108 protein-coding genes, 2 tRNA genes and 1 pseudogene (2 of these 111 running past the window's edge) are annotated in these 112311 nt (G+C 70.2%); 63 read left to right on the top strand and 48 right to left on the bottom strand.

The window, feature by feature from the left end:
- A protein-coding gene (locus MZC64_RS40170; RefSeq protein ID WP_247764075.1) for a S8 family serine peptidase crosses the window boundary here: on the bottom strand, positions 1–83 show its beginning. It extends 3559 nt beyond the left edge of the window; the window shows 83 of its 3642 coding nt (coding positions 1–83); the start codon lies at positions 81–83; the stop codon falls past the left edge of the window.
- Positions 84–501: 418 nt separating this feature from the next.
- Here MZC64_RS40170 and araD point away from each other — a divergent pair, with 418 nt between their 5' ends.
- Together araD and MZC64_RS40160 are read left to right on the top strand one after the other, a co-directional pair.
- Complete coding sequence (araD, locus tag MZC64_RS40165) at positions 502–2226, top strand: L-arabinonate dehydratase (RefSeq protein ID WP_282106626.1); 1725 nt, start codon at positions 502–504, stop codon at positions 2224–2226.
- A 7-nt stretch (positions 2227–2233) separates the two neighbouring features.
- Positions 2234–3121 carry a dihydrodipicolinate synthase family protein gene (locus tag MZC64_RS40160; RefSeq protein ID WP_247764076.1) on the top strand — a complete coding sequence of 296 codons (888 nt, stop codon included), beginning with the start codon at positions 2234–2236 and terminating at the stop codon, positions 3119–3121.
- Between the two features lie 62 nt (positions 3122–3183).
- Here MZC64_RS40160 and MZC64_RS40155 read toward each other — a convergent pair whose 3' ends face one another.
- A complete protein-coding gene (locus MZC64_RS40155) occupies positions 3184–3408 on the bottom strand; it encodes a hypothetical protein (protein ID WP_247764077.1) in 225 nt (74 codons plus the stop codon).
- Positions 3409–3696: 288 nt separating this feature from the next.
- Here MZC64_RS40155 and MZC64_RS40150 point away from each other — a divergent pair, with 288 nt between their 5' ends.
- Positions 3697–4764, top strand: a complete 1068-nt coding sequence (locus MZC64_RS40150; protein WP_247764078.1) for a DNA-binding transcriptional regulator — start codon at positions 3697–3699, stop codon at positions 4762–4764.
- Positions 4765–4814: 50 nt separating this feature from the next.
- A complete protein-coding gene (locus tag MZC64_RS40145) occupies positions 4815–5387 on the top strand; it encodes an HD domain-containing protein (protein WP_247764079.1) in 573 nt (190 codons plus the stop codon).
- 42 nt (positions 5388–5429) lie between these two features.
- On the opposite strand, the gene MZC64_RS40140 is transcribed toward MZC64_RS40145, so the two are convergent.
- On the bottom strand, positions 5430–6578 hold the full coding sequence (locus tag MZC64_RS40140) for an ABC transporter permease (RefSeq protein ID WP_247764080.1): 1149 nt from the start codon (positions 6576–6578) through the stop codon (positions 5430–5432).
- Positions 6575–7507 carry an ABC transporter ATP-binding protein gene (locus tag MZC64_RS40135; protein ID WP_247764081.1) on the bottom strand — a complete coding sequence of 311 codons (933 nt, stop codon included), beginning with the start codon at positions 7505–7507 and terminating at the stop codon, positions 6575–6577. Before MZC64_RS40135 ends, MZC64_RS40140 begins: the two co-directional genes overlap by 4 nt.
- Positions 7508–7578: 71 nt before the next feature.
- Between MZC64_RS40135 and MZC64_RS40130 the strand changes: the two genes are divergently transcribed.
- Both MZC64_RS40130 and MZC64_RS40125 read left to right on the top strand, forming a co-directional pair.
- Complete coding sequence (locus MZC64_RS40130) at positions 7579–7848, top strand: helix-turn-helix transcriptional regulator (RefSeq protein WP_247764082.1); 270 nt, start codon at positions 7579–7581, stop codon at positions 7846–7848.
- Complete coding sequence (locus MZC64_RS40125; RefSeq protein ID WP_247764083.1) at positions 7845–8354, top strand: hypothetical protein; 510 nt, start codon at positions 7845–7847, stop codon at positions 8352–8354. The genes MZC64_RS40130 and MZC64_RS40125 overlap by 4 nt, the downstream gene beginning before the upstream one ends.
- On the opposite strand, the gene MZC64_RS48335 is transcribed toward MZC64_RS40125, so the two are convergent.
- The 4 genes from MZC64_RS48335 to MZC64_RS40100 all read right to left on the bottom strand — a co-directional run bounded on the left by MZC64_RS48335 (position 8342) and on the right by MZC64_RS40100 (position 14767).
- Positions 8342–8941, bottom strand: a complete 600-nt coding sequence (locus tag MZC64_RS48335; RefSeq protein WP_282106625.1) for a hypothetical protein — start codon at positions 8939–8941, stop codon at positions 8342–8344. The genes MZC64_RS40125 and MZC64_RS48335 overlap by 13 nt on opposite strands.
- A gap of 84 nt (positions 8942–9025) precedes the next feature.
- A complete protein-coding gene (gene ggt, locus MZC64_RS40110; protein WP_247764085.1) occupies positions 9026–10846 on the bottom strand; it encodes a gamma-glutamyltransferase in 1821 nt (606 codons plus the stop codon).
- 36 nt (positions 10847–10882) lie between these two features.
- Positions 10883–13381, bottom strand: a complete 2499-nt coding sequence (locus tag MZC64_RS48975) for a DUF2156 domain-containing protein (RefSeq protein WP_247764086.1) — start codon at positions 13379–13381, stop codon at positions 10883–10885.
- Positions 13382–13459: 78 nt separating this feature from the next.
- Entirely contained in the window at positions 13460–14767 is a 1308-nt protein-coding gene (locus tag MZC64_RS40100) for an esterase family protein (RefSeq protein ID WP_247764087.1), read from the bottom strand.
- Positions 14768–14870: 103 nt separating this feature from the next.
- Here MZC64_RS40100 and MZC64_RS40095 point away from each other — a divergent pair, with 103 nt between their 5' ends.
- The 6 genes from MZC64_RS40095 (at position 14871) to MZC64_RS40070 (ending at position 20771) form a co-directional block, all read left to right on the top strand.
- A complete protein-coding gene (locus tag MZC64_RS40095; protein WP_247764088.1) occupies positions 14871–16544 on the top strand; it encodes a beta-N-acetylhexosaminidase in 1674 nt (557 codons plus the stop codon).
- A 41-nt stretch (positions 16545–16585) separates the two neighbouring features.
- Entirely contained in the window at positions 16586–16951 is a 366-nt protein-coding gene (locus MZC64_RS40090) for a hypothetical protein (protein WP_247764089.1), read from the top strand.
- A gap of 56 nt (positions 16952–17007) precedes the next feature.
- A complete protein-coding gene (locus MZC64_RS40085) occupies positions 17008–18114 on the top strand; it encodes a PLP-dependent cysteine synthase family protein (RefSeq protein WP_247764090.1) in 1107 nt (368 codons plus the stop codon).
- Positions 18066–19361 (top strand): MFS transporter, encoded by a 1296-nt coding sequence (locus tag MZC64_RS40080; RefSeq protein ID WP_374205858.1) that lies wholly within the window; start codon positions 18066–18068, stop codon positions 19359–19361. Before MZC64_RS40085 ends, MZC64_RS40080 begins: the two co-directional genes overlap by 49 nt.
- Before the next feature lie 320 nt (positions 19362–19681).
- The gene (locus MZC64_RS40075) at positions 19682–20026 is read left to right on the top strand and encodes a hypothetical protein (RefSeq protein WP_247764091.1); all 345 of its coding nucleotides are present in this window, start codon (positions 19682–19684) and stop codon (positions 20024–20026) included.
- Between the two features lie 115 nt (positions 20027–20141).
- On the top strand, positions 20142–20771 hold the full coding sequence (locus MZC64_RS40070; protein ID WP_247797779.1) for a TetR/AcrR family transcriptional regulator: 630 nt from the start codon (positions 20142–20144) through the stop codon (positions 20769–20771).
- A gap of 28 nt (positions 20772–20799) precedes the next feature.
- On the opposite strand, the gene MZC64_RS40065 is transcribed toward MZC64_RS40070, so the two are convergent.
- Positions 20800–21021, bottom strand: coding sequence for a DUF3618 domain-containing protein (locus MZC64_RS40065; RefSeq protein WP_185001892.1), 222 nt, complete (start codon positions 21019–21021; stop codon positions 20800–20802).
- A gap of 118 nt (positions 21022–21139) precedes the next feature.
- Between MZC64_RS40065 and MZC64_RS40060 the strand changes: the two genes are divergently transcribed.
- Positions 21140–21213 (top strand) — tRNA-Leu (locus MZC64_RS40060).
- 298 nt (positions 21214–21511) lie between these two features.
- Here the strand turns inward: MZC64_RS40060 and MZC64_RS40055 are convergent.
- From MZC64_RS40055 to MZC64_RS40045, 3 genes are all read right to left on the bottom strand, one after another.
- Entirely contained in the window at positions 21512–21910 is a 399-nt protein-coding gene (locus tag MZC64_RS40055) for a hypothetical protein (RefSeq protein ID WP_247764093.1), read from the bottom strand.
- The gene (locus tag MZC64_RS40050; protein WP_247764094.1) at positions 21801–22535 is read right to left on the bottom strand and encodes a nucleotidyltransferase domain-containing protein; all 735 of its coding nucleotides are present in this window, start codon (positions 22533–22535) and stop codon (positions 21801–21803) included. Before MZC64_RS40050 ends, MZC64_RS40055 begins: the two co-directional genes overlap by 110 nt.
- A gap of 82 nt (positions 22536–22617) precedes the next feature.
- The gene (locus MZC64_RS40045; protein WP_247764095.1) at positions 22618–23178 is read right to left on the bottom strand and encodes a TetR/AcrR family transcriptional regulator; all 561 of its coding nucleotides are present in this window, start codon (positions 23176–23178) and stop codon (positions 22618–22620) included.
- Between the two features lie 53 nt (positions 23179–23231).
- Here MZC64_RS40045 and MZC64_RS40040 point away from each other — a divergent pair, with 53 nt between their 5' ends.
- From MZC64_RS40040 to MZC64_RS40030, 3 genes are all read left to right on the top strand, one after another.
- Positions 23232–24017: an NAD(P)-dependent oxidoreductase gene (locus MZC64_RS40040; protein WP_247764096.1), complete on the top strand. Its 786-nt coding sequence runs from the start codon at positions 23232–23234 to the stop codon at positions 24015–24017.
- Positions 24018–24022: 5 nt separating this feature from the next.
- Positions 24023–24964: a threonine/serine dehydratase gene (locus MZC64_RS40035; protein ID WP_247764097.1), complete on the top strand. Its 942-nt coding sequence runs from the start codon at positions 24023–24025 to the stop codon at positions 24962–24964.
- Positions 24965–25140: 176 nt separating this feature from the next.
- On the top strand, positions 25141–25683 hold the full coding sequence (locus MZC64_RS40030; protein WP_247764098.1) for a snapalysin family zinc-dependent metalloprotease: 543 nt from the start codon (positions 25141–25143) through the stop codon (positions 25681–25683).
- A 60-nt stretch (positions 25684–25743) separates the two neighbouring features.
- On the opposite strand, the gene MZC64_RS40025 is transcribed toward MZC64_RS40030, so the two are convergent.
- Complete coding sequence (locus MZC64_RS40025; RefSeq protein WP_247764099.1) at positions 25744–26079, bottom strand: tetratricopeptide repeat protein; 336 nt, start codon at positions 26077–26079, stop codon at positions 25744–25746.
- A 282-nt stretch (positions 26080–26361) separates the two neighbouring features.
- The gene (locus MZC64_RS40020; protein ID WP_374205857.1) at positions 26362–27570 is read right to left on the bottom strand and encodes an ROK family protein; all 1209 of its coding nucleotides are present in this window, start codon (positions 27568–27570) and stop codon (positions 26362–26364) included.
- Positions 27571–27783: 213 nt separating this feature from the next.
- Between MZC64_RS40020 and MZC64_RS40015 the strand changes: the two genes are divergently transcribed.
- From MZC64_RS40015 to MZC64_RS40000, 4 genes are all read left to right on the top strand, one after another.
- Positions 27784–30027, top strand: coding sequence for a histidine kinase (locus MZC64_RS40015; protein WP_247764100.1), 2244 nt, complete (start codon positions 27784–27786; stop codon positions 30025–30027).
- Between the two features lies 1 nt (position 30028).
- Positions 30029–30679, top strand: a complete 651-nt coding sequence (locus MZC64_RS40010) for a response regulator transcription factor (RefSeq protein WP_247764101.1) — start codon at positions 30029–30031, stop codon at positions 30677–30679.
- 159 nt (positions 30680–30838) lie between these two features.
- A complete protein-coding gene (locus MZC64_RS40005; protein WP_185001885.1) occupies positions 30839–31471 on the top strand; it encodes a response regulator transcription factor in 633 nt (210 codons plus the stop codon).
- A gap of 38 nt (positions 31472–31509) precedes the next feature.
- Positions 31510–32034 (top strand): Pvc16 family protein, encoded by a 525-nt coding sequence (locus MZC64_RS40000; protein ID WP_247764102.1) that lies wholly within the window; start codon positions 31510–31512, stop codon positions 32032–32034.
- Here MZC64_RS40000 and MZC64_RS39995 read toward each other — a convergent pair whose 3' ends face one another.
- Both MZC64_RS39995 and MZC64_RS39990 read right to left on the bottom strand, forming a co-directional pair.
- Positions 32035–32964, bottom strand: a complete 930-nt coding sequence (locus MZC64_RS39995) for a cation diffusion facilitator family transporter (RefSeq protein ID WP_247764103.1) — start codon at positions 32962–32964, stop codon at positions 32035–32037.
- 82 nt (positions 32965–33046) lie between these two features.
- Entirely contained in the window at positions 33047–34723 is a 1677-nt protein-coding gene (locus MZC64_RS39990) for an SDR family oxidoreductase (protein WP_247764104.1), read from the bottom strand.
- Positions 34724–34824: 101 nt separating this feature from the next.
- Here MZC64_RS39990 and MZC64_RS39985 point away from each other — a divergent pair.
- Together MZC64_RS39985 and MZC64_RS39980 are read left to right on the top strand one after the other, a co-directional pair.
- Positions 34825–34899, top strand: a tRNA-Arg gene (locus MZC64_RS39985).
- Between the two features lie 524 nt (positions 34900–35423).
- Positions 35424–35798, top strand: a complete 375-nt coding sequence (locus MZC64_RS39980; protein WP_247764105.1) for a hypothetical protein — start codon at positions 35424–35426, stop codon at positions 35796–35798.
- A gap of 24 nt (positions 35799–35822) precedes the next feature.
- Here MZC64_RS39980 and MZC64_RS39975 read toward each other — a convergent pair whose 3' ends face one another.
- Positions 35823–36371: a helix-turn-helix domain-containing protein gene (locus MZC64_RS39975; RefSeq protein ID WP_247764106.1), complete on the bottom strand. Its 549-nt coding sequence runs from the start codon at positions 36369–36371 to the stop codon at positions 35823–35825.
- 215 nt (positions 36372–36586) lie between these two features.
- Here MZC64_RS39975 and MZC64_RS39970 point away from each other — a divergent pair, with 215 nt between their 5' ends.
- The 4 genes from MZC64_RS39970 (at position 36587) to MZC64_RS39955 (ending at position 39632) form a co-directional block, all read left to right on the top strand.
- Positions 36587–36817, top strand: a complete 231-nt coding sequence (locus MZC64_RS39970) for a DUF397 domain-containing protein (protein WP_247764107.1) — start codon at positions 36587–36589, stop codon at positions 36815–36817.
- A 49-nt stretch (positions 36818–36866) separates the two neighbouring features.
- Positions 36867–37712, top strand: a complete 846-nt coding sequence (locus tag MZC64_RS39965; RefSeq protein ID WP_247764108.1) for a Scr1 family TA system antitoxin-like transcriptional regulator — start codon at positions 36867–36869, stop codon at positions 37710–37712.
- 34 nt (positions 37713–37746) lie between these two features.
- Positions 37747–38619, top strand: a complete 873-nt coding sequence (locus MZC64_RS39960; protein ID WP_247764109.1) for an SAM-dependent methyltransferase — start codon at positions 37747–37749, stop codon at positions 38617–38619.
- A gap of 179 nt (positions 38620–38798) precedes the next feature.
- The gene (locus MZC64_RS39955; RefSeq protein ID WP_247764110.1) at positions 38799–39632 is read left to right on the top strand and encodes a ThuA domain-containing protein; all 834 of its coding nucleotides are present in this window, start codon (positions 38799–38801) and stop codon (positions 39630–39632) included.
- Here the strand turns inward: MZC64_RS39955 and MZC64_RS39950 are convergent.
- A complete protein-coding gene (locus MZC64_RS39950) occupies positions 39610–40017 on the bottom strand; it encodes a pyridoxamine 5'-phosphate oxidase family protein (protein WP_247764269.1) in 408 nt (135 codons plus the stop codon). The genes MZC64_RS39955 and MZC64_RS39950 overlap by 23 nt on opposite strands.
- Positions 40018–40217: 200 nt before the next feature.
- Between MZC64_RS39950 and MZC64_RS39945 the strand changes: the two genes are divergently transcribed.
- Complete coding sequence (locus MZC64_RS39945; RefSeq protein ID WP_247764111.1) at positions 40218–40772, top strand: RNA 2'-phosphotransferase; 555 nt, start codon at positions 40218–40220, stop codon at positions 40770–40772.
- Here the strand turns inward: MZC64_RS39945 and MZC64_RS39940 are convergent.
- Positions 40769–41638 carry an alpha/beta fold hydrolase gene (locus MZC64_RS39940; protein ID WP_247764112.1) on the bottom strand — a complete coding sequence of 290 codons (870 nt, stop codon included), beginning with the start codon at positions 41636–41638 and terminating at the stop codon, positions 40769–40771. The two genes, MZC64_RS39945 and MZC64_RS39940, sit on opposite strands and share 4 nt — an antisense overlap.
- 25 nt (positions 41639–41663) lie before the next feature.
- Positions 41664–42548 (bottom strand): helix-turn-helix transcriptional regulator, encoded by an 885-nt coding sequence (locus MZC64_RS39935; RefSeq protein ID WP_247764113.1) that lies wholly within the window; start codon positions 42546–42548, stop codon positions 41664–41666.
- A gap of 149 nt (positions 42549–42697) precedes the next feature.
- Here MZC64_RS39935 and MZC64_RS39930 point away from each other — a divergent pair, with 149 nt between their 5' ends.
- Entirely contained in the window at positions 42698–43561 is an 864-nt protein-coding gene (locus MZC64_RS39930) for an oxidoreductase (RefSeq protein WP_247764114.1), read from the top strand.
- 4 nt (positions 43562–43565) lie between these two features.
- Here MZC64_RS39930 and MZC64_RS39925 read toward each other — a convergent pair whose 3' ends face one another.
- The gene (locus MZC64_RS39925; protein ID WP_247764115.1) at positions 43566–45320 is read right to left on the bottom strand and encodes an ABC transporter ATP-binding protein; all 1755 of its coding nucleotides are present in this window, start codon (positions 45318–45320) and stop codon (positions 43566–43568) included.
- A 121-nt stretch (positions 45321–45441) separates the two neighbouring features.
- Here MZC64_RS39925 and MZC64_RS39920 point away from each other — a divergent pair, with 121 nt between their 5' ends.
- Positions 45442–46026, top strand: a complete 585-nt coding sequence (locus MZC64_RS39920; protein WP_247764116.1) for a TetR/AcrR family transcriptional regulator — start codon at positions 45442–45444, stop codon at positions 46024–46026.
- On the opposite strand, the gene MZC64_RS39915 is transcribed toward MZC64_RS39920, so the two are convergent.
- Positions 45980–46591 carry a TetR/AcrR family transcriptional regulator gene (locus tag MZC64_RS39915; RefSeq protein ID WP_247764117.1) on the bottom strand — a complete coding sequence of 204 codons (612 nt, stop codon included), beginning with the start codon at positions 46589–46591 and terminating at the stop codon, positions 45980–45982. The two genes, MZC64_RS39920 and MZC64_RS39915, sit on opposite strands and share 47 nt — an antisense overlap.
- 93 nt (positions 46592–46684) lie before the next feature.
- On the opposite strand from MZC64_RS39915, the gene MZC64_RS39910 reads away from it, so the two are divergent.
- The 4 genes from MZC64_RS39910 (at position 46685) to MZC64_RS39895 (ending at position 49641) form a co-directional block, all read left to right on the top strand.
- Positions 46685–47254 carry a TetR/AcrR family transcriptional regulator gene (locus MZC64_RS39910; protein WP_247764118.1) on the top strand — a complete coding sequence of 190 codons (570 nt, stop codon included), beginning with the start codon at positions 46685–46687 and terminating at the stop codon, positions 47252–47254.
- Positions 47255–47451: 197 nt separating this feature from the next.
- On the top strand, positions 47452–47796 hold the full coding sequence (locus tag MZC64_RS39905; RefSeq protein ID WP_247764119.1) for a hypothetical protein: 345 nt from the start codon (positions 47452–47454) through the stop codon (positions 47794–47796).
- Positions 47797–47812: 16 nt separating this feature from the next.
- Complete coding sequence (locus MZC64_RS39900) at positions 47813–48832, top strand: PPE domain-containing protein (protein ID WP_247764120.1); 1020 nt, start codon at positions 47813–47815, stop codon at positions 48830–48832.
- Positions 48829–49641, top strand: a complete 813-nt coding sequence (locus MZC64_RS39895; protein ID WP_247764121.1) for an ESX secretion-associated protein EspG — start codon at positions 48829–48831, stop codon at positions 49639–49641. The genes MZC64_RS39900 and MZC64_RS39895 overlap by 4 nt, the downstream gene beginning before the upstream one ends.
- On the opposite strand, the gene MZC64_RS39890 is transcribed toward MZC64_RS39895, so the two are convergent.
- From MZC64_RS39890 to MZC64_RS39865, 6 genes are all read right to left on the bottom strand, one after another.
- Positions 49559–50050, bottom strand: a complete 492-nt coding sequence (locus MZC64_RS39890; RefSeq protein ID WP_247764122.1) for a methylated-DNA--[protein]-cysteine S-methyltransferase — start codon at positions 50048–50050, stop codon at positions 49559–49561. The genes MZC64_RS39895 and MZC64_RS39890 overlap by 83 nt on opposite strands.
- A gap of 9 nt (positions 50051–50059) precedes the next feature.
- Entirely contained in the window at positions 50060–51529 is a 1470-nt protein-coding gene (locus MZC64_RS39885) for an AlkA N-terminal domain-containing protein (RefSeq protein WP_247764123.1), read from the bottom strand.
- 71 nt (positions 51530–51600) lie between these two features.
- The gene (locus MZC64_RS39880) at positions 51601–53007 is read right to left on the bottom strand and encodes a glycoside hydrolase family 28 protein (RefSeq protein ID WP_247764124.1); all 1407 of its coding nucleotides are present in this window, start codon (positions 53005–53007) and stop codon (positions 51601–51603) included.
- Positions 53008–53236: 229 nt separating this feature from the next.
- Positions 53237–55393, bottom strand: coding sequence for a bifunctional diguanylate cyclase/phosphodiesterase (locus MZC64_RS39875; RefSeq protein WP_247764125.1), 2157 nt, complete (start codon positions 55391–55393; stop codon positions 53237–53239).
- Between the two features lie 179 nt (positions 55394–55572).
- Positions 55573–56418, bottom strand: a complete 846-nt coding sequence (locus MZC64_RS39870; protein ID WP_247764126.1) for an NAD(P)H-binding protein — start codon at positions 56416–56418, stop codon at positions 55573–55575.
- Positions 56411–56839 (bottom strand): nuclear transport factor 2 family protein, encoded by a 429-nt coding sequence (locus MZC64_RS39865; RefSeq protein ID WP_247764127.1) that lies wholly within the window; start codon positions 56837–56839, stop codon positions 56411–56413. The genes MZC64_RS39870 and MZC64_RS39865 overlap by 8 nt, the downstream gene beginning before the upstream one ends.
- A 71-nt stretch (positions 56840–56910) precedes the next feature.
- Between MZC64_RS39865 and MZC64_RS39860 the strand changes: the two genes are divergently transcribed.
- Positions 56911–57513, top strand: coding sequence for a TetR/AcrR family transcriptional regulator (locus MZC64_RS39860; RefSeq protein ID WP_247764128.1), 603 nt, complete (start codon positions 56911–56913; stop codon positions 57511–57513).
- On the opposite strand, the gene MZC64_RS49225 is transcribed toward MZC64_RS39860, so the two are convergent.
- Together MZC64_RS49225 and MZC64_RS39855 are read right to left on the bottom strand one after the other, a co-directional pair.
- Positions 57501–57767, bottom strand: a complete 267-nt coding sequence (locus tag MZC64_RS49225) for a DUF397 domain-containing protein (protein WP_374205853.1) — start codon at positions 57765–57767, stop codon at positions 57501–57503. The genes MZC64_RS39860 and MZC64_RS49225 overlap by 13 nt on opposite strands.
- Positions 57768–57972: 205 nt before the next feature.
- Positions 57973–58833, bottom strand: coding sequence for a helix-turn-helix transcriptional regulator (locus tag MZC64_RS39855; RefSeq protein ID WP_247764129.1), 861 nt, complete (start codon positions 58831–58833; stop codon positions 57973–57975).
- Between the two features lie 284 nt (positions 58834–59117).
- On the opposite strand from MZC64_RS39855, the gene MZC64_RS39850 reads away from it, so the two are divergent.
- On the top strand, positions 59118–60680 hold the full coding sequence (locus MZC64_RS39850; protein WP_247764130.1) for a hypothetical protein: 1563 nt from the start codon (positions 59118–59120) through the stop codon (positions 60678–60680).
- A gap of 29 nt (positions 60681–60709) precedes the next feature.
- Here MZC64_RS39850 and MZC64_RS39845 read toward each other — a convergent pair whose 3' ends face one another.
- Positions 60710–62857 (bottom strand): tetratricopeptide repeat protein, encoded by a 2148-nt coding sequence (locus tag MZC64_RS39845; protein WP_247764131.1) that lies wholly within the window; start codon positions 62855–62857, stop codon positions 60710–60712.
- A 734-nt stretch (positions 62858–63591) separates the two neighbouring features.
- Between MZC64_RS39845 and MZC64_RS39840 the strand changes: the two genes are divergently transcribed.
- Entirely contained in the window at positions 63592–64515 is a 924-nt protein-coding gene (locus tag MZC64_RS39840; RefSeq protein ID WP_247764270.1) for a zinc metalloprotease, read from the top strand.
- 142 nt (positions 64516–64657) lie between these two features.
- The gene (locus MZC64_RS39835) at positions 64658–65086 is read left to right on the top strand and encodes a nitroreductase family deazaflavin-dependent oxidoreductase (RefSeq protein WP_247764132.1); all 429 of its coding nucleotides are present in this window, start codon (positions 64658–64660) and stop codon (positions 65084–65086) included.
- A 1-nt stretch (position 65087) separates the two neighbouring features.
- Here the strand turns inward: MZC64_RS39835 and MZC64_RS39830 are convergent, their stop codons facing one another.
- Positions 65088–66140 carry a phosphotransferase gene (locus MZC64_RS39830; RefSeq protein WP_247764133.1) on the bottom strand — a complete coding sequence of 351 codons (1053 nt, stop codon included), beginning with the start codon at positions 66138–66140 and terminating at the stop codon, positions 65088–65090.
- Between the two features lie 243 nt (positions 66141–66383).
- On the opposite strand from MZC64_RS39830, the gene MZC64_RS39825 reads away from it, so the two are divergent.
- The 3 genes from MZC64_RS39825 to MZC64_RS39815 are packed head-to-tail and all read left to right on the top strand — an operon-like array spanning position 66384 to position 72745.
- Positions 66384–68603, top strand: a complete 2220-nt coding sequence (locus tag MZC64_RS39825; protein WP_247764134.1) for an FtsK/SpoIIIE domain-containing protein — start codon at positions 66384–66386, stop codon at positions 68601–68603.
- Positions 68604–68611: 8 nt separating this feature from the next.
- Positions 68612–70870, top strand: coding sequence for an FtsK/SpoIIIE domain-containing protein (locus tag MZC64_RS39820; RefSeq protein WP_247764135.1), 2259 nt, complete (start codon positions 68612–68614; stop codon positions 70868–70870).
- Between the two features lie 24 nt (positions 70871–70894).
- On the top strand, positions 70895–72745 hold the full coding sequence (locus tag MZC64_RS39815; protein ID WP_247764136.1) for an FUSC family protein: 1851 nt from the start codon (positions 70895–70897) through the stop codon (positions 72743–72745).
- Here MZC64_RS39815 and MZC64_RS39810 read toward each other — a convergent pair.
- Positions 72732–73076, bottom strand: a complete 345-nt coding sequence (locus tag MZC64_RS39810) for an RNHCP domain-containing protein (RefSeq protein WP_247764137.1) — start codon at positions 73074–73076, stop codon at positions 72732–72734. The genes MZC64_RS39815 and MZC64_RS39810 overlap by 14 nt on opposite strands.
- Before the next feature lie 15 nt (positions 73077–73091).
- Here MZC64_RS39810 and MZC64_RS39805 point away from each other — a divergent pair, with 15 nt between their 5' ends.
- The 3 genes from MZC64_RS39805 to MZC64_RS39795 are packed head-to-tail and all read left to right on the top strand — an operon-like array spanning position 73092 to position 76140.
- On the top strand, positions 73092–74138 hold the full coding sequence (locus tag MZC64_RS39805) for an iron ABC transporter permease (RefSeq protein WP_247764138.1): 1047 nt from the start codon (positions 73092–73094) through the stop codon (positions 74136–74138).
- A 2-nt stretch (positions 74139–74140) separates the two neighbouring features.
- On the top strand, positions 74141–75151 hold the full coding sequence (locus tag MZC64_RS39800; RefSeq protein ID WP_247764139.1) for an iron chelate uptake ABC transporter family permease subunit: 1011 nt from the start codon (positions 74141–74143) through the stop codon (positions 75149–75151).
- Positions 75152–75162: 11 nt separating this feature from the next.
- The gene (locus tag MZC64_RS39795; RefSeq protein WP_247764140.1) at positions 75163–76140 is read left to right on the top strand and encodes an ABC transporter substrate-binding protein; all 978 of its coding nucleotides are present in this window, start codon (positions 75163–75165) and stop codon (positions 76138–76140) included.
- Positions 76141–76159: 19 nt separating this feature from the next.
- On the opposite strand, the gene MZC64_RS39790 is transcribed toward MZC64_RS39795, so the two are convergent.
- Positions 76160–77371 (bottom strand): lipase family protein, encoded by a 1212-nt coding sequence (locus tag MZC64_RS39790; protein WP_247764141.1) that lies wholly within the window; start codon positions 77369–77371, stop codon positions 76160–76162.
- Between the two features lie 126 nt (positions 77372–77497).
- Here MZC64_RS39790 and MZC64_RS39785 point away from each other — a divergent pair, with 126 nt between their 5' ends.
- A complete protein-coding gene (locus tag MZC64_RS39785; RefSeq protein ID WP_247764142.1) occupies positions 77498–78139 on the top strand; it encodes a TetR/AcrR family transcriptional regulator in 642 nt (213 codons plus the stop codon).
- 50 nt (positions 78140–78189) lie between these two features.
- On the opposite strand, the gene MZC64_RS39780 is transcribed toward MZC64_RS39785, so the two are convergent.
- Both MZC64_RS39780 and MZC64_RS39775 read right to left on the bottom strand, forming a co-directional pair.
- A complete protein-coding gene (locus MZC64_RS39780) occupies positions 78190–78645 on the bottom strand; it encodes a hypothetical protein (protein ID WP_247764143.1) in 456 nt (151 codons plus the stop codon).
- 29 nt (positions 78646–78674) lie between these two features.
- Positions 78675–79379 carry a DUF998 domain-containing protein gene (locus MZC64_RS39775; protein ID WP_247764144.1) on the bottom strand — a complete coding sequence of 235 codons (705 nt, stop codon included), beginning with the start codon at positions 79377–79379 and terminating at the stop codon, positions 78675–78677.
- Positions 79380–79491: 112 nt separating this feature from the next.
- Here MZC64_RS39775 and MZC64_RS48970 point away from each other — a divergent pair, with 112 nt between their 5' ends.
- Complete coding sequence (locus tag MZC64_RS48970) at positions 79492–80745, top strand: histidine kinase (RefSeq protein WP_247764145.1); 1254 nt, start codon at positions 79492–79494, stop codon at positions 80743–80745.
- Positions 80742–81443 (top strand): response regulator transcription factor, encoded by a 702-nt coding sequence (locus MZC64_RS39765; RefSeq protein WP_247764146.1) that lies wholly within the window; start codon positions 80742–80744, stop codon positions 81441–81443. Before MZC64_RS48970 ends, MZC64_RS39765 begins: the two co-directional genes overlap by 4 nt.
- 4 nt (positions 81444–81447) lie before the next feature.
- Here the strand turns inward: MZC64_RS39765 and MZC64_RS39760 are convergent, their stop codons facing one another.
- The 3 genes from MZC64_RS39760 to dhbC all read right to left on the bottom strand — a co-directional run bounded on the left by MZC64_RS39760 (position 81448) and on the right by dhbC (position 84593).
- Entirely contained in the window at positions 81448–82113 is a 666-nt protein-coding gene (locus MZC64_RS39760) for a glycoside hydrolase family 75 protein (RefSeq protein WP_247764147.1), read from the bottom strand.
- A gap of 111 nt (positions 82114–82224) precedes the next feature.
- Positions 82225–83409 carry a 3-deoxy-7-phosphoheptulonate synthase gene (locus MZC64_RS39755; RefSeq protein ID WP_247764148.1) on the bottom strand — a complete coding sequence of 395 codons (1185 nt, stop codon included), beginning with the start codon at positions 83407–83409 and terminating at the stop codon, positions 82225–82227.
- A gap of 14 nt (positions 83410–83423) precedes the next feature.
- On the bottom strand, positions 83424–84593 hold the full coding sequence (dhbC, locus tag MZC64_RS39750) for an isochorismate synthase DhbC (RefSeq protein ID WP_247764149.1): 1170 nt from the start codon (positions 84591–84593) through the stop codon (positions 83424–83426).
- A 187-nt stretch (positions 84594–84780) separates the two neighbouring features.
- Between dhbC and MZC64_RS39745 the strand changes: the two genes are divergently transcribed.
- Positions 84781–85752, top strand: a complete 972-nt coding sequence (locus MZC64_RS39745) for a hypothetical protein (protein ID WP_247764150.1) — start codon at positions 84781–84783, stop codon at positions 85750–85752.
- A 68-nt stretch (positions 85753–85820) separates the two neighbouring features.
- On the opposite strand, the gene MZC64_RS39740 is transcribed toward MZC64_RS39745, so the two are convergent.
- On the bottom strand, positions 85821–86978 hold the full coding sequence (locus MZC64_RS39740) for a S8 family peptidase (RefSeq protein WP_247764151.1): 1158 nt from the start codon (positions 86976–86978) through the stop codon (positions 85821–85823).
- 190 nt (positions 86979–87168) lie between these two features.
- Between MZC64_RS39740 and MZC64_RS39735 the strand changes: the two genes are divergently transcribed.
- The 3 genes and pseudogenes from MZC64_RS39735 to MZC64_RS39730 all read left to right on the top strand — a co-directional run bounded on the left by MZC64_RS39735 (position 87169) and on the right by MZC64_RS39730 (position 92205).
- Positions 87169–90024: an AAA family ATPase gene (locus MZC64_RS39735; protein ID WP_247764152.1), complete on the top strand. Its 2856-nt coding sequence runs from the start codon at positions 87169–87171 to the stop codon at positions 90022–90024.
- A 372-nt stretch (positions 90025–90396) separates the two neighbouring features.
- Positions 90397–90627, top strand: a pseudogene (locus tag MZC64_RS49220) (helix-turn-helix domain-containing protein); the annotation flags it as partial.
- A 186-nt stretch (positions 90628–90813) separates the two neighbouring features.
- Complete coding sequence (locus MZC64_RS39730; RefSeq protein ID WP_247764153.1) at positions 90814–92205, top strand: NB-ARC domain-containing protein; 1392 nt, start codon at positions 90814–90816, stop codon at positions 92203–92205.
- A gap of 101 nt (positions 92206–92306) precedes the next feature.
- Here MZC64_RS39730 and MZC64_RS39725 read toward each other — a convergent pair whose 3' ends face one another.
- Positions 92307–92909, bottom strand: coding sequence for a class I SAM-dependent methyltransferase (locus MZC64_RS39725; RefSeq protein WP_247764154.1), 603 nt, complete (start codon positions 92907–92909; stop codon positions 92307–92309).
- Between the two features lie 354 nt (positions 92910–93263).
- On the opposite strand from MZC64_RS39725, the gene MZC64_RS39720 reads away from it, so the two are divergent.
- The gene (locus MZC64_RS39720; RefSeq protein ID WP_247764155.1) at positions 93264–93782 is read left to right on the top strand and encodes a pyridoxamine 5'-phosphate oxidase family protein; all 519 of its coding nucleotides are present in this window, start codon (positions 93264–93266) and stop codon (positions 93780–93782) included.
- Between the two features lie 118 nt (positions 93783–93900).
- Positions 93901–94878, top strand: coding sequence for a GNAT family N-acetyltransferase (locus tag MZC64_RS39715; RefSeq protein ID WP_247764156.1), 978 nt, complete (start codon positions 93901–93903; stop codon positions 94876–94878).
- 67 nt (positions 94879–94945) lie between these two features.
- On the opposite strand, the gene MZC64_RS39710 is transcribed toward MZC64_RS39715, so the two are convergent.
- Positions 94946–96175, bottom strand: a complete 1230-nt coding sequence (locus tag MZC64_RS39710) for an aminotransferase class I/II-fold pyridoxal phosphate-dependent enzyme (RefSeq protein WP_247764157.1) — start codon at positions 96173–96175, stop codon at positions 94946–94948.
- A gap of 350 nt (positions 96176–96525) precedes the next feature.
- On the opposite strand from MZC64_RS39710, the gene MZC64_RS39705 reads away from it, so the two are divergent.
- The 5 genes from MZC64_RS39705 to MZC64_RS39685 all read left to right on the top strand — a co-directional run bounded on the left by MZC64_RS39705 (position 96526) and on the right by MZC64_RS39685 (position 101284).
- A complete protein-coding gene (locus MZC64_RS39705) occupies positions 96526–97599 on the top strand; it encodes an oxidoreductase (protein WP_247764158.1) in 1074 nt (357 codons plus the stop codon).
- Positions 97600–97686: 87 nt separating this feature from the next.
- Complete coding sequence (locus MZC64_RS39700; RefSeq protein ID WP_247764159.1) at positions 97687–98970, top strand: cytochrome P450; 1284 nt, start codon at positions 97687–97689, stop codon at positions 98968–98970.
- 141 nt (positions 98971–99111) lie between these two features.
- Positions 99112–99456, top strand: a complete 345-nt coding sequence (locus MZC64_RS39695) for a hypothetical protein (RefSeq protein WP_247764160.1) — start codon at positions 99112–99114, stop codon at positions 99454–99456.
- 2 nt (positions 99457–99458) lie between these two features.
- Positions 99459–100055, top strand: coding sequence for a DUF3558 domain-containing protein (locus MZC64_RS39690; protein WP_247764161.1), 597 nt, complete (start codon positions 99459–99461; stop codon positions 100053–100055).
- Positions 100055–101284 (top strand): hypothetical protein, encoded by a 1230-nt coding sequence (locus MZC64_RS39685; protein ID WP_247764278.1) that lies wholly within the window; start codon positions 100055–100057, stop codon positions 101282–101284. The genes MZC64_RS39690 and MZC64_RS39685 overlap by 1 nt, the downstream gene beginning before the upstream one ends.
- 54 nt (positions 101285–101338) lie before the next feature.
- Here the strand turns inward: MZC64_RS39685 and MZC64_RS39680 are convergent, their stop codons facing one another.
- Complete coding sequence (locus MZC64_RS39680; protein WP_185001828.1) at positions 101339–101758, bottom strand: organic hydroperoxide resistance protein; 420 nt, start codon at positions 101756–101758, stop codon at positions 101339–101341.
- Positions 101758–102219 (bottom strand): MarR family winged helix-turn-helix transcriptional regulator, encoded by a 462-nt coding sequence (locus tag MZC64_RS39675; RefSeq protein ID WP_247764162.1) that lies wholly within the window; start codon positions 102217–102219, stop codon positions 101758–101760. Before MZC64_RS39675 ends, MZC64_RS39680 begins: the two co-directional genes overlap by 1 nt.
- Before the next feature lie 173 nt (positions 102220–102392).
- Here MZC64_RS39675 and MZC64_RS39670 point away from each other — a divergent pair, with 173 nt between their 5' ends.
- Positions 102393–103826 carry an FAD-dependent monooxygenase gene (locus MZC64_RS39670; RefSeq protein ID WP_247764163.1) on the top strand — a complete coding sequence of 478 codons (1434 nt, stop codon included), beginning with the start codon at positions 102393–102395 and terminating at the stop codon, positions 103824–103826.
- Position 103827: 1 nt separating this feature from the next.
- Here the strand turns inward: MZC64_RS39670 and MZC64_RS39665 are convergent, their stop codons facing one another.
- A complete protein-coding gene (locus tag MZC64_RS39665) occupies positions 103828–104778 on the bottom strand; it encodes an acyl-CoA desaturase (protein WP_247764164.1) in 951 nt (316 codons plus the stop codon).
- A gap of 153 nt (positions 104779–104931) precedes the next feature.
- Between MZC64_RS39665 and MZC64_RS39660 the strand changes: the two genes are divergently transcribed.
- Positions 104932–105987, top strand: a complete 1056-nt coding sequence (locus MZC64_RS39660) for a Gfo/Idh/MocA family oxidoreductase (RefSeq protein ID WP_247764165.1) — start codon at positions 104932–104934, stop codon at positions 105985–105987.
- A gap of 1 nt (position 105988) precedes the next feature.
- Here MZC64_RS39660 and MZC64_RS39655 read toward each other — a convergent pair whose 3' ends face one another.
- Positions 105989–107344 carry a PLP-dependent aminotransferase family protein gene (locus MZC64_RS39655; RefSeq protein WP_247764166.1) on the bottom strand — a complete coding sequence of 452 codons (1356 nt, stop codon included), beginning with the start codon at positions 107342–107344 and terminating at the stop codon, positions 105989–105991.
- 65 nt (positions 107345–107409) lie between these two features.
- Here MZC64_RS39655 and MZC64_RS39650 point away from each other — a divergent pair, with 65 nt between their 5' ends.
- The 4 genes from MZC64_RS39650 (at position 107410) to MZC64_RS39635 (ending at position 109611) form a co-directional block, all read left to right on the top strand.
- The gene (locus MZC64_RS39650) at positions 107410–107871 is read left to right on the top strand and encodes a carboxymuconolactone decarboxylase family protein (RefSeq protein ID WP_247764167.1); all 462 of its coding nucleotides are present in this window, start codon (positions 107410–107412) and stop codon (positions 107869–107871) included.
- Positions 107864–108622, top strand: coding sequence for an isocitrate lyase/phosphoenolpyruvate mutase family protein (locus MZC64_RS39645; RefSeq protein WP_247764168.1), 759 nt, complete (start codon positions 107864–107866; stop codon positions 108620–108622). The genes MZC64_RS39650 and MZC64_RS39645 overlap by 8 nt, the downstream gene beginning before the upstream one ends.
- Positions 108623–108694: 72 nt before the next feature.
- Positions 108695–109084, top strand: coding sequence for an SSI family serine proteinase inhibitor (locus tag MZC64_RS39640; RefSeq protein ID WP_247764169.1), 390 nt, complete (start codon positions 108695–108697; stop codon positions 109082–109084).
- Positions 109085–109173: 89 nt separating this feature from the next.
- Positions 109174–109611, top strand: coding sequence for an SSI family serine proteinase inhibitor (locus tag MZC64_RS39635; RefSeq protein WP_247764170.1), 438 nt, complete (start codon positions 109174–109176; stop codon positions 109609–109611).
- A 177-nt stretch (positions 109612–109788) separates the two neighbouring features.
- Here MZC64_RS39635 and MZC64_RS39630 read toward each other — a convergent pair whose 3' ends face one another.
- Together MZC64_RS39630 and MZC64_RS39625 are read right to left on the bottom strand one after the other, a co-directional pair.
- On the bottom strand, positions 109789–111096 hold the full coding sequence (locus MZC64_RS39630; protein WP_247764171.1) for a transposase: 1308 nt from the start codon (positions 111094–111096) through the stop codon (positions 109789–109791).
- 54 nt (positions 111097–111150) lie between these two features.
- Positions 111151–112311, bottom strand: partial view of a Tat pathway signal sequence domain protein gene (locus tag MZC64_RS39625; RefSeq protein WP_247764172.1) — the final stretch only. It continues 1206 nt past the right edge of the window; 1161 of the gene's 2367 nt are visible here — the last part of the coding sequence; its start codon lies off the right edge, out of view; it ends in the stop codon at positions 111151–111153.

Below are 112311 nucleotides of genomic sequence, written 5' to 3'. Positions count from 1 at the left end.
GAGCGGACCGGCACATCCGGACCGGGCCGCGCTTCCGGTACCGGCGCGGCAGCCGCCGATCCCGTTGCGAATGCGCTTGCCACCAGGCCTATCGCGGTCAACCCCGCGATGATTTTCCGATGTCTCGACAAGGTGCCCCTCCTACCCACCAGGCGATACCGGACGCCGAAGCTAGCGGCGGGGCGCGTACCCCAAACACCTACGAAGGTGGTCTAAACCTCGCGTTCGGGTGAACCCCCACCCACGAAACATCGGACCCCCGCCGAGTGTTGGCCGATCTCGTACGCCACGTTGGCCCAACTGGTACGGGACTTTGGCCCAAGTGGCACGCCAGTTGGGCCAAATTGACGCGGCGGCCGACCACAACGGCCAACCCGGCGTACAAGTTCGGCCAACACTCCGGGGTCGCGGGTAGAGATCCGACCTTTTTCTTGACCCGAGTGGCGGTGGCGATGGAGACTCGGGGTCTGAAAACGTTTCCAAGCCTGGGGAGCGGGATCGATGGTGTTACGGCCCGAGGAGTTGCGGAGTCACCGGTGGTACGGCGGGGAGGGATTGCGGTCATTCAGTCATCGGGCGCGGACCCGGCAGCTGGGCATCGGGGCCGAGGAACACCTGGGCAAGCCGGTCATCGGGGTGATCAACACCTGGAGTGAGCTGAACCCCTGTCACAGTCACCTGCGGGACCGGGCCGAGGCGGTCAAACGCGGTGTGTGGCAGGCCGGGGGCTACCCGGTCGAACTGCCCGCGGGCGCCCTGTGCGGGGAGACGTTCCAGAAGCCGACCGCGATGTTGTACCGCAACCTCCTGGCGATGGAGGTCGAGGAGCTGCTGCGGTCCTATCCGCTGGACGGCGCGGTGCTGCTCGGCGGGTGCGACAAGACCACGCCCGCGTTGCTCATGGGGGCGTTCAGCGTCGATCTGCCGGTGATCTTCGTGCCGGCCGGGCCGATGCTGCGCGGGCACTGGCGTGGCGAGACCTTGGGCAGCGGCAGTGACATGTGGCGGTACTGGGACGATCGCCGGGCCGGACTGATCGGCGAGGAGGAGCTGGCGGGGCTGGAGCAGGGACTGGCCCGGTCGCCTGGGCACTGCATGACCATGGGGACCGCCTCCACCATGACCGCGGTGGCCGAGGTGCTGGGGCTGACCTTGCCGGGAGCCAGTTCCATCCCGGCGGTGGACTCCGGGCACGTGCGGATGGCCGCGGCCAGTGGGCGGCGGGCGGTGGAGCTGGTGTGGCAACAGGTCACCCCTTCCTCCATTGTGGACAAAGCGGCCTACGAGGACGCGATCACCACCGTGCTGGCGCTGGGCGGGTCGACGAACTCGGTCATCCACCTGATCGCGATGGCCGGACGCAGTGGGATCCCGCTGGGGCTGGACGAGTTCGACACCGCCTCGCGCGGGGTGCCGGTGCTGGCCGACATCCGGCCGGCCGGGCGGTTCCTGATGGAGGACTTCTACTACGCGGGCGGGTTGCGGGCGCTGCTGGCCCAGCTCGGCGACCTGATCCACCGGGAGCGGCGGACCGTGGGCGGCTGCACCCTGGACGTCGCGCTGCGGGACGCCGAGGTGTACAACCCGGAAGTCATTCGCACCCAACAGAATCCGGTGTTCACCGAGGGCGGGCTCGCCGTGCTGCGCGGGAACCTGGCGCCGGACGGGGCGATGCTCAAGAGCATTGCCGCCGAGCCGGAGTTGTTGCGGCACACCGGACCCGCGGTGGTCTTCGACGGGTACGCGGACATGCAGCGGCGGATCAACGACGAATCGCTGGGCATCACCCGGCAGACCGTGCTGGTACTGCGCGGCGCCGGCCCCCAGGGCGGGCCGGGGATGCCGGAGCACGGGATGCTGCCGATCCCGGAACACCTGCTGCGGCAAGGGGTCCGGGACATGGTGCGGATCTCCGACGCGCGGATGAGCGGGACCAGCTACGGCACCTGCGTGCTGCACATCGCGCCGGAGAGTCACGTCGGCGGACCGCTCGCACTGGTCCGGGACGGGGACCTGATCAGCCTGGACGTGCCGGGACGGACGCTGGAACTCCTTGTCCCACAGGAGGAACTGGATGGCAGGCGGACTGCTTGGACTGCTCCGCCACCGGTCTACGGGCGCGGCTACGGGCAGCTCTACACCCAGCACATCGGTCAGGCCGACACCGGCTGCGACTTCGACTTCCTGGCCCGCGACGGCGCGGTGCCCGACCCCGAGGCTGGGTGAGACAGGCATGGACCTTCGGCAGGCACTGCGGTCGGTCGTGGTCATCACGGTCACGCCGTTCGACGCCGGCGACCGGATCGACGAGAAAGCCTACGGCGCACTGGTGGCGCGGGTGGTCGACGCGGGCGTCACGGTGGTCACGCCGAACGGGAACACCAGTGAGTTCTACTCGCTCACACCGTCCGAAATGGACAGATCGCTGGACCTGACCGTCGAGGCCGCCGGGGACGCCCTGGTGTTGCCGGGCATCGGATTCGACGCCACGCGGGCCGCGGAGATGGCGGTGCGCGCGCACCGGGCCGGGGCGCACGCGGCCATGGTGCACCAGCCGGTGCACCCGTTCCTGTCCGTGCGCGGCTGGGTGGACTACCACCTGCGAATCGCCGCGGCAGCACCGGAACTGGGCCTGGTCGCCTACGTCCGGTCGCCGCAGGTGACCACGGCGGCACTGGCCCAACTCGCCGAGGAATGCCCGAGCTTCATCGGGGTCAAGTACGCGGTGCCGGATCCGCTGGCACTGGCCGACGCGGTGGCCGTGATCGGCCAGGACCGGCTGACCTGGTTGTGCGGACTGGCCGAGAGCTGGGCGCCGTTCTTCGCCACCGCCGGCGCACAGGGTTTCACCTCGGGCCTGGCCACCATCGCGCCCGAGTTGTCCCTCGGCCTGCTCGACGCACTGGACTCCGGCGACCGGGCACGGGCGATGTCCTTGTGGCACAAGGTGAAACCCCTGGAGGACGCGCGGGCCCGGCTGGGCAGCGCGAACAACGTGTCCGTGGTCAAGGAAGCACTGGCCCAGCTCGGCCTGTGCGGGCGGGCCGTGCGGCCGCCGATCGCCGAACTCACCGAGGCCGAACGCGCTGAGGTGACCAGGATCCTGGCCACCTGGGAGTGATCAGGCTTGTGTCCCCCGCCCGCGACCAGGGAGAGGCGGGGGACACAAGCCCGGGAGGGATGTCACCGTTCGATCTCGTGCTGGTGCGGCATCGGGATCCGCGCCACGCACAGGACGCATGGCATCCCGGAGCTGGTCGGTTCGATCACTGCCAGCGGAGCCACATGTCCGCACAAGGCGGTGAGATCATCCGGTGGGGTCTCCGGGCGCAGCGTGGCCACCTGGAAACCGTGCACCTGCTTGTCTCGCCAGCTCCGCCACCAGGCCAGATTGTCATTGGCCGCCATCCGCACCACCGTCCCGCGGTGCGTAGTAGTGGCACACGACTTCTCCCCTCCGACACAACCGGCTGATCGGAGGGGTCCGACCGAGCGGTTGTCCCCGGTAACCTGCTTACTCATGGCAGTGGATCAACCACTGTCCGTACAACGTTAGGGAACCTGGCGCGACAAGAGGACTGACCGGAAGTACGGGTTGGCTGCCATCGGTCGGTGCGTGGCGAGAGGGCGAGCACCGTGGCCGGACGAACGGGAAGACTGCGAACGGGTCAACGTTCTCCGCGCTGTGTCGGAATCGTGTCCGGCTACGTGCTGAAGCTGGCCAGGGAGTCCGTGCCGTTGAGCCAATCGGTGCTGGCCGAGCATCTCGGGGTTGACCTGACCACGGTGCAGGGATGGGAAAGCGGCCGCCGCCCGCTGACCGCGATCCGCACCGCCGACCTGATTCGCTTGCGCGCCAAACTCATCCGGTTGGGCGTGCCGCCCAAGGTGTTCGCCGCGCTGGAGGACGCGCTGGAGGCGGATCTGCTGATCGGGCACGCGGTGGAGGCCGGGGACCGCCCGGCCAGGGTCCTGGATCACCCGCTGGCCCAGTGCGTGCACCGGCGCAACCTGACCAACATGATCACCTGGCCGTTCACCGGCCTCACCCCGCCCAACCTGCGCAACCTGGACCGGCAGAGCCACCATCGGCGCGGCCCGGTGCCGGACCGCCCCGCCCTGGGCTCCACCGAGACCAACCGGTTCTTCGACCACCTGCTGGTCACCGCGGACGCCGGGTCCGCACAGGAGGACGCCCTGCTCCGCCGCCAGGCCGTCTACCTGCTCGGCTTCGACGACCGCGGGGCCACCGCGGCGTGGCTGGGCACCGAACAACGCCGGGCGCTGCGCAGCGCCGGCCGCACCGACCACGTGCCGTCCTGGGTGGAGGTGCGCTCCTCGGCCATCGCACTGAGCCGCTACGGCGACCGGGACCCGTTGCGCGCCTTCGTGCGCACCGCGCTGACCAACGAGGCGCAGGAAATCGCCAACCTCAACTACTGGGCGTACTGGGTTGGCGAGGTCGACGATGTGCAGACCGACGACGGCTTCATGACCGAACTGGGTGTGCGGTCCTGGACCGGCGACGACCTGCTGCGCCACCTCCTCGTCCGCCTGCAACCCGGCAGCGACCACGCCGAACTGAACATCCACAGCCTCTGGTCCCTGGTGCTGGCCCGCCCGGCGCTGCTCAATGGCAGCCCCGGCCTGCGCAGGCTGGCCAGGGAACGGGTGGACGGGATGAGCGAGGACGCCGAGCTGGCCAAGCAGGCCCATCGCGAACTGACCGGACTGGACTACGCCATCCGGCTGGCTGCTCGCTGAGTCAGCCGGTCCGGCCAAGGCACGTGACTGCCGAGGAGAGAGGTCAGCCAGTGAACGACAAGCACGACCGGGACGCGTCCGCGGTCGCCGAGTTCGCCTTCGAGTTGGGGGTGCTCAAGCGCACCCGCCGGGCTGGTTGGTGGCACATCGGCGTTCGCGACCCCGAATCGGTCGCCGAGCACAGCCTGCGGGTCGCCCAGCTCGCCACCATGCTCGCCGCCATGGAAGGCGCCGACCCCGCCCGCGCGGCGTTACTCGCGCTCTGGCACGACTCCCAGGAGACCAGGATCGGCGATCTCACCCACACCGCCCGCGACTACCTGGTCTCCGCCTCCAACGAGCAGATCACCGCGGACCAGACCGCCGCCCTGCCGGACACCGCGCGCAAGACGGTGCAGGAGGTGGTCAACGAGTACGAGGCCGCGGGCACCGCCGAGGCACACTGCGCCAAGGACGCGGACAAGCTGGAATGCCTGTTCCAGGCCGTGGAATACCGGGAAAGCGGCTACCGAGGGGTGCAGGGCTGGATCGACTCCTCACGCAAGTCGCTGCGCACCGAGGCGGCCCGGCGGGTGGCCGAGGCCGCGCTGAGCGTGTCCACCCTGGCCTGGCGCGGACGCTGAGCCGACGGCGCCCCCGGCCGCGCAGGGCCGGGGGCGCCGGACTCACTTACGGCTCAACGCCTCGGTGAGTTTCGTGCGCGCCCCCACGCGCAGCACGGTGTTCGCGTAGACCCGGCCGCCCAGCCACAGCAGCAGAGCGATCGCCGGCAGCATCAGCCCGGCCGCCAGCAACTGCTGCCACAGCGGGGCCGCGCCCAGGGCCGCGCGGATCGGCATCAGCATCGGCGCGAACGGCGGCAGCAGCGACACCCACTCCACCAGCTGGTCGTTCGGGTTGCGCAGCAGCAGCGGCAGCCCGCCCGCCATCGGGATGACGATCAGCATCATCACCGGCATGATCACCGACTGCATGTCCTCCTGACGGGAGACCAACGCGCCGGTGGCGGCGAACAGCGTGGCGTAGAGGGTGAACCCGAGCAGGTACCAGCCGATCAGCGCGGTGATCGTGCCCACCGTGCCGCCGGGCAGCGTCACCGACCCGGTGGCGGTGGCCGCGGCCAGGCCGACCCCGGTGACCAGCGCGAGCTGGGCCAGACCGACCAGGCCGATGCCGATCACCTTGCCCGCCAGCAGCTGCCACGGCCGGACCGCGGCCAGCAGCAGCTCGACCACCCGGCTGCTCTTCTCCTCCACCACGCCCTGGGCCACCGTGATCCCGTAGCCGAGCAGGGCGAAGTACAGCAGCATCGCGGTGGCGAAGGCCAGCGCCAGCCGGGATCCGCGATCCGGATCGGCCGGGGTCAGCGCCCGCACCTGGGCCGGTTCCGGCGCCCGGCCCGCCTGATCCAGCACCGATTTGACCGCGAGCACGTCCAGCGCCGCGCGCAGCTCGCCGTCGGTGTCGTTGTCCACCACCGCGCGCACGCCCGGACCGGCGTCCAGGAACACGGTCACCTCGCCCGCGCGAACCAGACGCTCACCCTCGGCGGCATCGGCCACCGTGCGCAGCTCCAGCTGGTCGCCACTGGCGGTGAACTGCGCCCGCAACGCCTCGCCGACCGGGGCGCTGCGCGCGGTGACCGCGGCGGTGCGTTCGGTCCCGCCGTTGAGCGTGGCGAAGCCGACCAGGCCGCCGACAATGGCCAGCATCAGCAGGGTGCCGAGCACGAAGGACTTGCCGCGCATCCGGGTGGCGATCTCGCGACTGGCCACCAGCCAGGCGCCGCGGGCCGGTCCGAGCTGGGTGTTCACGCGCTCGCCTCCTCGGTGACGATGTGCCGGTAGGTCTCGGTCAGACTCGGCTGGTGCCGGCCGAAGCCACGCACCGGCCCGGTGCGCAGGGCCGCCGCCAGCACCACCTGGTCGTCCACGCCCTCGGCCAGTTCCAGCACGGTCTGACCGTCCACTGTGGACACGATGCGGACGCCGGGAATGCGTTCCGCCCAACCGGGAGCAGCCGAAGGCGCGTCCACCACCAGCCGGGCCGAACCGGCCCGCTGTAGCTCGGAGACGGTGCCGCAGGCCACCATCCGGCCCTGCCGCACGATGCCCACCCGGTCGCACAGCCGCTCGACCAGGTCGAGCTGGTGGCTGGAGAACAGCACCGGCACGCCCTGGGCGCACTGCTCGCGCAGCACCTCGCTGAGCACGTCCACCGCCACCGGGTCCAGCCCGGAGAACGGCTCGTCCAGCACCAGCAGCATCGGCCGGTAGACCAGCGCCGCGGCCAGCTGCACCCGCTGCTGGTTGCCCAGGCTGAGCTTCTGCACCTCATCGTCCCGGCGCTGCGCCACGCCCAGCCGCTCCAGCCAGTCCTCGGCCTCCCGCCGGGCGGCCTTCGGACTGAACCCGTGCAGCCGGGCCAGGTAGGTGAGCTGCTCGCCGACCTTCATCTTCGGGTAGAGCCCACGTTCCTCCGGCATGTAGCCGATCCGGCGGCGCCCGGCGAAGTCCAGCGGCGCCCCGTCCCAGCGCACCTCGCCCGAGTCGGCGGCCAGCACGCCCAGCACGATCCGCATGGTCGTGGTCTTGCCCGCGCCGTTGCCGCCGACGAAGCCGAACAGCTCACCGGGCCGCACCAGGAAGCTCATCCCGTCCAGCGCGCGCAGGTCCCCGTAACGCTTGCCGAGCCGGTCCACCTCCAGGCCAGCGCCCGCCCCCACCGTTGCTGATGTGTTCATGCGGCGAAGTGTTGTAAAAACCCAACAGCTTGTCAAGTTGTCCAACCAGCCGGTTGTGCCAGACTTACCTGGTGAGCCCAGTGCGACGGGGCAAGGACCTGCCGATCTACAACCGGCTCCCGGTGCTGCGCGCCGAACGCGGCCTGTCCAGGGTCGCGCTGGCCGAGGCGGTGGAGGTCAACCCGCAGACCATCGGCGCGCTGGAACGCGGAGATCACTACCCGAGCCTGGATCTGGCCTTCCGGATCTGCGAGGTCTTCGGGCTGCCGGTGGAGGCGGTGTTCAGCCGGGCGCCGTTCACCCCGCTGTCCGAGCAGGTCTATCGAGGAGGGCAGGGATGAGCCTGCGCGAGCGGTACACGGAGTACGAGCGGCGGCGGACAGCGAAGTTCAGCCGCAGGCTGCCCCGCTGGCGCACCCGGCGGCACCGGCGGCGGCTGGCCGTGGCCTGGTCGCTGTTCCCGGTCTTCCTGGTCGTGGTGCTGCTGACGGACCTGCGCGGCACCGGGTGGTTCCTGCCGCTGTGGCTCGCCCTCTACGCGGGCTGGCTGTCGGTGTGGGGCCTGCTCCGGGTGCTGACCGCGGCACTCGTCGAGACCCTCTCGCCCTCCCTGGACGAGCGCCAGCGCGAGCTGCGCGACCGCGCGATCTTCCTCGGCTACCAGTTCGGGCTGCTGACCCTGCTCCCGCTACTGGCCTACCTGCTGCTCAACCAGCGCAGTCCGGATCTCGGCATCAACGCGAGCATCCTGCTGGCGATCGCCTTCGTGGTACTGGCGGCCGCGCCAACGGCCCTGCTGGCCTGGGTGCTGCCGGATGATCATCCGGAGGACTTTCAGGACCAGTAGGGCTCGGCCCGGCGCGCCGCCGCGGCGATCGCCGCCCCGTCAATCTTGGCGGTGGTGTTGATCCCGGCGCTGGCCCACTCGATCCGCAGCTCGAACTCGGTGTCCGGCAACGGGTGCAGCCACAGCTGGAAGTGCGAGTCCACCCGCCCGCTGTCCGCGGTGCCACCGTCCGGGCTGCACACCAGCAGCGCTGCGGCGGGCTGCTCCTCCGGCGCCGACCCGACCGCGGCGACCTCGGTCCCGTCGGCCAGCCGGATACTGAAGTGCGGGGCTGATTCGGTTGTGGGATCCCGCTTCCAGCGCCGCCGGTGCGCACCGAAGAGCCCGTCGTGCAGCTCCCACCAGGCATCCTCGGCCAGCCCCGCACGCCGGGCGGCCACCCTGGCCTCCACCTGGCAGCCGTTGGGATAGGCCCGCGCGCCGACAACAAGCACCACCGCGTTGTCCGTCCTGGTCACCACGGCTTCCAGCGGCACCAGCACCCCAGGCACATCCTCCGGTGGCCCCAGCCACACCGGCCGAGCGGCCCGCGGCGGCTCTGGTTCGGCCACGGGAGCAACATCCGGCTCATCGTCAAAAAACCCCATGACCCCCAACCCTAACCATCGAGTTGGCCCAACTGGTACGCCGACTTGGGCCAACTCGACGTACGAGTTGGCCCAAGTCGACGGTCAGCGGGTGGGGAAGAGGACCTTCGCGCTGCCGCCGCCGCGGCGGACGGGCTCGGCCACCGCCTGGATCTTGCCGCGGCCCAGGAACTCCAGCGCGGCCACGGTGCCGATTTCCGGGTTGGGGGTGAAGGTGGTCGAGGGCAGCTCGAACTGCTGGCCGTAGGCCTCCAGCTCGGCTCGTTTGGGCGAGTTGAAGAAGGCGGGTTCGGCCTCGGTCTTGGCCCGGTTGCGCTGGGACAGCCTGGGTGCGGCCACGGCCTGGGGCAGGGACATGCCCAGGTCGATCCGGTTGAACAGGGTCTGCAGGACGGTGGTGATGATGGTCGAGCCGCCGGGGGAACCCAGGGCCAGCAACGGCTTGCCGTCCTTGAGCACGATGGTGGGCGACATGCTGCTGCGGGGGCGCTTGCCGCCCTCGGGCGCGTTGGCCGGCCACGGCTGACCGGCGGCAGGCGGCGCGAAGTCGAAGTCGGTCAGCTCGTTGTTGAGCAGGAAACCGCGGTGCGGCACGGTGAGCGCGCTGCCGCCGGTCTGCTCGATGGTCAGCGTGTAGGCCACCACGTTGCCCCAGGCGTCCGCGGTGCTCAGGTGGGTGGTGGAGGTGCCCTCGTAGCGGTCGGGGCCGGGGGCGGTGGTCTTGCAACCGCCGGGCTTGAGCGGGTCGCCGGCCGGGGCGGGGTGCGGCATGGCCTTCTTCGGGTCGATCAGGCAGGCCCGGTCCTTGGCGAACCCGTCCGACAGCAGCTGCTTCAGCGGAACGTCCACAAAGGACGGATCCCCGATCCACTTGTTCCGGTCCGCGTAGGCCAGCCGACTGGCCTCCAGGTAGGTGTGGGTGGCCCCGTTGACGTCCTTGCGGGACAACGGGAATCGCTCCATGATGTTGAGCGCCTCGCCGACCGTGGACCCGCCGGAGGACGGCGGGGCCATGCTGTACACGTCCAGCCCGCGGTAGCCGATCTTCGTCGGCGCGCGGTCCACCGTCCGGTAGGCGGCCAGGTCGCCGGTCTCCATCAGACCGGGCCGCACCTTGATCGTGGCGCCCGCGGCCACCGGCGGCTGGTTCACCGTGTGCACGACCTCGCGCCCCAGCTCACCGCGGTAGAGCCAGTCCAGCCCGCGCTCGGCCAGGCCCTGGTAGGTCTTGGCCAGGTCGGGGTTGCGGAAGGTGCTGCCCACCTCGGGCAGCTTGCCGCCGGGCAGGAAGAGCTTGGCGGTGGGCGCGATGGCCCGGAAGCGGGCCTCGTTCTGCCAGGTGTGGTCGCGGTACTCCTTGTCCACGGTGAACCCGTCGCGGGCCAGCCTGATCGCCGGGCGCAGGTTCTCGGCCAGATCCTTGCGGCCCCACTTGTCCAGGGCGCGCTGCCAGGTCAGCGGGGTGCCGGGCACGCCGACGGACAGTCCGGAGGTCATCGCCTCGTCGAACGGGATGGCCTTGCCGTCCTCGACGAAGGAGTCCTGCTTCATCCGCTTGGGCGCGGTCTCCCGCCCGTCGATGGTGTGCACCTTGCCGGTGCGCGCCTCGTAGTAGACGAAGAACCCGCCGCCGCCGACCCCGGCGGAGAACGGTTCGGTCACGCCCAGCGCCGCAGCCGCGGCCACCGCCGCGTCCACCGCGTTGCCACCCCGGCGCAGCACCTCGATACCGGCCTTGGTGGCGTCCTCGTCGACCGTGGACACCGCACCGCCGTAGCCGGTCTGGGTTGGCCTCTTACCGCTCTGACCAGCCTCGACCGCGCCCGCGGCCGGAGCGCTGGTCAGGGTCACCGCCGCGGTGGCACACAGCACCACCGCCGCGCGCAAGGGTCGTGAGGATCCCACGTCGCCGCCTTTCGCCGGGTTCGTTACCCCGGCAAACTAACGGCTGAGGACCCGCCGCACCAGGCGCAATCCCTGCCTCGCGCCCATATTCGGCAGATATGCCCGGCCGATCGCGTTGGCGATGCGCGGCAGCGCGGCCGGGTCCGGGTAGGCCATGTACATCGGCTGGTAGGTCGGCTGGAACTTGGCCTTGAACGCGAACAACGAGCGGAACCCGTACACCGGTTCCAGCGCCCGACCGGCGAAGTCGAGCAGTCGTTGCAGCGCGCCGGGCTGCTGACCGCGGTCCAGCCGGGCCAGCGGGGCGCCGGAGAGGCTGAGGAACTCCGCGCCCTCCTCCTTGAAGCTGAGCGCGGCCGAGGCGATCAGGAACTCCATCACGCCGCGGAATCCGGTGGCCCGGCGGCGCATGAAGTCCAGCGTCCAGCCGACCACCTGCCCGTCCCGGTGCACCGGCAGCCAGCTGGTGATGCCGTGCACGGTCCGGTCGGCGTCCAGTGCGACCAGGCAGCGGACCTCGTTGTCGTTCAGCTCGTCCAGCCCGCCCAGGGTGAAGCCCATCTCGGGCAGGCCCTTGTCCGCCACCCACTCCTCGGAGATGGACCGGACCTGGTCGGTGATGGCCAGCGGCGCCTTCGGGTAGCTCCACCATTCCGCGGTGATCCCGGCCTTGCCCGCCTTGTTCAGCGCGGTGCGCACGTCCTGCCACTTCTTGCCGGTGAAGGCCAGTTCGGGCAGGGGCACCAGGGTGTCCTCGGCGACCTGCACCGCGCTCCAGCCGAACGTCTTGGTCTCGTCCTTGATCGCTTCGGTGACGCTGTAGAAGCAGGGCGTCCAGCCGTTGCGCGCACAGAAGTCGGCGAACCCGCGCACCGCCTCGATCCGCGCCGCGGGTTCGCCCACCGGGTCGCCGGTGGTGATCGCGATGGTGGCCACCACCCGGTAGGCGACCACGGCCTGCTCGTCCGCGGTGAACCAGTAGTTGTTGCCGCGCCAGGTGGTCATGTGCGCCAGGTTCGAGCCGCCGAACTTCTGCACCAGGTCCCTGGCCCGCGCGGCCGCGGTCTCGTCGGTGGGCGGCGCGGCCCGCCAGAAGGTGACCAGCAGCGCGCCCAGCACCAGCAGCCAGAACACCACGCCCAGGTACTCGCACAGCAGTCCGGCCAGGCCGCCGGTGGCGATGAACCGCACCGGGAACAGGTCCAGGTACCCCGGCGGCAGGAACCGCGAGGGCGCGTCCGCGATGAGCTGGCCGAAGCCGGGCTGCGGGTCGAACTGGTCCCGCCAGGCGTACCCGCCGAGCACGTACACCACGCCCAGCAACACGAACGCGCCCACGATGAAGGCGACCAGCCGCCGCCGGGACCTTCTCGGCCCTGCCACGGTGAACTGCCTGCGGGTGACTACTAGGCCGATCAGCATGGCCACCGACAACAGCACCGGCATCGAGGAGTCGAAGACCAGCTGGCCCTTGGTGTGCGGCGAGATGTCGCCGAACTCCGCGGTCGGGGTCAGCATCAGGTCCACAATGGACTGGACGAACCACACCAGCAGCGCCAGGTTGGCCACCGTGGCCGACCACCAGGCCAGTTTCCGCCCCCGCCGCAGCCCTTCGGCCAGCACCAGCAGGAACAGCGCGGGCAGCACGGACATGATCGCGCTGGGCAGGCCGTCGAAATTGGCCCGGGCCCGCAGTTCCCGGCAGCGCTCGGCGAAGTCCGGGTCCGCGCAGATGGCCTCGATCTGGTCCGCGCTGGGCACCGGCGAGGTCAGCACATCGCCGAGCGCGGTCAGCGGGCCTGCGGTGTAGGGGGTGAGCAGCATGAACACCGGTCCCAGCGCGCAGGCCGCGAGCAGCAGCGCCACCAGCACCCTGGTCTCCGAACGGGACGGCGCGCCCACGGTCTTGCTGGAGCGCCCGAGCATGGCCAGCCCGGCGAGCATGCCGATCAGCCCACCGCAGAGCCGCACCACGTCCTGGGCGTAGCCGGAGAACAACGCCAGCGTCACCAGCGCCACGATCAGCACCAGCCGCAACCGCCTGCGCCACAACGCGGGCAGCCGCGAACTGAGCGCCAGGCCGAGCCCGACCGCGCCGGTGGACGGGCTCAGCGCCAGCTCGGCCGGATCGTCCAGGAAGTTCAGCCACAGCCAGCCGGCCACCGAGCCGAGTTTGATCACGCCGATGCCCAGCAGGGCGCCGCCGACCTGGCTGATCAGGAACAGCACCGCGGTCCGGCCCGGTCCGAGCAACCGCTCGCCCGCCGCGCCGAATCCCAGCAGCAGCACCGAGGTGGCCAGGTAGCCGACCAGGTCCAGGCACCACAGCGCACTGCTCAGCGGTGCCCACCAGTGCCCGTCGACCAGCGAGGAGGTGCCGATGCCGACCTGCGGCAGCAACTCCCCCGAGGGCCCGTCCAGCAGGCTGCCGGTCAGCGCGCCCACCGTCCACAGCGCGACCAGGAACACCAGCGTCAGCGGGGCGTGCGCGAGCAGTCCGAGCAGCCCGCGCAGCGCGGCGATCCCCTGGTGCACCAGCCTGATCGGAGCAGGCCGGCGCGGCGTGGATGGCGGCTCGACCTGACTGTCCTCAGTGGACACTGCGGGCTCCGATCATCGCGGGGTCAGTCCGGTGTGCTGGGCCAGCCAGGGCATGGCCTGGGCCAGCGCCGGTCGCCACACCACCCAGTTGTGCGGGCCGGGGATCTCCAGCCAGTCCACCTGCATGCCCGCCCGGCGGCAGGCCTTGAGCACGTCCTGCTGCTGCGGCCGGAACTCGCCGTCCTTGTTGCCGACCACGATCAGGCCCGCGGTCTTCGGGAACTTCGCGGTGGCCAGGATGTCCAGCGGGTTGACCCGTTTGAACGCGGCCTCGTCGCCGCCGAAGGCCGCGTTCACCGAGTCCTTGCGGGTGCCCAGCGAGGGTTCGCGCTGACCGGAGATGTCGATGAAGTTGCGGTAGACCTCGGGCGCGCGCACCGCCAGCTGCAACGCGCAGGTCCCGCCCTGGGACAGTCCGCCGATGGTCCAGGCCTGCGGATCGGTCTCGGCCTGCAGGTTCTGCCGGACCCAGGCCGGCACGTCCTTGGCCAGGTAGGTCTCGGCCGCGCCGAGCTTGGAGTCCAGGCACATCGGGTTGGCCAGCTCGCTGCCCAGGTGGTCCGGCAGCACCACGATCGGCGCCAGGCCCCGGTTGTCCGCGGCGTACTTGTCCATGGTGGTGGCCAGTTGCCCCGGCCCGAGCCAGTCCGATGGCGAGCCGGGCTGCCCGGCCAGCAGCACCAGCACCGGCAGTTTCGGCCGCGGCGTGGCCTGGTAGGCCGGGGGCAGGTAGACCCGGCCGGTGCGGGTGCCGAACCCGGCCGAGGACGGGATGGTCACCTCGGACACCGTGCCCTGGGCCGGCAGGCCCGCGGGCGGCTGCCACACCTCGCTGAGCGCCTTGCCGGGCGGCACCACCACGGTGGACGCGGCCGGTTTGGCCGCCTCGGACAGGTCGGTGGTCGGCCCCTGCCCGCTGCCGAAGAGCGCGCCCACGGTCGGGAACTGGCCGAAGTACCGGTTGATGTCGGCCACCCCGCACACCGCGAGCACCACCACCGCCAGCGCGATCCCGATCCGGGCCGGCCAGCGTTGTGGGAGGCAGCGGAACACGCCGAGCACCAGGCTGCCGACGATCATCGTGATCCACAGCGTCGTGTTGGTCGGCACCCGGTCCGCGAACGGCCGCCACACCTGGTTGACCAGCACCTCGAGCAGCAGTCCGAGCACCAGCATGCCGAGCAGCACCAGCGGCAGGGTCCGGCGCCACCACACCCGGCGGCCATCGGCGAGCAGCACGGCGAAGGCCGCTCCGCCGGCGAAGGTCAGCCCAGCGGGGACCGCCCCGTCGATCAGGGACCAATCGAGCAGGCTAGCCATGGGCACACCCTGGGTCCGTTCGACCGGACGGCACAACGCGACAACCTGTCGGTTCACCAATTGGGGCGGTTCGTGTCCCACAAATTGGTGAAGTATGTGATCTGTGACCGATCGACTCGCCACCCTGTTGCCCCGCCCACGGAGCGCGCGAGGGCTCGCCGGTACCTTCCGCTTCACCGAACGCACCAGCGTTGTCGCTGGTCCGGGCGCTGAGAGCACAACAGATCTGGTGCGCCGCGCACTGGGCTTCCTGCGCCTCCCACTACCCCAGCGCGGCACCCCCGACCCCGGTTCGGTGGTGGTCACCCTGGACGCCGCCGCGCACGGCCCGGAGGGCTACCAGCTGCTGGTCCGGCCGGACCGGCTGGACATCGTGGCCGGCTCCACCGCGGGCGCGACCTACGCGGTGCAGACCCTGCGCCAGCTGCTGCCCGACGCGGCCTGGCGGGCCGCGGCGCCCAGGGGCACGGTCTGGGAGCTGGCCTGCTGCGAGGTCACCGACGCCCCGGCCACCGCCTGGCGCGGCCTGATGCTCGACGTGTCCCGGCACTTCCTGCCCAAGCGGGAGGTGCTGCGGATGATCGACCTGCTCGCCATGCACAAGCTCAACCGGCTGCACCTGCACCTGGCCGACGACCAGGGCTGGCGGATCGAGAGCACCCGCTACCCCCAGCTCACCGAAATGGCCGGGCACCGGTCGCAGACCATGATCGGCCACGGCCACTCCCCCGACGGCGACGACGGCACCCCGCACGGCGGCTACTACAGCCGGGACGATCTGGCCGAGATCGGCGCGTACGCGCAGGAGCGGGCGGTCACCGTGGTGCCCGAACTGGACGTGCCCGGCCACGCCTCGGCGCTGCTCACCGCGATGCCCGAACTGGGCTCGGTGCCCGGCGGCAGCTACCAGGTCCAGTCCACCTGGGGCATATTCCCCAATCTGTTGTCCCCGCTCCCGGCGGTGGAACAGGTGGTGGACGAGCTGCTCGGCGAACTCCTGGAGGTGCTGCCCGGCCCGTATGTGCACCTGGGCGGGGACGAATGCCCGCTCGGCCAGTGGGAGGCCAACCCGGAGATCCAGGCCTACCGCGAGTCCCGCGGCCTGCCGGACATGGCCGCGCTGCACGGGGATTTCCTGCGCAGGCTGGCCGACCGGCTGGCCGGCCGCGGTGTCCGGGCGGTGTTCTGGGACGAGGCATTCGGCAGCGGCGGACTGCGGCCGGACTCCGTCGTGATGGCCTGGCGCGGCGACGAGGTGGCCCGCAAGGCCGCCGCAGCCGGGTTCCAGGTGGTGCGCACCCCGGTCTTCCCCACCTACTTCGACTACTACAGCGACGCCGACCCGCGCGAGCCACTGGCCATCGGCGGTCCGGTGCGCCTGGCCGACGTGGCCGCGCTCGACCCGCGCCCGGCCGGGTTCAGCGAGGCGGAGAACGCCAACATCATCGGCGTGCAGGCCCAGCTGTGGAGCGAGTACCTGCCGCACGCGCGGCTGCTCGACTACCGCGCCTTCCCGCGGACCTGCGCACTCGCCGAGGTGGCCTGGACCGGCGCCCCGTCCAGCTGGCCGGCGGAGCCGGAGCGGGTGCGCGCGCAGCTGTCCAGATTGGACGCCGCGGGCGTGGAGTACCGGCCCTTCGACGGCCCGAAACCTTGGCAGCAAGGCGGATCCGGCGCCCGCGCCTTCCAGCCCGGCTTCCCGATGGCCGAGGTCACCCAGGCCCTGGGCGATCTCGCCGCCCAAGACAACCCGGAAGGACTACTACCTTCGTCGTAACCTGGCCGTGACCAGGTCGCAAGATCCGGTACGTTGGCGGTGTGCGTCTGGCCCGCCCCGTTGTGGCGCTGCTGCTCGGGGTCCTCTACCTCACTCTCCACCTCGGTGGCGAGTGCTTCGTGACGCACACCGCTTCCGTGCATTCCCATACACACAGCGGTTCCACGACTGATCACGACACGCACAACTGCGATCACACCCAGCACGACGGCACCGATGAGCTGTGCCTCGCGCTGCCCCGCGGCGCCGATCCGCTGACCCCCGCCACCGAACTGCCGGACCCCGCCGTCATCCCGCCGGTTTTCCTTGCCCCGCAAGCAGAACCCGCCCCGGCGATACTCGCGTGGCGCGAGACTGTCCACAGTAGACAATCAACCCAGCTCGTCAACTGCGTGTTCCGGACCTGAGCAGCAGCCGGTAACCCGCCTTCACCCGTACCTCTTCCCGAGGAAGAACCACAGACATGGATCTGCTGCTCCCGCATGCCCGCACGTCCCCAGCCAGGTTGCTCACCAGCGCGCCCCGCTGCCAGAGCCTGCCCGCCGCGGTCGGCAACACCCCGGTGTTGTGGATCGACGAGCCCTTCGCCAAGGCGGGCAACGGTTTCTGGGCCAAACTGGAAGGCGCCAACCCCGGCGGCATGAAGGACCGCCCGGCCCTGCACATGATCGACTGCGCCCGCCGCCGCGGTGAACTGGCGCCTGGCGCGATGATCGTCGAATCCACCAGCGGCACCCTCGGGCTCGGCCTCGCGCTGGCCGGAATCGCTTACGGGCACCCGGTAACCCTGGTCACCGACCCCGGTATGGAGCCGATCCTGCATCGGCTGCTGGCCGCCTACGGCGCGCGGATCGAACTGGTCAGCGAACCGCATCCGACCGGCGGCTGGCAGGAGGCCCGGCGGCAGCGCGTGGCCGAGGTGCTGGCCGACAACCCGGGCGCGTACTGCCCGGACCAGTACCACAACCCGGACAACGTGGCCGCCTACTCGGCGCTGGCGATGGAACTGGTGGCCCAACTCGGCCGGGTCGACGTGCTGGTCTGCTCGGTCGGCACCGGCGGGCACTCCGCCGGGGTGTCCAGGGTGCTGCGCGAGTTCTGCCCCGACCTGCGCCTGGTCGGGGTGGACACCATCGGCTCGACCATCTTCGGCCAGCCCGCCCGGCGCAGGCTGATGCGCGGCCTGGGCTCCAGCATCTACCCGCGCAACGTGGCCTACGACAGCTTCGACGAGGTGCACTGGGTGGCGCCGCGGGAATCGGTGTGGACCAGCCGCGCGCTGGCCGCGACCAGTTTCGCCACCGGCGGCTGGAGCGTCGGCGCGGTCGCCCTGGTCGCGGGCTGGCTGGCCCGCAACGCCGAACCGGACACCCGGATCGCGGCGATCTTCCCAGACGGCCCGCAGCGCTACTACACCACCGTGTTCAACGACGAGTACTGCCAGGCGCACGGCCTGCTCGACGGCCCGCCGCCCACCGATCCGGCCGAGATCTCGCACCCGCTGGCCGCCGAGGTGACCGGGTGGACGCGCTGCCGCACGGTCGTCGACCCCGCGGCGGGCACCCGGTGATCCAGGTCCTGTCCCAGTACCGGTCCTTCCCCCGGCCGGTGCGGCTGCTGCTGGTCAACCAGCTCACCATCAACCTGGGCTTCTACATGCTGATGCCCTACCTGGCCGCGCATCTCTCCGGCGGGCTGGGCCTGGCGGCCTGGCTGGTCGGGCTGGTGCTGGGCGTGCGGAACCTGTCCCAGCAGGGCATGTTCCTCTTCGGCGGCGCGCTGGCCGACCGGTTCGGCTACAAGCCGATGATCATCGCGGGCCTGGCGCTGCGCACCGTGGGCTTCGGGCTGCTCGGCTTCGTGGACAGCCTGCCCGCGCTGATCGCGGCCTCGGCCGCCACCGGACTGGCCGGGGCGCTGTTCAACCCGGCCTCCCGGGCCTACCTGACCGCCGAGTCCGGTGAGCGGCGGGTGGAGGCGTTCGCGCTGTTCAACGTCTTCTACCAGGTGGGCATCCTGATCGGGCCGCTGATCGGGCTGGCGCTGACCGGGGTGGCCTTCTCGCTGACCTGTCTGGTGGCCGCGGTGGTCTTCGCGGTGCTGACCGTCCTGCAGGTCAGGGAACTGCCGGCGCGTTCGGCGCCAGGGGGCGGCGGCAGCCTGCTCGGCGGGGTCGGCACGGCGGTGCGCAACCGGCCGTTCCTGTTCTTCGCCATCGCCATGATCGGCTCCTACGTGCTGTCCTTCCAGATCTACCTGACCCTGCCGTTGCAGGTGCGGGCGATCGCGGGCGGCGAACTGGCTGGCACCATCGGGGTCGGCGCGCTGTTCGCGGTCTCCGGGCTGGTCGCGGTGCTCGGGCAGTTGCGGATCACCGCCTGGTGCCGCGGCCGCTACGGCCCGGCCCGGTGCATCACGCTCGGGCTGGCGCTGATGACCGGCGCGTTCCTGCCGCCGATGCTGGCCGGCCTGCTGGACCCCCAGCAGCAGGGCGGACTCGGGCTGTGGCTGCCCGCGCTGCTGCTGACCTCGCTGTTGCTCACCCTGGGCACGGTGGTGACCTATCCATTCGAGATGGACACCATCGCCGCGCTCTCCGGCGGCAGGCTGGTCGCCACGCACTACGGGCTCTACAGCACCCTGTCCGGCATCGGCATCACCGTCGGCAACCTGGTGGCCGGCCGCGCGCTCGACCTGGCCAGGTCGGCGGGCGTGCCCGCGATCCCCTGGCTGACGCTGCTGGCGCTGGGCCTGCTCGGCACCCTGGCCGTGCACCGGATGGACCGCTCGGGACGGCTGAGCCCGGTCCCGGTCTGAGTACTGCGGGTGGCTCCCGATTCCGCGTCGACCGGGAGCCGCCCGCACCTCCCGCATGCCCCTTCAACACGGGAAGTTCAGCGACACGCGGCGAAAGACCCCCCGCCGCGGCCGCGCTGCCCCTGCTCGGCCGCGGCGGGGCCTCGACCGGACCGCGCCACTGCCCGGGATATCTGTTCAGTCCCCTCCCGGGTTACACAGGCATCGCAGGTCCACTCGGACGAGTGAGTACGACCAACTGGGGGATGTCACCCGCCAAACCGTCATGCGCTCACCCCCGAGGTCTCTCACCATGGGACGAGGCCGAGCGGGAGGCGTCTATGGACCACACACCGATCACCGTCGACTACATGCCCGAGGGCGACGACTGGACCGTCACGGTCCGGTACGGCCGGCTTGAGGAGGCGGCCACCGCGCCGGGCCTGATCGCGGCCAGGGACCAGGCCGACCAGATTCTGGAGCGGATCGCGCCCGGCATTCCCAGCCGTGCGGTGCACCTGCTCGACGGCGACGCCTTCGCCTTCACCACCGCCTACCTGCACGCCCGGCACGGCCTGACCCCGCTGGGCGGGGTGCCGCTGACCCAGGCGCCGACCCAGCCCGACGGCGAAGAAGTGGAAGAAGAGGAAGAACAAGGGGCTCAAGCAGCCACGAACACCGGCTGACCTTCCACTTCGGACGTCCGGTTGACACCCCGGCCCGCTCAGCGGCCCTAGGATGAGAGGACACGGGCGGTCACGCCGCCGACACAGATGTCGGCAGCGGTGAGAGGGGGCAGGTTTGGCGACTGCGCCAGGCACTGACGAGTTGCACAGCAGCCGAGCCAAGGAGGCGGGCGGGGCGCCCCGCGGCAGACCCCGCGACGCCAGCAGGGACGACGCCCTGCGCAAGGCCACCCTGGAGGTGATGGCCGAGGTCGGCTACCGCGCGCTGACCATGGACGCCGTCGCCGCCCGCGCCAAGGCGGGCAAGGCCACCATCTACCGCCGCTGGGAGTCCAAACTCGAACTGGTCATCGACACCTGCAACGAACTGGTCAGCCGCAGCGTCCCGGAACCCGACACCGGTTCGGTCGCCGGCGACCTGCGCGAGTTCCTGCTGGGCTACGCCGACTTCCTGACCGGCCCCTCGGGCAAAGCGGCCCAGGCCCTGGTCGGCGAACTCCCGCACGAACCCGAACTGGCCACCGCCTTCCGGGACAGCTTCCTCACCGGCCAGCGCGGCATGCTCCGCCGGATCCTGGAACGGGGCGCCGAACGCGGCGAGATCAACCGCCACGCCCCCCTGGGCATGGTCAACGAACTGGCCGGCGCCACCCTGACCTACCGGCTGATGCTCACCGGCGAACCCATCGACGCGGCATTCGTCGACAAACTGCTGGAACAGGCCCTGCTGCCGCTGCTCAACTGAGCCTGCGGCAGCGGGACCCGTCCCGGTGTCAGCGAAAGATCTTGCGCAGCAACGCGAGCACCACGAGCGCCCCGAAGGCGATCAACGAGTACTTCACCCGCGGATCGTCCAGTTTGGACTTCACCGCGGCCTTGGACTCGTCCACGAACTTCTTCGGGTTCGCCCGCACCGCCAACTCGTCCAACGTCGAGGCCAGCGAGTCCCGCGCCTGCTCGATGTCACGCTGAATGCTCTCCGGATCCCGAGCCACAGGTCCCCTCCTCGCAGGACGATGTCTGACGCGGGATCACGGTAGCCCCAACCCGCCACGCCGCGTCACCCAGTCCGCCTCCACCCGCCAGGTGTCGCCGGTTAGGCTGTACGCCGACGGGGCCGTAGCCCAATTGGCAGAGGCACACGGTTTAGGTCCGTGCCAGTGTGGGTTCGACTCCCACCGGCCCCACGTCGACTGGGTCGACCCTGCTTGCGCTGCGCGCTTCGCCGGGTCGACGTGTCAGTCACACCGGGGGCGAAGCCCCCGGACCCCACCCGGCGGGCGCTGCCCCCGGACCCCCGCTTGCCCTGCATATGCGGCTCCGCCGCCTTGCCCGCCGTTCCCCCTTGCCCTGCGTGCTCGGCTTCGCCGTCGCGCTGCGCGCCGTTCCCTCCTCCGCGCGTGTTGGCCGTTCTGGTACGCCTTGTTGGCCGTTTTGTACGCCTTGTTGGCTGTTCTGGTACGCCTTGTTGGCCGTTGTGGGGCGTTAGGTGGCGGCGTGGGCTCGGCGGGCTTTTTCCACCAGGGTTTCGGCGGCTCGGCCTGCTCGCTTGAACTCCTCGATGGTGGCTGAGGTGTGGCTGTAGCCGGCCTTGGTCTTCATCTTGAGGAGGGCGGCCAGGTGTCTGGCCGCTTCTCGGTCGGCCTTGCTCAGCAGGGCGGTCGCCTCGGTGTGGTTTTCACCGTGGGCGTGGTGGCCCAGGGCGGCGCAGCAGATGACGTCCGAGGCGGCTATGCCCGCGTGCACGCACAGGGTCACGTAACTGTCGGCGCAGTCAGTGTCCTGGTCGGCCAGGTCGCGGATCTGGTCCGCCTGTTCCTTGAACTGTTCCGCCTTGCGCAGGCGGCCGCGGCGGATCGCCGCGTCGCACGGTTGCGTCCGCACGCCCACCCCTCCCCTTCCGCAACTGCCTGCTCAACCAGGCGCGGGTGCCGGCCACGGTGAGCCCCTCGCTCAGCGCGGCGTGCAGGACGGCCTGGTCGCGGCCGTGGGCGGTGACCTCGGCGGCGGTGAACTCCAGCGGACGGGTGTCGTTGCCGATCCAGCGGGTCACCTCGGCCACCAGGTCGCCGACCTGGGCCTCCCACTGATCACTATCGGCATCCTCGGGACGGATCAGCAGCAGGTCGAGGTCACTCGCCAGGGTCATCGTGCCGCGGGCGGCCGAGCCGAACACGGCGGCGTAGACCGGTGACACGGGCCAGGCGGCCAGCCGGTCCGCAAGGCGCCGCAGGAAGGTCTCCTGCAGCTGGGCCAGGCCGATGATGTGCTGCGCGGCGAGATGCTCACGGTTGAGCCGGTACGCGTAGGCGTTGCCGATCCGCTCGGCATGCACGATGCCCTGCCGGGTCAGCCGCCGCAGCACCTTGCGGATGCCCTCCTCCGACCGCCCGGCGAGCAGCCGGCGCAGTTGCCCCGTGGTGAACACGGCATCGTGCCTGGCCAACGCGGCGAGAACATCCCCGTCAAGCGTGGGCGTCACCGTCGCCAACGGCCGATTCAGCTCCACACCCACCTCCCACAATCCCCCACAATAGTACGGCTACCCCCACAAAAATACATCTACCCGCACTATAAGCCGCCATCCCCGCTCACCCCTGAACCACGCCGACCACGATGGCCACCGCCGCCGCGACCGCCTTGCCCCGCGGCACCCGCCCGGCCGCCGCCGCCCGCGCCACCCCGTCCAGGGCACTGAACAGTCCGACCAGAACAACCGGGGCGACCGGCGCGAACGGCTTCAGCGCGGCCCGAAGTTCATTCAGGTAGCAGCGCTCCGACTGTTCCCGGAAGTCGCGCGTCTCCGGATGCCCCAGCAGCGCCGCCTGCACCTCACCGCAATCCGGCCCCGCCGCGATCATCCCGTCGACATAGGCCGTGCACACCGCGGTCACCACCTCCGCCAGCGACCCCGCCCGCGACCGTGCCGCGCGCATCGCCTGGGCCAGGTGTTCGTCGTAGTCCTGGTACATCGCCAGCAGCAGGCCCTCGCGGGTGCCGAAGTGGTCGTAGGCGACGGGTCTCGACACCCCGGCGCGCTCGGCCAGGGTGACCAGGGTCAGGGCGTTGGCGCCGTTGGTGTGCAGGATCTCGGCGGCCGTGCGCAGGAGGTGGTCGCGGCGGTCCGGTCTTGACATGCGGTGCTCGGCCATGAACTCATGCTACAGAATGTAGGTTACATTGTGTAGGTAGCTGGGAGGGCGCGATGGTCGCGGTGCTGGGAACTGGGGCTCGGGCGGCGGGGCTGGCCGGGGTGCTGGGTGCGGTGGATGTGGCTGGGCTGGTGGTGGTGTGTGCGGAGGAGCACGGTGAGCTGGCGGGGTTGCTGGCGCGGGAGTTGGGCGGGGTTGATCTGGTGAACCTCACCTCGGGGACCAGTGCGGAGGCGCGACAGGCCGCGGAGCTGGTGCGGGCGCGGGGCGGGCGGTACCTGGACGGGGCGTTGATGGCGCATCCCGAACACGTGGGCAGGCCGGAGACGGTGCTGGTCTACAGCGGGGACGCGGAGGTGTTCCAGCGGCATCGCGCGGCGCTGGAACGGCTGGGCGAGGCGAACTACCTGGGCGTGGACCCGGGCACGGCGGCGCTCTACGACCTCGCGTTGCTCAACTTCGCCTGGGCGACGCTGATCGGCTACCTGCAGACCGCGGCGCTGCTCGACGCGGACGGGGTGCCCGCGGCGGCGGTGACGCCGATGCTCACCCGCTGGTTGCGGAGCACGGTGGTCGAGGTGATCGAGGACTACGCGACCCAGCTCGACGCCGGGGCCTACCCGGGCGAACAGGAGTGGCTGGAGCTGGACGCGCCGCTGATGGGGAACCTGGTGCAGGCCAGCGCGGAACGCGGACTGGACCCGGGGCTGCCGCGGCTGGTCGAGTCGCTGACCGCGCGTGGGATCGCGGCGGGGTTCGGGCGGGACAGCTTCGCCAGCCTGGTCGAGGTCATCCGGGGGTCAGCGGCAGCGCCGGTTCAGCACCGCCATCTAGCGTGAGGTGGGTGACCGACCTTTCGCTTGATCGCATCCTCGCCGCGGCGAAGGTGATCGATCCCGTGTTCCTGAACAGCCCGCAGTACGTGGACGAGCAGCTCTGCGCCGCGCTCGGCCGCCGGGTGCTGACCAAGGTGGAACTGCTGAACCCGTTGCGCTCCTTCAAGGGCCGCGGCGCGGAGTTCTTCGTCAGCGAGGTGGCCGAGGGTATCGGGACGATCGTGTGTTCCTCCACCGGCGGGAATTTCGGCCAGGCCGTGGCGTACGCGGCGCGGCGACGTGGTCTGCGGGCCGAGGTGTTCGTGCCGAGCGGCACCTCGCCGGTGAAACTCGCCCGGATGCGGGCCTTCGGCGCGGTGCTGCACGAGGTCGACGGCTCCCCGCTGGAACTGGCCGAGGCGTACGCGGCGGAGACCCAGGACCGGGTGTACGTGCTGGACGGCCGGGATCCCGCGGTGGCCGAGGGCGCCGGGACCATCGGGATGGAACTGTTGCGGGACAACACTTTCGACACACTGGTGGTGCCGATGGGCGATGGCGCGCTGATCTCCGGGGTGGCCGCCTGGGTCAAGGCGCACGCGCCGGCGGTGCGGGTGATCGGGGTCGCCGCGGCCGCCGCGCCCGCGCTGGCGCGAAGCTGGGCGGCGGGCGAGGTGCTGACCGTGGAACTGGCCAGCACCTTCGCCGCCGGGATCGCGATCAGCCGCCCGACCGAACAGGCGGTGGCCCGGACCAGGGCGCTGGTCGACGAGGTGGTGCTGGTCAGCGAAGAGGAACTGCGACAGGCCATGCGACTGGCCGCGCGCACCCTCGGCGTGCTACCCGAACCCGCGGGCGCGGCCGGACTGGCCGCCATCGCCAAGGGCATTCCGGGCGAAACGGTCGCCACCGTGCTCACCGGCGGCAACGCGGACCTGGCCGGCTATGCCGGGCTCGGCGCCGGCAACTGAGCCACAACCCGCCATTGGTCTGCTCCGGCTGCGACTAACCACCCGGGCCGTCAGTCTGTTTTTCCGCCATAACCCCAGGATTGGGGGGCATTGGTATATGCGTGGCCGTTGATGTGTCCGGCCCGGCGCGATTAGCTGAGGGCAGCTCTTTTCCCTGCATCGGTAGGAGATGAACCGTGCTCCAGAACAAGATCAGGCGATTGGTCGTCGGGGTGGTCACCGCCGTGGCGTCGCTGCTCGTGGTCACCTCGCCCGCGACCGCCGAGACCAGCGCGGTCCGAGTGATCAAGTACGACACCAGCCAGGCGCAGGAGTTCAAGGCGGCCTGGGACGAGGGCGCCAAGGTCTGGAACGCCTCGGTGAAGAACGTGCGCCTGGAACCGGGCACGCCGGCGCAGATCCGGATCCTGGCCGACAACGGCTGGCCGCGCGCGCAGGTCAGCGGGCTCGGCCGCGGCACCGTGTGGATGGGCCGCACCGCCGTCAACGACGGGCACCACGTCCCGCGGATCACCGCGCACGAGCTGGGCCACATCCTCGGCCTGCCGGACCGGCGCACCGGCCTGTGCGTGGACCTGATGTCCGGCGCCAGCGCGGGCACCGGCTGCAAGAACCCCCTGCCGAACGCCGCGGAGAAGGCCCAGGTGGAGCGCAACTTCGCCGGCGGCTTCGTCGCGCCGACCAGCACGGACGGCAGCGACTGGGCCCTGGCGGGCTGATCAACGCAGGAACGGCCCGTCCGCGATCCTGACGCGGGCGGGCCGTTCTGTTGTGCCGGCTCAGCAGACCCTGGCCAGCGCCTCGGCGTAGTCCGGGCTCGCGGAGAGCGCCGCGGCCAGCCGGAAGTGCCGCACCGACTCCGGCCGCCGACCCGCCCGCTCCAGCGTGCGGCCCAGCAGGAACCGGGTGTAGTGGTCGGTCGGGTCCGCCTCGATCAGCTCGGTGAGCAGCTGCTCGGCCCGGCCCAGCTGCGCGGAGTGGTAGTAGGCGCGGGCGGCCAGCAGCCGCACCGAAAAGGTGGCGTCCGCGGTCAGCAGCGGCGTCAGCACCTGCAGCGCACCCAACGGGTCGCCTTGGGCCAGCAGCGATTCCGCCCAACGGTAGTTCTCCGGCATTCGACCCTCCACAGTGGACTCGATGGTGCGTGTGCACCGGCTCAACACCGTGTGAGGTCAGGGCATTCCCGCCCAGGAAAGTTGGGGGGAGCCCTGCCTGCTCCAATGCCCTGGGGAAGCTCTGGAACCAGGCAGGGCTCGCAGCGCGGGCCGGGTGGGACGGGGTGCGGACACCCCGAACAGCCTGCGCCTACGGCCGAAGGTGGCAAGCAGCGCAGCGGGCCTGCCTTCGACATACTCAACAGTAGGCAGTCGCGCTGACGTTTCGCTGACGCGCGCCGTTCAGCCGGCGTGCACGTGCCGCTCGAACACGGTCTCCTCGGCCGCGCGCAGTCCGACCGCGACCGCGCCCGCCAGCACCGCGTCATCGCCCAGCTCCCCGCCGACCACGGTCGGCAGCAGCGGACTGAGGTAGCGCAGCGCCCGTTCCATCGGTTCGATCAGCAGCTCGAAGTTGCGCCCGATGCCACCGCCGAGCACCACCAGCTCCGGGTCGATCACCGCGGTCACCGAGGCGATCCCGTAGGCCAGCCGGGCCGCGATCAGCTCCACCACCCGCAGCGCGGTGGCCTCCCCCGCCGCGGCGGCCGCGAAGACGTCCTTGGCGTTGCGCGCCTGGGTCAGGCCCAGCTCGTGCGCCAGTTCCACCACCGGCTCGGCCGCGGTGGCCTGTTCCAGCAGCCCGCGCGGCGGCGGCGCCAGCTCGCCGGAGAGCACCGCCTGCTCGTCGAAGCGCCCGTAGGGCAGGTAACCGATCTCCCCGGCCGCGCCGTGCGCGCCGCGGAAGAGATGCCCGTCCATGACAATGCCCATGCCGACCCCGGTGCCCACGGTGACCAGCACGAACACCCTGGCCTCCCGCGCGGCGCCGCGTTCCCGCTCGCCGAGCGCGGCCAGGTTCGCGTCGTTCTCCACGATCAGCCCCGGCCCGAGCAGCGATTCCAGCTCGTCCAGCAGGCCCTTGCGGCCCCAGCCGGGCAGGTTCGGCGCGAGCTGCAACGCCCGGCTGTTCCGGTCGGCGACCCCGGGACTGCCGACCACCTTGGCCACCACCTGGTCGAACCGGATCCCGGCCGCGCCCACGATGCGATCGGCCAGCTCCCGGACCTGCCGGACCAGCGCGCTGGCCGAGCGGCAGCGGTTGCGCTCGTCGCAGCGGGACACCTCGGCCCCGCCCAGGTCCACCAGGGACAACCGGATCCGCTCCCGGCCGATGTCCACCGCGAGCACGTAACCCGCGGCCGGGTTGGCCTCGTAGACCACCGCCGACCGACCGGGTCCGGCCGAGGTCCGGCCGGCCGGGCGGACCAGTCCGGCCTGTTCCAGCCCGAGCAGCGCCTGCCCGACGGTCGGTTTGGACAGGCCGGTGCCCTTGGCCACCTGCGGCCTGGTCGCGGGCCCGGACCGGCGTAGCAGTTCGAGCACCGCACGCTGGTTGAGCACCCGCATGCTGGCCGGGGTTCCGACCGGATGGCTCGACTGACCAGTCACGCGTTACCCGCTTTCGTCAACACCCTGTGTGCCAAAGTCTAGGACCGCGCGTGTGCGGTGGGACTACGGCCTGACCTGGCGCGGTAAGAATTCGGTGCCAGAACGTTGTCGCACTCGATCCGGGTATGCAGCACGATTACCCCCGTGTCGGGTTCGAGGGGGCGCGTGATCCTGGTGGCGGCTTTCGCTGTCATCTCGGTTGTGCTCGCGATCATGAGCGTGTTCAGCCGGAACGACGCGGCCTCGGATGGCACCCTGATCAACCAGACCGACTTCGCCGTGCCCAGCGGCCAGGTCAAGGTGCTCGAGGTGCGACCAGGCAGCCCGCTCCAGGTCGGCGACGTGATCATCTCCATCGCGGGCCGGGACGTGATCGCGCACAGCCGCCAGCCCGGCGGCCCGGCGTTCCAGGTCAACGACACCCTCACGTACAAGGTGCTGCGCAAGAACGTCGAGGAGACGCACCAGGTCACCCTCGGGCGCTACCCGGTCGGCGACCAGCTGCTGCACAGCTGGCCCAGCCTGCTCGTGCTGTTCATGCTCTTCGGCAGCGCCATCTACCTGTTCGTCCGCCGCCCCCGGTATCCGGCCGCACGCGCCGCCGTGGTCGCCTCCTCGATCGCGATGATCACCCTCGCCGGTTCCGGCTACTTCGGGCTGGAAGCACTCGACCTGGTGGCGGGTGATCAGTTCTGGCGCTGGTACGTCGGACAGCTCTTCTGGGTGCTGCTGTGGGGCGGCATCCTGCACTTCGCCTTCGCCTACCCCGAGGTCACCTCCAAGATCAGATACAGCCTGCTGGTCGCGCTCAGCTACGGCGGCGGCCTGCTGCTCTACGGGCTGACCATGCTCATCGGCCTGCCGCTCAGCGATGGCCCGGTGGAGGCGCTCAACGTGTGGGCCTCGCCGATCGGCACCGTGCTCTTCGTCTACCCGGTGCTGGTGCTCGGCGTGCTCGTCTACAAGTACCGGACCTGCGAGGACAACCTCACCCGGATGCGGCTGCGCTGGCTGGCCGCCTCACTGGGCACCGCCGCGGTGCTCTACGCGGGCATCTGGGGCCTACCGACCCAGTTGCTGGGCGCCAACCTGGTCGCCTACCAGTACCACACGCTGGTCTTCCTGCCGGTGCCGCTGACCGTGGCGCTGGCGGTGCTGCACTACCGGGCGCTGGACATCGAGATCGCGCTCAGCCGCTCGCTGACCTACGTCATCCTCTCCGTGCTCATCGCCATCGGCTACCTGATCATGGGCGGCGTGCTGCGGCTGCTGGTGCTGCCCGACCTGGCTTCGCCCGCGGGCCAGGCGGTGGCCGCCGCGGCCGCCGCGGTGATCGTGCTGCCACTGCGCGACCGGCTGGCCAAACTGGTCAACGAACGCCTCTTCGGGTACCGCGACGATCCCTACCGGGTGGTCTCCGCGCTCTCCTCCCGGCTGGAGCAGACCCAGACGCCGGAGGCCATGCTGCCGACGCTGGTGGAGACCATCGGGCACGCGCTGAAACTGCCGTACACCGCGATCGAGCTGGAACGGGACAAGGGCCTGGAGGTGGTCGCCGACTACGGCGAGCCGGTCGGCGAACCGGTCCGGCTGCCCCTGGTCTACCAGGGCGAACGCATTGGCGACCTGGTCGTCTGCGCGCGCGGGATCGGCGAGGGCTTCAACGACTCCGACCTGCGGGTGCTCACCGACGTGGCCCGGCACGCCGGCGCGGTGGCCTACACCGCCCGGCTGACCACCGACCTGGCCCGCAGCCGCAGCCGCCTGGTCCGCACCCGCGAGGAGGAACGGCGGCGGCTGCTGCACGATCTGCACGACGGGGTCGGCCCCACCCTGGCCGCCGCGGCGCTGGGACTCCAGGTGGTCCGGCAGGTGATGGGCGCCAACCAGGTCGCGGCCGAGGAGATGCTGACCCGGCTGGAGGACGAACTCCAGGGCGCGATCGGCGAGATCCGCCGGGTCGCGCACGGTCTGCGGCCCCCGGTGCTGGACCAGCTCGGCCTGGCCACCGCGGTGCGCGAGCACGCCAGCACGCTGGCCGGCCGGATGGGCGGCAACGGCGAGGCCCCGCTGACCATCGCGGTGGACGTCTCCGACGAGCTGCCGCAGCTGCCCGCCGCGGTCGAGGTCGCCGCCTACCGGATCGTGTGCGAGGCGCTGACGAACGTGGCCAGGCACTCCGGCGCGCACAGCTGCACCGTGCGGGTCTGGCTGGACCGGGACCTGCACGTGGAGGTGCTCGACGACGGCGCGGGGCTGGGCGAGACCAGGCGCAACGGGGTCGGGCTGCGGTCGATGCGGGAACGGGCCGGGGAGCTGGGCGGGGACTTCCTGGTGGAATCCCGTGACCTGGAATCCCGGAACCAGGACGGTGCCCAGGCCGCGGCTGGGGCACGATCAGCGGTGAGAGGCACCCGCGTCGCGGCGCGGCTGCCCGTGCCGAGGGAGGAAGCCTGAGTTGGACCAGCTCCGCATCCTGGTGGTGGACGATCACCCGCTGTTCCGCTTCGGTCTGTGCCAGACGCTGCAGCAGGTGCCTGATGTAGAGGTGGCGGGCGAGGCCGCCACCGGCACGGCCGCGGTGGCCATGGCCGACTCACTACAGCCCGACGTCGTGGTGATGGACCTGAACATGCCGGACTTCAACGGCGTGGAGGCGACCCGGCGGATCGTGCGCACCAGTCCGCACGTCGGTGTCCTGGTGCTGACCATGTTCGATGACAACGAGTCGGTTTTCGCCGCCATGCGGGCCGGGGCCAGGGGCTACCTGCTCAAGGGGGCCACCCCGGAGGAGATCGTCCGGGCCATCCGGGCGGTGGGACAGGGACAGGCCATCTTCGGCCCGGCCATCGCCTCCCGGCTGCTCGGCTTCTTCGGCAACAACGCGCGGGCCGCCCAGGTGGAGGCATTCCCCGAGCTGACCGCCCGGGAGCACGAGGTACTGGTGCTCATCGCCCAGGGCGAGGGCAACGCCGCCATCGCCCGCAAGCTTGTGATCAGCGGAAAGACCGTGCGCAACCACGTGTCCAACATCTTCTCCAAGCTGCACGTGGCCGACCGCGCAGAGGCGATCATGCGCGCCAAGGAAGCCGGTTTGGGCGAAAACTAGCGACCATAAGTACCTTGCTTGTTGGAGATTAACGGGGCTTGTATAACGATTCGTGAAATCGAAGCACAACGGGACAGCTAGTCCCATGTCCCTGGGACACCGGGTGGGCCACGCTCTCAAGGTCAGCGCAGCACACTTGGCTTGAGGGGGCCAAACATCATGACGAACACGGAACGTGTTCCGGTAGTTCTGCACGCCACGGATGCGATCTCACGTGCGGGCGTCGCGGCCGCACTTCGCTCCCGGCCGGAGGTCCTGCTGGTCGACTCGCTGGAGGCCCGCCCGGACGCGGTGGTCCTCGTGGTGACCGACCGGACGGACACCCGGACTCAGCAACTGCTCAGGGGACTGCAGGTCCGAGGCAACACCAAGGTCGTTCTCATCGCCGGGGAGATGGATGACACGGACCTGCTGACCGCGGTGGAAACCGGGGTCAGCGCAGTGGTCCGCCGCTCCGAGGCCACTCCGGAGACCCTGGTCCGCCTGGTGCGGGCCGCGGCCGCCGGTGAGGGCGCACTGCCGCCGGACCTGCTGGGCCGGCTGCTGAACCGGGTCTCCCGGTTGCAGCGCAACGTCCTGCGACCGAACGGGATGAGCCTGGCAGGCATGTCGGAACGGGAGACCGACGTGCTCAGGCTGGTCGCCGATGGTCTGGACACCCGCGAGATCGCCGAACAGCTCTGCTACTCGCAGCGCACGGTGAAGAGCATCTTGCACGACATCACCAACCGCTTCCAGCTGCGCAACCGCTCACACGCGGTGGCGTTCGCGCTCCGGGAGGGGCTGATCTGAGCCGCCCGTTCGGGTCGTGCGTGAAGACGGGGAGCGTCATGGAGTACTCGTCACGGCCCGAACGGTCGGATGAGCCGGCGGGCGGGGTGATCCGCGAGGTGGACACCGCGTTGTGCCGGTTGCTGGGCAGCAGGCTGCCGCAGGGGGTCGAGGTACGGCTGGAACCGCCGACCCCGACCTGGATCAACGAGGCAAACCCGCTGCCCGCGGTGCACGTGTTCTTGTACGAGTTGCGGGCGGGCCGGGCGCACCGGCCCGCCCGCGATCTCGAACTGTCCTATCTGGTCGCCGCGCGAGCGGGCAGTGTGGCCGGGGAACACGAGCTGCTGGGTGAGGCGCTGGACGCGCTTACCGCGCAGGAGTCGGGGCAGCCGGTGGCGGTGCGGCTGGCCGAGCACGGGGTGGGCGGACTCTGGTCGGCCCTGGGGATGCCGGCGAGAGCCGCGTTCGTGATCTCGGTGACGGCCACGCTGCCCGCCACGCCCGACGCGGAAGGAGCCGCACCGGGCGGGACCGCGGTCCCGCTCCAGTCCGACTCCCGCGGCTGGCGGTTGCCTTCCTAGTTACCAGGCCAGTTCCCGGCACTTGGCCACGTGCCCGGCCGGTTCGACCTGCAAGGTCGCGTGCTCGATGTGGTAGCGCTCGGCGAGCAGTTTCTGCGCCGCGGCCAGCACCTCGGTGAAGTCGACCTCCGGTTCCGCGGTCAGGTGCGCCGAGGCCACCTCCATGCCCGAGGTCAGCGTCCAGACGTGCAGGTCGTGCACCTCGATGACGTTGGGCAGCTGCTGGAGTTCACCAGCCATCTCGGAGACGTCCAGGCGCTCCGGGGCGTGCTGGAAGAGGATGCGCAACGCCTTGCGGCCCAGCACATAGGCCCGCGGCAGCACGAACAGTCCAATGGCCACACCGATGATCGGGTCGGCGTAGCGCCAGCCGAAGAGCATGGTGACCAGTCCGGAGATCAGCACGCCCACCGAGCCGATCGCGTCCGCGACCACCTCCAGGTAGGCGCCCCGGACGTTGATGCTCTCGTCCGCGCCACCACGCAGCAGGAGCAGGGCGATCAGGTTGTTGACCAGACCGATGATCGCCACGATCGTCACCGGCAGCCCAGGCACCTCCGGCGGGGCATCGAAGCGGTTCACCGCCTCAAGCAGCACGCCGATGGCCACGCCGAAGAGCAGCAGCGTGTTCGCCAGCGCGGCCAGCACCTCGGCCCGGTAGAGCCCGAAGGTGCGTCCGGCGCGCTTGGCCGCCCGCTGCGCCACGATGATCGCGGCCAGCGCCATGCTCACGCCGAGGACGTCGGTGAAGACGTGCGCGGAGTCCGACAGCAAGGCCAGCGAGGAGGTGTAGAGCCCCACGGTCACCTGCATGACCAGCGTGACCAGCCCCAGTCCGACCGCCCACCACAACCGGCTCACATACTTCGCCGAGGCGCTGGCGGCCTGCGCCGCCGGCAACCCATGACCGTGCCCGTGTCCCTGCCCCATCTCACGCTCCCTTCCGACACCCAACATATAGTGACATGCGCATATGAACAACGGTGACCCCAGTCACCCCAGCCCAGCCAAACTACCGCCGCGGACCGATGTCCACCCGCGCCGCCGCGCGCAAAACCGCAGGTGAAAGCCGCGAAAGCAGTAGCCCCAGCCGGGCTTCGGCAGTCACCGGCGCCACCGCCACATCCCGCTCCACCGCGTCCAGCACCGCGGCCGCGACCCGCTCCGGCGCGAACCCCCGCCGCAGGTACCGCCGCGTGGTCACCTCCCGCAGTCGCTCCTGGGTAGCCGCGTCCACTCCAGCGAACCGAGCCGCCCGGGTGATGTTGGTGTGCACGAACCCGGGACAAATCGCGGAAACCCCGATCCCCCGCCCCGCCAGCTCCGCCCGCAGGCACTGCGCCAGCATCAGCACCGCGGCCTTGGTCGTGGCGTAGGCGGGCAACGTCCGCGACGGCGTGTACGAGGCCATCGAAGCCGTGACCACCAACTGCCCACCCTCCCCCCGCTCAACGAGCTGCGGCGCGAACGCCCGCAACGTGTGGATCACCCCCCACACGTTCACATCCACCACCCGCGCCCAGTCCGCCACCGAGGTCTCCAGAAACCCACCACTGACCGCGACGCCGGCGTTGGCCACCACCACATCCGGCACCCCCACCTCGGCCCGAACCCGCTCCGCCAACGCAGCGACAGCATCCCCATCCGTCACATCAACCGCATACCCCAAGCCCCCCACCTCAGCCGCCACTGCCAAGGCGCCAGCCCCATCCACATCAACCACCACAACCTCGGCCCCCGCCGCGGCAAACGCCCGCACACAAGCCCGCCCAATGCCGCTGGCCCCACCCGTGACCAGCACAACCTTCCCGCCAAACCGCTCCACACTCGCCGCAGCCCGCAACCCCCGGCTCTCCGGCGCCCCCTCCACGTGATCAACGAACTCCGCCACCATCCGGGCCAGCACCACCGGATGCGTACGCGGCATCCAGTGCCCCGCAGGCACCTCCCGCCGCCACAACCGCGCCACCCACCGAGCCGTCCCGGCCACATGCGCCGGCGTCACAAACGCATCCCGCGTCGGCACCACCAACTGCACCGGCAACGAAGCCCACCGCTCCCGAGGCCGCCGCACAAACCCAGGCAAATTCGCCCGGTAAAGCTCAAGCCCCCGCCGAACATCCCGCCCCCGCCCCCCAAACCGCCAAGCCACCAAGGGAGACACCAGTTCCCCCAACCGAGACCGGAACACCCCCATGTAGGCCGACCGCACAACCAACGTCGCCAGCCCCCGCAACCCCCGCCACGAAGGCCGTCGCAACGCCCCCCGAACCCACCACCCCACGTGATCAAGGCAAGGCCCCGACACCGACGTGAACGAGGCAAACACCCCGGAATTTGTGGGATCGGTCACAGCCTCCCAAGCCTGCGCCGACCCCCAGTCATGCCCCACCACATGCACGGCCCGCCCCGGTGACACCGCCCGAGCCACCGCCACCAGGTCAGCGGCCAACCGCTCCACCCGGTACCCATCCCGCCCCAGCGGCGCCCCCGACCGCCCACAACCCCGCACGTCATACCGCACAACCCGGTACCGCCGCCCCAGTTCCGCCACCACCGGCCCCCAGAGTGCGGAGGTATCCGGAAACCCATGCACCAACACCACAACAGGCGCCCCCAGCACCCCCTCAACCCACACCCCAAGCCGCAGGTCACCGGAATCTACTGAGCAGTAGCCAACCTCGGTCATGCTCCAAGACGGTAGGCCGTGCAGACCCCCTCCGGCTATGCGCTAAGCTTCTGCACGTCGCCACGGCGAGGGGTTCACCCCAGACCACGGAGACCGGGTTAGCCCCCGTAGCTCAGGGGATAGAGCACTGCCCTCCGGAGGCAGGGGCGCAGGTTCGAATCCTGCCGGGGGCACCACAGCAAGGACGTAGGCGGCATCCATGATGTCGCCTTTTTCATTTTTCCATCCTCCGCCTTACCTGGCGCGCAGTCCGCTTGAGCACGGACAGGTCGCGCTGATCAGTCGCGCCCTCAGCAAGCAGGGCTGAATAATTCAGCTTTGCTCGCCGCGCAATTCGAGCCATGAAGCCCAGTCGAAAATTGATCAGGCAATCATCACTCGTTCGAGGGACATGATCATCACGGTGCGCCACCATCTATCACTCTATCGAGCTAATTCGATCGAGTTAGTTGCCTAGTTGGCCTCTTGCGTTCTGACGATTGGGTTAGCTGGCCCCGCCAGGCTCGAATGCCACTCAGCGTTTCTTTTCTGCCACTGGGCTCTTGATCTTTGCGACGCTGGCACCGACCGAGATCAAGCACCATAATCGCAAGTACAGCGAGGCGACATCGCCTCGCTGTTCGCAATAGAAAGCGCGGCCCTCTGCTCGAACAGAGGACCGCGCTGTACATACCAGCACACAGATTGGCTAGAATCTGTAATGAGCACTATAAGTGCCTCCCACCCGGAAAAGCCAGGTCAGGGCGGGCGTTCCGAGGATTCTCACCCGGTTGAGAAGGGCCGCAGGCGTGGCAGCAGGCGGCGTCCCGGTCCGCAGGGCCACCGGCAGGTGACCTCCTGGCGGTGCATGTTCGGCGAGATCCTGCGGGGCGGCTGGTCCAGCACGCTGCGCGCGACGCTGCTGATCATCGCGATCGCCTGCGGCCTGGCGCTGGTCGGCTACGCGGCGGGCGGAGTGGCCGGGCTGGCCGGTGTCGGCGCCCTGGTCGGGATCTCCACCCTGGCCGGTCGGCGCACCTGGGGCAGTCACCCGGGACCGGCGCTGCCAGGGATGTCGAACGGTGAGGGTCGCTGATGAGCTGACCGGGATGCTGCCCGGTTAGCTGTACCGGTCCCGCGGCGCGGTGACACCGTGTCCGCGGGACCGCAGGCCCACGCCCGCGTTGCGCAGCAGCGTGCGGACGGCGCTGTAGGAGGAGCCGAACCGCGCGGCGAGTTGCCGGATGCTGGCGCCTGATCGATAGCCCTCGATCACCAGTTCGGTGGCGGTCGGCTGCCGCGCGCGCACCGGCTGGGGCACGCCGCCCTCGGCCAGCAAGCGCCTGATCGCACGCCGGTCGATGCCGGTGCGCCGGCTCAGGTGCTCGATCGACTCGCCCGCTCGGTGCCTGCGGACCAGGTCCGCGGTCAGGTCTGCCGCGCTGGCCCGGAGACAGGTGTCGTTGTCGGTGCGCACGCCTGCCTCGATCAGCAACCTGCGCACCAGGGCCGGGCCGCGGCGGAGGTCGGCGGCGAGTTCCGGAATGGACACCGCGCCGGCGGCGAATCGGCTGGCGAGTTCGGCGGCCACCCTGCGGCGACGGCGGCCGCGGAGTGGTTCGGGATCCGGGGTGCTGGTCACGGAGATCTCCCGGTGGGTCAACAGCATCGTCGGATCGGGACCGAGACCGCCCCGGCACGTGATGCGCACTTCTGACCAGTACCGATTCAGCCAACAACCTAGACAAGCAGGCGAGGCCGATACCCATAGGGTGAAGAATTGCCCGATAACCGAGATGGTGGAGTTACTCGTGGTTGCGGCGGAATAACTCCGCGTACACGCTTGCCCCAGTAGTCAGACGGTGTCTGCACCAGGGGGTAGGTATGCACAGCTATGACCCGTACGCGGTGTCCGGCACGTTCGCCGCGGGGAGCTGGGAACGTCCGGCGATCTGCGGGCCGAACGGTGGTCATTGCGTCGAGGTGAGCCTCGACCAGCCCGGATTTGTCGGGTTGCGGGACAGCAAGTTGGACACCAGTCCGGTTCTGGTGTTCGACGATCAGGAATGGCGGTCTTTCCTGACCGCGGCACGTGCGGGCCAGTACGACCTCTGACCGCCGGAGCGCCGCGCCGGGATGATCGGAGTCTGCTGACGGAGAACTCGTGGCACCTTCTGCAACAACCGCACGGCGGCTGCTCGGCCTGGAATTGAGGTCGGCCCGGAACCGGGCCGACCTCAGCCAGAGTGCACTCGCGGCCAAATCCGGTTGCGGCCAGGTGACGATCACGCGGTACGAACAGGAACTCGGTCCGGTCAAGCAGGAGAACCTCCATCGGATAGTCCAGGCGCTACGGATCAAGGGCGAGGACGCGGACAACCTGTTCCGGCTGGCCATGGCGAGCCGGGCCCGGACACCCTGGCTCGGTGAGCGCAAGGCGGTGGCCGAGTGGGTCCGATTCGTCTACGAGACCGAGTGCGACGCATCCCGGATCCTCAACTGGAACAGCGAACGCATGCCCGGTCCACTGCAGTCCGAGCACTTCATGCTCGCCCTGCACGGGCTGGACGGCGCCACGGACGTGACCCCGCAGGTCGCCATGCGCACCAGACGGCGGGAACTGTTCGACAGCGGCGTGCTGGAGAACTACGGCTGTGTCCTCGGCGAGGCGTTCTTCGAGCGGTTGCCGCACCAGCTTGGCCCGGCCGCTGCCCTCGATCAGGTTCGCCATCTGTTCGACCTGGCCGAGCATCGGAAGATCTCCCTCCAGGTCCTGCCGTTCACCGCCCGGATCCGGCACCTCGAATCGGACTTCATGGTCATGCAGTTCCCCGAGGCGCAACTGGACTACGCGTTCGTCGAGTACCTGAATGGCGCCAGGCAAATTAACCCCGACGAGGGTCTTGACGCCTTCGAGCAGGAATGGCAGAAAATCAGCGAGGCAGCCTGGAACACCATCAAGAGCCGCGACTACCTGGCTGAACTGGCACAGCGGCTGGCCGGGCCTTAGCCTGGACGCACGAGTGGGCAACCGAAGGACAGTCATGGCCGCGCCAGTCGATCAGGACCCGTTCCCGCCAGCCGGGCTCAACCTCAACCGGCCCGGCAACGCCCGCGTCCACGACTATCTTCTGGGCGGAACCACCAATTGGGCGATAGACCGCACTCTCGGTGACCAAATACTCGCCGCGCTTCCGCTGACCAGGTCGATTTACACAGCTAACCGGCTTTTCCTGCATCGAGCAGTCCGGCATCTCATTGATCTCGGAGTTCGGCAGTTCGTCGATATTGGGTCCGGTTTGCCGACCATGAGCCAGACGCACGAGATAGCCGAGGAGCTGTGCCCGGGTGCGGTGCGGGTGGTCTACCTGGACCATGATCCGCTCACCGTGGCGCACGCCCAGATCCACCTTGAGCGCAGCGGCGACCCGCAACGCCACGCCGTCCTGCATGCCGATCTGCGCGCCGCGGACCGGGTCTGGACGCTGATCGGCCAGACCGGAGTGCTTGACCTGGCCGAACCAACCGCGTTGCTCGCCGTATCAGTGCTGGACGCGCGCCAGCCCGACCAGACCGGGGCCGCCGACATGAGCCCGATCGCGGTGGCGCGATACCGGGAACTGCTCGCCACCGGCTCCTACCTCGCGCTGTCCCACGCCACGGTGGACGGGGTGCCCGCCGCGCTGGTCCCTGGGCTGGCCGAGGCCGCCCGCCGGTACGCGCTGGCCGGTATCCCGGTGATCCACCGGGACCAGCGCGAGATCGCCGGACTGTTCGGGGACTTCGAGCTGTTGTCCCCCGGGCTGACCTGGGCCCAGCTCTGGCGCCCTGAGGACGGCGATCGCGCGGCAGGCGAGCCGCGCTTCGCCACGCCGAACCAGTCGGCCGTGCGCGTCGGCGTCGCCCGGAAGCGCTGACCGGGGCGTTGGGCTGACGGCTCTGTTCGGAAAGTATCCCTACTAACGGCTGTTCAGCTGGACCGATCACGCGGTTACCGTTGAGGGCGTGGACGGCTGCCTTCCCACTGCCGTTGGCCGGCCACGATCCCGTCGCCATGACTCTGTTCTCACCGCCCTGGAACAGGAAGAGGATCGGCATGTCCAACGGCAGGCGTGCCCGGGTGACGCAGGTGCTTGCGTTGCTTGTGGCGTTGGTGGCTCTTGTGTTGGTTCCCACGCAAGGGGGTAGTGCGGCGCCGGCCGCGCCTCGGTACAAGGTGTTGGGGTTGTATCAGGGGACTTGGGATGCGGCTCATATCGCGTTTGTCAAGGAGGCCAATCCTTGGTTTTCGCGGATGGCTACGCAGCACAACTTCTCGTATACCGCCAGTACTGACTGGAATATTTTGGCCAATGACGGGGCGTTGAACCAGTACCAGGTTGTTCTTTTCCTGGATGCTTTGCCTGGGTCTGCGGCGCAGCGTAGTGGGTTCCAGCGGTATGTGGAGCGGGGTGGTGGCTGGCTGGGGTTCCATGTGGCTGCCTACAACGACAATCCCGGCGGGTGGAACTGGTACCACAACACGCTGCTGGGGACTGGGCGGTTCAAGAACAACACCTGGGGGCCGACCACCGCAAAGTTGAAGGTGGAGAATCGGTCGCATCCGGCTACGGCTGGGTTGCCTGCGACGTTCACCTCGTCGGTGAGTGAGTGGTACAGCTGGACCAATGACCTTCGGCAGAATCCGAACATCCAGATTCTGGCTTCGGTTGATCCTTCGAGTTTCCCGCTGGGGACTGATCCGAATCAGACTTGGCGTTCTGGGTACTACCCGATTATCTGGACCAACAAGAACTATCGGGTGTTGTACGCGAACTTCGGGCACAATGCGATGGACTACCCGAACAACCGGCCGTTGTCCTCGACGTTTGCCAGTGAGACCCAGAACAAGTTCCTCATTGACGGGCTCAACTGGCTGGGGAGCCGCTGATCCAGGACTCCGGGCGCATTCCCAAGAGGACTGCGTCCGGGGTTTGGGTGTTGTCGACGAAATCGGCCGCCGCGTCCGCCGGTAGGTAGCGGGTGACCAGGCGGATCAACTCGGCGCGGGGTGGGGTCTGTTGCCAGGTTGTCACGGGGCCTTCGACGGTGACGTAGCCGTAGGGCGGTTCCGGGTGTTGCACCGCCAGGGTGAAGCGGCCGGCTTTGCGGATCAGGATTGCTTTGCGGGAGCTGGACCGGGTCCAGACCAGTACCTCGCCGTCCCGGTAGTCATACCAGACCGGGATGGCGAGGGGGCCGCGGTTTTCCCTGGTCACGGCGAGGATGGCGACTCGGGGAGCGGCCAGGAACTCGATGCGGTCCTGGACGGGCATGGGCACGGGGCTCTCCTCGTCGGGGTGGGGGCGGGGTGCGCGGCTCCGTGGGGTGTGGGGGCCGAATTACTCGATCGTGTCAGGCGGGGACTTGGTTTGGGAGTGCTCCTTATATATCCCGATATGCCTGCAACTTCCGGTCAGACGATGGGATAAGTCTGTGGGTGGTTGACGGGGTCGCGGGGTTCACTTGTCCGGACATGAATGAGAAGCAGATGGTTCAGGTGTCCAAGCGACTGTCGCGGCACCTGCGGCACGCGCCCGAGGAGATCGGGCTGGAGTTGGGCGACGGGGGCTGGGTTTCCGTCGCGGAGTTGCTCACCGCGTTGGCGCGGCACGGGTTCCGGGTCAGCCGGGATGAGCTGGCCGAAGTTGTCGCGCGGAATGACAAGCGGCGGTTTGCCTTTGACGACAGCGGGATGTTGATCCGGGCCAGTCAGGGGCATTCGGTCGCGGTGGAGCTGGCGCTACCGGTGGCTGTACCGCCCGCGGTGCTCTTCCACGGGACCGTGGCAGCCGCGTTGGCGGCCATTCGGCGGGAAGGGTTGCGGCCGATGCGACGACATCACGTGCACCTGTCCGCCGCTGAGGAGACCGCGGTCCGGGTGGGCGCGCGGCGGGGCAGGCCCGTGGTGTTGCGGGTGGATGCGGCGCGGATGGTCGCCCAGCGGCGGGTGTTCTACGTCAGCGCGAATGGGGTGTGGCTGACGGATGGGGTGCCGCCGGAGTACCTGGGATGGGCGGATCTGGCTTAGCGGCGGGTGTTTGCGGTGATCTCTTCGACGATCCAGGGCCAGATCGGGCGGGGTAGGTCGTGGCGCAGGTCGGGGATGAGGGTGAGGGTGGCGCCGGGGATGGCGGCTGCGGTGGCTTTTCCGCCGCTGACGTCGATCAGTGGGTCGTCGATTCCGTGGATTACCAGGGTGGGGATGTTGATGCTGGTCAATGCCTTGGTGCGGGGTGGGGCGGACCAGATCGCGGCGAGTTGGCGGGCGCCGTCGGCTGGGCGGTAGGCGCGGTCGTAGGCGGCGGTGGACACAGCTCGCATGTCCGCCTCGGTCACGCCGAGGCGGGTCGAGGAGATCGCCAGGCCGGCCTGGGCGCCGTGTTCGATGATGTCCTCGCGGGTACTGGGGCTGGGGCGTTGCAGGAACGCGGCCGTGTCCGGGCGGCTCTGGCCGACGGTGCGATCGCCGGTGCTGGACATGATCGAACACAGGCTGAGCGCGCGGCCGGGGTAGTTGATCGCGATCAGCTGGGCGATCATGCCGCCCATCGAGGCGCCCAGCAGGTGCGCGGCGCCGATGCCCAGGTGGTCCAGCAGGCCGACCGCGTCGGCGGCCATGTCATCCAGGGAGTACGGGACGGTGCGGTGGTCGCCTGCCACGATCGCCGGGAAGTCCGGGGCGGGGGTGTCGGGGACTCCGGTGGACAGGCCGACGTCGCGGTTGTCGAAGCGGATGACGAAGAAGCCCTGGGCCGCGAGCAGCTCGACGAGCCGGTCGTCCCAGGCGGTCAGCTGGGCCAGCTGGCCCGCGATCAGCAGCAGTGCCGGATCGGTTGCGGCGCCGTGGGTTTCGTAGGCCAGCTCGATGCCGCTGGGCAGGGTCGCACGGGACATGGGATCGATGCTGCCAGTGGTGGAGTCAGCTGGGCCGCTCGTGGACCGGGATCTCGCTGAGGGCTGAATCCGTTGCCCAATTGGCCAGGAAGCGCAGGGCCTCGGCGGAGCGGGAGCCGGGTTCGGCGGTGTAGACGATGAGTTTCTGGTCTGTGGCGTCCCGCAGTTCCATGGCCTGGTAGTTCAGCGTCAGCGGGCCGGCGATCGGGTGTTCCAGGGTCTTGCGGCCGTGCATCTGCGCGCGCACCCGGTGATCTGCCCACCAGCGGCGGAAATCCGGGTCCTTCAGCGACAGTTCACCGACCAGCGCGGCCAGTTTGGGGTCGTCCGGGTACCGGGAGGCGTCCTCCCGCAGGTAGGCCACGCAGTCGCGCACGACCTCGTCCCAGTTCCGCAGCCGCGAGCGGATCTCGGGATCCAGGAAGGTCAGCCGGAGCAGGTTGCGCTGGGCAGGCGGCAGCCGGGCGAAGTCGAGGTAGAGCGCGGCGGCGAGGTTGTTCCAGGCCAGCACCTCCATCCGCCGGCCCAGCACCAGTGCGGGCAGGCCCTGCAGGCCGTCGAGGATCTGCTGGGTCTGCGGGCGGACCGACGCGGTGGCGGCGCGGGTTCCCGGCGCGTGCACCGGTTCGGCGATGCGCAGCAGGTAGGCGTGTTCGTCCTGGCGCAGGTCCAGCGCCCTGGCCAGGGCGTCCAGCACGGCGCGGGAGACGTTGCGGGTGCGGCCCTGTTCGAGCCGGACCAGGTAGTCCACGCTCACGCCCGCCAGCTGGGCCAGTTCCTCGCGGCGCAGGCCGGGCACCCGGCGCCGGCGGCCGTCCTCGGGTAAACCGCGCGCCACCGGGTCCACCCGCGAGCGGCAGGCGCGCAGGTATTCGCCGAGTGCGGCGCCTGCGGAGGGGGTGCGGTCCATGGGCCCATTGTGACCGTCGGCGGGCTCGCTTGCCTGGTACTGCCAGTCCCAGGGACGGGGAGTCCCAGGGACAAACAGTCCCTGGATAGGCCCCAGCGAAGTCGGCAGAGTCGTTGGCAGCAGAGGACAACGACCTTGGGAGCACAGCAATGACCACGTGGTTCATCACCGGCGCGTCGCGGGGCTTCGGCCTGGAGATCGCCCGGCAGGCGCTGGAGCGCGGTGACTCGGTGATCGCCACCGCCCGCGACACCGCGGCGGTCGCCGCGGCACTGCCCGGCTTTGCCGAGCGGCTGCTGCCGGTACAGCTGGACGTCACGGACGAGGATGCGGCGCGGCAGGCGGTCGCGGCCGGGCTGGCGCGATTCGGCCGGATCGACGTGCTGGTCAACAACGCCGGACGCGGGCTGCTCGGCACGGTGGAGGAGGTGAGCGACGCCGAGGTGCGGGCGGTCTTCGACACCAACGTCTTCGGATTGCTGGCGGTCACCCGCGCGCTGCTGCCGGTGTTCCGGGCCCAGCGCTCGGGCAAGATCCTCAACCTCAGCTCGGTCGGTGGCGTGGTGAGCTGGGCAGGCTGGGGCGCCTACTGCGCGACCAAGTTCGCCGTCGAGGGCTTCTCCGAGGCGCTGCGGCTGGAGCTGGCGCCGCTGGGCGTGCAGGTCACCTCGGTGCAGCCGGGGCCGTTCCGCACCGATTTCCTGGACGCCAGCTCGCTGGTCCGCTCGGCCACCGTGATCGAGGACTACGCGGCATCCGGCGGGGTCATGCGGGACTGGGCCGATGACACCAACCACGCCCAGGAGGGCGATCCGGTGAAGGCTGCGGAGGTCATCCTCGCCGTCACCGACCGGGAGGTGCTGCCGGCCAGGCTGCCGCTGGGCAGCTCCTGCGTGGCCGATATCGAGGGGCACCTGGCCGAGGTCACGCAGGAGCTGGCCGACCTGCGTGACCTGGCCGTGTCCACGGATTTCGCCGGGGTGGCCGCGGGATCCTCGCTGCCCCGCGGCTGACCGGTCAGGCGGCGCTGGTCACCGGTGCGATCCGCAGCGCGGCCACCAGGTCCCGGTAGAGCTCGTCGTTTTCCAGGAGGTGGGCGTGGTTGCCCAGGGCACGCCGTTTGCCCTTGTCCAGCAACAGGATCTGGTCGGCGTCGAGCACGGTGGAGAGCCGGTGCGCGATGGTGACCACCGCACCGTGGCGGGCCACCCTGGCGATCACGTCCTGCACCGCGGCCTCGGTCAGCCCGTCCAGCTGGGCGGTGGCCTCGTCCAGCAGCAGGATCTCCGGGTCGCTGACCAGGGCGCGGGCCAGGGCGATGCGCTGGCGCTCGCCGCCGGAGACCACCGAGCCGGAGAGCACGGTGTCCAGGCCGTCCGGCAGCGTGCGGGCCCGTTCGGCCAGCTGCACCGCCTCCAGCGCGGTCCACAGCTCCGCCTCGGTCGCGCCGGGGTGGGTGTACTGGAGGTTCTCCCGGAGCGTTCCGGGCAGCAGCGGGGTGTCCTGTTCGACGTAGACGATCCGCCTGCGGACCTCGGCCAGCGACCACTGCTCGTAGCCGGTGCCGTCCAGCGCCAGCTCACCGTGTTCGGGCTGCAGGAAGCGCAGCATCAGGGAGAACATCGTGGTCTTGCCGGAGCCGGAGGGGCCGACGATGGCGGTGTGCCCGGTGCGTGGGATGTCCAGGCTGACGCCGTCCAGCGCGGGTGGCGCGCCGGGGGCGTAGCGGGCGGTGACCTCGCGGAAGGAGAGCACGGGGGCCTGCGCGGCGGGCTCAGGCTCACGGGCCAGCGGCTCGGTCTGCTCGATGGAGAGGTTCTCGATCTCCTTGATCCGGGCCGCGGCGGCGATGCCGGACTGGAGCTGGGTGAAGGTCCGGGTCAGCGTGGACACCGGCTCCATCACCTGGAAGGCGTAGAGCAGGAAGGCGACCAGGCTGGAGACCGGCAGCGCGCCGGAGCTGACCCGCCAGGCGCCCAGGGCCAGGATCAGCAGGATGGCGAGCTGGATGCCCCAGCTCGCGGTGGTCCAGGCGACCGCTTCGATCCGCACCGCGCGCACGCTCTGCCGCGCGGATTCCTTGGCCTCGGTGAGGATCCGGGTGCTTTCCCTGGCCTCGGCCCGGCTGGCCTTGACCGTGCGGATGGCCCGCAGCGCGCCTTCGAGCACGCCGCCGAGCCTGCCGACCGCGGCCTGGGCGTTGCGCTGGGCGTCGGCCAGCGGGGACATCAGGATCGCCACCACGGTGCCGACCACGATGAGCACGATGACGGTGCCGGTGAGCAGCACCCAGTCGAGCACGCCCATCAGGATCAGCGCGCCGGCCAGCGCGACCGCGCCGTTGACGAAGTTGACCACGCTGTCGGTGGCCGCCTCACGCAGCAGCACCGTGTCCGAGGTGACCCTGGTGACCAGCTCGCCGCTGGGGCGGTTGGCCAGTTCGCCGACCCGGACCCGGAACAGCCGGTGCACCATGGTGCTGCGGGCGTCCAGCACGATCCGCTCGGCCAGTCTGCCGAGCAGGATCCACTGCGCCAGCCCCAGTCCCGCGCCCACCAGCAGCAGGCTGACCAGCAGCGCGACCGCGGGCAGGATCGGCGCGGACACGGCGAGACCGTCCAGCACCCCCTTGGTGACCAGTGGCGTGGCCAGCGTGGCCCCGGTGGTGCCCAGGCCCAGCACCAGGCCCAATAACAGTGTCCGGCGGTGCGGCCGCACGAAGTGCCACAGCACGCGGGTGTGCTGCCAGCGCGGCGAATCGGGTTCTGACATGTCTGCGCCCCAAGTTGTTCGTTCAGGTCAGGGCACCAACGTACCAGCGTGGGACACCCATGTCCCATAATTTGTAGGGAAAGCCCCTAACTGGGAGGACGTGGTACTAGACTGGTTCCTTATGACGAGCAGCACCCGGGAGTCGGGCAGCCGGAGCCGGACCCGCAAGGCGATCCTGGACGCGGCTGTCACCGTGCTGGCGCAGCGGTCCACTGCCTCGATGGCCGAAATCGCCGATGCGGCCGAGGTCGGGCGCAGCACGTTGCACCGCTACTTCCCGGAACGCTCCGAGCTGATGACCGCGATCTTCCGGATGACGGTGGAGCGACTGGGCACCGCGCTGGCCGAGGCGAAACTGGCCGAGGGCACCGCCGCGGAAGCGCTGCGCCGCGCGGTGCACGCCTACTTCGAGCTGACCCCGGCGCTGATCCAGGTGTGCAGCGAGGGGCAGCAGCGCAATGAGGACGGCTGGCTGAACGCGGCCTTCGACCTGGCGGACCGGCCGGTGGTCGCGCTGATCGCCCGCGCGCAGGCCGAGGGTTACCTGGATCAGTCGATCAGTCCGGAGTGGATCTACAAGGTGTTGTGGTGGAACGTCTTCGCCGGCATCGAGGCCACCGGCGAGGGGCTGATGGGCAAGCATCAGGCGGCGGAGTCGGTCATCCGGCTACTGGAGCGGGGATTGCTGGCTTCGGCAGGTTCATGACCGCGGCGCCGACGACCTCGCCGATGGTCTGCTCGCTCAGGCCGCCGCGGCGCAGCAGTTCCACTCCCTGCAGGGTGGCCAGCAGCACCCTGGCCTGGGCCGAGGTGTCGGTGTCCGGGTGCAGCTCGCCCTCGGTCACCGCGGTGGCCAGCGCCCTGGCCACCAGTTCCTCGATCGCGACGAAGGTGGACTGGGTGCGGGCCAGCACCTCCGGGTCGTCGCCGCCGAGTTCGGTCGCGCCGTTGACCAGCAGGCAGCCGAAGCGCTCCTGGGCACTGGGCGTGGTGGCCATCCGGACCAGCAGGGCACGCAGGCGCTCCAGCATGGATCCGCTGCCTGCGCGCAGGCCCGCGCACAGGGCCTCGACCTGACGTTCGCGGTTGATCTCCAGCGCGCGCAGGAAAAGCTGCCGCTTGTCGCCGAAGGCCCCGTAGAGACTGCCCTTGCCGAGGCCGGTGACCTGCATCAGGTCATCCAGCGAGGTGGCCGCGTAGCCCGCGCGCTCGAACTGGGCGCAGACCGCGGTCAGCACCTCTCGTTCGTCGAAGCTGCGCGGCCGGGGCATGCCTCGATGCTAGTCCGCGTGCCGGCCGGCGCCGCCGGATCGCGCCGGGAACGTCACCTTCCAACAAGAACGAACGTTCTGTACGATGGCGGCATGAGCACCGACGTGAAGGTTTCCGAGCCCCGGGAGCGACTGCTGGCCACCGCTTCAGAGTTGTTCTACGCCGAGGGCATCCAGGCCATCGGGGTGGACCGGCTGGTCAAGGAGGCATCGGTGACCAGAGCCACCTTCTACCGGCACTTCCCCACCAAGGAGGACCTGGTGGTGGCCTACCTGCGTGGCAAGCACGAGGAGATCCGCGGCGGGGTGGAGGCCGCGGTGGCCGGTCAGGACCCGGCGACGGCGCTGCACCTCATGCTCGGCGCGTTCGCCCAGGCCAGTTGTGGCCCCGGTTTCCGCGGCTGCGCCTTCCTCAACGCCGCGGCCGAGTACCCGGATCCGCAGGCGCCGGTGCGGGTGCTGGTCCGGGAGCACCGCGGCTGGTTCCACGACGGACTGCGGGGCAGGCTGACCGAGGCCGGGCACCCGGACCCCGGGCACGCGGCCACCGCGCTGGTGCTGCTGCGGGACGGCATCATGTCCGGCGGGTACCTGGACCAGCCCGCGGACATCCAGTCCACTGTGGACCGAATGGTGGACGGCGTGCTGGCCGGGAACTGCTGACCACCGACTTTCGCCGGGTAATCCGACGGTCTGCGTCACATGCGGCCGAACAGGTGATTTCCCGCGGCCGGATAGTGGACAGGGGTCCGCGCACAGCCTTTCCGACCTGCGGACACCCGATCCACCGGCCCGACATCGCTTATTGGACAACGGATCTGCCAGTTTCGGCGGAGCCCGTAGTGATCTAGCGTCGGCGCGTGTTCACCACCGCCGCCCCGGTTCCGCTCGCCCCCGGCAGGCTGCTCGTGGACGCCGAGGAGATCGAGGCCACCAGGGCCGCCTTCGTCGAGGCGATCAACGAACTGGCTCCGTTGTTGCGACAGGCCCAGCACGCGCTGGTGAGCTGGCCCGCGGCCTCGGACGAGGTGAGCCGGGACGCGGCCGGTGAGCAGACCCGGCGCGGGGTGCAGTCGGAGGACTCCGCGCTGGCGGTGCTGACGGTATACCTGGCCGAGCTGTTCCACGCGGTCGAGCAGCTGGACGCGGCCGCGGCCGAGTACCGCGCCGCCGAGGACACCGCCACGGCGAATCTCCGTGTCTGAGAAGGGAAGGACCGGCATGCGAGGCGCCCATGGACGCTGCTGGCTGGCCGTCCCGCACCTCAAGATCTACCTGGACATCCACAGCGGCCCCGGGGTCGGCGCGACCGAACCCGCGGTGACCACCTACCGCAAGCTCGCCGAGGCGCTGCACCAGGTGGACGACAACCTGCACGCCCGGCTGGCCAAGTTGCGCACCGGCTGGCAGGGCGAGGCGGCGGCGCACACCGCGCACGCGCTGGCCCCGCTGGCCGCCTGGGCCGCGGACACCAAGGTGGCGATGACGGCCGAGGCCGAGGCCACCCAGGAGTGCGCCGACGCCTACGCGGACGCGCGCAACCACGTGCCACCGCCCCAGTTCCTGCCGACCAAGCCGGTGACCGCGGTGGCCTGGCTGCCCGCGCTGGTGGACAACCGGATCGACTACGAGCCGGTGGAGGTCCAGGTGGACGCCGCGCACGCGGAGGCCGCGCGGGCGATGGAGGTCTACGAGGAGCGGGTGGACACCGCGCTGGCCGAGCTGCCACCGCTGCTGAACCCGCCACGGCTGGACATCTCGATCGTCGCGCCCGGCTCGCTGTTGTCCGGGCTGTCGGTGCGGGATCCGTTGGGGCTCAACGCCTCGGTGTCGGTGAGCGCGGCGGGTCACCCGGCTCCGCACCCGCACCAGCCGGTCGCGCCGGTGCATTCGATCATTCCCGATCCGGCCCCGGTGCCGCTGGTCGATCAGCGGCAGTCGACGCCTCGATCGTCCACTGTGGACAAATCGCAGGTGTGGTCGACGGTCGGCGACGGCAATCCGGCCGACGATCACCGGCAGCCGCAACAGAATCCGCCCCGGCCCAGCGCGATGATCCGGACGGTTCCGGAGCAGCGGGTGGAGAAGTCCACTGTGGACCGTCGAAGGGCCGATGCCAAGCCGGAGGAAGCCGGGTTCGGGCTGCGCGACGGGGTGCTGGGCTACCACCCGGCGCCGCGCGCCTCGCCGGAGTCCGAGGAGGACACCCCGGCGGTCATCGGCTCCTCCCCCGCGCTGTGACCGCGTTCGCGCTCTCCGTCGCGGCCGTGGACCTGCTGTGGCGGCGGCTGGAACTGGGTCCGCAGCCCCTGGTCATCCGGGTGCCGCCACCGGCGCACACCGCGACCGAGCGGGCCGGGCAGACCGAGGCGGCCGAGACCGAACTGGCCGCCGCCGGACTGATGCTGCGGGGCGGGGTGCACCCGGAACTGGTGGCACTGCTGCGGATGCTGGCCCGGCCGGAGCGGGAGCTGGACGCGCGGCTGTTCCTGGAGCTGCCGGTGCGGGCGCTGGCTGCCAGTGCCGGTGAGCAGGCCGCGCTGGTGGTCTCCGACGGCACCCGCTGGCAGGTGACCGTGCTGGAGCCGACCGGGCTGGCGCACGCGATCCTGTCCCCGCTGCCCGAACGCCCGGCCGGGCCGGGGGAAAGCGTGTCGGTGCGGTCGGCGGCGTTGAGCGCGGCGGCGGCCTCGGGCGATGTGGAGTCCTTCGAGCCCGCGCTGATCGAGTTCGGCGTGCCGTCGGCGCAGGCCGCCGCGCTGGCGCTGATGTTCCGGGATCCGGTGGACTTCGGCCAGTTCGGCGTGGCCGGGCTGGACCCGACCGGGCGGCGGCGCCGGGCCGAGCGGGTGGTGGCCTTCCACGACACCAGCTACGGGCGCTACCTGGTGGAGGAGCACCGGGCCAGCGACGGCACGGCCTGGACCACGGTCAGTCCGGCGGACACCCGGCGGCTACACGGCCAGCTCACCACGCTGTCAGCTGACCTGTGCCTCGCTCGAAGTCCAGCAGTTGCCGCTTCTTCGCCAGTCCTCCCCCATATCCGGTGAGGTTGCCGGTCGAGCCGATCACCCGGTGGCAGGGCACGATGATGCTGATCGGGTTCTTGCCGTTGGCCAGGCCGACCGCGCGGGCGGCCGAGGGGTTGCCGAGGCGCTGCGCGAGTTCGCCGTAAGTGGCGGTCTCGCCGTAGGGGATCTCCAGCAGCAGTTCCCACACCGAGCGCTGGAAATCGGTGCCCTGCAAGAACATCGGCAGGTCGAAGTGGCGCAGCTCGCCGGCGAAGTACCGGGTGAGCTGGTCGATCACCGGGCCGAAGGCGGCCGGGTCGGGTTCGCCGAAGCTCTCCTGCGGTGGGAGGTGACGTTGCCGGTCCATGTAGATCCCGGCCAGCGCGCCGTCCTGGGCGACCAGGGTGAGCGGGCCGTAGGGGCTGTCGATGACGGTGTTGGTGCGCATGGGTTTTCCTTAGGCGGGCAGCAGGTTGATCGGGTGGTCGCCGGTGGCCCAGAGGTGCTGGACGGCGTAGGCGCGCCAGGGTCGCCAGAGGCCGGCGTGCCGGGTGAGGGCGGCGGGGGTGCTGGGCAGGCCGAGACTCTCCGCGGCCTGGCGGATGCCGAGATCGGTGGGAATGAAGGCGTCCGGGTCGCCGAGGGCGCGCATGGCCACGGTTTCCACCGTCCACGGGCCGAATCCGGGCAGCTCGGCGAGCCGGGCACGGGCGGCGGTCCAGTCGCTGCCGGGGCCGAGATCGAGGTCGTCGGCGGCCAGCGCGTGCACCAGGGCGAGCAGGGTGCGACGGCGGGACTCGGGCATGGCCAGGCTCGCGGGATCGAGCTGGGACAGGGCCTGTGGGGTGGGGAACAGGTGGGTGAGGCCGCCGCAGGGGTCCTCGATGGGCTCGCCGTGCGCGGCGACCAGGCGGGCGGCGTGCGTGCGGGCGGCCGCGGTGGAGACCTGCTGGCCGAGCACGGCGCGCACGGCGAACTCGGCCGGGTCCACGGTGCGCGGCACCCGGCGGCCGGGATTCTTCTCCAGCAAGGGTTTGAGCACCGGGTCGGCGCGCAGCTGCTCGTCCACGGCGGCCGGGTCGGCGTCCAGGTCGAGCAGCACCCGGCAACGGCTGATCGCCACCGGCAGATCGCGGACGTCGGTCAGGGACAGTCGGCAGCCGATGTGGTCGGGCAGCGGCCAGAGTTCGGCGATGCCGTGGCCGTGTGGCAGCCGCAGGGTGCGGCGGTAGGCGCCGTCCCGCCACTCCTCCACGCCGGGCACGGCGGTGGCGGCGAGGTGGCCGAACAGGTTGTCCGGGCACAGCGGCTTGCGGAAGGGCAGTCGCAGCAGCAGCGCGCCGGTGGTCGCGGCCGGGATGCCGCGGCCCGCGCGGGCGCGCAGTTCGCTGGGCGAGAGCGCGAAGACCTCGCGCACGGTGTCGTTGAAGGTGCGCACGCTGCCGAATCCGGCGGCCAGCGCGATATCGGTCATGGTCAGCGCGCTGGTTTCGATGAGCAGCCGGGCGGTCTGCGCGCGCTGCGCCCTGGCCAGTGCGAGCGGTCCGGCGCCGAGTTCGGCGTTGAGCTGGCGTTCGACCTGGCGGGTGCTGTAGCCGAGCCGGGCGGCCAGTCCGGGCACGCCCTCGCGATCCACCACGCCCTCGGCGATCAGCCGCATGGCCCTGGCGACCGCGTCGGCGCGGTGGTTCCACTCCGGGGAGCCGGGGCTGGCGTCCGGGCGGCAGCGCTTGCAGGCGCGGTAGCCGGCCTGCTGGGCGGCGGCCGCGCTGGGGAGGAAGACCATGTTGCGCGCCTTGGGCGGGCGGACCGGACAGCTTGGCCTGCAGTAGATGCCGGTGGTGCGGACCGCGGTGAAGAACCAGCCGTCGAACCGCTCGTCCTTGGCCTGGACCGCCCGCAGGCACCGCTCGAAGTCCTCGTGCACAGGTACAGCATCGACCCTGGCCGACGTGGTTGCTAGCAGAAATCCGACATCCACGTCGGCCAGGGGTCGGCTCAGGGTTGCATGGGTTTGCCGTTGACCGTGCTGCCGGTGAGCTTGAGGCCGTCGACGAACTTGATGGTGTTGCCGGTGCCGGCCACACCGGTGAACTTGCAGTCGATCAGCTCAAGGCCGTTGACGTGCGATTCGGCCAGGCCGGCCACGTTGAGCACCGAGGCGGCCTTGGTGCTGCCGCAGTTGGTCAGCCGGAACGGGCCGAACTTGGGCGGCGTGTTGCCGGTCTGGTTGTTGTAGGTGGAGTTCACGTACACCACCGAGCGGACGTAGGTGCCGGTGACCGAGTCCAGGTTGATGTTGGTGGAGAAGCCGCCGCGCTTGGTGTTGGACTTGACGTAGAGCGCGAACTTGGTCTCCCCCACCACGGTGAGCCGGTAGGCGTAGACGTTGCGGATGCCGCCGGTCTGCTCGCTGCCGCAGGTGATGGCGCCCCAGTTGCCGTTCATCCGGCAGTCGGCGACCACGATGTTCTGACACGGCACGTTGATCCGGCGGCCGTCGGCGTCCCGGCCGGACTTGATCGCGATGTTGTCGTCGTGCGCGCCGAGGTCGCAGTTGACGATCACCACGTGGTCGCAGGACTCCGGGTCGACGCCGTCGGTGTTGTTCGCCGAGGTGGTCGGGTCGGTGCTGACCCCGTCGATGGTGACGTTGCGGCACAGCGTGGGGTGGATCTGCCAGAACTTGGGGTTCTTCAGCGTGATGCCCTGGATGAGCACGTTCTCGCACTTGTACGGCTCGATGAAGGTCGAGCGCATGGTGTGGCCGGAGCCGGGCACGATCCGCTTCTCCGGCGCGGTTCCCTTGGCCACCAACGATTCCAGGTAGGCCCGGTCGTTGCCCTTGTTCCACGGCGAGGTGCCGCCGGCGTCCAGGGTGGCCTTGCCGGTGATCGCGATGTTCTTCTCGTCGTAGGCGTAGATCATCGGCGACCGGTTCATGCACTCGATGCCCTCGTACCGGGTGAGCACGGTGGGGAACTTGGCGCCGTCACCGCTGAACTTGAGCACCACCCCGGTCTCCAGGTGCAGATGCACGTTGCTGCGCAACCGGATCGCGCCGGTGACGTAGGTGCCCTTGACCACCGTGACGTGCCCGCCGCCCGCCTTGGTGCAGGCGTCGATGGCCTTGGCGAACGCCTCGGTGTTGTCGGTCTTGCCGTCGCCCTTGGCACCGTAGTCGGCTGCCTTGAACAGGCGGTCCGGGAAGGTGGGCAGGGTGGTCTCGGCGACGATCTTGTTCGCCTCCGGCCAGGGCAGCGTGGGCACGGCGGGCCGGGCGAGGTAGGGCGCGTCGGGCACCGGGCTGCCGATCGCCTGGGCGGCGGCCGGGACGAGCAGTGGGGCGGCCGCGGCGGCGGTGAGGCCGGTGATCAGCGTCCGGCGGTTGATCCTGCCTTCCATGGCTCCTTCTTCCGCGTCGAACGAAGGGGGTGGGGTGGGCGGCGTGGTTGACCGTAAACGTTTTCGGTCGGGGCGGCCAGAGCCGATCGGCGGAGTTGGGGCGGGTTCGGGCGGCGCGGCGCGGGCAAGGCGGGGTGCAGCGCGGCGAGGGACGGACGGGGGCGAGGGCGCGGCGTGCGGCAGGGCGCGTGCTGCGCGGGCGGGTGCGGTGCGGGCGAGGCTGGGGTGGTCAGTCCGTGGGGTCGGCGGCCAGGTCGGCGGTGAAGAGGTCACCGGTGGCTGATTCGGCGCCGACCGCGCGCCACCAGTCCGCCTGGGTCTGCGTGTGCACGCCGTCGACCAGCACCGTGGCGCCGGCCAGCTGAGCGGTGGCGACCAGTTCGCGCAGGGCCTTGCTGGTCAGCGAGGCGGGCTGGGCCGCCTGGCGGGCGACCAGGGAGCGGGACACCCGGACCGCGCTGACCGGCAGGTCTTCCAGGTACTCGATCTCGCCGGTGGCCGAGCCGAAATCGTCCAGGGTGATGCGGACGCCGGAGTCGGCCAGATCGGTGAGGTTGTCCACAGCCATGGGTGAGGCCAGGGCGGCCACCGGGATGCCGAGACGGAGTTGTTCGCTGGGCAGGCCGGTGTCGTTGACCACCTGTTGCACCACGCAGGTGAAGTCGGGTTCGACGACCTGGGTCGGGGTGAGGCTGACCAGCAGCGGTTGTTCCCGGCCGGAGCGCTGCACCCGGCGGCGGTTGCGTTCGGCGGCGGCCTGCAGCAGCCAGGAACCCAGCGGCACGATCAGGCCGGTGGACTCGGCCAGGGCCCGGCAGCGGTCGTGGTCGAGCGGGCCGAATTCGGGGCTGTCCCAGTGCAATAGGGCTTCCAGGCCGAGTAGTTCCTGGTCGGCCAGGCGGACCACGGGGCGGTGGCGGAGCTGGACCTCGCCGTTCTCCCAGGCGCCAGCCATCGCGCCGGCGATGCGGAAGTCGTCCCGGTCGGCGCAGTCCTTGCCCTGGTCGAACATGGCCCACTGGCGGTGGCCGGTGCGCTTGACCCGGCGCAGGGTCAGATCCGCCGTGCGCATCAGGTCGATCGCGCTGATGCCGGGGCGCGGCTGGTGCACCACGCCGATGGTGGCCGAGACGGCGACGCCGGTGGTGTCGTTGAGGTAGACCGGTTCGGACAGCTCCTCGTCGATCCGCCGCACCATGGTGAGCACCTTCGGGGTGTTCGCCGAGTTGCGCACCAGCACCGCGAACTCGTCGCCGCCGAGGCGGGCGATGATCGTCTCCTCGCCCTCGAAGATGGTGAGCAGCCGATCGGCCACGATCCGCAGCAGCCGGTCGCCGACCTCGGCGCCGTAGCCGTTGTTGATCGCGGCGAAGGCGTCCAGGTCGAGGTGGTACAGGGTGACGCCGGTGGCCGGGTCGGCCCGGCGCAGCATGGTCTCGGCCGCGGTGCTGAAGTACTGGCGGTTGGGCAGCGTGGTCACCATGTCGTGCAGCGACTGCCGGTTCAGCGTCTTCTGCAGCGCGGTGACCTGGGTGTCGTCCGCGATCACGGTGACGAGCCTGCCCGGCTCCTGGCCCGCACTGGGCTGCAGCGAGACGCTCAGCAGCGCCCACAGCGGCTCCTCCTCCTTGTGCAGCATGCGTTTCCGCTGCTGCCGGAGCCGGTCCACCCGGCCGGCGCGCAGATCGGCGCAGGCGTTGCGCAGCGAGGCCCGCTCATCCGGCGCGACCAGGTCGAACAGGGTCAGCTCGGTGAGTTCCTCCGCGGTGTAGCCCAGCAGCTCGTGCACGGCGGTGTTGGTCTTGAGGAAGGCGCCGTCCAGGTCGGTGATGGCGATGCCGCTGGCCGAGCAGCGGAAGACCTCCTCCAGCCGGGCGTCGCTGTCCTTGCGCTGCCGCTCGGCGTCGTTGGCCGCCTTGAACAGCGCCCGGTTCAGCGCCTCCTGCTGCTGGAAGATGAAGGCGCGGAACGCCTCCAGGTAGCCAGAGGTGAGCGCGGCCAGCACCATCACCACGCGGTCGGTGAGCTTGTTGACCCGGCGCAGGCTGGGCAGCGCGAGCAGGGCCCGGCCGAGCACGTCGACACTGCGCTCCAGGCTCTCCGGCCCGACGCAGTTGAGCGCGACCAGCTCCGCGCCGACCGGTGCGGCAGGCGCGGGGAGGAAGGGCTCGGCCCGCACGGTGCCGACCAGGATGTCCACCAGGGCCTGCAATCGCTGCTCCACCTCGGGGTGGGAGAGCGGGATGTAGGCGGTGGTGCTGACCAGGTACGCCCACTTCCTGGCAAGTTTCTCCCGCTCACGAGGATTATCGGCTGGGGAGCCGCCCTGATGAGCTGACACCGGGCGCCGCGGCGCCGGGAGGTCTTCCGGGAGTGGCAGTGTCATGGTTGCTGGCCTGTTTGTGCGCGGTAGTCGGGGGTCCACGTGCACGTCGGGAGTGCAAGGCACGGCGACTGGGAAGCCTACCGACGCCAGCCCGGAGTCGGCTAGCTACGGTCCGTTCCTGATCGGCTGGCTTCACACCCGGCAACTATTACCGTCCGCAAGCTTTTTACCACTCCGCGTCACCCGTTTGCCGGTACCTGTCCGGCCGTCGCGCCCAGCAGCACCGCGCGAAGGGAGCAGGGCTGGCGTCCGGTCAGCCGCCGCACGGTGTCGGTGACCCGGTCCTCCGAGCCCTGCCGGATGCCCTCGTCCAGTCCGGCCAGCAGGGCGGCGAAGTCCGGCGGGTAACCAGCGGCGATGTGACGCTGGGTGAGTTCGGTCACCGAGACCGCGTGGTGCCGGGCCGGCACGCCGAGTTCGGTCCAGATCGCGGCCGCGTCGGCGTAGCTGAGCGCTTCCGGCCCGGTGAGCACCAGTTCGGTGTTCAGCGCCTGCTCGGCCAGCAGCGCGTGCTCGGCCACCGCGGCGATGTCCCCGGCGTCGATGAAGCCCACCCGCCCGGCGCCGGTCGCGCTGACCAGTTCACCCTTTTCGCGCAACCCCACGGCAAGCGGGTGATCACCGAGGAAGTTCTGCATGAACCAGGACGGCCGCAGCACTGTCCACTCCGGACACTCGCGGCGCACCAGCGCGTGCAACTCCCCCAGCGCCGGCGCGCCCTCGGGCACCGCGGAGGAGCTGAGCAGCACCACCCGTGCCAGCCCCGCGGCCAGTGCGGTGCGCAGGAACTCCGTCACCAGCGGCAGCGGCTCGGCCACGCCCGGCGGCGCGACCAGGTACATCCGCCGCACGCCGGCGACCGCGGCGGCGTGCGTGCCCGGATCGGCCCAGTCGAAGCGAACCTGGTTGGCGGCACTGGGATTCCGGCTGGCCGCGCGCACCTGGAGCCCGGCCGCGAGCAGCCGCCGGACCAGCCTGCTACCGGTGGTCCCGGTGGCGCCGGTGACCAGGATCGGCTCAGCCACGGGCGCTCCCGGGCAGGGTCACCGCGCCGTCGAGCAGTCCGGCCAGCGCGGCCGGGCTCCAGTAGTCGCGGTAGGTGTGGATCTCGCCGTCGCGGATGGTCAGCACCGCGACATAGCCGAGCCGGTAGGGCAGGCCGCTGGCCACCACGAACCCGGCCGCCTCCAGCTCCACGACCAGCACCTCCGGGTCGGTGGTCTCGTGCACCCGGACGCTCGGGAACTCCCGGATGTCCAGGATCTCCGGGTAGTCCCGCAGGTACTCCCACACCCGGTCCCGCCCCTCGATCCGGCGCGGCGCGCCCGGCGCGGCGAACGGGAACTCCATGATCCCCTCCGGCGCCCAGAGCTTGACGAAGGCGGCCATGTCCTTGGCCAGCAACAACTCCAGCGCGTGCGCGAAGGTCTGCCGTGGTGTTCGCATGCTCACTCCTCAGATTGGACGGAACGGTCCCGTCCCGACGTCAATATAGCCGGGACGGTACCGTTCCGTCCATGATCCCCCGTCGCACCCCCACCGGCGCCGCCGTGCTCCAGCCCCAGGTCACCGCCGCGATCACCGAGGCGGCCCTGGACGAGCTGGCCGAGGCCGGTTACGGCCGGCTGTCCATGGAGGCGGTGGCCAAGCGCGCCGGGGTGGGCAAGAGCGCGCTGTACCGGCGCTGGCCCGCCAAGCAGGACATGGTGCTGGCGGTGGTCGCCGAACTGAGCGTGCCGATGGCCGCCACCCCGGACACGGGCTCGCTGCGCGGTGACCTGCTGGCCGCACTGAACGCGGTCCGGGACTGGCTGACCCACCCGCGCTTCGCCCGGATCGTGCCGGACCTGATCGCCGAATCGGCCCGCCGCCCGGAACTGGGCGCGGCCATGGCCGAACTGCTCGGCGAACCCAGGCGGGCCAGGGGCGCGGTGGTGCTGCGGCGGGCGATCGAACGCGGCGAACTACCCGCGGACACCGATCTGGAACTGGCCCTGGACCTGATCGCGGCGCCGGTGTTCTGGCGACTAGTGGCGCGACGAGCACCCCAGGAGGAGGGCTACCTGGAAGCCGTGGTCGATTTCTTGCTGCGCGGACTGGGTACGAGTCAGCGCGGCTGATCCGGGCGAACCCCACCCCGACCGCACTCTGGGATCCGCCCGGCCACCACACTACCCAAGAACGAGGACCAGCTGTCAGCGGAGAACGTCAATCGGGCGCCACCGCGGTTACGCGAGGTGCGCACGTGGACGATGTCGTCTCCGGCGGCCACCTCGACACACTGCCCGTGGCCATCCGGGCTCCGCGAACTTTTTATCCAGACCAGGCCAGCAGGATCATCCTCGACAACCCGTGCTGATGTTCGCCGATCCACTCTGCCCCCCTCGAACGATCGCGGACAGCAGGTCCGGACCCGATCACCGTTTTCGATGGTAACCACTCCGCACGAAGCCCCCTACCGCCGACCGAGGGAGAAACCACGCCAACAATAGGCCGTTCGGGACAATTCGCTACCCCAATCGGCCAGCAACAACTCCTCGGCGCATGCCGGCACGCCCTTGGAGCCATGATCGTCAGCACTAAGAGAAAGACTCCGCGATCACCCTGTCGATGATCTCATCCAGCTCTCCCTCAGCAGAAGCAAGGGTTTCCAACTCGACGAACAGTTCGACATACTTACTGTTTTCTTCCGGGTTGTTCTGAATGATCAGCGTGTCCCCACTGGAGGATTCCAGATAGATGGCATGATCCTGACCCTCCTCATCGAACTCGTAGACGATGAAGGACCCCTTCATGCCGACGTGCGCACCCTTGTCGAACCCGACAACCTGGATTCTGACCTGAGGAAGGCGATTCATCTCCTTGAGCTTCAGCAGCTGCTTCCGCATAACCTCCTTTCCGCCGACGGCGCGGCGCAAGACCGCCTCATCCAATACATAGAAGATCCTTGCCCCGTTCTCGAAGAAACGTTCCTGACGCTCCATGCGAACCCGGACAGCACGCTCAATAATATCAGGATTGTCCCGATCATAAAGGCCGATGATCTCACGCGCGTACTCTTCGATCTGCAGCAACCCAGGAACCAGCAGCGACTGAAATTGTCGCGTCACCGAAGCCGACGACTCCAGTCCGATCAAGAAAAAGAAGGCTGGCCGGAAATGTGGTCGATGCTTGTCCCACCACACCTGCTTCCGGCTCGCCTTGGCGATCTCGACCAACTCAACGACCGCCTCGTCCTTCACCTCATAGAAGGCAAGCAGCGCCTTGAGGTCGGTCGTCGAGATGCCAACCGCTCCGGTCTCAATCCGGATGACCTTGCTCGGGGACCAATCGAGCCCCTCGGCCACCGCCTTCTGAGTCACCCCCGCCGCCTCACGCGCCCGGCGTAGCTCGCTCCGGAGCCGCCGCTGGTAAGCGACAGGGCTGCCGCCTGCTGTCATGTCTCGTCTCCCAAGGTCTGACACGGACCGATCTGCTAGGTAGCAGATAGCTAGTCCGCTGTACGCATGTTCCCATTTTGCCCCCCAGCCTCTAGACTTCTAGCCAGAAGGTGGCAATCGTAACGCAACTACGCTGACTGGCACCAAGCGCCCCAGCGCTTCAACTCTTCTAGTCGGGTGATCAGGTGGGGACACGGCGAAGATCCACGAGAGGGCAAGGCGGTGGCCGGCCTGACACGCGGTGGGTGCTGTGCGTGTTCCGCACCCACACCACGCTGGATCGGATGATCGACATCCTGCCGATCTTCGACAACGACCACCGGATCACCTTGCACGCGGTCATCGAGCCCGGCTCGGATCACGCCTCCGGACTGGCTGCCGCGCTCGAAGCCCAGGGCCTCAAGGTGATCAGCTATGAAGAGGCCGTCCAGGCTCGCTACGACCTGGTGCTGGCGGCGCACTGCGGCACTGGTCTCGCCGCGTTCAACGGACCGGTGGCAGTGGTGTCCCACGGCGCCGGCTTCGCCCGGATCCTGCCGACCCGGACTGGCAACCGCGTCGAAGCCGTGGGGCTGTCGCAGCGGGAACTCACCTTGGGCGACCGCGTAGTGCCCGCCAGAATCTTCCTGTCGCATGAAGAACAGATCGGACGGCTGGCCTCGGCCTGCCCGATGGCTGTCGACCGGGCCGTGGTGATCGGTGACCCGACTCTGGACACGATCGAGAACAACAGGGTTCGTAGGGAATGGATCCGCCGGTGGCTGGGGGTGCAGGAACGGCAGCAACTGGTGCTGATCTCCTCGACCTGGGGCGAGAACTGCGCGGAGGCCACCGAGCCCGAGGTGGCGAGCAAGCTGCTCGCCCAACTGCCATCGGACGAGTACCGGGTCGCGATGGTCCTGCACCACAACGTGTGGCGGAAGTACGGCGAGCTTGCGATCAAGACCAGGTTCCGGAATGCGCTCGACGCTGGACTGCTGCTCATCCCGGGGCATGCGGGCTGGCGCGGAGCCCTGGCCGCGGCGGATCTGGTGGTCGGCGACCACGGTTCGGTGTCGGTCTACGCCGCCGCGCTGGGCATCCGCTTCCTCGCGGTGGGCGGCAACCGGGCCGAGGCGGATCCACGTTCGCCGAACTTTGCCCTGTTTGATGTCCGGATACCGCTCGACCTGGCCGGTGACGTGCGCACACAGGTGGAGACGGGGGTGCCACCCGCCAATGTGTCCGCAGCGCAGGAAATCGCCGACCACATCATCGGCAATCGCGGCCGAGCCCGGCAGACGCTGTGGAAGGCCCTCTACGGCATGCTGGACCTGGCGCCGCAGAGCGAACGCCTCCGCGACCACCCGGTCCCTGACCCGGTGCCGTTGCCCACTCCGGGTATCTCTGCCTACCGGATGACCGCCGGGCTCTACGAAGCAACCGCGACCACCGGTCGCATCGTGCTCGAACGGTATCCCGCTGCAGTCGGCCAGCACCGGTGGTTCGAGGGTGGTGACGACTCCTTCTTGGTGATCTCGGACGAGGTGGTCGACAGGCACTTCCGGCAACAAGCCGAGATCGTAGTGCGGGAAACACCGCAGCCGCGGTCTGCGGCGATGCACTGGACGAACAGCCCGCACCACCGGGCATGCATGGTGATGGCCGCGGCCACCGCCGGCGGCAGCATCGTGCGCCTGTTCGCCGGCGCCGGCTGGCTGTTCGAGGTGAACGCGACGCCGCTGATCGCCGCCGCCGCGGTCTACGCTTGGCGCCGGTCGAACCGCAGCTGCCACCCGGCGCTGAAGCTGGGTGTCCGGTGGGGTGGCATGGCTGAGGAGGCCATTGAGGTCCGGCTGCTCAGCTAGCCGCGGCGCTCGTTCTGACCTCACCACACTCAGTCGCTCGCCCGGGTGCCCCGAACCAGCCAGTCGCGGACAACGGCCAGCCTCGGGCTCCCGGTTTCCTGGTACAACTCGGCAAGTCGCCGCGCCGAACTCTCGAACAGCTTCGGGTCCGTGTCCTGTTCGGCGACCTCGACCAGTGTCTCCAGCGCCAGCGCCTCCTTGATCGGCTGAGCGCGATCTCTGGTTACGGCCACCGCCTGGATGAGCGCGCTTCGCGCCTCCGCGGTGCGGCGCAGTTTTCCGTAGGCACTGCCCAGGACAACGCGAACTCGGGCCGCCAGCATGTCGTCGCCGAGTTCCTGACTGTCACGCAACGCATCGAGCAACAGTGGTACTGCTTGGGCCGCCCGTCCACTGCGGGCCACCACATCGCCGAGGTGATACGCCTGGATAGCAGCGCCCCGGAGTTCGCCGATCTTCTGATAGATCCGCCGAGCGGCGCGGAACTCCTTGCCGGCCCGGCCGTAACTCCCTTCATCGCGGTACAACAGGCCGCGCGACTCGGTGACGACCGCCCTAGTCCGTGGGTCCTCGGCGTCGCGGGCGACCGCCCAGGCCCGTTCCAGCTCCGCTCCGGCCCGGTCAAAATCGCTCAGCCCCAGGTAAGCCCGGGCGAGCTGGTTGCGCATCCGCACTTCGACCGTCTGATCTTCGCATTCCTGCGCGGCGATAACGCCGAGCTGATGCGTCTCGATCCAATCCGCGTAGTGCTTGTGGCTGTCGTAGAGCGCCCACAGCGCTTCACATAGCTGCCAGACGTGTTCATGCCAGAGCCGTCTTGCCGCGATGCGACAGGCGCCGAGCAGATTGCTACGTTCCAGCTCGAACCAGGTCATCGCCGAGGCAGGGCTAAACGAGATCGGCCACCGGCTCACGTCGATTTCTGCGCAGCGCCAGCGATTTTTTCCCAACACGGCGCGATCTGCGGCTGCGGCTCCGGTCAGGTACCAGGAAATCACCGCACGCTGACCGGTGGCGACCTCGTCCACTGATTCCTCACGTTCCAGCCATCGTCGCGCGTGCAGCAGCACCAGATCGTGCAGCCGATAGCGTTCGAGGCCACGTTCCTCGACCAGGTTCGACTCACGCAGGATGGCGAGAAGTTCCGCGGCCACCTCCTCGGTCACCCCGAAAGCGACCGCCACCGCCGGCAGGTCAAAATCAAGACCAGGCAACAAAGCCAGCCGCCGATAGCCGCGGCGAATCGGCTCCGGCAGATCCAGGTACACCGCGTCAAACACGAGTTCCACCTGGTGGTCTTCGGTCATGGCGAGCCGACTGAGCCGGAAGCGTTCGTCGGCCAGTTCACGCACTAGTCGATCAACCGGCCAACGCGGGCGTTGCGCCAGTCGCGCGCCAGCAATGCGCAGCGCGAGCGGCAACCCGCCGCACTGCCGCGCCAGTTCGCGCAGCGCCACGGTTTCGGTGTGCGCGCGGGCCGCGGGCAACATGTGCACAACCAGCGCTGAGGCGTCTTCGTGACCCAGCGGCGGGATTTCCAGCAGTGTCGCGCCGTCCATCAACAGACCGCTGAGCCTGCTGCGGCTGGTCACGATCACCGCACTCGCTGCCGAACCGGGCAGCAGCGGCCGCACCTGGGCAGCCTGATCGACGTTGTCCAGCAGCACCAGCATGGGCGAAGCGGCGGTTCGGGTGCGGAACAACGCGGCACGTTCCGCGAGGTCGGCCGGGATGTAGTCATCGTGCACGCCCATTGCCCGGATGAAGGCACCGAGCACATCGCTGACCTCGACGCTCCCCCGCTGCCGGTAGGCGGCCAGGTCGGCGTAGAGCTGTCCGCCAGCGAATTCGGCACTGTGCCGTCGTGCCCAGTGCAGGCCGACCGCGGTTTTGCCGACCCCGCCCATGCCACTGACCACCACGACGCCGGGACGATCCCGATCGCCGCCGAGGAGCAAGTCGGAAAGTCGCCGCAACTCGGGTTCCCGGTTGACGAACCCATGTGGTCCCGGCGGTAGTTGCCTCGGTGGCGCGAAGACCGGCGCCTGGGCAGTGATCACAAGGCCGCCAATGCTGTTCGCCTGGATGACCGTGCCATGGACTGGTCCGGACATCCGGTTGTCGGTGGCTGGATCTGACGTCCGTCGATCATGGCCATCGTCCGCTACCGACTTCATCGCCCGGCTCTCCACCGGGATTCCCCAGGCCGACCAGCTGGTCGGGCACACACGGCATCTCGGCCTCCCAGGGTGGCGTCACCGAGTTCAGAGCCGAAAGTACGGCATTTCACCTCTACTGCATGTGGCCCGAAGGGGTGCCGCGACAAATACCGCCCATCCAGGCTGACCTGCCGGTCTGTGGTTGCTGAGGGTGACACCGGGCCGGGCAGTTCCATCGCACTGCTCCTCCCTCCGTACCGCTGTCCGCTTCATCATTCGGGAACGGGCGTGACCGTCGTTACCGGTTCGTAGACCTTCCACCCGATCGCCCGGCGAAGCTCGGCCGTTTGCCCGGCACTGCCGACTACGGGACTCACCGACTGGTTGATCGTGGTCAGAGTTCGGTTCGAACGGGGTGCGGAGCAGACGGCGTTGAAGCGGTGGTGCTTCGGCGGGCGCTGCAGGAGGAGGGCTACCTGGACTCGGTGGTCGAGTTCTTGGTACGCGGACTGGGCGCGAGCATTTCCGACTGACCGGCTTCCATCAGAACTCTGGGTAATTTCCCATCGGATTCACCTGGCATGCAATACCAATGGGAGCCGCGATTCATTATCGCGTGAAATATTCGGGCGGCCCGATATCCCTCTTTGGTGACGGATTCTCATGCCATCAGGGGAGTGACCGCGGGTGTCACCCCGATCACTGTTGGTGTGCACGGTCATGAATCCTGCGGGAAAGGGGATGTCGTGGGTATGTTCAGGAAGCTCGGGCGCGGCGTGGCTTTGTCCGGGTTGCTGGTGACCTGTCTCGCACTACCGGCAGGCCCGCTGGCCAGCGCGGATGTCGGCCAGGACTGCGTGGTTCGGGCCGCATCGGAATCCGCGGTCGTCGCGCCGGATGACCCCAACGTGCTCACTCTCGACGAGGCCGCCGCCGTGGAACGGGACCTCCAGCAGCGCATCCGCACCAACCCGGCGCCGAGGTCAACCTCCGGCGCGTTCACCGTCCCGGTTTACTGGAATGTTCTCTACGATCAGAACAATCCGGCCGACGGCAATTACCCGGACTCGGTTATCACGCAGACGATCAACGTGATGAACTCCTTCTTCCAGCAGGTCCGGCTGTCGTTCCAGGTGCAGAAAGTCCGGCGTATTCCGGTCAGCCACGCCGTGCTGCACGGCGTGGCTGACGACAACGCGGTGGAGGCCCAGCTCAAGACGCAGTACCGCACCGGTGGCGTGCGCACGCTCAACATCTACTCGGTCGGGACCAACCCGAGCCACAACCTGGCCGGCTGGGCCACCTTCCCCTGGGACTACCGGACCCGTGCCCAGGACGACGGCATCGTGATGGACTACAACTACCTGCCGGGCGGTCGCGCCACCGGCTTCAACACCGGCAAGATCATGGTGCACGAGGTCGGTCACTGGGTGGGGCTGCTGCACACCTTCCAGGGCGGCTGCACCGGCGGTGACTACGTCGATGACACGGCGCCGGAGGCGACCGCGGCGAGCGGGTGCCCTACCGGCCGGAACACCTGTTCTGCCGCGGGAAACGATCCGATCGACAACATGATGGACTACAGCAACGACGCGTGCCGGGTCCGCTTCACCAACGGCCAGTACAACCGGATGGCCCAGGCGCTGTACCAGCTCCGCGCCATCAACCTGTACTGACGCACCCCGTTCTCGGCGCACCCGTCCGGTCCGCGCAGGGCCGGGCGGGTGTCGTGCGGACTTTCCACGGCCCCGCTGGCGTTGATCCACGGCGAGGACGCCCGATGAGTCACGGCGCCCAGTGAGTCAGAAGGAGCCGAGGGTGAGCGCGGAGCCGATCGACAGCCCGACGGGGTGGGTCCGGGAGCACATCGACCGGTACGTCTCCTCCGACGGCGTCCAGGGGCATGAGTGGAACGGCACCACCACGTTGCTGCTGACCACCACCGGGCGGCGCAGTGGGGAGCCGCGACGGACGGCGCTGATCTACCAGCGGTTCGGGGCGGACTACGTGGTGGTGGCCGCCCAGGGCGGGGCGCCAACGCATCCGGCGTGGTACCTGAACCTCCAGGCGCGGCCGGAGGTCCAGGTGCAGGTGGCCGGGGACCGGTTCACCGCGCGGGCGCGGACCGCCGACGAGGCGGAGCGGGCGCGGTTGTGGCCGGTGATGACCGAGGCCTGGCCGGACTACGACCAGTACCAGACCCGGACCTCGCGGCGGATTCCGGTGGTGGTGCTGGAGCGGGTCTGAGTCACCAGCCCGGTCCGGTGAGCAGGCGGTGCACATGGGTCTTGTGCATCGGGTCGTACAGGTCGAACTGCTCGACCAGGCCGGGGCCGCGGCGGCCGTCCAGCAGGACCTCGCGGATCACCTCGATCAGCGGCGGCACGGTCCTGGTCAGCAGCAGCGGCATCAGCAGTTGCTCCTGACCCTCGGCCAGGAGGTTGTTGCGCACCGCGCAGTCCAGGAACTGGGCCAGGGCGCGGCGCTGGGCGGTCTCGCCGACCCGGACCCTGGCGGCGGTGTCGGCCAGCGCGGCCAGGTCGAGCAGCGGGTCGCCGGCGTGCAGGGCGCCGAAGTCGAGCAGGCCCAGCACCTGCGGGTCGCGGCCGCCGGAGAGCACGAACTGCTTGGCGCACAGGCTGCCGTGCACCGCCGCGGCCACCTGGCGCGGGCGGATGGCGGCCATCAGGCCCTCGGCGGCCACCACGCCGCGCAGCATGGCCGCGCAGGCCCGGCCCCAGTCGTCGGTGCGATGCGCGGCCACCGGCAGCAGTTCGCTCCTGGCCTGCTCCACCGCGCGCCGCCAGTCCGCGGGCTCGGGCCGGATCACCGCGGCCAGCGCGGTGACCAGGTGCGCCGGGATCTCGTCCAGGCTGGCGCGCAGCCGCAAACCGGCCCGGACCACCGCGACGATCTGGTCCTGGCCTGCGTGGTTGGGCACCGCGCCCTTGAGCATGGGGGTCAGCTCGCAGGCCAGGTCGTCCCGCCAGGTGACGGTGCCGCCGTCGGCGGCGGTCACCGGGTTGGGTGCGGGCACACCGTGCCGTCGGCAGTGCGCCATCACCTTCTGCCGTAAGGGATACATCGCCGGGGCCACCTGCTCAGCCGGATCCAGCCGGATCTTGAGCACATGCGGGTGGCTGCGGGCGTGCACCAGCCAGGAATCGCCAGTGGTCCGGCCCAGCCAGTCGGTGAGGGGGTTGAGTGGGACCCGGGCCCACTCCGGACCCCAGCCCCTGGTCAGCGCCGCGCGGACCCAGTCGGCGTCGATGCGGGTGCGAGTGTCGAGCTTCTGCGTCAAGGGGGCCTCCGCCATTTCACACGGTCGAGCCTGGTTCCAGCCCCCGAATGGCGGATACGGGGGATGTTGGTGACAGTCTGACGCTGAATCCGCGTCTCCGCCATCCACAGGGCGACCGATGCGTGCGCCCCCGGACGGCGGTAGCCATTCGACCAGCGACTGCGCCCGACTGGCTCCAGCGGAGGGGCGGAGTACGTCAGGATGGGCGGCGGAGATGATCGATGAGCACGGGGGGATCCGGGGTTGAGCGGGTGGCAGGCGCGACCGGCGGCACAGCGGTTGCGGGTGACTGTTGGGTCCACTGTGGACGGTCAGCCGGTCGAGGTGGATCTGAAACCGCCGTCGCTGGGCGGGATCGGCGCGCACGGTCTGCTGACCGGGATCTCGGCCGCGGTCCGGCTCGACCTGCTGCACACGCTGCTGGGCGGGCTGATCGGCACGCACGCCCCGGACACGCTGCAACTCGTGCTGGTCGACGGTGCGGACGAGCACCTTTTCGAGCCCTACTACCGGGCCCCGCACCTGGCCGATCACGCCCTGGCCCACGGCCGTTCGCACCTGATCGAGGCGCTGGCCGCGACCAGCGCCACCCGCAGGCGGTTGTTGCGCGAGCACGGCATGCGCACCCTGCACGACTACGACCGGGCCCGGCACTACCGGCCGGAGCTGCCGGTGCTGCTGCCGCTGGTCGTGCTGGTGCACCGGCTCAGCCTGATCCACCGGGAGGGGCCGGAGCTGACCGAACTGCTGCGCACGCACTGCGCGGCCTGGCGGGACCACGGCATCCACCTGCTGGTGGCCGAGGACCGCCTGGCGGACCTGCCCGCGGAACTGGACGGCTACTTCGGTTTCGAGCTGGCCAGCGGTGATCACGGGGCCGAGTTGCGGGTGCCGGGCCGGGAACCGGTGCCGTTCACCCCGGCCGCGCCGCCGGAGCCGACCGCGCTGGTGGCCGGGATGCCGCCGCCCGCCGGGCAGTGGTTCGCCCCGCCGAAAGAGATCGACTTCGGCGACCTGACCTCGCTGGTGCAGACCGAGGACCGTGGTCTGCAGGCCGACCTGGCCAGCCGGAGCAGCGTGCTCGTCGGCGAGTTGCTGGGCCCGGAGCGCGGGCGCTCGTTCCAGGTCCCGGTGCAGTTCGGGCAGGTGCTGGTGGTGGGGGCGGAGCGGCTGGGCGTGCCCAGGGTGCTGCGATCCTTCGCCCTGGGCATGACGTTGCACCGGACTCCGCGCGAGCTGCGGCTCTACCTGCTCGACTTCAACGGCAGTGCGCTGACCGGGCTGGGTGGGTTGCCGCACGTGCGGGTCGCGGTCAGTGGGGCGGACGACAGCCTGCGGGACAAGACCAGGGCCGAGCTGGCCGAACTGATCAAGCACCGCGAGCAGCTGTACCACCGCTGCCCGACCCCCGAACAACGCGCCGAGACCGATGAGCCCACCGAGATCGGGGTGATCGTGCACGGCTGGCCCGACCCCGAGCTGCACCCGGAGCTGGCCCACCTGCTGCTGCGGCTGGTGCTGCGCGGTCAGGCGGTGGGGGTGCACGTGGTGCTCGGCCTGCACCGGTGGGCGGACCTGGAACCCCGGCTGCACGGCGCGTTCCGGCACCGGCTGGAGCTGATGCTGGACGATCCGGACAGTTCGCCGCTGCCCGGCCGGGCGCCGCGGCTGGGGCCGATGCGCGGCCGGACCGGCACGGGCCAGATCTTCGCCATCGCCGAACCGCGGTACGCCGGCCGGGACCTGGCGCCGGAGATCGCCGCGGCCTGGCCGCATCCCGTGCAGCGGCTGACCGCGTTGCCTTACCAGGTGGTCTACGCCGAGCTGACCGGCGATGACCGCAGCCACAAGCTCGGCCTGGTGGAGGGTTCCGGGCTGACCTTCACCCTGGACACCCGGCACCTGGCCTGCTTCGGCGATCCGGGGAGCGGGCGCAGCACGTTGATCAAGACCTTCCTGCGCGGGCTGGTGGCGCTGAAGAGCCCGGAGCAAGCCAGGGTGGTCGGCGTGGACTACCGGCGGACCTGGTTCAACGCCTACTGCGAAGGGATGTTGCTGGAGTACATCCGGGATCCCGGCAAGCTCGAGACGGTCCTGGCCGAGATCCGGCAGTCCCTGGAACTGCGCCGCACCGCCGAGCACGGCTGGAAAGGTCCCGACCTGTACCTGGTGATCGACGACTACGACCTGCTGTCGACGACATCACGGCACCAGCTGGCGCCACTGCTGACCGATGCGGACAAGACCGGGTTCCACCTGGTCCTCGCGGGGCGGCATCCGGCGCAGCTGGACGAGGTCACCAAGAAGCTGGACCGCGCGGACACCACCGTGCTGACGCTCAGCGGCGGGTTGAAGACACCGACGCCGGTGACCAGGATCATCACCCGGCCGCTGCCGCCGGGACGGGCGCTCACCCAGCGCGGGTGGACCGAGCAGACGGTGCAGATCACGTGGACGGAGTAGGGGGAGCTGTGGCGGAGACCTGGCCGGTGGTGCCGGTGGGACAGCGGTTGCGGGTGCCGGCGGGGTCCACTGTGGAGGGTCAGCCGGTGGCGGTGGACCTGAAACCCCGTTCACTGGGCGGGATCGGCGCGCACGGGCTGATCACCGGACTGAGCGAGGCGGCCAGGGGCGAGGCGCTGCGCGCGCTGCTGCTGGGACTGGTCGGCACGCACTCGCCGGACACCCTGAACCTGTTCCTGCTGGACGCGGGCGACGGCGCGGTCTTCGCCGGGTTCGAAACCGTGCCGCAGCTCGCGCACCTGCTCACCGGTCCGGACGCGGCCGCGCACGTGCTGACCGCGTTGCGCGCGGAGAGCGACAGGCGGGCGGAGTTGTTGCGGCAGCGCACGATGCGCACCCAGCACGACTACGAGCGGGCCCGGCACTACGATCCCGCGCTGGACCCGATGACCACGCTGGTCGTGGTGGTCAACCGGCTGCTGAAGCTGGACCGGCTGGCGCCGGGGCTGATCGAGCTGATCAAGGACGAGGCGCCGGGCTGGCAGGACCGGGGCGTGCACCTGGTCGCGACCGCGGACCAGGTCACCGACCTGCCGAGTGGGCTGGCCAAGTACTTCGGCTTCGAGCTGAACGTCCGGGACAGTGATCTGGTGCTGTGGCCCTCGGGACAGGATCCCGTTGTCTGCCAGCCACTTCCAGCGGTTGACGTGACCGAGGGCCTGGCCGGATTGCCCTTTGGTGGCGCGATCCCGGAGCCGCTGCTGCTGCCACCGCTGGCCGAGCGGATGGCGCTGGACACCATGCTGCCGCCACTGGCCACCAGCGAAGAACTGGGCCTGCACTCCCCCGGTGAGCCGCGGCTGGCGCCGGTGGTCGGCCTGGTGGACCGGCGCGGCGAGCGGCGGCGAGTGCCGTTCCGGCTGGATCTGTCCACAGGGGACGGTCACGCGCTGGTCGTCGGCGATCCGTCCGCCGGGGTGGAGGAGGTGCTGCACAACGCCGCGCTCGGCCTGGCGCTGGCCAACACCCCGCCGCACCTCCAGCTCTACCTGCTGGACTTCGCCGGGGAGTCGCTGCTGGGGCTGCGCGAACTGCCGCACACCAGGGTGGCCGCCGGGTACCAGGACTTCTCCCTGCTGTGGCACACCGCCACCGACCTCGCCGCACTGGTGGACCGGCGGGAACTGGCCCGGCGCAACGGGACCGCGGAGAAGGAACCGGCCGCGGTGGTGGTCATCGTGCACGGCTGGTACGGCCTGCGCCGCACCACGAATGTGCACGACGCGGTGTGGGACCTGATCTGCCGCGGTCCCGGGGTGAACGTGCACGTGCTGCTGGGCATCCACCGCTGGGTCGAACTGGACGGCGCGCTGGCCGACGCCTTCAGCACCCGGCTGGAACTGCGACTGTCCGCACCGCACTACTCGGCGGTGGATCCGGTGCTGGCCAAGCGGATCACCGGCCGCGGGCACGGGCTGACCGGTCAGGCCGAGCCGTACCTGGCCGCGCTGCCGGTGTTCCAGGACGACGCGCAGCCGGTGGCGGCCATCGACAAGGCGTGGACCGGGGACCGGCCGAAGCAGTTGCGGCCGTTGCCCAGGATGCTGCCGATCGGCGAGCTGCCTGCGGACGAGCGGTGGCCGCTGGGGGTGCTGGAGGGCGAACTCCAGGGCTTCGGGTTCGGCGCGAAGCAGCACCTGCTGTGCTTCGGCGACTACGAGAGCGGGCGCACGAACGTGCTGCGCGCGCTGCTGCACCACCTCACCGCCTCGCTCACCCCGGACAAGGCCCTGGTCGCCGGGATCGACCCGCGGCGGAACTGGCTCGGCGCGGTGGAGGGCGACTCACTGCTCACCTACCTGACCCAGACCGGCAAGATGGCTGTGCCGATCGGCGAGATCCGGGACTCCCTGGTCAAGCGGCGCGACGAGGGCCGCGGCAGCGGGCCCGACCTGTACCTGGTGATCGACGACTACGAGATCATCCAGCGCACCGAGGTGCTGGACGTGCTGGCCGACCTGGTGCCGCACGCCGGGAACATCGGGCTGCACCTGATCATCGCCGGGCGCTACCTGAGCCGCACCGATCCGCTGCTGACCGCGGTGAACTACGGCGAGACGATGGTGTTGCTGCTCAACGGCAACCCGGAGACCCCGGACGTGATCACCGGCCTGAACCCGTACACGCTGCCGCCGGGTTGCGCCCAGCTCTACCGGGACAACCGGCCGACGCAGCTGGTGCAGGTGGGATGGGTCCCCGAGGAGTGATCGGCGGTCCGGCATGATCGGGCCGTGAGTACCAGCGCGCCCCGGTCCGGGGGCCCCTCCGCCCTGATGCTGCCGGTCATGATGATCGTGGTCATCGGCGGGGTGGCCGGGCTCGGTTTCCTGGCCGGACTCGGTCCCGCCGCGGTACTCGGCGCGTTGTCCGCGATGTTCTGCCTGATCGCGGCCTTCGGCGGCGCGCTGTGGCCGGATCTGAAGCTGCTCGCGGTGTTCGCCCCGGCCATGGTGCTGGTGGTGGCCGGGCCGCGGTTGCTGGCCGAGGTGTCGGCGCCCGCGGCCATCGCGGTGCTGACCGTGATCGTGTTCGCGGTGGCCTTGCTGCCCACCTTCGGACCGCGGTTCATCACCGTCGGGCTCGGGCTGGGCATGGGCGCGCTGTTCGGGTACGCCTTCCAGACCACCGGGACCGCGGGCGTCTGGCAGGTGGTGTTCGCGCCCGCGCTCGGCGTCGGCGTGGTGATCGTGTTCCGGCTGCTGCTCGGGCTGCGGGATCCGGACAAGCCGACCAGGGCGGCGGTGGCCGGGATGCTCACCGCCACCGATGTGCGCGGGCCGGACGCGGCGATCCGGGCCTGGCGCGGGGATCGGCAGCGCCAGTGGCTGGGTCAGGTGCTCGACGGCGGACTGCGTTACCGCACCAAGCTCTTCCTGCTCGCTGACCGAGTGCACCAGCTCGACGAGGCACTGGCCGGGCAGCTGCGCGCGGTGCTGGACGCGGCCAAGGCCGAGGCCGCCGCCCTGGCCGCGGCGGTGGTCGACGGCGGCGAGCCGCCCGCGCCGCAGCGGCCGGCCACCCCGGCCGAGCTGCCAGGGGAGACCTCGGCGATGGTGGTCACGCTGTGGGACGGCCTGGACCGGGTGCGGACCGCGCTGACCGATCGGGACCGGCGGCCGACCACCTCCCGGCTGGGCGCGGAGTATCCGGGTGAGCGGCTGATCGAGGCGATCTCCTGGCAGTCCGCCCAGTTCCGGCACGCCCTGCGCTGCGCCATCGGCGTGCTGCTGGCCCTGCTCATCGCCGCCCAGCGACCCGGCGATCCGCTGATGCCGTCCTTCCTGATGGCAGTGTTCATGATCATGCAGCCGGACTGGCGGGCCAGCGCGCTCAAGGCCTGGCAGCGCGCGGCAGGCACCCTGCTCGGCGCGCTCGCGCTGGTCGCGGTGCTGTGGGTGCTGCCGCAGGCCGCGCTGATGCCGATCGGGCTGGTCGCGATGATGATCGGGTTCGGCTTCCAGCAGCGCTATCCGATCATCTTCAACGGCTGCATGGTGCTGATGCTGGTCGGCATGAACGCCACCACCCGGCACCTGGACCCCGGGCCGGTGCTGGTCGAGTACGTGCTGCTGATCGTGCTCGCGGTGGGTATCGGGCTGCTGTTCGGCTTCGCCGTGGTGCCGGGCATGCGCGCCCCGTCCCCGTTGGAGCGGCTGCGCCGGGCCACCGAGGGCGCCAGGGCCGGACTGGCCGCGATCACCGAGCGGCTCGGGCAGTCCTGGGCCGAGATCGATGTGCGCTCGCTGATCCGGGACCAGCGCCGCAGTGCCGCGCAGCTGCACGAGTTGCTCGGCGGTCAGCTCAAGGGCCGGGACGACACCGAGGTCAACCGGACCGCGCTGGCCCAGGCCGACGACGCGTTGCGCGGACTGCGCAGCGGCACCGCCGGACTGCTCATGCACGGCGGCGACCAGGCGCTGACCAAGGACACCCTGGACTGGCTGGTGCGCGCGCTCGGCGAGACCGAGCAGGTGGCCGAACCGCCGGAGCCGCGCACCGAGGAGCAGCGGCTGCTGATCGACAGCCTGGCCGCCGATGTGGTGGGACTGCGCCGGGCGACCTCGATGCTCAGCCCGGGATAGGGCGGCCGAAGTACGTGAGGATCGTCTCCCTGCTGTCCCGGGGCGCGGTCTTGTTCCGCCGCTGGTGGCCGCACTTCTCGCAGCGCTGCACCACGAAGTAGGCGTCCTTGTGGATGCCCGCGGCCACCGGCGGCATCAGTCCGCCGCAGGTCGCGGCCCGGTCGCCGGGGTTGACGTCCACGTGCCGGGACCACAGGCAATGCGGGCAGTGGTTGGTGTAACCGTTGCCACGCACGGTGCGCTCGCAGTGACCGCAGGTGAAGTCCTCGATCCGCCGGGTGAACCGGGCGGCCCCCGCGCCGGAATCGGTCGCGTCCTCGTACTTAGGCATGGCTATCCTCACCGCGTGACCACGGTCGATAAGCGGCAACCGGTGACGACCAAGCGGTCGGCACGGGTCGGTCTGTCGCGCCCACTCGGCTTGCTCCTCGCCCTCGGTGTGCTGCTGCTGATGTCCGTGCTGTCCATCATGGTCGGCAGCACCGACCTGGGTTTCGGCGAGGTCTTCCGCGCGGTGTTCCGGCCGGACGACCCGGATTCCAGCGCCATCGTGCAGGGCCTGCGGATGCCGCGCACCGGCTTCGGCCTGGCGGTCGGCGCGGCCCTGGGCCTGGCCGGCGCGCTGATGCAGGGCGTGACCCGCAACGCGCTGGCCGATCCGGGCATCCTCGGGGTCACCTCGGGCGCGGCCTTCGGTGTGACGCTGTCCGCGCTGCTGGGCGGGCTCGGCTCGTTCTACGGCTACGTGTGGTTCGCCTTCGCCGGGGCACTGCTGGCCACCGTGGTGGTCTTCGGCCTGGGCAGCCTCGGCCGGGACGGCGCGCGTCCCGCCAAACTCGCGCTGGCCGGGGCGGCGGTCTCGGCGATGCTCAACTCGATGGTCTCCGCGGTGCTGCTGCTGGACGCGGCCACGCTCAACCGGTACCGGTTCTGGGCGGTCGGCGCGATCAACGGCCAGGACCCCAAGGTGCTCGCCCAGCTGCTGCCGTTCCTGCTCGTCGGCGCGGTGCTGGCGTTCGCGGTCAGCCCGGCGCTGAACAGCCTGGCGCTGGGTGAGGATGTGGCCAAGGCGCTGGGGCACCACGTCGGGCGGATCCGGGTGATCTCGATCATCGCGATCACTCTGCTGGCCGGCGCGGCCGCGGCCGCCTGCGGACCGATGGTCTTCCTCGGCCTGGTGGTGCCGCACATGGCCCGGCAGCTCACCGGGCCGGACCACCGCTGGGTGCTGGTCTACTCGGCCGTGCTGGCGCCGATCCTGTTGCTGGCCGCGGACATCCTCGGCCGGGTGCTGGCCCGGCCGGAGGAACTCCAGGTCGGGATCATCGTGGCCTGCCTCGGCGCGCCCTTCTTCATCGCGCTGGTCCGCCGCCAGCGCCTCCCGGAGCTGTGATCGTGACGACCACCGTGAAGCTGGGCAACCGGGTCCGCGTCAGCGTGATCTCGGCACTGCTGGGCGCGTTGACCCTGCTGATGTTCTGCGTCAGCCTCGCCGTCGGCGAGTTCCAGTTGGGCCTGAACGAGGTGGTGGCCGCCCTCGGCGGCGTCGGCGACTACTCGACCCTGCTGGTGGTGCAGGAACTCCGGCTGCCACGGGCGCTGGTGGGACTGCTGGTCGGCCTGGCCTTCGGGCTCTCCGGCGCGCTGTTCCAGTCGCTCACCCGCAATCCCTTGGCCAGCCCCGATCTGATCGGCATCACCGGCGGCGCGAATGTGGTCGTGGTCGCGGGCACCGCGCTCGGCCTCGGCAGTGGACTCGGTGTGCCGCTGCTGGCGTTGCTGGGTTCGCTGGCCTCGGCCTTCGCCGTGTACACACTGGCCTGGAAACGTGGCACCACCGGCTACCGGATCGTGCTGGTCGGCATCGGCGTGCAGGCGGTGTGCACCGGCGCGACCAGCTATCTGTTGCTGCGCCTGGGGGTTTACGACGCCCAGGGCGCGATGGTGTGGCTCACCGGCACGCTCAACGCGCGCGATTTCGGCCACGTGGCCTGGATCGGGGTGGCCGTGGCGGTGCTGCTGCCGCCCACCCTGCTGCTGCGCCGCTGGCTGGACGCGTTGCAGTTCAACGACGACACCGCCACCGGGCTGGGCATCCCGGTACAGCGGGCCAGGCTCTCCCTCGGCCTGATCGCGGTCGGCCTGGCCGCGGTGGCCACCGCGGCCGCCGGACCGATCGTCTTCGCCGCGCTGGTCTCCCCGCAGCTCGCGCTGCGGCTGTGCCGGTCGGCGACCCCGCCCCTGCTGGCCTCCGGGCTGGCCGGGGCCCTGCTCCTGCTCGTCAGCGACCTGATCGCCCGGACCCTGCTGCCCGCCGAACTGCCGGTGGGCGTGGTGACCGGGGTGGTCGGGGCGCCGTTCCTGTTGTGGCTGCTGGCCAGGGCCAACCGCGCCAACGCCGGCTGAAAGGAAAGAACATGCTGGGAAGGACCCGCCACCTGCTCCGAGGGGGCGCCGTGCTGGCCGCCGCCGGACTGCTCGCCGCCTGCGGCGCCACCGGCCCGGCCGGCGGCGGCTCGTGGGAGTTCACCGACGACCGCGGCGAGAAGATCAGCCTGCCGGCCAAGCCGACCCGGATCGTGGCCCAGTCCGCGGCCGCCGGCACGCTGTGGGACTTCGGGGTCAAGGTCACCGGCGTGTTCGGCCCGCAAAAGCTGGCCGACGGCCGCACCGACCCGCAGATCGGCAACGTGGACCTGAACTCGGTGCAGTCGGTGGGCTCCACCTACGGCGAGTTCAACCTGGAGAAGTTCGCCTCGCTGCGGCCCGAGCTGACCATCACCACGATGTATGACGACACGCTCTGGTACGTGCCGGACACCGCCAAGGACAAGGTCAAGCCGACCGCCGGGATCAAGATCGGCGGCAAGCCGATCCCCGAGGTGCTGTCCCGGTTCAGCGCACTGGCCGAAGCGCTCGGCGCGGACGTCAAGGGCGGTCCGGTGGCCGCGGCCAAGGCCGAGTTCGACAAGGCCGAGGCCGGCCTGCGGGATGCGGCCAAGGCCAAGCCGGGCCTGAAGATCCTGGTGGTCAGCGCGACCAAGGACGACCTGTACATCGTGCGCCCGCAGGAGTCCGGCGACCTCAAGTACTTCCGCTCGCTCGGCCTGGACATCTACGAGCCCAAGTCCGGCGCGGACTACTTCCAGAAGGTCAGCTGGGAGCAGGTCCGGGAGTTCCCGGCCGACCTGGTGCTGGTGGACAACCGGGAGGCCCAGGCGCTGACCCCGACGCAGATGGCCGGGATCAGCACCTGGAAGCTGCACCCCGCGGTGCAGGCCGATCAGGTCGGGCCGTGGTTCGCCGCGGCCCCGATGAGCTACCAGTCCTTCGCCAAGGTGATGAACGAGCTGGCCGAGCTGGTCCGCCGCTCACGCACCGACGTGGTCGGCTGAACCGGCGGCCCGCCGCGCCTCAGCAGGAGGTGGCGGCGGGCACCCCGGCGAACCGGGACTTCAGCCAGTCCACCGCCATCGGCACCCCCGCGATGTTGCCCAGGATGTGCTCGGTGAGGTGGGTGGTGCGCCATTCCACCGTGGCGCCGCGGGCGCAGTAGTCCGCGAGCAGTGGTTTGGCCACCGTGAACGGGATGATCTGGTCGAAGTCACCGTGGAAGAGCAGCACCGGCGCGGTCGGCTTGTGGCTGCCCGGCACATCCGCTGCCAGCCGGGCGTCCCAGCGCGGGTCCTTGATCGGATCCGGCACCGTGGTCAGGTCCTTGAGCCGCTTGAACGCGCCGGTCAGCAGCATGGTGCCGACGATGCATTCGGTGCGCTGCTTGGCGATCAGCCGCCTGCCAGCCTCGTTGAAGAACTGCTCGGGCAGGTCCGGGTAGGCGCCCATGTGCCCGGAAACCGCGCCGATCATCAGTGCGGAGAACGGTCCGCCGTCGATGACCGGGAACAGCTGGCGCAGGTCCCGCGGGATGCCACCGGCGACCACGCCGGCCACCTGGAGTTCCGGCGCGTAGCTGGGCTGCAGCTCACCGGCGTGGCTGGCGGCCTGGCCGCCCTGGGAGTAGCCGTAGATGCCCACCGGGCCGACCCCGAGTTCCGGTCCGGGGGTCTTCTGCGCGGCGCGGGCCGCGTCCAGCATGGCGTGCCCGGCGGCCGGGCCGACCGCCATCGTGTGCGGGCCGGGGGTGCCAAGGCCCTGGTAGTCGGTGATCACCACGGCGAATCCGGCGAAGAGGAACTGGCCGATCAGGGCCACCTCGTTCTCGGTGCCGGTGCGCATCTTGTAGGAGGGCGCGCAGGTCTCGTGCAGGCCGTGCGCGCCGACGGCGTAGCTGACCAGCTGGCGTGGTTTGCCGGTGGACGGGGTTTGCGGCACCAGGATCGTGCCGGAGACCGCCATTGGCGTGCCGGTGGCCGAGGTGGAGCGGTAGAGGATCTGCCAGGCCGAGACCGGCACCGGAAGGCCGAGCACGGTGACCTTGACCTGGCGGGATCGCAGCAGGTCACCGGGTTTGCCTGCGGGCAGCGGGTTCGGTGGCTGATAGAAGGGGTCGGCGGAGGGCAGGGGGACCGCGGCCGGGGCTGCGGTGGCGGTGCCGGGCAGGGTGGTCAGCGCTAACGCGGTGAGTAGACAGGCGCTGAGCAGGCGGAGTCGGGGGGACGGCGACACGGGCGACCTCCTGGACGCTCGCTCTGGTAATCGAGATTTTCACACGTTAGGCCGTCCGGACCAGATGTGGCAATGGTCATGACCACTTAACAATCGAACACCCCCCGAACGATCTACGCTGGTCGTATGGCCCAGGAGACGGGGACCACCGCGCGCATCTACCGCGGTATGCGTCCCGAACAGCGCAAGGCCGACCGCCGAGCCCGGCTGGTCGAGGCCGCGCTGGAGCTGTTCACCACCGCCGGCTACCACGGCACCCGGATCGAGCAGTTGTGCACGCACGCCGGGGTCTCCACCCGCAACTTCTACGAGGAGTTCGCGAACAAGGAGGCCCTGCTGCTGAGCCTGCACAACGACATCAACGCGGTCGCGCTGCACCACGTGGTCGGCGCGCTGCGCACGCTGCCGGAGGCCGCGGACGCGCCGGAGCGCATCGGCACCCTGCTGGATGTGTTCATGGCCGACATCACCGCCGACCCGCGCCGGCCCCGGCTGGCCTATGTGGAGGCGGTCGGGGTGAGCCCGGCGATGGAGCGCCAGCACCAGCGCTGGGTGGGCGAGTGGACCACGCTGATCGAGGGTGAGGCCACCCGCGCGGCCCGCCACGGCCAGGCCCCGGACCGGGACTACCACCTGATCGCGACCGCGCTGGTCGGCGCGGTGACCGGGCTGCTGCGGGAATGGCAGGCGGCCGAGCGGCCGATGCCCGCGGCCGAGGTGACCGCGACCATGCGGCACCTGATGGTCGCCGCGATCACCGTGCCGTAGGCACGCGATCGATACCGTGCCGTAGGACCGTTCTCTGGCTGGTCCTCGCCCTAGACGTCGTAGTCCAGGCTGTACTTCACCGTGGTCTCGGTGTCGAAGACGATCGTGCCCTCGCCCTCGATGCCGCGGAACCGGCCGGTGCCACCGACAATGGCCGCCCGGTGGGTGTCCTGGCTGGCCAGCTTCCGGGTGACCCGGGCGGTGGTGTGGATCTCCGCGTTGTCCTGGAAGCGGAAGATGTGCAGGCACTGGGCCTCGATCAGCGGCGGCGCGTCCACGGTCAGCGCGACCACGGTGCAGTTGATGGTGAGCTTGCCCGCGGCCGAACCGTCGGTGTTGGCCAGCTCGGACTGCACCGCGTAGCCGATGCCGGGCACCGGGAACACCGGCAGCGTGATCAGCTTGCGGGTGGCGGTGAAGTTGAGCGTGGTGCCGGGAGCGGCGGTGGCGGCTGGGCTGACGGCGACGGCCGCGAGCAGGGCGGCCAGTACGGCGGTTCGGCGCATCCGTCCACGCTAGGCGTCCACTGTGGACCTCAACAGCGTTCGCCACGGACGAGTGCGGGTTCCCGCTTCGGGGTGATCTCCGGCTGCGTTGTGTGCCGGCGCAGCCGCCAGGCCAGCACCAGCAACAGCGCCACATGGGCGGCCAGCAGCAGCCGTTCGGTGATGCCGCTGTAACCGCGTTCGCCGAGCAGCCACAGCGGTCGCTCCAGCGGCAGGAAGGTGGCCAGGAAGGCCAGCACCCCGGCCAGTCCGAGCGCGGAGAGCACCCGCAGCGTGCGGGTGAGGCAGGCCCACTGCGGGTGGTCGCGGAATCGGGTGGCCAGCAGCAATCCGGCCAGTGGCAAGGTGATGAACCCGGTCAGCGCGGCGTAGCGGTGCACCGCCCCGTGCGCGGTCAGCGGCTCGTGCACCGGTTCCATCGGGAACACCGCGGCGATGCCAAGGCCCAGTGCCCACACCCCGATCAGCCAGGCCGCGGCCCGCCCGCCGGGCACCTTGGCGCTGATCAGCGCGGCGCCCAGGACCAGCGAGGCGAAGGCGGTGGCCAGCATGCTGACCCCGACCAGCCGGGCCCCCTGCCGGGTGAAGATGAACTCGCTGAAGGTGGACCGGAACGGGTCCAACTGTCCGAAGTAGACATAGTCGATGAAGAAGGCCACCGCGGCCGCGCAGGCCAGCCAGCACAGGGCGAAGGTGGCGAGCAACCGGGTGAGCAGACGCAGCGTGGGATCCATGTGTTCGAGCCTGGCCAGGCCGGTTTTGTCTCGTCATCACACCACGGGTTGACTCCGGAAACCGGACCAGGGTTTGACGATCGGCGGCCTGATCCTGGCTAGCGTCAGCACCATGCAGAAACACCTCCGAGCCGGGTGGCGGGTGCTCGTCACCGCCAGGGACGCCGAGTGGGGACCCCCGGTGGCCGGGCTGCCGGGTCCGCTGTGGGTGCGCCGCGCCATCGTGACGGTGCTTTTCCTGTACCTGACCGCGGCCAACATGCTCACCTGGGGACAGCTCTTCGTCACCCCGGTGGCGGCGGTGTTCGTCCTCGCGCACCTGCTGCCCTGGCTGCTGAGCAGGCGGTCGCCGCTGACCGCGTGGCGACTGGCCATGGGTGTGCTGGTGCTGCTGACCGTGGTCTCGACGCCGCTGCAATTCCCCCGGATCCTGATCGGCATCCCCAATCTGGAGCGGCCCTGGTCGATGGGCGCGCTGGCGCTGATCCCGGCGATCTACCAGGCCGCGGCCCGCGCGCCGCGCCAGTACCGGCTGCCGATCGGGGTGATCACCGTGGGGCTGACCACGCTGGCCGGGGCGGTCCCGCTGGGCGGTGCCTCGGACTCGTTGTTCCCACCGCTGTTCGCCCTGGCCGCGGTGCTGGCGGGGGTGAGTCGCAGTCAGCTGCGTGCCACCGAATCGGAACTGGCCTGGGTGCGCCGGGACATGGCCGAGGAACAGGCCCGCTCCGCGGTGCTGGCCGAACGCACCCGGATCGCCAGGGAGTTGCACGACATCATCGCGCACCACCTGTCGATGATCGCGGTGCGCACCGACTCCGCGCCCTATCGACTGTCCATTTCGGACGACAAAGTACGCGAAGAGCTTGCCCAGCTTGGCGATGCCGCCCGGCAGGCGCTCTCGGAGACCCGCGGCTTACTGGGGGTGCTGCGGGCCGAGGACGCCGGGCCGGAACTGGCGCCACAGCCGACGCTGGGTGAGTTGCCGGGACTGGTCGCGGCGGCAAGTGACTCGGGGGTGGCGGCGACGCTGACCGTCGAGGGCGAGCCGCGGCCGGTTCCGGCGGCGGTCGGACTGGCGGTGTACCGGGTGACGCAGGAGGCACTGAGCAACGCCCGGCGGCACAGTCCGGGCGGCGCCGTGCAGGTGTGGCTGCGGCATTTACCGGACGGGCTGCACCTGGTGGTGGACAACGATCCCGGCGCCGAACCCGCTGGCGAAACCGGGCCGGGCAACGGGATCACCGGGATGCGCGAGCGGATCGGCATCGTCGGCGGCGCCTTCCAGGCCGGGCCGCGGCCGGATGGCGGGTATACCGTGCGGGCGAGCATTCCGTTGGCGGGCAACACCGAGGGGGCGGCGTGATCCGGGTCTTCGTGGTCGACGACCAGGCGATGGTGCGGGAAAGCTTCGCCGGGCTGCTCGGCGCGCAGGAGGGCATCGAGGTGCTCGGCGGCGCGGGCGACGGGATCGAGGCGCTGGCCCGGATCGCCGAGCTGGACGCGCGCGGCCAGCGGCCGGACGTGGTGCTGATGGATATCCGGATGCCCCGCCTCGACGGCCTGGAGACCACCCGCCGCCTGCTCGACGAACCGTCCACTTCGGACAGTGAGCTGGACGAGAACCCGTTGCGGGTGCTGGTGTTGACCACCTTCGACCTGGACGACTACGTGTTCGAGGCGTTACGCGCCGGCGCCAGCGGGTTCCTGCTCAAGGACGCGCCCGCGGCCGAGTTGATCGCCGCGATCCGGGTGGTCGCGGCCGGGGAGGCGTTGCTGGCGCCAACGGTGACCCGCCGGTTGATCAGCGAGTTCGTCCGCACCCGGCCTGCCGTTCCGGCCGCGCGGCCGGAACGGCTGGACGTGCTGACCAACCGGGAGACCGAGGTGCTCACCCTGGTGGCCAAGGGCCTGTCCAACACCGAGATCGCGGTGGAACTGGTGCTGTCCGAACAGACCGTGAAAACCCACCTGAACCGGATCCTGGCCAAGCTCGCGGTGCGCGACCGGGCCCAGGCCATCGTGCTGGCCTACGAGACCGGCCTGGTCCGCCCCGGTGTGTGAGCGGTCAGCTCCCGACGAACGCGGTGGCGAGTTGTTCGCCGGCGCTGACCGCCTTGCCCGCGTTCTCGATCGGGGAGACCTTGGAGCCCTTGAAGAAGATGTAGGTCACCGGGCCGTCGCTGCCGCCGTGGTGCGGATCCGGGTTGATGCCCAGGTTCTTCGCCGCGGCGTAGGATGCCTCGCCGATGATGTTCGCCGGACCGGTGTCGCCGACCACCGCGTACTGCACCTTGTTGTTGTAGATCACCGCGACCACACCGCCGCCGGCGATCCCGTGCTTGCGGTAGTCGAAGGTCCCGCTCGGGCTGGGCACCACCACGTAGGGCAGCTTGGCCGAGATCAGCGGTTTGCCGTCGGACTGGTGGAAGGCGGTGTCCGGCTGGAACCAGGGATCGGTGTTCTTGTTGCACTCCGGGGTGATCTGGCCGTCGCAGTCGATGTCCAGGTCCGCCCGCCAGTGCACCACCTTGGACTGGCCGCACACCGGCACGGTCGCGCCGGTCCCGGTGTCGGTGCGGTACTTGCCGGTGGAGATCTGGTTGCAGGAAGCCACTTTCGCCAGCAGCTGGGCCGCGGTGGGACCGCCTGCCGGGGCCGCGGCCGCGGTCGGACCGGTGAGTCCGGTGACGGCGAGCAGGGCTCCGGCGGCGAGAACGAGCAGCTTGCGCATGTCCACCTCCCAAGTGAGGAAAATTTCCTAACGTGGCGGCGGTCTCCGAACTATCGACCCGATGCAAGCGTTGGCGCAACCGACCTGAGTAGGTTCAGCTGGACAAAGCGGTCAGCGCCAGGCCGCGGCCAGGGTGATGGCCTGCTGCTGGTTCAGCCGGGGGTCGCACAGCGAGGTGTAGCAGCGGCCCAGGTCATCGGCCTCCACCCCGGCGCCGAGGCATTCGGTCACCGGGTCCGGGGTGGCCTCCAGATGCAGGCCACCGGCGATGCCGCCCTGTTCCGGCACAATCCGCTGGAACTGGCTGACCTCGGCGATCAGATCGGCCAGCAGCCGGGTCTTGACCCCGCCGGCCGCGCTGATCGTGTTGCCGTGCATGGGATCGCTCAGCCACACCACCGGATGCCCCGCCGCGCGCACCGCGGCCACCAGCGGCGCCAGCTCCGGCGCCCGGCGCACGCCGAACCGGGCGATCAGCGTCAGCCTGCCCGGGGTGCGGTGCGGGTCGAGCACCTCGCACAGCTTGAGCAGATCGGCGCGCGGCGTGGTCGGGCCGACCTTGCAGGCCACCGGGTTGGCCACCGAAGCGAGCAGGCGCACGTGCGCGCCGTCGGGCTGCCGGGTCCGGTCGCCGATCCACGGCCAGTGCGTGGAGGCCAGGAAGGTCTCGCCGTCGGGGTTCTTGCGCAGCAACGGGAGTTCGTAGTCCAGCACCAGGGCCTCGTGCGAAGTCCACACCGGCTGGCCGAACGGCCTGCGCGCGCCGCGCAGTGCGCCGACGGCCACGCTGGCCGCGTCGTAGCAGGAGAGCAGCCGGGCCGAGTCGGGGCGCCGGGCGGCCGGATCGGCCTCGGGACCGTTGACCAGGTGCCCTCGGTAGGAGGGCAGGTCCAGCTGGCCGTGCCGTTCGGACGGCTTGGAGCGGGGTTTGGCGAACTGACCGGCGAATCGGCCCACCCGCGCCACCGGCAGTCCGCTGCCGCCGCCGACCACTCCGGCCAGCGCGTCCAGCATGGCCACCTTGCGCGCGATGTGCTCCGGGGTGCACTCGGCCGGGTCCTCGGCGCAGTCACCGGCCTGCACCACCTTGGCGCTGCCGGTGGCCACCTCGGCCAGCCAGCGGCCCAGCCCGTCCACCTCGGTCCAGTGCACCAGCCCCGGCCGCGCGGCCAGTTCGGCGCGGTGCGCCGCGGCCAGCGTCGGATCGGTCCAGCTGGGCTGCTGGCGCGCGGGCAGCAGCTGCCAGTAGGCCAGTTCCTCGGCCGCGAGCGACTCGCGGATCAGCTCGGTGTGCATCGGAGACCTCCAGCTCAGGCGATCTGCTCGATGCCCATGGCCAGCAACAACGTGCGGAACTTGGCTGCGGTCTCGGCCAGCTCGGCCTCCGGGCTGGAGTCCCCGACGATGCCGGCCCCGGCGAACAACCGCAGCGAGTGGTCGTCGGCCTCGGCGCAGCGGATGGTGACCACCCAGTCGCCGTCCCCGCGACCGTCGCACCAGCCGACCATGCCGGTGTAGAAGCCGCGGTCGAAGGGTTCCAGGGCGTTGATGGTGTCCCTGGCCGTCTGCACCGGGGTGCCGCACACCGCGGGGGTCGGGTGCAGCGCGGCGGCCAGCTCCAGCGCGGAGCTGCGCTCGTCGGCCAGTTCGCCGGTGACCCTGGTGGACAGGTGCCACATGGTCGCGGTGCGCACCAGCTCGGGGGCGGCGGGCACGTCCAGGGTGCGGCAGTAGGGGCGGAGCGCGGCGGCGACCGCGTCCACCACCACCGCGTGCTCGTGCCGGTCCTTGGCCGAGACCAGCAGGGCGGCGGCGCGGCGCTGGTCCTCCTCGGGATCGGCGCTGCGGGCGGCCGACCCGGCCAGGGGGTTGGACAGCACCTTGCCGCCGCGCCGGGACAGCAGCAGTTCGGGGCTGGCCCCGATCAGCGTGCGGCTGGGCAGGTCGGCGGCGAAGGAGTAGCCGGCGGGGTCCCGGCGGATGAGGTTGTTGAGCAGGCGACCGAGGTCGACCGTGGTCGGCGCGGTCAGCGCCAGCGATCGGGCCAGCACCACCTTGTCCAGCTCGCCCGAACCCAGCGGCGTGAGCGCGGCGCGCACCGAGCGCACGTAGGCCGCGGGTTCGGGCACCGGGGTGATCTCCCACTCCGGCACGTTCATGCTCAGCTCGGGCAGCCGCACCTCACTGGAGAACGGCTCGGCCCGGCGCACTGCCTCCGGCACCACCAGGCTGGCGGCGGCGTTGTGGTCGAAGGGCACCGCGCCGACCACCAGCGCACCGGGTTCGGCCTCGGCCAGCACCTGGGCGACCCGGCCGGGCAGCGCACGCAGTTCGCCCGGGGCGGCGACACTGGGCACGGCCGCGGCCACGCCCTCGGCGAGCAGCACTCCCCGTGGCGAGGAGAAGAAGAAGGACGATCCGGCGCGGTACTCCGACAGCAGCTCAACCGGGCTCACGGTGCTGGCGTGCCGCGTGGTCATGCGTCCTCACTTCGTCAACTGCTTGCTAAGGGAAGGCTAACCTTCGTTAGTAGAACCTAGTCTGCCGCGCGGCCTCAACTACCACCCGGACGGGTGACTCTGATCACCGGCGTGAATAAGTCGGGTACCCCCTACCTACCGGGCTCCGGATTGTTCGCCCGCCGACCACCGCCGGACAGTGACGGCCATGCACCTGCGCTCGTTCCCGCTGCCCGCCCCCCGCACCGGCGAGCCCGACCTGACCGTGCCGGACAGCTTCCCCGCCCTGCTGACCAGCGCCATCGAACGCAGCGGGCTCAGCCTGGACTCGCTGCAGCGCAGGCTGGCCCAGCGCGGGGTGCGGGTCAGCCTGTCCACCCTGAGCTACTGGCGGCGTGGCCGGTCCCAGCCGGAGCGGCGGGAATCCCTGGCCGCGGTGGGGGTCCTGGAGGAAGTGCTCGGGTTGCCCAGGCACACCCTGCTGGCCTTGCTCGGGCCGCGGCGGCCGCGTGGGCGCTGGCTCAGCCGGAGTTTCCCGGTGCGGCCGCTGGACACGCTGTGGGAGGACGCGGCCACCCTGTCCGGGCTGCTGGAGTCGCTGGGCGCGCCGACCGAGGAGCAGCTGACCTACCTGAGCCTGCACGAGGTGCACGTGGTCAACGAGCACGGGGCAGACGGGTCCAGCACGGTGCGGGCGGTGATCAGGGCCGAGGTGGACGGGGTGGACCGGTGCGCGGTGACCTACCTCGGCGAGGGCGCGGCGCCCACGGTGTCCGCCCTGCGGTCCTGCCGGCTGGGGCGCAGCCGGGTCGGGCCGGACCAGCGGCTGGTGGTGGCCGAGCTGATCCTGGACCGGATGCTGCGGGTGGGTGAGACCGCGGTGCTGGAGTACGAGGTGGTCTGGCCCGCTGGGCAAGCTGCATCCATGCTCGGCCCTGCAAGCAGGCCTTCGGAAGCCAGCCGGTTGCACCGGTTCCGGCGGCCGGTGCGGGAGTACGTGGCCCAGGTGGAGTTCCATCGGGACGCGGTGCCCAGCCGCTGCTTCCAGACCTATCGGCACGGGTTGTGGGCGGCGGAGGTCGGGCGGCAGGACGTGTGGATCGGCGCGTTCCGCACCGCGCACCTGGTGGCCCTGGACGTGCCAGCCGGAATTGTCGGACTGCGCTGGGAATGGAACTGACACATCACCCCCGCCCGCGAATGCAATAGCAGGCGGGGGTGCTGCGTCGTTTCAGTTGATGTGAAATTTCACTTACCGACGTAGAGCAGCTTGTTCGGCGAACCCGAACCCGGGTTCTTCACCACGTTCGGCGTGGACTTGTCCAGCAGCGCCTTGAGCACCTCGGCGGGGCTGGCGTTCTTGTTCGCGCCCAGCACCAGCGCCGCGCCGCCGGCCACGTGCGGGCTGGCCATCGAGGTGCCGCTCATGCCGGTGGTGCCGGTGTCCGAGCTGTGCGAGGCCGAGGTGATGCCCTCCCCCGGCGCGAAGATGTCCAGGCAGCGGCCGAAGTTGGAGAAGCTCGCCCGGTTGTCCGTGCGGCCGGTGGCGCCCACGGTGATCGCCTCCGGCACCCGGGCCGGGCTGGTGCCACAGGCGTCGGCGGAGCTGTTGCCCGCGGCCACCACGTAGGTGAACCCGGCCCGCACCGAGGCCTTGAGCGCCTCATCGCCGACACCCACGTTGTCCATGCCCAGGCTCATGTTCACCACGCCGGGACGCACCCCGTTCTTGGTGACCCACTCCATCGCGCTGACCGCGGCCGAGTCCGGCGCGCTGCCGTTGCAGCCCAGCGCGCGCAGGGCGACGACCTTGGCCTCCTTGGCGATGCCGTAGGTCTTGCCCGCGATGGTGCCCGCGACGTGCGTGCCGTGGCCGTTGCAGTCGTTGCCGTTCTGGCCGTCATTGAGGAAGTCCGCGCCGATCGCGGCCCGGCCGGCGAACTCGGCGTGCGATTTGCGGATGCCGCTGTCGATCACGTACGCGGTCACGCCCGCGCCGGTGCCGACCGGGGCGTACTTGCGATCCAGCGGCAGTGCGCGCTGGTCAGAGCGGTCCAGGCCCCAGGTGACGCTCTGCGCGATCCGTGCGGTGCCGTCCTGGTACACGGTGCGCACCGCCGGGTCCGCGGCCAGCCTGCGGGCCTGCACCGGGGTCAGGTTCCGCACGTGGAAACCGCGGATCGTGGCGGTGTAGGTGTCCCCGAGTTCGCCGCCGTAGCGGGTGGCCAGGGTGGCCGCCGAGGCTGCGGAGGGGACATCCTTCAGCACGGCGATATAGCTGCCCGGCACCGGCGCCGACGCGCCGACCACCGCCGCCTCGGCGGCGAAGACCGGACCGGCCCCGATTCCCGCGGCGGCGCTCAACGCCACCGCGGTCAGACAGACAACGACCGTCGACTTTCGCATGTGCCCAGCCTTCCGATTGCAGGGAAATCGTCTCTGGCGAACAACTCGAACGGTAAGCGGAAACAATGGCTTCACAGCCGTTTCAGTTTCCTTCGGCCGGTACTCACTGAAAACCCTTCGTCCGGAGGGACGCGCTCGCCCGTGGGACCAGCGAAGATGGCGATTGGTCCACACACCTGGGGAGCGTGCGATGGCGAGGGACAACGGCCTGCGCACCAGTTCGCCGGTGCTGGTCGGCAGGCACCGCGAACTGGGCATCCTGGCCGAGGCGGTGGCCCGGCCACCGGCGCTGGTGCTGGTCGAGGGCGAGGCGGGCATCGGCAAGACCAGGCTGCTGCGCGAACTGCTCACCGGCATCGGCACCCCGGTGCTGCTCGGGCACTGCCAGCCGCTGCGCGAACCCTTCCCCTACGGCCCGGTGCTGGAGGCCCTCGGCGGGCTCGGCAACCGGGTCGGCCCCGGCCTCAACCCGGTCACCGGGGCACTGCGGCCACTGCTGCCCGAGATCGCGCACCGGCTGCCCGCCCAGCCCGAACCACTCGGCGACCCGGCGGGCGAGCGGCACCGGCTGTTCCGGGCCGTGCGCGAACTGCTGGTGGCCGCCGGACCCGCCCTGCTGGTGGTCGAGGACCTGCACTGGGGCGATGACGGCAGCCGGGACCTGCTGCGCTTCCTGGTCGCCAGCCCGCCGCCGGAGCTGGCCCTGGTGGTCACCTACCGCCGGGAGGATCTCGGCGGCGCCCTGCTCGGCAGCGCGTTCCGGCCCGCGCACGGGGTCAGCGCGGCCATGCTCCGGCTCGCCCCGCTGGACGTGGCCGGGGTGCACGAGATGTCCCGCGCAATCCTTGGCACTCCGCTGCCCGCCGCCGGGTTCGCCGCCCGGCTGCACGAACGCACCGCGGGCATCCCGTTCGTGGTGGAGGAAGCCCTGCATGCCCTGCGCGATCACGCGGGCGAGGTGCGCACCGCCACCGCCCGCCGCCTGCTCGACCACCTGCGGGTGCCGGTGCTGCTGCGCGAGGCCACCACCGAACGCCTGGCCGCGCTGGACCCGCTGGCCGCCCGGATCGTGCGCGCCGCCGCCGTGCTCGGCGTGCCTGCCGAGGAGGACCTGCTCGCCACCGTGGCCGGGATGACCACCGGGGAGGTCGGCGCCGCGCTGGTGCAGGCGCTGGCCGGAGTGGTCCTGCACGAGCTGCCCGGCCGCCGCTACGGGTTCCGGCACTCACTGGCCCAGGAGGCCGTCTACGACACCATTCCCGGCCCGGACCGGCGGTTGCTGCACGCCCGCGCCGCCACCGAACTCGCCACCGCCGAACCCACCCCGTGGGTGCAGCTGGCCCGGCACAGCCGGGAGGCGGGCGACCGGGCGGGCTGGCGGCGGCACTGCGAGGCCGCGGCCGACCACGCCGCCGCGGTCGGCGAGGCGGGGCTGGCCACCGACCTCTACCAGCAGCTGGTCGAACTGCCCGAACTCAGCACCCCCGACATCGACCGGCTGGCCGGCAAACTCGGCGCCAACGCGGTCCGCGGGGTCGAGCAGCTCGACGTGTCCGCGGTGCTGCGCCGGGTGCTCGACGACCCCCGGCTCTCCCCCGCCGCCCGCGGCGCCACCCGGCTCAACCTCGGCTTCCTGCTGGTCCGCCAGGCAGGCGGGCTGACCGAGGGGCATCAGGACATCGCGATGGCCGTGGCCGAGCTGGGCGAGCACTCGGCACTGGGCGCCAAGGCCATGTCCGTGCTCGCCCAGCCCTTCCGCGGCACCACCCCGCTGCGGGAGAACCTGCGCTGGATGGCCAGGGTGCAGGAGGTCATCGAGGCCGACCCTGACCCGGATCTGACCCTCAACCTGCTGGCCAACCAGCTCGGCTCGCGGGTGCTGATCGGCGACCCCGGCGTCCGCCCAGACCTGGACCGGCTGCCCCGGCAGGCCGTTACCGAGGCCGGTCGGCAGCACCTGACCAGGGCCTACTGCAACCTCGGCGACTCCTTCGCCACCACCGGCCACTACCGGCGAGCCCGTACCTGGCTGGACCCCGGCCTGCGGATGGCCGCCGAGGCAGGCATGCCGTTCATCGTCAGCGTGGCCAGGGCCACCGCGGCCCGGCTGGACTTCTGCACCGGCGGCTGGGACGGCCTGGCCGATCGCTGCGCCCGGCAGCTGGAGGACTACCGGGACCTGCGGCCGGTGGCCACCGAACTGTCCCTGGTGCTCGGCCAGCTCGCGGTGGCCCGCGGCGAATGGCCGGAGGCCGAGGCGCACCTGGGCGCCACCGGGCTGGACGCCCCGGAGGACTCCTTCACCCCGGTGATCATGACCGCGGCCGCCGCGTACACCCAGATGCAGCTGTCCAGGGCCGAGTACGAGGCCGCGCTCGCGCACGCCGAACAGGGCCTGTCCATCGTGCGCCGCAAGGGCGTCTGGCTGTGGGCGGCGGAACTGCTGCCGCTGGCCCTGGTGGCCAGGATCCACGCCGGGCAACTGCCCGCCGCCGCCGAACTGCTGGCCACCTTCACCGCCGAGACCACCGGCAAGGACGCGCCACTGGCCGCCGCCGCGGTGCTGGCCGGCCAGGGCCTGCTGCTCGGCGCCCGCGGCCGGTTGCTCGCCGGGGCCGAGGCGCTCACCGCCGCCGCGACCGCCTACGCCGCGCTGCCGCATCCCTACCTGGCCGCGCAGGCCCGGCAGGAGGCCGCCAGGCTGCGGCTGACCGCCGGGGAGACCGCGGTGGACGAGCTGACCGAGGCGGCCGCTGCCTTCGACCGGCTCGGCGCCACCAGGGATGCCGCCAGCTGCCGCCGTCACCTGCGCGAACACGGGCTCACCGCGCCCGCGGCCCCGGCCAGGCGCGGCCGCCGCGGCTACGGGCCGGAACTCTCGCCCAGGGAACGCGATGTGGCCCGGCTGCTCACCCATGGCCGGACCAACCGGGAGATCGCCGAGGTGCTCTTTCTCTCACCGCGCACGGTGGAGCAGCACGTGGCCAAGGTGCTGCGCAAGCTCGGCCTGGCCTCCAGGACTGATCTGGTAGATCTTCCGAGTTAGCTCGATCGTGCAGCCAGACGTCCGCCCGATCGGGCGATCCGTACCCGGTTGACGGCGGTTTCCTGCCAGCAAAACGGGCTTGATCAGCCGGAATCTAGGTGAAACGGCAGAGTCTGGAGATCACGCTGAGCTGGGGTACCGGCCAGTCACCCCCGTCGTCGTCACCGAGGGTTACAGGACAGTGCTCATCATTACGTGATTCAGGTGAGACGGCGCAGCTTCATTTGAGCTTTTGTCAACACACTGGCGAGGGTTGCGACACAGCGTCCAGACTGGCTATGGGGCGGCAGGTCGATCACCACCGGGGCCCGGTGGTCGACCAATTCGGGGTGCCCGTCAGCCCGATTGCCGCAGCGCGCACCGGGAGGAAGGATGTCAACAGTTCAAAATTCAACACCGGATGAGGTTCGCTTAACTTCAGGAGACTTCGGGGGAATGCTCCTGCGGCACCGGCGAGCCAACGGCCTGACCCAGGAAGATCTGGCGATGTGCTCCGGGTTGAGCGTAAGGACGATCAGTGATCTGGAGAGGGGGAGAGCGAGGGGACCGCAGCAGCGCACCGTCGGTGCACTGGCGGCGACCTTGCGACTGGCCGGCGACGAACTGAGGGAGTTCGAGCGGGCCGCAAGGGCAGGGCGATTCCGGTTGAGCCGTCATGGGGACAGGCCGACCGTACTGCCGGCGCACGGCACATCTGGGGTAGCACGTGCCGCGTTCGGCAGCCTGGAACTACCGAAAATCACCGAGGAACTGACCGGGCGCAGTGCCGATCTGGACTGGCTGCGAGCCATGGCAAGGGCGTCTCGCGCGTCCGCGCCGCGGACCGTGGTGCTGTCCGGACCGACCGGGGTGGGCACCACCTCGCTGGCTGTCACCCTGGCCAGGCAATTGACCAGGGACTTCCCTGGTGGTCAGTTCTTCGTCAACCTCCGGGCCAACAGCGATCGTCCGCTGCACCCGGGGGCGGCCATGGGGATGCTGCTCGGCGCGCTCGGTGTGCCGAGGGACGGGATCCCCACCGAACTGGAGGCGCGGGCAAGGCTTTATCGCTCGCTGCTGCACGGCAGGCGCGCGTTGATCGTGCTGGACAACGCGGTCAGCGAGGCACAGGTGCAGCCACTGCTGCCGGTCAGCTCCACCTGCCTGGTGATGATCACCAGCAGGCAGCCGCTGACCGGACTCACGGCGGTGCAACGGCTCCAGGTGGAGCCACTGGCCGAACATGAGGCGATGGCCGTGCTGGGGCGCGCCGTCGGACCGCACCGGGCAACCGCCCAGCAGGAGCAGTTGCGCCACCTCGCCCGCCTGTGCGGGCGACTGCCCCTGGCACTGCGACTGGTCGGCGGCATGCTGGCCGGTCATCCCCAACTGCCCGCCGTCGAGCTGAGCAAGCGGCTGCTCGAGGTGGGCAGGCGGATCGCGCCGACCGTGCGAGGAAGCGTGCAGGTGCACGCCGCACTCGCCGTGGCCTACCGGTTGCTGCGACCCGCGGCACAGCTCGCACTGCGCAGGCTGGCCCTCTCTCCGGAGAGCCGGTACTGCGCGGAGATGACCAGTGTGCTGACCGAGTGCACCTCCACCGAGGGCACCGCGCTGCTCAACGAGCTGGCGGTCAGTGGGCTGGTCACGCCGATCGGCGACTCGGAGTTCTTCACCTGTCACGAGGTGGTGCGGGCCTTCGCGGAGGACCGGTTGCGGGAGGAAAGCGATCCCGTCGCCAAGTTCGCCGCGGAGAACCGGCTGCTGGACTGGCTGATCCACACCGCGATCAGCATCAGCAGCGTCTACGAGCAGCCGAAGCCGACCACGGTCTCCGGGCGGTTCGCCGCCAGGGAACTGCGGCCCCCGGTGGAGGACGCGGGTTCGGTCGAGTTCGACCGGCTCCGGGCCGCCTCTGGCATGGAACTCGGCGGCGCCGGTTCGCAGGAGGGCCAGGCCCTCAGGTTGCTGCGGCAGGCGCTGGTGCTGGCCAAGCGGCTGGGCGACAAGCGCAAGGAAGGCTACGTGCTGCTCTACCTGGGCACCGCCAACGAGCGGTTGCAGCGACACCAGGAAGGGGTCGACCACTACCTTCGGTCGGCCGCGGTGTTCCGGGAGATCGGCAGCCGGACCGGAGAGGCGGCGGCGCTGGGCAACATCGCGCACGCGGCGGCTCCGGCCCAGCGCTACGCCTCGTCGTAGCGGCAGGCAGCTAAGGCACGAGGAAGGGGGTTCCCGCCGGGCGATGGCGGGAACCCCCTTTTTCCTCATGGGCAGTCCGGGCGGGACTGCTGAGGGTGGTCTCAGCTGTGGATCTTCGGGCGGGCGGTGAAGACCCTGGCGGAGCCGAGACCGGTGGTGCCGTGCAACTCCAGGCCCTGTCCGCGGGCAGCGGTGGAGATCTCGGCCCAGGAGTTGTCCGGCGCGAAAGTGCCGTCCTTCTGGCTCATCTGGTGGTAGTACTGGGACAGCTTGTGGCCGTCGGTGGTCAGCGTGCTGACCGCGATCTGACCCTCCTCGGAGACCACCCGGCGCAGCTCGCCGAAGACCGCGGGCTTGTCGTGGAAGCAGTGGATGCCGAACATCGACACCGCCCCGGCCATGGTGCCGTCCACGATCGGCAGCGCGCAGGCGTCCGCGCGGATGATCAGGTGCCTCTTCGCGCCCACCGCCTCGACCTTGGCCGCGAGCTGCTTGAGCAGGTGCCAGGACAGGTCGGCGAAGATCCACGGGCCCCGGTCGCGGTAGCCGGCGGCCTGCTTGAACAGCGGCCCGTTGCCCGCCGGGATCTCCAGGATCGGACCGTCCGGCAGGCCGGCGATCCGGTCGGCCATCTCGCTGTAGTAGCGCTTGACGTCCAGGCCGAGCAGCCAGGAGTCCAGCCGCTGCCGGGTGGGGCTGCTCATCAGCCAGCCGTACAGCTTGGCGTTGAGGCCCTCGTACGGTTTGTCACCGGCAGAAACCGGACCGGAAGAATTAGCGACCAGATCGAGAACGCCATCGACAAATGGCGCGAGATGCCCACAGGAATCGCAGTCCAACCCCCGGGACCCGATCGTCAGGGCCGGGATCGAGCAGGCTGGACACCGCAGCAGCGGAACCAGTCCGGCCAGCACTTCCCGATCAATGGAGACACCCGTCATGACAACCTTCCCGTTGTGATCACAGACTGCCGGATCCTGGCGCGCCGGTGGTGAACCCAGTAGCATTCAAGCGAAATCCGGGCGGTTTATCAACACGCATGTAGTTCAGGAGGAGCTGTGGGTCAAGAATTCACCGAAGCCACGGACCGGGCAATCTCCATTCTTCGGGAGAACCGGTACGTGACGCTGGCCACGGTGGACGCCGCAGGACCCTGGGCAGCCGCCCTGGCCTTCGCCCCGGCCGCGCCCGGCTACCTCTACTTCGCCTCCCAGAACGACTCCCGGCACGGCCTGGCCATCGCCGGTGACGCGCGGGTGGCCGGGGTCATCTACAACTCCACGATCACCTCCGATGAGGCCGACGGCGTCCAGTTCAGCGGCACCGCGACCGCCATCGAGGACGATGACCAGCAGATTCTGCTCTTCCTCAAGCGCACTGGCGACCTGCTGATCGACCCGCTGGAGGAGGAGTTCGCCTTCTTCAAGCAGGCCGAGGGCCTCACCCTGTACCGGATCACGGTGGAGGCGGCCTACGTGCTGGACCAGAAGCGCTACCTGGAGGAAGCGGTTGACGCGCGCGAGGAGGTCAACGTGAGCCGGCTCTTCGCCGAGACCGAGGCGCGCTATGCCGAGTGAGCCCGGCACACTACTCGTCCGGACCTCAAAAAAAATTGATGTCGATCCGGCAGAATGGGCGAAACTAACTCTGCCGGAACCACCCCGCTCGGCGCCGTACCTGGATCTGCTGAGCCGGATGGAGATCGACGGGGACCTCCGCTTCTTCACCGCCGAACGCGATGGCCGGCTGATCGCCGCCGCGTTCGGCGCCTTCATGCGTTATCCGGTGTGGAAAAATATCAAGGTCCCGTTGTTCCTCGCCGGTTCACCGGCCAACCTGGGCTGCGGTTTCCTGTTCCGCGACGAGTCCGTGGTGGCCGAGACCCTGCCGCTGCTTTCCGCCGCGATGACCACCGAGGCGAAGGCGCTGGGCGCCAAGGTCCTGCTGATGCGCGACTTCTGGGACCCGGGTCCGGAGGCGGCGTTCGCGCCGCGGTTCGCCGAGCTGGGTTTCCGCCGGGTGGCGCAGTTCCCGGACGCGGTGCTGGACGTGCCGTGGACCGAGGTGGACGGCTGGCTGGCCTCGCTGCCCGCCAAGGCGCGCAAGACCGCCAAGCGGGACGCGCGCCGGGTGGAGGCCGCCGGGTTCCGGTTCGAGGTGCACCGCGGTCGCCCGAGCCCGAAGCTGGCCGGGGACATGGAACGGCTGTGGCTCAACCTGTTCCACAAGTACAACGACCCGGATCAGATCCTGCTGCCCGGCGAGTACTTCCGCGAGGTGCCCACGCTGGCCGAAAGCGTGCTGCTGCTGACCTGGCAGGGCGATGACCTGGTGTGCTTCGACATGCTGCAGGAACGCGGCCATCTGCTGGAGTCCACCTACAGCGGCGCGGACTACGAGCGGATCGGCAGCACCCCGGTGCACCGGTTCATGGGGCATCAGATCATCCGGCACGCCATCGAGGGCGGCTTCACCCTGATCGACTTCGGCCTGTCCAACGAGGCGGCCAAGCTCAAGATGGGCTGTCACCTGCGGGTGGCCTGGGGCTACAGCAAACCGCTGTCCCCCTTCGCCAGGCTGTCCCGGCTGGACAAACTGGTCTTCCCGGACCAGGACCCGATCGCCGATCTGCAGAAGGAACTGGCCAAGCAGCAGCAGGCCGACGAGGACTGATTCCGTTCCCACCACAGCGAAAGAGGCGGTCCCCCGGCGGGACCGCCTCTTTCGTCTGGGTCCAGACTCAGAAGTCGTGCTTGGCCTTCAGCTCGGCCAGCGTGCTCAGGAAGTACTCGAGCTGCTCTTCGGTGTGGTCGTTGTTGATGATCAGGCGCATGACCGCCTGGTTGCGCTTGACCGCGGGGAACATGAACATCGGGATGAGGAAACCCTTCTCGATGAAGGCGTCCTTCACCAGGTCCGCGGTCTCGTCCTTGCCGATCAGCACCGAGGTGATGTAGCTGGGCGTCTCGAACGGCGGCGCTCCGATCTCGGTCAGCCGGGCGCGGAAGCGCTCCACCCTGGCCAGGTAGTTGTCCACAATGGACGGATCGCCGTCCAGGGTGCGGATCAGCAGGCCCACAGTGGCCGCGGTCGGCGGCTGCATGGCCGCGGTGAACATCGAGGTGCCCGAGGTGATCTCGAAGGCGTTGATGGCATCGGCCGGTCCGGCGATGGCCCCGCCCTCGATGCCGATGGCCTTGGAGAAGGACATCATCACGAAGGTGGCCCGCCGCATCGCGGCGAACTCCTCGGCGAAGGGCCGGTTCTCCGGGCCGTAGAGCATGAAGCCGTTGGCGTCGTCGACGAAGCTGAGCGCGCCGTACTTCTCGCAGATGTCGATCAGCTCGTTCATCGGCGCGATGCTGCCGTCAGCGGAGTAGACGCTCTCGATGACCACGACGACCTTGGGCGAGTTGACCCGCTTGAGCACCTTCTCCAGGTCCTCCGGCGAGTTGTGCCGGAAGGTGTGCAGCCGCTTGCCGTGTTCCAGGTGTTCGGCGGCCTTGAGCAGGCTCCAGTGCGAGTGCCGGTCCATGACCACGACCGCGTCGGAGTTGTCGCACTTCATGCCGGCGCCCCAGTCGATGTACTTCGTCATCGCATTGAGGAATCCGAAGTTCGCCAGCAGACCGGTGGCGAAAGAAATCGCGCGCTCTTTGCCGGTGACCCGGCAAATTTCCTGTTCCATTTCCAGGTGCGGGCGGCTGATCCCCTGGGTCATTCGGGATCCGCCGGTGGTCAGCCCGTGTTCCCGCGACGCGGAAAGGAAGTGCTCCAGCACGTCGGGGCGCTGGTGCAGGTTGAGGAAGTTGATGCTCGCGAAGTTCACGAGCTCCCGGCCGTTCTGGACAATGGTCGGGCCGACCGCACCGTCCACCACGGGAGGATCGACCTTCGCGTTGACGGACTCGGCCGCGGAAAGCAGCTCGGCGAAGGGCCAATTAGCGGTCGGCGCGAGGGCTGTCGTCATGTTTTTCTACTCCTGCGCATAGAGCCGGGGACTCGTCTGGGTTGTGGCGATATTCAGTAAACCCAGACCGGTGAGCCGCAGACCACGAAGAAGTGCAGGTGACCGATTACGTGGCTAATACTGCCGGTTGAGTCCTCCGGTTAACCAAGGAGTTTTTTCGGTTGACCGCGTCACCAGCGGCTTTGTCGCCACCGAGACGGCAGATCTGAAGTTGTCGCCGACGTCGTTCTGCCCGGAATCTAACCGCTCCCGCTCCGTCGGGCTAGGCCAATCGAACGAACCGGCGGCAAAGACTTTGCATCGTCTGGACCCCTGCCGAACCAGGGTCGCAGCGGGTAGTTTGCGCCGTCATGAGGCTGTTCGCCCTGATGGGGCTCTGTGCCACCGCCGCGCTGACCCTCGCCGCGGCGGTGCCCGCCGCCGCCGCGCCCGCCGGGGTGACCTCGGCCACGACACTGTCCTGGGAACTCCAGTCCACCGGCACCGACGCCCGGTTCCGCGGCCTGGCCGCGGTGAACCGGCAGGTCGCCTGGCTGGGCGGCAGCAAGGGCACCGTGCTGCGCACCACCGACGGCGGCCGGAGCTGGCAGAACGTGAGCCCGCCCGGCGCGAGCGCCTTGCAGTTCCGCGATATCGAGGCTTTTGACGCCCGCACCGCGGTGGCGCTGACCATCGGCGAGGGCGAGGACTCCCGGATCTACCGGACCGGCGACGGCGGCAAGACCTGGACCGAGTCCTTCCGCAACACCGATCCGAAGGCCTTCTACGACTGCGTGGCCTTCTTCGACCGGCGCAACGGCCTGGCCATGAGCGATCCGGTGGACGGCAAGATCAGGGTGCTGTCAACGCAGGACGGCGGCCGGTCCTGGACCGTGCTGCCCAACGCCGGCATGCCGGCCGCGCTGCCCGGCGAGGCCGGCTTCGCCGCCAGCGGCCAGTGCCTGGTGACCTCGGGCCCGCGCGATGCCTGGATCGCCACCGGCGGCGGCGCCAAGGCCAGGGTCTTCCACACCGCCGACCGCGGCCGCAACTGGACGGTCAGCGAGACCCCGCTGGCCAGCAAGCCGAGCGCGGGCGTGTTCGCGCTGGCCTTCCGGGACCGGCACACCGGCATCGCCATCGGCGGCGACTTCGAGCAGCCGAACACCGCCAAGGACGCGCTGGCCCGCACCGGCGACGGCGGCCGCGGCTGGCAGGTCCCGCCGCAGGCCCCCGCCGGCTACCGCTCCGGCGCGACCTGGCTGCCGTACACCCTCGGCGGCCTGCTCGCGGTGGGCCCCTCGGGCAGTGATCTCAGCCTTGACGGCGGCAGGCACTGGAAGCAGTTCGACGCGGGCAGCTTCGACACCGTCACCTGCACCCCGGACCTGTCCTGCTGGGCCGCCGGGGAGAAAGGCCGGGTCGCGAGGTTGCGGCTGGGCTGAGTCACTGCCAGGGTCCGCGGCGTGGCCACGCCCTCACATCAGCCGGTGACAGCAACATCACACCCGGTTCATCCGCTGGTGAGCCCGGTGCCCACCGAGCGGCGGGAGATGTCGCACCCCTCGGTCTGGCATGGTGAGGACGTGGCCACTGAGGAACCCGGCGTGTGCCCGCGTCTGCACGGCGCGGAGTTCGACGCCAACCCGTACCCGGCCTATGACTGGTTGCGCCGGAACTCACCGGTGCACCGCATCGACATGCCCGGCGGGGCCTGGGCCTGGCTGGTCACCCGGTACGACGACGCGCTGGAAGCGCTGGCCCACCCGAAGCTGCACAAGAGCCCGGCCAAGGCCAACGTGGTGTGGCAGCGCTCCGGCATGGGCCTGCCCTTCGACCACCGGCCGACGCTGGCCCGCAACATGCTCAACGCGGACCCGCCGGATCACGCCCGGCAGCGCCAGGCGGTCAGCGCGTTGTTCAGCGCGCAGCGGATGGAACGGCTGCGCGAACGCTGCCGCCGGATCACCGAGCAGGCCATCGCCGGCTTCGCGCCCGCGGGCCGGGCGGACCTGATCGCCGACCTGGCCTACCCGTTGCCGGTCACCATCATCTGCGACCTGCTGGGCATGCCCCAGGAAGACCGGGCCAACTACCACCGCTGGGCCGCGGTGATCGACTCCTCCGAGGTCGCCGCGATCGACGAGGTCTGGGGCGTCACCGACTCGCTGGAGCGCTACGTCCTGGGCCTGATCGCGAGCAAGCGCGAGAACCCGGCCGACGACCTGGTGAGCGCGCTGGTGGAGTTGCAGGACAAGAAGGTGCTCAGCGCCGACGAGGTCAGCTCGATGGTCTTCCTGCTGCTGATCGCCGGACACGAGACCATGGTCGCCCTGATCGGCAACGGCCTGCTCACCCTGCTGCGCAACCCCAAATACGCCGAACTGGCCCGCACCGACTCCAGCACGCTGAGCGCGATCATCGAAGAGGTGCTGCGCTACGCCGGCCCGGTCCGCAACGCCACCTGGCGCTTCGCCATCGAGCCGGTCACCATCGGCGGCCAGCTCGTGCAGACCGGCGAACCCGTCCTGGTGTCCCTGCTCTCGGCCAACCACGACCCCGAGGTCTTCGACTCCCCCGCCGAGTTCGACCCGTACCGCCGCGCCCAGCACCACCTGGCCTTCGGCCACGGCCCGCACGTGTGCGTCGGCCAGTCCATGTCCCGGGTGCTGGGTGAGGTGGCGATCGGCACGGTGCTGCGGTACCTGCCGGATCTGCGACTGGCGGTCCCGGCGGAGAAGCTGAGCTGGTGGCCAAGCGCGATCATGCGCGGGGTTTACGAACTCCCGGTCGAGTTCACACCACGAAAGATGTAATTTCTCTAGAGTTTAGCGATACGTCTTTTGGGTGACCCGAAAGCAATGGCGCATTCTCACCCAAGCCGCTGATTATCCTTACCTTGTGGCAATTTGCCAGGGGACGGGGGAAATGCGGTGGCAGTTCCACGCAGCACGAAGGTGTCGATCGACTTCGGCGGGGACGGGCGATTCGTGGTCGAGGTCGCCGAGCTGGATGGCCTGATCAGGGGCCTCTCCGAGGCCAGAGACGCGATCGTGAAGATCAACCGTGACGTCAAACGGAGCCTGGACGTGGGCATCCCGCCGAGCGAGGACCCATACAGTCCGGACGCCATGCGGAAGATCATCGAATGCGCGGTCAAATCAGGGTCGGGTGACCACTCTTCCGCAAATCAGGTATACCAGGAAGTGGTCCAACAAATGATCGACAAGTTGGCTGCGGCGAAGCAGCAATACGCGCGCGCTGAAGGCACCAACCGGTCCGCCGTCGAAGGCAAGGGATGAATGTGATCGCCGACCGTTTCCGCCTGCTCGCGACCGGGGTCTGCGCCACGCTGGCGCTCAGTGGATGCGCCGCGGCGCCGGGCGCCCAGACCACCGCCCCCTCGCCCAGCGCGAACAAGCACGGCGCGCCGGTGCTGACCCAGCCCGAACTCGACACCGCGCAGTTCGTGCCCGACCCCTGTCGGCTGCTCGCCGCTCCCCAGCTCGCCCAGCTCGGCATCACCGTCTCGGGCCAGCCCGAGGACAGCCCGCTCGGCAAGGCCTGCCGCTGGGTCGCCACCGACACCGCGGCCAAGGTCGACTTCTCGCTGGACATCAACACCCAGATCGGCGGCCTCGACCAGCTCTACGGCCGCAAGAACGTCTTCCGGGTTTGGCAGCCGCTGGAGATCTCCGGCTACCCGGCGGTGATCGCGGACGAGGCCGGCAAGCCGTTCGGCCAGTGCCGGACGAACGTGGCGGTGTCCAACACCGTGCTCGTCGCGACCGGGCTGCAGCTCAAGGCCGGGCTGGACAAGCCGACCGACTTCGACGACCCCTGCCCGCGCGGCGTCAAGATCCTGGAGCAGGTCATCCGCACGTTGCAGGGCGGTCGCTGATGCCGTTGCCACTGCTGCTCATCGCCGCCGGGGCGACCGCGGGCGGACTGACCGCGGCCGGCTTCCTCACCTCCGACACCCCGCGCCCGGAAGGCCACGCCGGAGACCGGATCTACAAGTGGTTCCACGACGAAGCCAAGACGCCCTCGGCCGGGCTGGTGCCGATCGAGCGGATCTGGACCAAGGCGGCCGGTGACTACGGGCTGATCCGGGACCAGATCGAGAAGGTGATCACGGCCTCGCACGGGGTCTGGCAGGGGGCGGCGGCGGAGGCGGCGCGGCGGCAGCTCAGTCCGCTGGCCGGGTATGCCGAGGCGGCCGGGGGCCTGGCCAAGCGGACGGCCGAGGCGGTCGCCCAGCAGACCGCGGACTGGTACGGCTGCAAGAACCAGCTCAAGCCGGTGCCAGCCGATCCGCCGCAGAACAACCTGCTGAACAAGGTGACCCCGTTCAGCACCGATCTGGACCGGGAGATCGAGCGGTTCCGCGCCGACACCGGGGACAACCAGCGGGTGCTCGCCGGGTACGGCGTGCGCAAGGAGGACAACGTCACCCGGCTGCCGAGCTGGACCGCCCCGCAGGCGGCCGACGGCGACGTGTCGGTGGTCGAACCCGGTGGCGGCGGGGGCGTCGACGGCCGGGACCGGGGACGGGACGGTGGGCGCGGCACGGGTCGCGGGACCGGTGGCGGGCAACCGGGCGGTGGTTACGGCGGCCCTGGCACCGGGACTGGCGGCGGTGGTGGCACTGGCGGCGGCACGGGTGGCGGTGACCCCGTCGAAGTGCCCGGCGGGCAGGTGACCGGGCCACCGAACCGGGATGACACCGGGTTGGCGGGCTGGGCCGAGCTGCCGCCGGGCACTGCTGCCGACGGAGTGGGCGGTGGTCACAGCCTCGGCGTGGGTGGTTCCGCCGGTGGACCTGGCGGCGGCCTCAGTGGTGCCACCGGGTTCGGGCCTGGTGGCGCGGGTGTTGGCCGCGGCGTTGGGTTCGGGCCTGGTGGCAGTGCCGGGGTCGGGCGGTCCGGCGGCGGGACCAGCACTGCCGGTGGCGGCGTGCGACCGGGCGCGCCGGGGATGAGCGGACTGCCGGTCGGTGGCGCCGGAGCCGGACGCCGGGAAGAAGACGAGGAGCATGAGCGGCCCTCGTACCTGCTGGAGACCGAGGACGTCTTCGGGGACACCCGGTACGCCGCGCCGCCGGTGATCGGCGAGGAGGCCGGAACATGACAGAACCCGCTCACCACCTGGGGGTCGTGGTGAGCGGGTTCCGGGGCGGGTCGGTCAGACGACCGTGACCTGCACCTCGATGTTGCCACGAGTGGCGTTGGAGTAGGGGCAGACCTGGTGAGCCTTGGCCACGAGGTCCTCGGCGACTGCCCTTTCGACCCCCGGGACGGTGACCGCGAGGGCCACGGTCAGCTGGAAGCCGCCCTCGGCGCGCGGGCCGATACCGACCTTGGCGTTGACCTCGGAGCCGTCGACCGGGGTCTTGTTGTTGCGGGCCACCAGCTGCAGGGCGCCGTTGAAGCAGGCCGCGTAGCCCGCGGCGAAGAGCTGTTCCGGGTTGGTGCCGTCGCCGCCCGCGCCGCCCAGTTCCTTGGGCACCGACAGGCTCTCGTCCAGCACGCCGTCGGAGGAGACGATCTCGCCGCCCCGGCCACTGCCGGTCGCGGTCGCCTCTGCGGTGTAGAGCACGCTCATCACTGGCCTTCTTTCTGTCGTACTGCTGTCATCGAGTCGTTCAGCCGCCGCAGCCGCGTGTGCAGCTCGGTCAGCTCGTCAAGGGGCAGGCCCATGCCGCAGGTCAGCCGTTCCGGGATGTCCAGCGCCCTCGCCCGGAGGTCGCGGCCCGTCTCGGTCGGCTCGACCAGGACGCTGCGTTCGTCCTCTTCGCTGCGCCGCCGCCGGAGCAGGCCGGCCGACTCCATCCGCTTGAGCAGCGGGGAGAGCGTGCCGGAGTCCAGGTGCAGCGCGTCGCCGAGGTCCTTCACCGACACCGGGCCGCGTTCCCAGAGCACCAGCAACACCAGGTACTGCGGGTAGGTCAGGCCCAGTTCGTCCAGCATCGGGCGGTACAGGGCGGTGACCGCCCTGGAGGCGGCGTAGAGCGAGAAGCACAACTGGGAGTCCAGGATCAGCTCCGGCCTCGCCTGCTTCGTCATCCCGCTCACCTCGTCCCGTCGTCGTTCTGCCGAGAACAGTAGCGCACAACTGAGTTGTGCACAACCTAGTTGCTAAATCGATCGCCCCGGGAGTCGTCCACGGCTACCTTCACCCACAGCACCCGGCCCGGCCATCTGAGCGCCCGGCCGCGGGATCACCTCTGGGGAATCTCATGAACTTCGAAAACTCTCATCACGATGTGCTCGTGGTCGGCGCCGGACCGGTCGGTCTGCTGCTGGCCGCCGAACTGCGCCTGGGCGGCGCGTCCGTCCTGGTCCTGGACCGGCTCGCCGAGCCGAGCGCCTTCTCCAAGGCATTCGGCCTGGGCGGGCGCACCCTGGACCTGTTCGACCAGCGCGGGCTGCTGGACCGGCTGCCCGCCGACGCGCACCGCTGGCAGGCCGGGCACTTCGCCGGCCTGCCCACCTGGCTGACCTACGACCGGCTGCCCACCGCGCACCCCTACGTCGTCCGGATCGCCCAGCACGAGACCGAACGGATCCTCGCCGAACGCGTTATCGAACTCGGTGGCGAACTGCGCCGCGGCCACGAAGTGACCGCACTGCACCAGGATCCGGACGGGGTCACCGCCACAGTAGACAGTCCACAAGGGACATACACGGTCCGCTCGGCCTACCTCGCCGGCTGCGACGGCGGCCGCAGCACGATCCGCAAACTCGCCGGGATCGACTTCCCCGGCAGCACCGGGGAGACCGCCAGCCTGCTCGGTGACGTGGTCATCACCGCGGAACCGGACACCGGGCTGACCCGCACCGACACCGGCACCGTCTTCATCGCGCCGACCGGCGACGGCCTGCACCGGGTGGTGCCCACCCGCTTTGACCAGCCACCGCCCGAGGACGACGCCGACCCCACCCTGGACGAGCTGCGGGACGCCCTGCGCGCGGTGCTCGGCACCGATCTCGGCGCGCACTCGCCGCGCTGGCTGTCCCGGTTGCGGCACAACAGCCGGATCGCCGCGACCTACCGCAGTGGCCGGGTGCTGCTGGCAGGCGATGCCGCGCACGTGCACGCGCCCATCGGCGGCCAGGGCCTGAACCTGGGCTTCGGGGACGCGCTGAACCTGGGCTGGAAACTGCTCGCCGCGCTGCGCGGCCGGGATGACCTGCTCGACACCTATGAGCTGGAACGCCGCCCTGCCGCGGAAAACGTGCTGGCCAACACCCGCGCCCAGTTCGCGTTGTTCCGGCCCGGCGAACAGGTCAACGCCCTGCGTGACCTGCTGGACAGCCTGCTGGACATCCCGGAGGTCAACGACCGGCTGGCCGCGATCACCACCAGCACCACGCTGACCTACGACCTGCCCGGCGCGCACCCGCTCACCGGCACCTTCCTCGCCGACCTGCCCCTGGAAGTCGACGGCAGCCCGACCCGGCTGGCCGAACTGCTCCGGACCGGCCAGGGCGTGCTGCTCACCTTCACTGACGCGGACTTCGACCTCGCGGAGGTGCCGGTGGTGCGCGCCAATACCGAGAACCCGCCCGCGCCGGCACTGCTGATCCGGCCGGACGGGCACATCGCGTGGGCCGCCGGTCCCGAAGGAACCGACGGCCCAGGCGAAGCGGTAAAGCGGTGGTTCAGCTAGCTCAGTCGTCCTGGCCCTTGGTGATCCGGGCCAGCCGGCGCGGGGTGGGCCACCGGACCTGGGTGGCCCAGCCCAGCTTCTCGAAGATCCAGATCACCCGGGCCGAGATGTCGATCTGACCGCGCAGCACGCCGTGGCGGGCGCAGGTCGGGTCGGCGTGGTGCAGGTTGTGCCAGGACTCGCCGAAGCTGAGGATGGCCAGCGGCCAGAAGTTCGCGGCCTTGTCCTTGGACTTGAACGGGCGGTCGCCGATCATGTGGCAGATCGAGTTCACCGACCAGGTGATGTGGTGCAGGAAGCTGACCCGGACGAAACCGGCCCAGAACAGCGCGGTCAGCGCGCCCCACCAGGACCAGGTGATCAGGCCGCCGAGGATGCCGGGCAGGATGAAGCTGAGCGTGGTGATCGGCACCAGCAGCTTGTCCACCGCGCGGATGTTCTTGTCCGCCATCAGGTCCGGCGCGAACCGGTCCAGGTTGGTCTTCTCCCGCTCGAACATCCAGCCCATGTGCGCGTGCCAGAAACCCTTGGCCAGGGCCAGCGGGGAGTCACCGTAGAGCCACGGCGAGTGCGGGTCGCCCTCCTTGTCGGAGAAGGCGTGGTGGCGGCGGTGGTCGGCCACCCAGTCGGTCGGCGAGCCCTGCACGGCCATGGTGCCTGCCACCGCGAGACCCACCCGCAGGGCCGGGCTGGCCCGGAACGAACCGTGGGTGAACAACCGGTGGAAGCCGACGGTGACGCCGAGTCCGCTGATCGCGTAGAAGCCGAGCGCCAGACCGATGTCCAGCCAGCTCAGGCCCCAGCCCCAGGCCAGCGGCACGGCCGCGATCAGGGCGAGGAACGGCAGGATGACGAAAATCTTGACGCCCAGGTACGAGGCGGCAGAGCGTTCGCCGTCGAGCATCGGTTTGGGCCCACCAGGCTGCACCGGGGTTTCAAGAGTCGCTGTCACAGGGCCGACGCTAGGTGCGGGTTTTGGGCAATGCCAGGTCTGCGGCGAAAGAGGGGAGGTAACTCCCCCATGAAAGAAATGCCACCACTACCTTCGGCTCCAGCTTTCGGGCGCGCGGGCGCGCGTAGGGGCCAGCACTCTTAGTCTGATCGCATGACAGTGCGCGCGGCCCTGGTGGGCTATGGACTGGGCGGCTCGGCCTTCCACGCCCCCTTCCTCGACAGCACCCCCGGCCTCCGGCTCGCTGCGGTAGTCACCGGCAACCCGGAGCGGCAGCAGGCCGTGCTGGACCGGTACCCGGGCACCGAGATCATCCGCAGCCTGGACGACCTGCTGGTTCGCGCCGACGAGTTCGACCTCGCGGTGATCTCCACGCCGAACCGGGAGCACTACGCCAACGCCTCGGCCGCGCTGCGGCACGGGCTGCCGGTGGTGGTGGACAAGCCGTTCTCGGCCACCGCCACCGACGCCCGCGCGCTGGCCGATCTGGCCGCCGGGCGGGGTTTGCTCGCCGCGCCGTTCCACAACCGGCGCTACGACGGGGATTTCCTTACCGTGCGCCGACTTCTTTCCGAGGGAGCAATCGGAAATCCGACCCGGTTCGAATCCCGGTTCGAGCGCTGGCGGCCGGATCCCAGCACCAGCTGGAAAGCGTGGAAGGAAAGCGCGGACCCGGCCGACGCCGGTGGCATCACGCATGACCTGGGCAGTCACCTGATCGACCAGGCGGTGGCGTTGTTCGGGCGGCCGATTCACGTGTACGCGGAAATCGGCGTCCGCCGCTCCGGTGCGGTGGCCGATGACGACGCGTTCGTCGCGCTCACCCACCACGACGGCGTGCGCTCCCAGCTCTGGATGAGCGCACTGGCCGCCGATCTCGGACCGCGGTTCCGGGTGCTCGGCGACGGCGGCGCCTACGTCAAGCACGGCATGGACCCGCAAGAGGACCTGCTCAAGCAGGGCGCGGTGCCCGGCGGCCCCGGCTGGGGCGAGGAGGCCGAACACGCTTGGGGCCGGGTGGGTTCGGTCGGCGAGTTCCGGCCGGTGCGCACCGAGGCGGGCGGGTACCAGCACTACTACGCGGGCATCGTCAAGGCGCTCACCGAGGGCGCGCCGCCGCCGGTGACCGCGCTGGATGGAGTGACCACCGCGGAGATCATCGAGGCCGCCTACGCCTCCAGCCGCACCGGCCAGGTGGTCGAGCTGTAGCTCAGCCCGCGCGCAGCAGGGCGTTGAGCGCCTCCACCGAGCGGCGGGCCTGGGCGGCCGGGACCCGGCTGTAGGCCAGCACCAGCCCGGTCCGCCGCGGCTCGCCGTGCCAGTACGGCTCCAGGCCCTCCAGCGCGATCCCGCGCCGGGCGCCGCGCTGGACCAGTTCCCGTTCCAGGGCAAGGCCTTCGGGCAGCTCCAGCACCGCGTGCAGACCGGCGGAGATGCCGGTCAGACCCGCGCCGACGGGCAGTTCGGCCAAGGTGGCCACCAGGTGCTCGCGACGTCGGCGGTAGGCGGTGCGGGTGCGCCGGATGTGCGCGTCGAACCGGCCGCTGGTGATCAGCTCGGCCAGCCCGAGCTGATCCAGCGCGGGCACGGTCTGGTAGGTCAGCACGTCCACCACCGGGTCCACCAGCTGGGCGGGCAGCGCCAGCCAGCCCAGCCGCATGCCCGGGGCGAGCAGCTTCGAGGTGGTGCCGCCGTAGATCACCCGGGACGGGTCCAGCTCGTGCAGCGCGCCCACCGGCTGCCGGTCGAACCGGTACTCCCCGTCGTAGTCGTCCTCGATCACATACCCGTCCACCCGGCGGGCCCAGTCGACAATCTGCTTGCGCCGCAACGGACTCAGCGTGTAGCCGAGCGGGTACTGGTGGGCCGGGGTGAGCAGCGCGGCGCGGCCGGTCAGCTCGCCGACCGCCAGGCCCTCGGCGTCCACCGGGGTCGGCCGGATGCCCAGCCCGGCCTTGGTCACCACATCTCGGTGCCGGTACAGGCAGGGCTCCTCCATGTGCAGCTCGGTGATGCCCAGCCGCTGGAAGGTCTCGCACAGCACCCGCAGCGCCGGGGAGAACCCGCTGCAGATCACGATCCGCTCCGGCGGGCAGAGCACCTTGCGCGCGCGGGCCAGGTAGCCGGACAGCGCGGTGCGCAGCTCGATCCGGCCCCGCTGATCGCCGTAGCCGAAGGCCACCGCCGGGGCGCTGCGCAGCACCGTGCGCAACGCGGCCAGCCAGGCGCTGCCGGGGAACAGCGAGGTGTCCGGCTCACCGGGCCGGAAGTCCCAGCGCAGCCCCTGCTCGGCGGGCCGGTGCGCGGCGGGCGGGTCCAGCGCGGGGGCTGCGGCCACCACGGTCGGCGCGCCCTGGCGGCTGCGGAACCAGCCCTCGGCGGTGAGCTGGGCATAGGCCTCCACCACGGTGCCCCTGGCCACGCCGAGCTGGGCGGCCAGCACCCTGGTCGAGGGCAGCGGGTCACCCGGGCGCAGCCTGCCGTCCCTGATCGCCCCACGCAGTGCCCGCTCGATGGCGGCATGCCGGGTCAGACCCGGTTCCAGGTCCAGATACAGCTCGGCCACTGGTCCAGATTACTTGGCTCTCACTGGTCCAGTTTTTTGGACCAGTTCCGCTTAGGCTGAGTCTCGTGAGCAACAACCGAGCACTCTTCGCGAAGTCCTGGCCCGCCGGCTACAAGGCCATGCTGGCCTTCAACCAGACCGTGGCCGACTCCGGCCTGGACAAGATCCTGGCCGAACTGATCAAGATCCGCGCCTCGCAGCTCAACGGGTGCGCGTTCTGCCTGGACATGCACGTGCGGGACGCGGTCAAGCTGGGCGAGACTCAACAGCGACTCGGCCTGATCGCCGCCTGGCGGGAGGCCGCCGGGGTGTTCACCGAGGCCGAGCGGGCCGCGCTGGCGCTGACCGAGGCGGTCACCGGCATCAACCACGGCGGGGTGCCCCAGGACGTCTACGCCGCGGCCCTGGCCGCCTTCGGCGAGGAGACCCTGGCCAAGGTGGTTTACGCCATCGTCACCATCAACGCCTGGAACATGCTCAACGTGACCCAGGAACTGCCGTTCAAGGTCGAGCACGCGCATGGGTGATCTCACCGCGCAGGCCGCCGAACTGAAGTCGCGGCACATTCCCGGGCGGCCGTTGGTGCTGCCCAACGCCTGGGACGCGGCCACCGCGCGGCTGGTGCACAAGCTGGGTTTCCCGGTGATCGCGACCTCCAGCTACGCCGTGGCCGCGGCCGCCGGGTACCCCGATGACAACTCGATGCCGCCTGAGGTCGCCTTCGCCGGCCTCGCCGCCATCGCCGCGGCCACCCCGGCTCCGGTGACCGCGGACCTGGAGGCGGGCTACGGCCTCTCCCCCGCGGAGTTCACCACCGCGTTGCACGGCGCGGGCGCGGTCGGCTGCAACCTGGAGGACGGCGACCACCAGGGCGGCCTGCGGCCACTGGCCGAGCAGGCCGCCTGGCTGGCCGAGGTGAAGGCGTCCACCGCGCGACCGTTGGTGCTCAACGCGCGGATCGACTGCTTCATCCTGGATGCCGGTGCGCCGCAACGGGATATGGCCGAGGCGATCGCGCGGGGCCGGGCCTACCTGGCCGCGGGCGCGGACTGCGTGTACCCGATCGGCCTGCGGGATCCGGTGCAGATCAAGGAGTTCACCGCCGCGGTGGGCGGTCCGGTGAACGTGCACTACTACTTCGACGGCCCGTCCGTGCCGGAGCTGGCCGCGCTCGGCGTGGCCCGGATCTCGCTGGGCGCCGGGCTGTTCGCGGTGGCACAGCGCGCAATCAAGGACGCGGTGACGACCCTGGGTGACTACTCGTCCACTGTGGACTGAAGTACAGGCACGATCCGGTGGTCCCGCTGACGGAGCGGCGTTTCGCCCCTTCCGGCACGGGACCATCGACGCATGCCCCTCCCCACCTTCCTGCCCCTGCTGGCCGCCGCCGGCCTGCTGACTCCCGGCCTGCTCACCCCGCCGCCGGAAAGCGTGCTCACGCTGACCGTGGAGAACGTCGGCGCGGCGAACCTGCCGGACATGGTCCAGCTGACCTGCGGCCCCGACGAGGGCACGCATCCCACGCCTGGACTCGCCTGCACCGAGCTGCTTCGAGTGGACGGCGACGTGCACAAGGTCGGCGACACCGAGACCGCGTGCACCGACCACATCGAGAACCCGAAGCGGGCCACCGCACGCGGACACTGGCAGGGCCGCGTGATCGATGAAGAGCTGTACTTCGGCAATCCCTGTGAGTTCGCGACCCGTGCGGGACACGTATTCCGCATCGACGGAGAGTGAACATCCACGACCGGGTGTCACGCGATCCGGCGGACCCGGCCGCACAGACCTCGGCCGCCGCGGGTGGCTCCGGTAGACCGGTTCGCACTATGCGTACCTCACACCTACTCGCCAGCACGGCGCTGACCGCGGCCGCGCTGTTCGCGATGACCCCCGCCGCCACCGCGGCGTCCACCGCCGGACTCGACGTTTCGGCGATGACGCTGTCGGTGTCCTACGGCGAAAACGATTCACTGGTCCCGGATGAGACCGCGGTCCTGGCCTGCAACCCGGCGCTCGGCACGCACCCGAGCCCGACCAGGGCCTGCCGTTCGCTGGCTCGCGCGAACGGCGACATCGCCCAGCTCGCGCCGAAGGACGGCTACGCCTGCACGCTCGACTACCAGCCGCGCTCGGTGTCGGTGAAGGGCACCTACCGCGGCAAGGAGCTGGACTGGCAGGGCCGGTTCCCCAACACCTGCACCATGCTCGCCGAGACCGGCGACCTGTTCACCTTCGCCGGCGGTCCTGCCCTGCCGTTGCCGTAGTACCCAGAACTAGTTAGCCCACAGAGCTAACTGCGCGCGCGGGCGGCTCACCTGTACTGCGAGCAGGTGAGCCGCTCGCACCTGTGTCCGGCCCCTGCTGCCGGACACCCATCCCCCGGCCCCTGCTGCCGGAGGAAGTTGGACGGGGCGCCCCGATCGCCCCGCACCCCTAACTAATCATCCATGGCTGAAGCCACGCTGTGAACAATCTGAGAAATAGCTGTCAAGAACCCGTCCCTCGGCGGACAGGCTCGTCGCCTGTCCCCGCCTTCCGGGTCTCTCACTAGGGTTGCTGCTGCCGCCCTGACTGGCTGCCAGGGTGGGCGCTGCGTCTGGACGCATGACTTCGCCCCAGCGCACAACACCGCGAGTGGCGATGTTGCGCGCCGCGTTGTGGTCGGCGTGCCCAACGAAGCCACACCGGCCACAGACAAACAACGCTTGCGAGCGTCGGCTTTTCTTGTCGATATGCCCGCACCGGTTGCAGGTCTGCGACGTGTAGGCCGGATCGACCTGCACGAACGCGACCCCCGACCGGGCGGCCTTGTACTGGAGGTACTGGCCAAGCTGAGCAAAGGCCCAGGCATGCAGCGTGGCCCGTTGGGGCTTGCGAAGCCGTACCCGTCCGCGGATTCCCGTCAGGTCTTCGACGGCGATACCGCGCTCGGTGCGTTGTGCCTCGGCCACGATGCGTTTGCTGATCCGGTGGTTCACGTCGGCGGCGAACCGGGCTTCCCTGCGGCGGCGTTTCTTGAGCAGACGCCGGGCAGAGGAGGTCTTCTTGACCTGTAGGCGCTGCCGGAGCCGCCGCTGCCGTGCGCGGTACCGGTTGAGGTGCGAGCCGCAGGACCGGTGACCATCGCTGGTGGTGGCGATGTTGATAATCCCGAGGTCGACGCCGAGGAACCCGTCCGGTTCCCGTAACGGCGCTTCCTGAACGTCGATGGCCGCGTGCAGAAACCACATGCCGTCACGGCAGATCAGGTCGGTCTCGCCGATGGTCCCGCCCCGCAGGAGAACCAGCTGTGCGGGACTGCCCACCAGCCGCAGATCGCGGACCCGACCGGCGACCGTCCAGATCGACACCGTGCCCGCACAACCGTGCTCGGGCAGCTGCCAGGACAGGCAGCGAGCATCGAAGGGTTGTGCCGCGTCCGAACGGAATCGAACCGGTTTGTCCGCAACCTTCCGGCGACGCGCTGAACCAGTTGGCCCGTAGTTTCCTGCCCGCAGGTTTGCCCGCACCGTGGCGTAGGCTTCGGCGACCTTGCCGATGACCCTGACCGTGGGCTGCGCCGACAGACCAAACCAGTCCCGCAGTCCGCGGTACCAGCGTTTCTGCGCATCGATCTTGTGCCACACCCGGTCACGATGCATCTGTTCGGACAACCAGGTCGCGGCCTCGTTGCAGGTGTGCAGCGTTGCCAACAGAGCCGACGCCTGTTCCGGTGTCGGCAGCAACCTGACCTTCACCACCTGCCGCACAACAGCCATTCTTCCACTGGCCCCTGTCACCACAGTGAACCCGGCATCGGTTCGTTATCCGGGTAGCCCCCAGGGGGCGGCCGGTGTGTTCGGGGTCACCGGTGCGATGCGCAGATCCGGGCGGACGCCCTTGCGGTGCACCAGGACCTCCTCGCCCGCGCGCAGGAACAGCTCGATCTTCCCCTCGCCCAGGTCCTGCCAGCGTTTCGGCAGCCCCCACCGGTCCCGCACGCTGATCCCGCCTTCGATGCCCGGTCGCAGCACGCACGGGGCGCCGGCCTCGCTGCGCAGCCGCACCCACTGGGTGGCGCCGCCGGATCGCTTGGCGGACAACAGGAACGCGCCCTCGGTGCGGAACTCGTGCAGCACCGCTTCCCGCCAGGTCGCGGGCACCGCGGGGAACACCCGGATCACCCCGCCCCAGCTCTGGCACAGCATGTCGTGCAGGGACTGGGCCGCGGACAGCGGGGTTTCGATCACCGGCCCGGATTCCTGGTACATGGTGTTCGGTTTGACGAAGCGGCGCAGCAGCTCACCGAGGTAGAACTCGGCCTTGTCGCCGCGGCCCATCTGCGCGGAGATCGAGGCCGCGCCGGTGAAGCTGTAGCCCTGCAGCGCGCCCTCGAAGCTGATCCAGTGCTCCAGGGAGGTCTCGATGAGTTTGCGGTGCTCGGGCTGTTCCCAGGTGATCTCGTAGAGCGGGTAGACCTGCAGCAGGTGCGAGTAGTGCCGGTGCGATTTCGCGAACGGCGCGCCCGCGCCGATCATGTAGCCGTTGGCGTCCACCGGGTAGCCGGTGAGCTTGTCCAGCACCTCGCGCCAGCGTCCGGTCATCGGATCGGCCACCCGCAGGATCTTCGCCGCGTCCAGCAGGGTCTTGCAGCCCCAGCGCAGCAGGGCCAGGTCGTAGGTGCAGTCCGGCGCGTTGACCCCGTACTCGGGCGAGAAGGTGAACGGCAGGTGCAGCCTGCCGTCCGGGCCGGTGCTGAGGAAGTGCAGGTAGTAGCGGATCGCGCCGCGCAGCAACGGGAAGAGCACCTCGCGCAACAGGTGCTCGTCCATGGTGTGCCGGTAGGACAGCCACACGTTGTGCAGCGCCCACACCAGGTTGCCGACCTCCGGAGTCGGCTCGGCCTTGCCGGGTACGCCGATGCCGTAGCCCGCGGTGCCGGTGCCGGATCCGTTGCGCAGGAACATGTCCGTGGTGCGCGGCAC

The organism is Crossiella sp. S99.2 (assembly GCF_023094165.1).
Taxonomy (GTDB): Bacteria; Actinomycetota; Actinomycetes; order Mycobacteriales; family Pseudonocardiaceae; genus Crossiella.
Note: the sequence above shows the minus strand (reverse complement) of the source record. Positions and strands in the feature narration are given on the sequence as shown.

Bases quoted from the DNA above. Each gene is read 5' to 3' on its own strand.
- araD (WP_282106626.1), top strand. From the start codon at position 502: ATGGTGTTACGGCCCGAGGAGTTGCGGAGTCACCGGTGGTACGGCGGG.
- MZC64_RS40160 (WP_247764076.1), top strand. From the start codon at position 2,234: ATGGACCTTCGGCAGGCACTGCGGTCGGTCGTGGTCATCACGGTCACG.
- MZC64_RS40155 (WP_247764077.1), bottom strand. From the start codon at position 3,408: ATGGCGGCCAATGACAATCTGGCCTGGTGGCGGAGCTGGCGAGACAAG.
- MZC64_RS40135 (WP_247764081.1), bottom strand. From the start codon at position 7,507: ATGAACACATCAGCAACGGTGGGGGCGGGCGCTGGCCTGGAGGTGGAC.
- MZC64_RS40125 (WP_247764083.1), top strand. From the start codon at position 7,845: ATGAGCCTGCGCGAGCGGTACACGGAGTACGAGCGGCGGCGGACAGCG.
- MZC64_RS48335 (WP_282106625.1), bottom strand. From the start codon at position 8,941: ATGGGGTTTTTTGACGATGAGCCGGATGTTGCTCCCGTGGCCGAACCA.
- MZC64_RS40100 (WP_247764087.1), bottom strand. From the start codon at position 14,767: ATGGCTAGCCTGCTCGATTGGTCCCTGATCGACGGGGCGGTCCCCGCT.
- MZC64_RS40085 (WP_247764090.1), top strand. From the start codon at position 17,008: ATGGATCTGCTGCTCCCGCATGCCCGCACGTCCCCAGCCAGGTTGCTC.
- MZC64_RS40075 (WP_247764091.1), top strand. From the start codon at position 19,682: ATGGACCACACACCGATCACCGTCGACTACATGCCCGAGGGCGACGAC.
- MZC64_RS40045 (WP_247764095.1), bottom strand. From the start codon at position 23,178: ATGGCCGAGCACCGCATGTCAAGACCGGACCGCCGCGACCACCTCCTG.
- MZC64_RS40040 (WP_247764096.1), top strand. From the start codon at position 23,232: ATGGTCGCGGTGCTGGGAACTGGGGCTCGGGCGGCGGGGCTGGCCGGG.
- MZC64_RS40025 (WP_247764099.1), bottom strand. From the start codon at position 26,079: ATGCCGGAGAACTACCGTTGGGCGGAATCGCTGCTGGCCCAAGGCGAC.
- MZC64_RS40015 (WP_247764100.1), top strand. From the start codon at position 27,784: ATGAGCGTGTTCAGCCGGAACGACGCGGCCTCGGATGGCACCCTGATC.
- MZC64_RS40005 (WP_185001885.1), top strand. From the start codon at position 30,839: ATGACGAACACGGAACGTGTTCCGGTAGTTCTGCACGCCACGGATGCG.
- MZC64_RS40000 (WP_247764102.1), top strand. From the start codon at position 31,510: ATGGAGTACTCGTCACGGCCCGAACGGTCGGATGAGCCGGCGGGCGGG.
- MZC64_RS39995 (WP_247764103.1), bottom strand. From the start codon at position 32,964: ATGGGGCAGGGACACGGGCACGGTCATGGGTTGCCGGCGGCGCAGGCC.
- MZC64_RS39990 (WP_247764104.1), bottom strand. From the start codon at position 34,723: ATGACCGAGGTTGGCTACTGCTCAGTAGATTCCGGTGACCTGCGGCTT.
- MZC64_RS39980 (WP_247764105.1), top strand. From the start codon at position 35,424: ATGAGCACTATAAGTGCCTCCCACCCGGAAAAGCCAGGTCAGGGCGGG.
- MZC64_RS39975 (WP_247764106.1), bottom strand. From the start codon at position 36,371: ATGCTGTTGACCCACCGGGAGATCTCCGTGACCAGCACCCCGGATCCC.
- MZC64_RS39970 (WP_247764107.1), top strand. From the start codon at position 36,587: ATGCACAGCTATGACCCGTACGCGGTGTCCGGCACGTTCGCCGCGGGG.
- MZC64_RS39960 (WP_247764109.1), top strand. From the start codon at position 37,747: ATGGCCGCGCCAGTCGATCAGGACCCGTTCCCGCCAGCCGGGCTCAAC.
- MZC64_RS39955 (WP_247764110.1), top strand. From the start codon at position 38,799: ATGTCCAACGGCAGGCGTGCCCGGGTGACGCAGGTGCTTGCGTTGCTT.
- MZC64_RS39950 (WP_247764269.1), bottom strand. From the start codon at position 40,017: ATGCCCGTCCAGGACCGCATCGAGTTCCTGGCCGCTCCCCGAGTCGCC.
- MZC64_RS39945 (WP_247764111.1), top strand. From the start codon at position 40,218: ATGAATGAGAAGCAGATGGTTCAGGTGTCCAAGCGACTGTCGCGGCAC.
- MZC64_RS39940 (WP_247764112.1), bottom strand. From the start codon at position 41,638: ATGTCCCGTGCGACCCTGCCCAGCGGCATCGAGCTGGCCTACGAAACC.
- MZC64_RS39935 (WP_247764113.1), bottom strand. From the start codon at position 42,548: ATGGACCGCACCCCCTCCGCAGGCGCCGCACTCGGCGAATACCTGCGC.
- MZC64_RS39930 (WP_247764114.1), top strand. From the start codon at position 42,698: ATGACCACGTGGTTCATCACCGGCGCGTCGCGGGGCTTCGGCCTGGAG.
- MZC64_RS39925 (WP_247764115.1), bottom strand. From the start codon at position 45,320: ATGTCAGAACCCGATTCGCCGCGCTGGCAGCACACCCGCGTGCTGTGG.
- MZC64_RS39920 (WP_247764116.1), top strand. From the start codon at position 45,442: ATGACGAGCAGCACCCGGGAGTCGGGCAGCCGGAGCCGGACCCGCAAG.
- MZC64_RS39915 (WP_247764117.1), bottom strand. From the start codon at position 46,591: ATGCCCCGGCCGCGCAGCTTCGACGAACGAGAGGTGCTGACCGCGGTC.
- MZC64_RS39910 (WP_247764118.1), top strand. From the start codon at position 46,685: ATGAGCACCGACGTGAAGGTTTCCGAGCCCCGGGAGCGACTGCTGGCC.
- MZC64_RS39900 (WP_247764120.1), top strand. From the start codon at position 47,813: ATGCGAGGCGCCCATGGACGCTGCTGGCTGGCCGTCCCGCACCTCAAG.
- MZC64_RS39890 (WP_247764122.1), bottom strand. From the start codon at position 50,050: ATGCGCACCAACACCGTCATCGACAGCCCCTACGGCCCGCTCACCCTG.
- MZC64_RS39880 (WP_247764124.1), bottom strand. From the start codon at position 53,007: ATGGAAGGCAGGATCAACCGCCGGACGCTGATCACCGGCCTCACCGCC.
- MZC64_RS39875 (WP_247764125.1), bottom strand. From the start codon at position 55,393: ATGACACTGCCACTCCCGGAAGACCTCCCGGCGCCGCGGCGCCCGGTG.
- MZC64_RS39865 (WP_247764127.1), bottom strand. From the start codon at position 56,839: ATGCGAACACCACGGCAGACCTTCGCGCACGCGCTGGAGTTGTTGCTG.
- MZC64_RS39860 (WP_247764128.1), top strand. From the start codon at position 56,911: ATGATCCCCCGTCGCACCCCCACCGGCGCCGCCGTGCTCCAGCCCCAG.
- MZC64_RS39855 (WP_247764129.1), bottom strand. From the start codon at position 58,833: ATGACAGCAGGCGGCAGCCCTGTCGCTTACCAGCGGCGGCTCCGGAGC.
- MZC64_RS39850 (WP_247764130.1), top strand. From the start codon at position 59,118: ATGATCGACATCCTGCCGATCTTCGACAACGACCACCGGATCACCTTG.
- MZC64_RS39845 (WP_247764131.1), bottom strand. From the start codon at position 62,857: ATGAAGTCGGTAGCGGACGATGGCCATGATCGACGGACGTCAGATCCA.
- MZC64_RS39840 (WP_247764270.1), top strand. From the start codon at position 63,592: ATGTTCAGGAAGCTCGGGCGCGGCGTGGCTTTGTCCGGGTTGCTGGTG.
- MZC64_RS39810 (WP_247764137.1), bottom strand. From the start codon at position 73,076: ATGCCTAAGTACGAGGACGCGACCGATTCCGGCGCGGGGGCCGCCCGG.
- MZC64_RS39795 (WP_247764140.1), top strand. From the start codon at position 75,163: ATGCTGGGAAGGACCCGCCACCTGCTCCGAGGGGGCGCCGTGCTGGCC.
- MZC64_RS39785 (WP_247764142.1), top strand. From the start codon at position 77,498: ATGGCCCAGGAGACGGGGACCACCGCGCGCATCTACCGCGGTATGCGT.
- MZC64_RS39780 (WP_247764143.1), bottom strand. From the start codon at position 78,645: ATGCGCCGAACCGCCGTACTGGCCGCCCTGCTCGCGGCCGTCGCCGTC.
- MZC64_RS39775 (WP_247764144.1), bottom strand. From the start codon at position 79,379: ATGGATCCCACGCTGCGTCTGCTCACCCGGTTGCTCGCCACCTTCGCC.
- MZC64_RS48970 (WP_247764145.1), top strand. From the start codon at position 79,492: ATGCAGAAACACCTCCGAGCCGGGTGGCGGGTGCTCGTCACCGCCAGG.
- MZC64_RS39760 (WP_247764147.1), bottom strand. From the start codon at position 82,113: ATGCGCAAGCTGCTCGTTCTCGCCGCCGGAGCCCTGCTCGCCGTCACC.
- MZC64_RS39755 (WP_247764148.1), bottom strand. From the start codon at position 83,409: ATGCACACCGAGCTGATCCGCGAGTCGCTCGCGGCCGAGGAACTGGCC.
- dhbC (WP_247764149.1), bottom strand. From the start codon at position 84,593: ATGACCACGCGGCACGCCAGCACCGTGAGCCCGGTTGAGCTGCTGTCG.
- MZC64_RS39745 (WP_247764150.1), top strand. From the start codon at position 84,781: ATGCACCTGCGCTCGTTCCCGCTGCCCGCCCCCCGCACCGGCGAGCCC.
- MZC64_RS39740 (WP_247764151.1), bottom strand. From the start codon at position 86,978: ATGCGAAAGTCGACGGTCGTTGTCTGTCTGACCGCGGTGGCGTTGAGC.
- MZC64_RS39735 (WP_247764152.1), top strand. From the start codon at position 87,169: ATGGCGAGGGACAACGGCCTGCGCACCAGTTCGCCGGTGCTGGTCGGC.
- MZC64_RS39730 (WP_247764153.1), top strand. From the start codon at position 90,814: ATGGCAAGGGCGTCTCGCGCGTCCGCGCCGCGGACCGTGGTGCTGTCC.
- MZC64_RS39725 (WP_247764154.1), bottom strand. From the start codon at position 92,909: ATGAGCAGCCCCACCCGGCAGCGGCTGGACTCCTGGCTGCTCGGCCTG.
- MZC64_RS39715 (WP_247764156.1), top strand. From the start codon at position 93,901: ATGGAGATCGACGGGGACCTCCGCTTCTTCACCGCCGAACGCGATGGC.
- MZC64_RS39710 (WP_247764157.1), bottom strand. From the start codon at position 96,175: ATGACGACAGCCCTCGCGCCGACCGCTAATTGGCCCTTCGCCGAGCTG.
- MZC64_RS39705 (WP_247764158.1), top strand. From the start codon at position 96,526: ATGAGGCTGTTCGCCCTGATGGGGCTCTGTGCCACCGCCGCGCTGACC.
- MZC64_RS39685 (WP_247764278.1), top strand. From the start codon at position 100,055: ATGCCGTTGCCACTGCTGCTCATCGCCGCCGGGGCGACCGCGGGCGGA.
- MZC64_RS39680 (WP_185001828.1), bottom strand. From the start codon at position 101,758: ATGAGCGTGCTCTACACCGCAGAGGCGACCGCGACCGGCAGTGGCCGG.
- MZC64_RS39675 (WP_247764162.1), bottom strand. From the start codon at position 102,219: ATGACGAAGCAGGCGAGGCCGGAGCTGATCCTGGACTCCCAGTTGTGC.
- MZC64_RS39670 (WP_247764163.1), top strand. From the start codon at position 102,393: ATGAACTTCGAAAACTCTCATCACGATGTGCTCGTGGTCGGCGCCGGA.
- MZC64_RS39660 (WP_247764165.1), top strand. From the start codon at position 104,932: ATGACAGTGCGCGCGGCCCTGGTGGGCTATGGACTGGGCGGCTCGGCC.
- MZC64_RS39645 (WP_247764168.1), top strand. From the start codon at position 107,864: ATGGGTGATCTCACCGCGCAGGCCGCCGAACTGAAGTCGCGGCACATT.
- MZC64_RS39640 (WP_247764169.1), top strand. From the start codon at position 108,695: ATGCCCCTCCCCACCTTCCTGCCCCTGCTGGCCGCCGCCGGCCTGCTG.
- MZC64_RS39635 (WP_247764170.1), top strand. From the start codon at position 109,174: ATGCGTACCTCACACCTACTCGCCAGCACGGCGCTGACCGCGGCCGCG.